Genomic DNA, 115,343 nt, shown 5'->3' on the forward strand with positions numbered 1-115,343 from the left:
GGCCCTTCGACATGCCCCAGGCGGGTGCGTAGTCGGTGATGGTGGCGTGGCCGAGCGCGTTGGTGACGGTGGTCTTGGCCAGCAGGCCGTTGGTCTCGGAGTAGACGGTCTTCGTCTCGTCCGTCGTCCCGATCTGCTTGGCGTCCTTCTGGGACAGCGGGCGGCCGAAGGCGTCGTAGGTGGTGACGCCGGTGACCTGGTACGTCGCCGTGGTGCCGTTGTGCGAGGTCATGCGCTCGGTCTTGGTGGCGTCACCCTTGGTGGGCGCCGCGCCGAACGCGAGGTTGTCGTACGAGGTGCGTTCGTCGGCCAGGACCTGGGACTTGCGGTCGGGGGTGGTCGCGCACTTCACGGAGACGGACTCGCTGCGCGCGGGCAGCGACAGGATGTTCTCCGCCGTGTTGTCCGCGTAGGTGGTGCGGGTGCAGGTGTCGTCCTTGGCGGTGGAGACGTCGCCCTGGTCGTCGACCGCCAGCACCCGGCCGGTGCCGTTGGACGTGTCGTACGTCGTGGTGGACTTCGTCTCCAGCCAGGTGCCGTCGGACTGGAGGTTGAAGCCGCGGCCGGTCTGGGAGCGCACGATCACCGCGCGGGTGGTGCCCCAGCTCTGCGCCTGAGTGGCCGTGTAGTGCTTCCACGGGGTCTGGATCGACTTGGAGATCAGCTTGGCGCCGTCGTAGGTGGCGACCTCCAGCTGGTGGCCGGTGAACTCCTCCTCGTCGGTGTACGACGCGCCCGTGGAGTCCTTCACGGTCACCGAACGGGCGTTGCCGGAGGCGTCCTTGTCGCCGTCCATGCCCTGCAGGAACGTGTAGTCGACGCGGGTCTTCTGCACGTCGGCGGTGCCGGAGGTGACCTTGACCTTGCCGTAGCCCTGCCAGCCGCCCCAGGTGAGGTACTTGGCGTCGGTGATGCCGTCCGGCTTCGCCTTCCGCCAGGCCGCGTCGCCCTGGTAGTCGTAGCGGGTGACCATGCCGTCGCTGCCGCCGGTGCGGTCGGTCTCGATGACCGCGGAGACGACGTACTTGTGGAACCAGTCGGTGATCGGGTCGACGTAACCCGGCGGGGCCCACTTCACGGGGTAGCAGCGCTTGGTGGACTCGCCCGGCGTGGGCAGCGTGGCCTTGGTGCAGTCGGCCGGCGCGTAGTTCACGTCGAGCTGGGCGCCGGTCTCGCTGAGGACCATGGAGAGCCGGAAGCGGTGGAACGGCGCGATGTTGTCGCCGATCGCGTCGACGCGGTTGGCGAGCTGCTCGCCGAACAGGTCCACCGACGGCAGCTTGATCGCCGTACCGGCGCGGCCCTCGTGCTCGATCTTCGACAGCCACAGCGTCTTGGAGTCGTCGCCGTTGTCGGTGAACAGGTGCGTCAGCGTCCAGGCGTCCACGTCCTGGTAGGTCGTGGCGTCCTTGCGCATCTGGGTGACGACCGAGGCCAGCCGCTTGGTGGTGAAGAAGGTCTGGACCGGCGAGGTGCACTTCGTGCTCGCCTTGCACTCCTGGTCGACGGGCACGTCGGGCCAGTGGGCCGCGTTCGCCTTGGTCCGCTTGCTCTCCGCGCAGTCGAAGTCGGCGGTGGGCAGGCAGCGTTCGGCGGTGTTGAAGACGATCCGGGCCGGGGCCTTGGCCGCGTAGACCTGGCCGTCGCGCTGGCCGTAGTCGATGCGCTTGAGGTAGCCGCCGCGGTGGTACGCGGTGCCGTTGACGTCCGTCTTGCCGTTGAGCGCGTAGTAGTTGGTCTCGCGGTCGTAGAAGTAGGACATCACGTTGCCGTGGGTGTCCTTGACGTAGTCCAGGCTCCAGCGCCAGGCCTGCTGGCAGTGGGCGCTGGTGAAGGTGGCGTTGTAGCAGGGCTCGCCGGAGTCGTCGCCGAAGACCGGCACGGTCCAGGTGGAGTTGGTCTCCTCGTTGCCCGTGGCCCAGCCCGGCAGGCGGTTCTGGCCGAAGTAGTACTCGGTGCCGTCCGAGGTGGTGATGCGCCAGTACTCGCCGTCGTTGTCGCCGTTGGTGGCGCCGGTCAGCTTCTCGACCTTGCTGCCGTCGTCGGACGACATGTGCCACTTGCCGGTGGTGTCGTCCTTGACCAGCTCGCCGGCGGAGCCGTTGAGCATGACCGTGGCGTTCTCGAACGCCCAGCACTGCTCGGCGGAGTTGTCGTGGCCGTCGTCGGCGCACGGCTTGTAGCGGCGCTCGATGTAGCCGGGGTCGTAGGAGAAGCCCTCGCCGATCCAGGAGCCCTGGTTGTTGGTGGCCGAGGTGCGGCCGTCCGCCGACTGCGACGAGTAGCCGAGGCCGACGGTGGGCGTCAGGCCGCCCGGCGTCGGGACCGAACGGAAGGGGTAGTTCCAGCTGAAGGCGCCGGAGGAGGTGGAGACGCTCCAGCTCGACGACGGCGCGAGGGCCGTGGCCTTGTAGGTGCCCTGGGCGCTGGACGGGCCGGCCGCGACGGCCACGAGGGAGGTCGCGGTACCGGCCATCGTGGACACGCCCTCGGCCGGAGCCGGAGCCGCGGTCACGTCGGCGGAGACGGTGCCCGACTTGATGTCGTTGACCGTGGGGAGCACCTTGGGCTGCTCCGGGCACTCCTTGCTGCCGGGCACGGCGACCGCGGCGCAGGAGGGGAGCTGCACGAGCTGGAGGCGGGAGGCGTAGGAGCCGCCGAAGCCCTCGGCGAACTCCGAGTAGTCGACGGTCAGGCGGACCTTGGCGGCCTCCTCCTCGCCGTCGGCGCGCTCGACGCCCAGGAGGACACCCGCGCCGAGCTGCCCGGCCCGCTTCGGGTCGAGGACGTCGACGCGGACCTTGCCGGCGGCCTGCGCCGCCTTGGCCTTCGCCTTCGCCGTGCCGACCTTGACCGGCAGGCCGCCGGCCTCGGTCGCGGCGGCCGCGCCGACGGCCATCTCGGCGCCGCCCTGCTTCGGCCACACCGCCTTGTCGAGGCCCTTGACCGCGGCCTTGCGCGCCGGGTCGGAGGGACGCTTCTTCGCTTTGGCGTCGGATCCCTCGGCGGGATCGCCGTCGTCCTGGACGCCGGGGCGGCTGGTGCGGCCCCGGTCGCCGTCGTCGAGCGCCGCTGCCTGGACCGACGACGCGGACAGCGCGAGGGAGAGTCCCATCACTGTCGCGACCAGCGTCCGTCTGGGCATGCGGCGGCTCAGTGAGCGGCCACGGAAGAACATCTGCCAACTTCCTGATCGTAGGAAAAGGAGGGGGAACGGGAGGAGGGAAAAAGGTGTGCCGGACAGGTGTGCCGGGCCTCGGGGGGCCCGGCACACCTCAGCGGTGACGAGCCGTCACATGTCGGTCACGGCCGTCAGCGCGGCCATCTGCTGCACCGCGACCGGGTCGGCCGCGCCGCTGTAGACCCGCACCTCGTCGATCGCGCCGGCGAAGTACTCGCTCGCCCCGCGCAGCGAACGGCCCACCTGGAGACCGCCGGTGGCGGACCACAGCGTGTTGTCCGTGCCGTGGGCACCGGCGACGAGCTGGCCCTCGACGTACAGGCGGATCGCGTTGGCGAAGGCGTCGTAGACGACCGCCAGGTGCTGGCCGGAGCCGCCGGTGTCGGGGAGTTCCTGGTCGTCGGTGAAGGTGACGACCGAGGGGGCGGCCACGTCCGTCTTCGCCACGGCCAGCTCCCACTGGCCGGTCGCCGCCTGGTAGCGGACCTGGACGCGGTTGGCGTTGGCGCCCGGCAGGGACAGCACCGTCTGCGACTTCTCCGGGTCCAGCGAGGTGAGCTGGGCACGGGCGGTCACGGTGAAGCTGCTGTTGCCGGTGACCGGGGCGGTGGCGGTGGACGCGTAGTCGCCGTCGCCGTCCAGGACGAGGTTGCCGTCGCCGACGAGGGCGGCGGTGTCGAACAGCGGGTCGGCCGGGCGGTAGACGGAGGCGTTGCCCGCGAGGGTCAGCGCCTGGCCGCCGCCGGTCTCGGCCACCGAGCCGTTGACGGCCTGGTCCAGCTGCCAGTAGCCCTTGCGCACCGGCATGATCGTCATCAGCTCGGCGACCTGGGCCGCCGGCAGGACGCGGTCGAAGACGCGGATCTCGGCGAGGTCACCGGTGAAGTGGTCGCGGTAGCCGCTCTTGGCCGTCGAGCGGCCGATCTGCAGCGGGCCGTACGACTTCCAGGCGGAGCGCCGGCCGGCCGATGCCTTCAGGTCCTTGTTGACGTAGAGCTGGAGCTGCGGGCCGCCGCTCTTCTGCGCGTCGTACACGCCGGTGAGCAGGACCCACTGGTCCTTGACCACGGTGAGGCCGGTGGAGACGGCCTTCCACTCGCCGAGCGAGTCCACGTCGTTGACCGGGACGGAGAACTTCCAGGTCTTCGCGGTGGCGTCGTAGCCGAGGGTGAAGCCGGGCTCGCCGGTGCCGTCCTGGCTGACGACCGTCATGTCCCTGTCCAGGGCGGTGGGCCGCACCCAGGCGCTGACGCTGAAGCTCTTGGCGGTGTCCAGCACCGTCTCGCCGGCGTCGAGGTAGGACTCGGCGCCGCCGTCGAAGCGGGCCGCCTTGTCGACCTTGCCGCCGGGGCCGTCCGCGCCGAAGGCGACGGCGGTGCCGGCGGTCGCCGAGAACTCGCCGCTCTCGTCGTGCGCCTCGGTGTCACCGGCCTGGTCGGCGAGGTTCCACTGGGCGACGACCGGCTTGCCCTCGCTCACCAGGAAGTCGTACGGCGTGCTGCTGGCGTGCGCCGCCTTGTCGATGGCGACCACCTCCAGCACCTGGCGTCCGGAACGGGTCGGCATCCACTGGAGGGAGACCGCGCCGCCCGGCGAGGCCGGGGTGAGGGTGGTCATCGCCGCGCCGTTGAAGGAGTACTGGTACTTGACGACGTCGTTGTCCGGGATGGAGTCGTTCGGGTTCGGCGAGAAGGTGAAGGTGCCGTAGGTGCCCACGCCGTCGTGGTAGACGGTGTCGGACGGGTACTGCTTGGACAGCACGAGCGGCTTGCCGGGCCAGGTCTTGTCGTAGGTGAACTCGCAGCGCTGCGGGGTGTCGCCCTCCGAGCTCCACGGGCCGTAGCCGTCACCGTCGTAGGCGCGCGCGCTCCAGTAGACGGTGGTGTTCTGCGGGATCGTCGACTTGACGGTGTGCACGAACTTGGTGCTGGTCGTCGGGGAGAGCCAGTCCGGGGTGGTGTACGTGTAGGAGCCGGGGGTGGTCCCGCCCCACTCCACCTTGAACTGGACCTTCACCTTGTCGGTCTGGCCGTTGCCGTGGTCCGGGTCGCTGGCGATGGCCTGGAGCTTGGGCGGCACGTCGGTGGTGGGACGGCCCGTGCCCCACTTGCACACCCCGCCCGGGTCCGAGGACATGTCCGAGATCTTGATCTGCCGGGGCAGGTTGTTGTACTTGATCGACAGGTAGGCGTTGCCGCAGATCCGCTTCCACTCCGCGAAGCGGGACTCGTCGGCCGCGCGCAGGCCCAGCGTCATCGCGTTCCAGCCGCCCGCGGCGGCCGTCTTGACCTCGCTGGTCAGCTCGCCGGTCGCGCCGCTCTCGAAGTGCAGGTTGGCCTGGCTGGAGCAGGAGGTCGGGGAGATCGCCTTGTCGACGGTCTGGAGGTAGTCGTCCCAGTCGTCCGAGGTGTTGGACCAGCTGCTGGACGAGGTGAGGCTGTAGTTGGCGCCGCCGATCCGGTAGAGCTGGATGGGTTCGGCGGTCGGGGAGGCGCTGTAGATGTGCTCGACGCGGGCGGAGAAGGTCGCGCCCAGGATCTGCTTCCCCTTGTAGTAGGACAGCGGCATCGTGAACATGACGCGCCGGGTGCCGACCCCGTTGCAGGAGACCGGGTTGTAGTCGGTGGGGCACTTCCCGACGCCCGCGCTGCCCGAGTACTTCCAGTCCTGCTCACCGGGCATCCCGGACATGACGCCGGTCCAGGAGGTGCGCGAGGTGGTGCGCTGGATCGGGTCGATGACCACGGGGAAGACGGTGTCCGCGCCCTTGAGGAGCTTCTGGTCGGGGACCAGGCTCAGCTTGTCCTTGCCGACCTCGACGCCCAGCGGGGCCACGCGGCCGCCGCCGCCGGGGCCTTCGAGGGCGGGCTCGGGGGCGGCCTGCGGTCCGGGGGCGGCGGGGGGAGTCGCAGGAGCGGTGGAGGCTGCCGAAGCGGTCGCCTCCGCGCCCGCCGCCGCCGACTTCAGCGCCCTGGCGACCGCCTTGGGCCCCTGCTTCCTGGCAGCGGTCTCCTTGACGGCCGCCGAGTCCCACATGGCCGGCTTGCCGGCCTGGAAGACGGTGCCGCCGACGACGGCGTCCTTCGCGAGGACGGCGCCGTCGGCGTCCTCCGCGACCTTCAGGCCGTCGGTGGTCATGCCGAGGTCGAGCCGGGCCAGCCGGGCGTCGGCCGCGGCCTCGGGCGTCTTGACGACGATCAGGTGGCCGAAGCCGTCCGACTCCGCCCGCACGGTCAGGTCGACGCCGGGCAGCACCTCGGCGTAGGTGGCGGTGTCGCCGTCGACGCGGGGCGCGGGCAGCTTGCCGTACGGCCAGGTCAGGGCGAACTCGCGGCCGGCGCGGCGCATCGTGACGAAGGGCTCGCCCGCCTGTCCGGCGGAGAAGGCCAGGTCGACGGTGGCGGCCTTCGGGCCCCAGTCGCCGTCGGCGCGCCGGACGAGCGTCGGGTCGACGGGGACCCACTTGCCGCCCTGGACGGTGCGGACGGGCTCGGTGTACTCGCGGGCGGTGAAGGTGCCGTCGGGCTCGGCGAAGATCTCCCTGCGCTCGGTGCGCAGTCCGACGACCTCGGCCCGTTTGCCGCTGTCCTTCGCGGAGGCCATGGCCTGCTGCTCGGTGACCAGCGGCTGGTCGGCCGAGACGGGGGCGGGGCCCCGGTCCGGTCCGCCGGCGCCGGGGAGCACCGCGGCGCCGGCCACCACGGTGCCGGTGACGGCCGCCGCGACGGCGGCGCGCAGCACGAGGCCGCGCCGTATCGGTCTGGGTCTTGCTGCGGACACGCGTCCACTCTCCCGTCGGTTCATGTCTGTCTGGGAAGTCGGGGGGCCGCGGGCACGGGTCCGGCGCTCCGGGCCCGCTGTCCGCGGGCCGTCGCCGGAGCGTCGTCATGAGAGGGGGGTGCCGCCCTCGCCGTGCCCGGGGGCCCGCGCACCGGCCCGTTCACGCGGGAGGCCGTGCGCGCTGCTCGTCGGGGTGGGGTGGTGGCGCGGCGGCCGGCCGGTTCCGGACCGGCCGCCGCGCGGACGCCGTCAGCGGACGGTCGTCCCGAACGCCACGCCGGTCGCGGGCAGTCCGCCCTCGCCGGGCCTGATCGTCACCGTCGGCGCGCCGCCGGAGGCCACGTTCCACGGGAAGCCGTGGACCGCGCGGGCCTCGGCGGGTCCGTAGGGCATGCCGACGTAGAGCAGCGAGGGGGTGGCGGCCAGCGAGAGGCCGGCGAGCTGGCGCGGGGCGGGGACGCCCGGGATGCCGTAGCCGGGATCGATCCACTGGTCGGAGGCGCCGGGCGCGCCGACCAGGGGGACGATCTGGACGCCGCCCTTCTCCATGTGCTCCTCGGACGACTCCTCCCCCGGCACGCCGACGGCGAGGCGGGTGGTGGTGGCCGTGGAGGTGGCGTTGGGCGAGGTGTTGACGGCGGCGAGCCGCTTGCCGAAGAAGTCGCCGGCCTCGGACTCCTGGTCCACGTCGGCGGTGTTCTGGTCGATCCAGGCGGTCTGGGTGAACGTGCCGTTGGCCGCGAGCTTGAACACCTGGACGGCGCCCGCGTCCACGGTGGTCGACAGGTCCTCGCCCGGGACGCCGACCGCGAGCAGCGACTCGGTGGTGGACGTGGCGCCGGAGGCCCGGTACGGGACCATGGCGATCGCGTCGCCGAACTGGTCGCCGGCCTCCTCGGCGCCGCTGATCACGTCCTGGTCCTGGGCGAGCCCGCCGAGCGGCTTCGGGTAGCCGGAGGTGAGGGTGTGGTTGAAGTAGGCCACGCCGCCGGCGAACGCCGTGGTGCCGATCGCCTCGCCGGGGGTGCCGACCGCGAAGTGGGTGGGGGTCGCGGCGAGGGAGGAGCCGAAGCGGTCGTCCTGCTCCGCGACGCCGGCCACGGCACCGCCGGTCTCGGTGTCCTGGTGGGTGAGGGTGACCGTCTGCGCGGTGCCGCCGACGTAGTAGAAGCCGCCGGCGTCCTCGATCGTGCCGATGGACTCGCCCGGAGAACCGATCAGCAGGTACGGCTGGCCGGCCGAGGTCTTTCCGGCGGCGACCGCGTAACCGACCCAGTCCTCGGCCTCGGCACCGCCGCCGAGCGGCTTGTCGGTGCCCTGCACGAACTCCTTCACGGCCTTGCCGCCGGCGTTGAGTCCCGCCGTGGAGCCGTAGATCAGGTGCACCCATCCGGCGTCGGGAACGGTGCCGACGTCCTCGTAGGGGGCGCCGACCACCAGGTCGCTGCAGCCGTCGAGGTCGGCGTCGTAGACGGCCAGCGAGTAGCCGTAGCGGTCGCCCGTCTCGGGTCCGCCCGGAACGGCGTCCAGCGCCTGCGAGAGGGTCAGGCTGCCCTTTCCGCCGCCGTAGACGACGTGGATCTCGCCCGCCTGGCGCACGCCGTCGACGGTCGCCTCCGGGTCGGCGATCGCGGTGTCCCGGACGCCGTCCCCGTTGAAGTCGGACTCGACCCCCGAGGGGCACGCGACCGCGGCCGCGGCGGGCGTGCCTCCGGTGCCGAGCCCCCAGGCCAGCAGGGTCCCGGCCACCACTGCGGCAGCGCTGTGCCGCCATGTTCTGCCCACGGTTAACACAGCTCTGCCCCCGCAGATAAAGAGATCCTAAAGAAACGTCACCGGATCATCGCTGCGCGTGACGCGCATATGCAAGAGGCCAATTGTTCACCAGAACATGACAAGAATCACAGGAAGCGCACACCGGCTCCACGGCTTCCCGCAGGTCCGGGGCCCTCGGCCGACCGTCTCTGCGGGGGACGGGCCGCTCCCCGTATGCTCGCCCGGAAGTCAGACACCGGAAGGCATCGAAGTGAACTACAGGGTCCAGCCCAGCGCTCAGGTCGACGACACCGCCGAGATCGGCGCCGGCAGCAGCGTCTGGGACCTGGCACAGGTCCGCGAGGGCGCCCGCCTCGGCGAGGGCTGCGTCATCGGCCGCGGCGCCTACGTCGGCACGGGCGTGCGCATGGGCGACAACTGCAAGCTCCAGAACTACGCGCTGGTGTACGAACCGGCCGAGCTGGGCGACGGTGTCTTCATCGGCCCCGCCGTGGTCCTCACCAACGACCACAACCCCCGTTCCGTGGACCCCGAGGGCAAGCAGAAGCGCGGCGGCGATTGGGAGGCCGTCGGCGTGAAGATCGCCGACGGCGCCTCCATCGGCGCCCGGTCGGTGTGCGTCGCCCCCCTCGAGATCGGCCGCTGGGCCATGGTCGCGGCCGGTGCCGTCGTCACCAAGGACGTCCCCGACTTCGCCCTGGTCGTCGGCGTCCCCGCCCGCCGGATCGGCTGGGTCGGCCACGAGGGCGTCCGGCTGGTCCCGCGCGAGGACCGGGACGGCGTGTGGGAGTGCCCGAAGTCCGGCCGCCTGTACCGGGAAACGGCCGAGGGGACGCTCACCGAGTCGGAGTGAGCCGAGCAGCACCAGGAGGGAGGGGACCGAGCGGCCCGGGCCGCTCGGTCCTCCAGCCCGTGACGGCGCCCGGACCACGCGGCGGGGCGCCCCGGACACACAACGAGGACGACACATGTCTCAGACCGACGTCAAGGTCCCGGCACCGCAGGACGCGGCGGGCACCGGGAACGCGCCCGAGCCCGCGCCGCCCGCGCCCGCACGGGCCCCGCGGCTCTACGCGCTGGACGTGCTGCGCGTCGTGGCGGCACTCTCCGTGCTGCTCTTCCACTTCACCGGCGTGGACGCGGCGACCGAGGCCAACTGGGGCATCAACCCGAAGGCGCTGTTCCCGTCGATCTTCCCGTACACCTCCTACGGCTCGTACGGCGTCCAGCTGTTCTTCATCATCAGCGGCTTCGTCATCTGCCTGTCCGCCTGGGGCCGTACCCCGGGCCAGTTCGTCCAGGCCCGCTTCCTGCGTCTCTTCCCCGCCTACTGGTTCTCGGTCGTCCTCGCCGTCCTCGTCTGGCGCGGACTGCCCGACGGCGAACGCGAGGCGCCGAGCTTCAGCGAGTCGCTGACCAACCTCACCATGGTCCAGACGCCGCTCTCGGCCCGGCACCTGGTCGGCGCTTACTGGACGCTGTGGGTGGAACTCACCTTCTACCTCGTCTTCCTGCTGGTGATCTGGAAGGGGCTGGACTACGTCCGGGTCTCCGTCTTCTGCTGGCTGTGGCTGCTCGCGAGCGTCCTGGTGCAGAAGGACGAGATCCCGCTGGTCGGCATCTTCGCCCAGCCGCTGAACACCGCGCTGTTCGTCTCCGGCATCGCGATGTACCTGATGTACCGGTTCGGTCCCGACCTCAAGCTGTGGGGCCTGCTCGCCGCGGGCTGGCTGGTGATGCAGGGCGACCTCGTCCAGCACGCCGACCACGTGCGCGACGAGCAGGGCATGGACCGCTCGCCGTACGTCGCCCTCGCCCTGGTGACCGTCTTCTACCTGATCGTCCTCGCCGTCGCCCTGCACAAGTTCGACCGGCTCGAGGCGAAGTGGCTGACCACGGCCGGCGCCCTGGTGTACCCGCTCTACCTGCTCCACGAGGAGCTGGGCTGGGCCATGATCCGCAAGCTGTACGGGGGCGGCCACTTGGGGGCCTGGGCCACGCTGGCCGTCACCACGGCCGTGCTGATCGTGCTGGCGTGGCTCGTCCACCGGTTCGTGGAGAGGCCGTCCCAGCGGTGGCTGCGCAACCGCCTGGCCAAGGAGTCCGGCCGGCGGACCGAGCCGGTGCGCGGCTGACCGGGACACGGCAACGACGAGAGGGCCTGGCACCACCGGATGGTGGTGCCAGGCCCTCTCGTCGTTCGTTCCCGTCGTTCGTTCCCGTCGGGGACCGGCCGGGTCCGGCCGGCGGGTCAGCCGCCGATGACGACCCGCCGGACGCCCTTCCAGGCCTCCGGGTCGGTCGTACGGCGACCGTCGACGAGGACCGTGACGTCCGGCAGGTCGGCCGGGGTCAGGGAGCGGTACTCGGCGTGGTCGGCCTGCAGGATCGCGGCCGTGACCTTCTCGCCCGCGTGCGGGGCGAGACCGTGCGCCGCCAGCTCCTCGGCCGTGTACATCGGGTCCGAGACGAACGGGACGGCGCCGCGCGCCTTCAGCGCCTCGACGGTCGGGAACACGCCCGAGAACGCGGTCTCCTTGACGCCACCGCGGTAGGCGGCGCCCAGCACGAGCACGTTCACGCCGGTCAGGTCGCCGTAGGCGGCGGCCAGCAGGTCCACGGCGTACTCCGGCATCGCCGCGTTCGCCTCGCGCGCGGAACGCACGACGGTCGCCGCCGGGTCGTTCCACAGGTACATCCGCGGGTAGATCGGGATGCAGTGACCGCCGACGGCGATGCCGGGCTGGTGGATGTGGCTGTACGGCTGCGAGTTGCAGGCCTCGATGACCTTCTTGACGTCGATGCCGTTGCTGTCGGCGAAGCGCGCGAACTGGTTCGCCAGGCCGATGTTGACGTCCCGGTAGGTGGTCTCGGCGAGCTTCGCCAGCTCGGAGGCCTCCGCGGTGCCCAGGTCCCACACACCGTTGGCCTGCGGCAGGTCGGCACGCTCGTCGAAGTCGAGGACCTGCTCGTAGAACTCCACGCCGCGGGCCGTCGACACCTCGTCTATGCCGCCGACCAGCTTCGGGTAGCGGCGCAGGTCGGCGAAGACCCGGCCGGTCAGGACGCGCTCCGGGGAGAACACCAGGTGGAAGTCCTCGCCGGCGGTCAGGCCGGAGCCCTCGGCCAGCATCGGCGCCCAGCGGGTGCGCGTGGTGCCGACCGGCAGCGTGGTCTCGTACGAGACGAGCGTGCCCGGCTTCAGGCCCCGGGCGATCGCCTTGGTCGCGGAGTCCATCCAGCCGAAGTCCGGCACGCCCTCGGCGTCGACGAACAGCGGCACGACCACGACGACGGCCTCGCACTCGGCGACCGCGGACGCGGTGTCCGTCGTCGCGCTCAGCAGCCCGGCGTCGACGGCCTGCTTCAGCTTGACGTCGAGGTCGTGCTCACCCGGGAAGGGCTCGACACCGGCGTTGACCAGCTCGACGACCTTCTCGTTGACGTCCGCGCCGATGACCCGGTGGCCCTTGGACGCGAACTGCACGGCCAGCGGAAGGCCGATCTTGCCGAGTGCTACTACACAGATGTTCATGGACGGTGGCTACTTCCTTCTGGAACCCGTTCGGCTTCAGGAACCGTTCGACTTCGACTTCTTGGAACCGTTCGACTTCGAGCCGACGGAGCGGGACTTCACCTTCCGCGCCAGACGCCCGAGCGCCCGCCGCAGTAAAATCCTCTTCGGGGGGTACATCTGGGCCGTGTCGATCACCACACGCCCCTTGTCGTTCACGACGGCGGACGCCCGGTACGGATCGTCGTCCCGGCCCCATCGCCGGGCGAGCGGCATGGGCAGTCCGTCGCCGCGCACCGGGATCTCGTACGTCCGGCCGGCGAGGTCCAGGTACACCCGGACGCCCCGCCTGGCGGTGACGTACTCCAGCGGCACCCGGGCGTGCAGCACGCTGGCCGCGCCGTCCCGGGCCGGCTCCACCCGCATCTCACCGACCGGCGCCGGCAGCGCGTGGCCCACCTTGAGGCGGCGCGCGCCGGGCTTGTCGGCCGACTTGGGCATGGCGCCCTTGGCGAGCCGCAGCACCACCCCCGCGCCGTCCGCCCGCCCGACCACGGGTACCCGCACGGACGCCGTGTAGGCGAGCCGGTCGCCCTGCTGCTCCCAGTCGGAGGCGAGCAGCTCGGTGCCCTGGGCCAGGCGGCCCGGGACCGACTCCTCGATCAGCTCGTAGACGCGGTCGGGGAGCGCGAGGAGCGGGTCGCGGAAGCCGGGGTAGCGGGCGTAGGCCCGCCCGTCCTCGACGACGAACGGCGGCGCCCCGTGTTCCAGCTCGGCGCTGATCGCCTCGGACAGCGCGTCGACCGCCCCCGCGTGCGCCAGGGCGATGCGCACCCGGCGCTTGACGTCCATCGCGTCGCGGATGCCGTCGGTGAAGTAGGAGTCGGCGAGCCGCGCGATGCCCGCGCAGAGCTGCCGCTGCAGCTCGCGGTCCAGGCCGGGGAAGTCGTCCTGGACGAGCTTGGCCAGCTCCCAGGTGAAGTGCCGGCGCAGGACGGCGTCGCGCTTCGGTCCGGCCTCGATGAGCCCGGCGGCGAAGTCCATGATCTCCGCGGCGGCCCGCAGCCGCGCCAGGTGGTCGGCGCGGTAGGTGATGTTGCTGGCGTCGCCGCGCTTGACCGCGAAGTAGCAGATGTAGTCGGCCACCACCGAGATCTTCCGGGCGCGCACGCACGCCTCGATGGTGAACGGCTGGTCGCTGCCCACCGGCAGGTGCTCCGGGAAGCGCAGCTTGTGCTTCTCGACGAGGTCCCGGCGGAAGAGCTTGGTGTTGGCCAGGGTGAACGGCAGCGCGGAGTCGTACAGGCTGACGTCCGGGTCGTTCTCCTTGTACAGCGCCTGGTGGACGTACCGGCCGTTGGTGCCGACCATCTTGCCGACCACGACGTCCGAGCCGTTGCGGTCGGCGCACTTCACCATGCGCTCCAGGGCCTCCTCGCCGAGGTAGTCGTCGGAGCCTATGAAGTACACGTACCGCCCGGTGGCCAACTCCAGCGCCCTGTTGCTGGGCGCGGCCGGGCCACCGGAGTTGGGCTGGTGGAGCACCTTGACGGTGTCCGGGTACAGCGCCGCGAACCGGTCGAGTTCGCGGCCGCTGTCGTCGGTGGAGCCGTCGTCGACGGCGACGACCTCCAGCCGGTCGCGCCCGATGCTCTGCCCGACGAGGGAGTTCAGGCACTCCGTCAGGTACGGCATCGTGTTGTAGACGGCGACGACGACGGTGACGTCGGGAACGGCCCCGTTCATGAACCCGCCTTCGAAGATCTGGAGACCAGTCGGGTGTACAGCCCGTCCAGCACCTCGGCCTGCGCCTCCCACGTCCAGGTGTCGAGCAGCCCGGGCTTGTCGTAGGCGGCCGTGTACTTCTGCGGGTCGGCCAGGACGGCCTTGATGGCGCGGGCGAGATCGTCGACGTCCTCGGCCCGGCAGACCTCGCCCTGTCCGGTGGACCGGGTCACCTCGGACATGGTCTTCACGTCGCTGACCACCAGCGGCAGCCGCGCGTGGGAGTACTCGAAGAACTTCGTGATCAGGGCGATCTCGTGGTTGGGCCAGTGGTGGATCGGGATGCAGCCGACGTTCGCCGCGGCCAGGAAGCGGACCACCTGCCAGTGCTTGACGTACGGCACGGCGTGCAGCCGGTCGCCCACCCCGAGTTCCTGCGCGCGGCGCAGCAGACCCTGTATGTAGCCGGCGGCCGGCGCCGGGACGACGAACGCCATGTGGACGCCGTCCAGCTTCGGCAGGGCCTCCACCATGTCCCCGAGGCCGCGCTGCGGGCCGGGCGAGCCGCTGTAGACCACCAGCGGGACGTCCGGTCCGATGCCGCACAGGGCGCGCAGGTCCGGCTCCGGCTCGGCGTCGTCGAGCACCGGGTCCCGCTCCACGGGCCGGTCGGGGGCGTTGAGGACCACGGTCGGCTGTTCCTTGAGGCCGTGGCGCTCCACCAGCAGGTCGCCCAGGCCCTCGGAGACGGTGACCACGGCGTCGGCGAACGGGGCGTACTCGCTCTCGTGCGCGGTGTTGCCGGGAATCCAGTGGGCGTTGTCCTCCCAGGGGCGCACCCCGGGCAGGAACTCGTGGGCGTCCCACACCAGCTTGACGGACCGGCCGGCGGCGCGGGCCCGCACCGCGGCACGGGCGCCGACCCCGAGCATCCGGAAGTCGTTGGCGTGGATGAGATCGGGCTTGAGGGCGTCGATCTCCTTGCCGTAGGTCAGCTCGTAGTCCCACAGCACGGGCTCCAGGCGGCGCCAGGCACGCTTGCCCTTGGCCGCCTTCCACAGGGCCGTGAAGGCGCGGTCCACGGGCCCGCGCAGAGCACGGCCCGCCTTCTGCGCCTGGCCGCTCTGGCGGGCCCGGAACTCGATCCACTTCTGCATGAACCGGGAGACCGGCCCGGCCACCACGAGGCGCAGCTTCTCGACCCGGCGGAACAGCGGGCTGCCCACGGCCTGCGGCGCCACCTTCAGGGCGGCCCGGCGGGCGGCGAGGTCCGCGCGCCACGCCTTGGCCCACTGCCGGCGGTAGGCCGCCAGCGGCCCCGGCGGGTAGGCGAACGGACGGCGCAGCGGCGAGCGGTGCCGCTCGGCGTGCCGCTTGGCCAGCGGCGTCTTCAGCGGCAGCAGCCGCACCTCGGCGTCACCGAGCTTCCAGGTGCGCCCGTTGCCCGAGCGGACGAGGCCGAGGAGCACCACGTCCCAGCCGGCGGCCGCCGCGGACTCCGCGGCCTTCTGCACGCGCGAGTCGCCGTCGACCTTGTTGTCGACCAGCATGACGACCCGGCCCTTGGTCGGGCGGGGCGCGTCGGTGCGCTGCGCTTCCATGAACAGCCTTTCTGAACCGGTCACTTCAGGAAATCGCTCAGGACCTGGGCGGTCCATGTGCCGTCGTGGTAGGTGCGGGCGAACTCGAGGGACTCCCGGCCGATCCGGGCCGTGCCCTCGGGGTCGCCGACGAGACCTTCCAGCACCTCGCGGAGGGTCTCGGGGGTGGCGCTGACGATGGGCAGGGCGCCGTCCGTGGCGAGCTTCACACTGTCGCTGATGTAGGCGACGACGGGCTTGCCGGCCGCCATCGCCTCCACGGCGAAGGTGCCGTAACTGCCGGTGGTGAACTGGTCGAGCACCAGGTCGCAGCTCTGCACCAGCTCGCGCATCTCGGCCCACGGGATGCCCTCGGCGAGCCGGAACTCGATGACGCCCTTGTCGTGCAGCTCGGTGAGGACCGGCATGATCCGGTCGGTGCCCTTGGTCCACCGCTTCGACGGGGCGTGCAGCACCAGCGGCCGCTTGCGCTCCATGACCGGGCGGTCGGTGGCCCACTTGTCGACGTCCACGACCAGCGGCAGCCACTTCGCCGTCGGGAGGTCCTCCAGGAGGTCGGGCGTGGTGACGTAGAGCGGCAGTCCGGCCTCGGCCGCGATCCGCTTGTTCGCCTCGGCCTTGGCCTGGAGCTTCTTCGCGATGCCGTCGGGGGCGTCGTGGAACAGCGAGAAGGGGTGGCGCGCCATGTGGTGGGCGGGGTGCCGGATCTCGCTGCCGTGGGCGAGCAGCGCCACCTTGATCCTGGCCTGCTTCAGGGCGTCCAGGTCGCCGGCGATGCTGGTGCCGTTGAGGTGCCCGAAAACGGGCATGAAGGCGTCGACCAGCAGGTGGGTGAAGCGGCCGATGACCCGCTCCATCTGCTGGACCTGCACGTCGAGGTCGCGCAGCCGGTCCGCGTCCACGTACACGTCGGCCGGGTAGTCGAAGGACTCCGGCCGCTTGTTCATGACGACCTCGGCGGACACGTCCGGGTTGCGGCGCGTGACGGCCTGCGCGAACGCGGCGCCCTGGCCCGCGTAGTTGGCGGGGCCGAGACCGAGGCGGACCCGGGTGTCGCGGAGCTTGCGCCACAGCGGCTTGCCGTCGGCGCCGGTGTTCTCCGCCGTCCGTACCGCCTCCGGGGTCTCCTGGACCGTCCAGGAGACGTCGGACCGGGGGCCGGGCGGCGTCTTCTTCGACAGCTCCCGGTACAGCTGCAGCAGCTTGCCGCTCTGCGCCTCCCAGGACAGGTCGGTGAGGACGTCCTCGGTGATCGCGTCGGCGAGCTTGCCGCGGTTCTCCATGGCCCGCGCGGCGGCTTCGGCGAACGTCGCGGGGTCGTCCCACGTCCACACCTCGCCGAGGCCGTGCCGCTCCACGTACGCCTTGATGACCTTGACGTCGCTGGTGACCAGCGGCAGTCCGGCCTGGAGGTACTCGGAGACCTTCGTCGGCAGCGACACCTCGCAGTTGGGGACGCGCCGGAAGGGCGTGAGGCCGAGGTCGGCGGAGGAGAGGTAGTCGGCGACCTCGTGCTGCGGCACGTACGGCACCAGGTGGACCCGGTCGCGTACGCCCAGCGCCTCGGCCCGCGTGAGGAGTTGCTCCAGAAGGGGCGTCATCCGGCCGTGCACCAGGGCGAGGTGGAAGCCGGGCAGCTGCGGCAGACCGTCGATGACGGCGTCCACGCCGCGCTCCGGACCGATCCAGCCCGAGTAGACCATCAGCGGGACCCCGGGCCCCAGACCGCAGGCCGCGCGCACCGACGAGGCGGCCGTGCCGCCCCCGATCACCTCGCGGACCGGCGCGTTGCCGACCACCAGCGGCGCCTTCGCCAGCCCGTGGTCGTTCTTCAGCAGCTCCGCCATCTGGCTGGAGACGGTGACGACGGCGTCGGCCCGGCCGATGAACTCGGCCTCCACCGCGGGCAGCGCGTACGCCTGGCGGGGGTTCGGCCACTCCACGCCCTTGACGTACTCGTGCGCGTCGTACAGCCAGGCGCACCTGCGGCCCCGGGCGCGCAGCCGGGCGGCGCTGAGGGCGGCCGTCGCGATCATCGTCACGTCGTTGGCGTGGATGACGTCCGGCTCGAGTTCCTCGATCACCGGGCCGAAGGCGAGGTCGAGGTCGACCACCTGCGGCCAGTCGACCCGCCAGTCCCTGGCCAGGTCGTCCTTGGACTTGTGCCGCTGCTCCCACTTGAACGCCTGCACCCGCAGCCGGTGGACCGACCGGCGCGCCCGGAGCACCGCCTTGATCGACGTACGGCGCGGAGCGCTCGCCCAGTTGCTCTCGGCCGACTTCTGCCGGACCCAGGCCCGGTACTCCGCGGTGTAACGGTTCAGGGCCGCCTGGTCCGGAAGGTGGAACTGGGTGGCCGCGGCCCGCAGGGAACGCTCCCTGCGCACCTTCACACCGCGCAGGTAGTCCGAACTCACCGGCACCCGGACGACGTCGATCGGCCCCATCTTCGACCGCTGGACACGCTTGGTGTCGCTCCGGCCGATCAGGGTCACGTCCCAGCCGTCTCGGGCCGCGGCGACGGCTGTCTTCTGGACACGGGAGTCGCCCGTGATGCCGTTGGCGACGATCACTGCGATCCTCGGCCTGCGGGCAGGGGATTCCATTACGTACTTCCTCCGGGGGTACAGGAGCGCGGCCCCCCCTGTTCCAGGGGGGGCCGGCGGGTGGCAGTGGCGCGCACCGGAAGCTACCGGGCGGCCACGTGCTCGACCGGGTCGATAAGGACGGTACCGCCGTCGGCCGCCGAAGCGAGAACCGCCGCCGCCACCTCCACGGTGCGCATGCCCTGCCGCAGGGTGCAGATGTCGGCGGGCTCGCCCAGCACCGCGTCCCGGAACAGCTCGTGCTCCACCTGGAGCGGCTCGCGCTTCGGGATGGCGTAGCGGATCATGTCGCCCTCGGAGACACCGCGGAAGGCCTGGAGGGCCTCCCACTCGGTGGTCACCGCCGCGTTGGAGTGGAAGGTGAGGTCGGCGGTGAGGGTGTCGGCGATGAAGCAGCCGCGCTCGCCGGTGACCGAGGTGAACCGCTCCTTGAGCGGGCTCAGCCAGTTGACCAGGTGGTTGACCATGGTGCCGTCGTCCAGGCGGCCGACCGCGGAGACCATGTCCTCGTGCTCACGGCCGCTCTTGGAGACGGTGTGCGCGGCGATGGACACGTACTGGCGGCCCGTCACCCAGCCGGTGAGGTCGATGTCGTGCGTGGCCAGGTCCTTGACCACGCCGACGTCGGCGATGCGGTGCGGGAACGGCCCCTGGCGGCGGGTGACGACCTGGTAGACGTCACCCAGCTCGCCGGCCTCCAGGCGGGCGCGCAGCGAGCGCAGTGCCGGGTTGCACCGCTCGATGTGACCCACGCCGGCCACCAGGCCGCGCGACTCGAAGGCCTCGACGAGCCGGCGGGCACCCTCGACGGTGTCGGCGACCGGCTTCTCGATCAGCGCGCAGACGCCGGCCTCGGCGAGCGCCAGACCGACCTCCTCGTGCAGATGGGTGGGGCAGGCCACGACCGTGTAGTCCACCCCGAGCGCGATCAGCTCTTCGACCGTGTTCAGGACCGGCGCGCCCTGGGCGGCACCGAACTTGTCGCCCATCGGGTCGACGACGCCGACGAAGTCGACGCCGTCCAGACCCGCCAGGACACGGGCGTGGTGACGGCCCATCGAGCCGAGGCCGACGAGTCCGGCCCGCAGAGGCTTGGTCACAGCTGCTCTCCCAGCGCGTTCACGGCGGTCACGATGCGCTCCAGGTCCTGCGCCGACAGCGCGGGGTGCACGGGCAGCGAGACGACCTCGGCGGCCGCGCGCTCCGTCTCCGGCAGGTCCCAGGAGCGGCCCGCCTTCTGGTCCGGCTCCCAGTACGGCTTGAGCCGGTGGATCGGGGTCGGGTAGTACACCGCGTTGCCGATGCCGGCCTCGGTCAGCTTGGCCATGGCGGCCTCGCGGTCACCCTGGATGCGCACCGTGTACTGGTGGTACACGTGGCGGGCGCCCTCGGCGACCTTGGGGGCCACCACGTTCGGCGCGGTGATGTGCTCGGTGAGGTAGGTGGCGTTGGCGATGCGCTGCTCGGTCCAGCCGCCGAGCTTGGCGCGCTGCACGCGGCCGATCGCGGCGGACACGTCCGTCATCCGCACGTTGGCGCCGACGATCTCGTTGGCGTACCGCTTCTCCATGCCCTGGTTGCGCAGCAGGCGCAGGGTCCGCGCGGTCTCCGCGTCACCCGTGGAGATCATGCCGCCCTCGAGGCTGTGCATGTTCTTCGTCGGGTAGAAGCTGAAGGTGCCCGCGGAGCCGAACGCGCCGACCGGCGTGCCGTGCAGAGCGGCCGCGTGGGCCTGGCAGGCGTCCTCGACGACGGCGAGCCCGTGCGCCTGCGCGATCGCCGTGATGCGGTCCATCGCGGCCGGGTGGCCGTAGAGGTGGACGGGCATGACGGCGGCGGTGCGCGGGGTGATCGCGGCCTCGAAGGCGGCCGGGTCCAGGCAGAAGGTGTCGGCCTCGATGTCGGCGAAGACCACGTCCGCGCCCACCAGGCGCACCGCGTTGGCGGAGGCGGCGAACGAGAACGAGGGGACGACGACCTCGTCGCCCGGGCCGACGCCGAGGGCCAGCAGCGTCAGGTGCAGCGCCGAGGTGCCGGAGTTGACGGCGACGCAGTGGCGCCCGTCGACCAGCTCCGAGAACTCCTCCTCGAAGGCGGCCACCTCGGGCCCCTGGACGACCAGGCCGCTGCGCAGCACGCGGACCGCGGCCTCGATCTCGTCCTCGCCGATCACAGGCTTGGCGGCCGGTATGAACTCATGGGCGTCGGTCATCGACATCCCCTCCTCTACGGCGACCTCAAAGGCGCGTCGTGCTTCGTCGGGAAGGGGCCGCGTCGAGATCAGCACGGCCGCATCCCTGGGTGTTCACCGCTGCCTGTGGGCGGGCGAACGGCTTGTACACAGGACCCCGCCCCCCGAGGGTTCCTTGCGGGAAGACAGCCGTATCCGAGCCGGAGGGCCGGAGGTGCTGGTCGGCTGCGGTCGCGGCGGACATGGCTGTCGCCACCGAGACCACGGTTCACGTTACCAGCACGGAGACGGCGATTTTCCCCAGGGTTACCACAGAGAAACCTGTTCTTGAGGTCCACTTCATCACAAGCGAGAGACAGGCTAACCCGCACATGAACGCCGGGCGACGCGGCACGGCAGGAGCGGCGGCGGGTGCCACCCGGTTGCCACCGGGCGGCACCCTCCGCCGCCGTGTCCGGCCGGCGCGGGGCCGGCGGGACGGTCGGTCCTCCGTCAGTCCTCCGTGGTGGCCGAGACGGACGGCACGGCCTGCTGCGCCGCCGCGGTCGTCGTCTTCGACGCCGACTTCGCGGCCTTCTTCGCCGTCGTCTTCTTGGCCACCGTCTTCTTCGCGGCCGTCTTCTTCGCGACGGTCTTCTTGGCGGCGGCCTTCTTCGCCGTGGCCTTCTTCGCCGTCTTGCGGGCGGCCGTCTTCTTGACCGGGGCGCCCTCCTCCGGCTCCTCGGCCGACTCCTCGGCGGTCTCCGCCGCCTCGGCGGTGGCCGAAGCCTCCGCCGGGACCTCGGCCGGGGCCGCGGGGGCGTCCGCCGGGGTCTCCGCCGCGGCCGACGGGAGGACCACGACGGCCGTCTCCTCGGACGCGGTGGGCGCGGTGGCCTTGCGCACGGCACGGCGTCGCGGGCGGGGCGGGGCCGCGCTCTCGACGACCGGCTCGGCCACGGGCTCCGCGGCCGGCTCGGTGACGGGCTCGGCCTGTGCCCCGGGCTGCTCCGCCGGAGTCTGCGCGGGCTCGGCGACCGTCAGCACGGCGGCTTCCGCTCCGGCGGGCGAACCGGCCGGCGCGGACACCTTGCGCGTGGCCCGCCGGCGCGTACGGCCCTTGGGCGCGGCCTCCTCGACCACCGGGGCCTCGGCCGCGGGCGTCTCGGCGGCGGCCTCGGTGACGGCGGTCTCGGTGACGGGGGCCTCGACGACCGGGTCCTCGACGGCCGGCGGCGCGGCGTGCGCGGCGGCGGCCTCGGCCGGCTGCACCGGGCGCGCGGTCTCCGCCTCGGCGGTCACGTCCTGCGCCGTGGGCGCCTGTGCGACCGGCGCGGACACGGCTTCCCGCCTCGGCGCACCGCTCCTCGGCGCACCCGCGGGGGCCGAGGCCCGGCGGCTCGACCGGCGGCGGCCTCGACCGCGGCCGGCGGCGGCCTCCGCCTCGGCGACGCTGCTGTACAGCTCCTCGTCGGGCTCGAAGTCGGGCGCCTCCAGGGCGACCGGCTCGGCGGCCTCGGCGGCGACCTCGGCCGCGCTCTCGGTCTCCTCGACGGCGCTCACCACGGCCTCGGCGGCGGTCTCGTGCTCGTGCTCGTGGACGTCGCCGCCCCGGCCGCGCTTCTTGCCGCGCTTGCCGCCGCCACCGACGGCGGCCGGCTGGTCGAGGTGGACGATGACGCCGCGGCCGTTGCAGTGGACGCAGGTCTCGGAGAACGACTCCAGCAGGCCCTGGCCGACCCGCTTGCGGGTCATCTGCACCAGACCCAGCGAGGTCACCTCGGCGACCTGGTGCTTCGTGCGGTCCCGGCCCAGGCACTCCAGCAGGCGCCGCAGCACCAGGTCCCGGTTGGACTCCAGCACCATGTCGATGAAGTCGATGACGATGATGCCGCCGAGGTCGCGCAGCCTGAGCTGGCGCACGATCTCCTCGGCCGCCTCCAGGTTGTTCCTGGTGACCGTCTCCTCGAGGTTGCCGCCCTGGCCGGTGAACTTGCCGGTGTTGACGTCGACGACGACCATCGCCTCGGTCCGGTCGATCACCAGCGAACCGCCGCTGGGCAGCCAGACCTTGCGGTCCAGCGCCTTGGCGAGCTGCTCGTCGATCCGGTAGGTGGCGAAGACGTCGACCTCGGAGGTCCACCTCGACAGCCGGTCGGCCAGGTCCGGGGCGACGTGGGAGACGTAGCCGTGGATGGTCGACCAGGCCTCGTCACCGCTGACGACGACCTTGGTGAAGTCCTCGTTGAAGATGTCGCGCACGACCCGGACGGTCATGTCCGGCTCGCCGTAGAGCAGCGTCGGGGCGTTGCCGCTCTTGGCCTTCTTCTGGATGTCCTCCCACTGCGACTGGAGCCGCTCGACGTCACGGCGCAGCTCGTCCTCGCTCGCGCCCTCGGCGGCGGTGCGCACGATGACGCCCGCGTCCTCGGGGACGATCTTCTTGAGGATGCTCTTCAGCCGGGCCCGCTCGGTGTCGGGCAGCTTGCGGCTGATGCCGGTCATCGACCCCTCGGGCACGTACACGAGGTAGCGGCCCGGCAGGGAGACCTGGCTCGTCAGCCGGGCGCCCTTGTGCCCGATCGGGTCCTTGGTGACCTGGGCGAGGACCGGCTGGCCGGACTTCAGGGCGGACTCGATGCGGCGCGGCCCGTTGGCCATGCCCAGCGCCTCGAAGTTGACCTCGCCGGCGTACAGGACGGCGTTGCGGCCCTTGCCGATGTCGATGAAGGCGGCCTCCATCGACGGCAGCACGTTCTGGACCTTGCCCAGGTAGACGTTGCCGACGTAGGAGGTGGCCTGCTCCTTGTTGACGTAGTGCTCGACGAGCACGCCGTCCTCCAGGACGCCGATCTGCGTGCGGTCGCCGTGCTGGCGGACGACCATCACGCGCTCGACGGCCTCGCGGCGGGCCAGGAACTCGGCCTCGGTGATGATCGGGACGCGGCGGCGGCCCTGCTCACGGCCTTCGCGGCGGCGCTGCTTCTTCGCCTCCAGACGGGTCGAGCCCTTGATGGACTGGACCTCGTCGGACGGCTCGCCGGCCTTGCGCGGCTCGCGGACCTTGACGACGGTGCGCTCCGGGTCGCCGGCGCCCGGCTCGGCGTCGGTCGAGGAGTCCCCGGCACGACGGCGGCGGCGGCGACGGCGACGGCTGCCCGCGGTGGAGCCCGTCTCGTCGTCGGCGGAGCCCTCCTCGGCGTCCTCGTCCTCCTGCTCCGCGGTGTCCTCGGCGTCCTGCGCGGCCTGCTCGGCGGCCAGGTCGTCGGCTTCCGCGTCACCGGAGTCGCCCTCGGCGCTGTCACCGCGGCGGCGACGGCGGCCCCCGCGGCGGCGACGGCGGCGCGACGCGCCCTCGTCGGCGTCCTCGTCCTCGGCGGTGTCGTCGGCGGCCTCGTCGGCCTCCTCCGGCTCCGCCTCGTCCTCGGCGGCGGGCTCAGCGGCGGGCTCGGCGGCCACGGTCGGCTCGGCGGGCTCCTCCGCGGGACCGGCACCCCGGCGCCTGCGGCGGCGGCGCGGCCCGGTCTGCTCCTCCGGCAGCTCCTCGGCGACCTCGACCGGCGCCACGGGCTCCTCGACGGGCTCCTCCCCCTCGGCGCCGGCGGCAGCGGCCTCGGCCGCGGCGCGCTCGGGCGTCTGGAAGCGCGGCTCGGTGAACACGGGCGCCTGGAACACGGCGACCGCGGGACGGGCGGGAGGACGCGGGGCGTCCTCCTCGCCGGCCGGCGGCGGGGGCGCGGAGAATCCGACGGCGGCCTTGCGGGTGACGCGCCGACGCCCGCGGCGGGGGCCGGCCTCCTCCTCGGCCTGCGGCGCGGGCGCCTCGGGCGCCTTCGCCTCCACGACGGCGGACTCGGCGGGAGCCTCGGCCTGCTCCGGCGCCTCGACGGGCGCGGCGGCGGCGCGGGCGGCCCGACGGCGCGTACGACGCGGGGCCTCCTCGGCGGCGGGCGCCTCGGCGGGCGCGGCCTGCTCGGCGACGGCGGACGCCTCGGCGACCTGGGCGGTGGTCTCGACGACCTCGGCGGCCTCGGCCGCCTGCGGGGCGCCGGTGGGGGCCGTCGCCCGGCGCGTGGCCCTGCGACGGGTCCGCCCGGCGGGGGCGGCCCCGGCTTCGGCGGGCGCGGCCTCGGCGGGCTCCGCCGTCACGGCGGCCTCGGGGGCGACACCCTCAGAAGGCACCGCGGGCACCTCGGTGGCCGCGGGGGCCTCGGTCCGCTCCACGGCGGCGGGTGCCGTCACGGTGCGGGTGGCCCGGCGGCGGGTACGGCGCGGTGCGGGTTCCTCGGCGGGGGGCTGCTCCGCGGCGGCGGCCTCGACCGGCTCCGCCGGTGCGGCGGTGGTCGCGGGCACCACGGTCTCGGCGGCCTCGGCCGCGGCGGAGGCGTCGGCCGGAGCGCCGGCGGGCGCGGACGCCCTGCGGGTGGCGCGACGGCGCGGACGGGCGGCGGGCGCCGCCTCCTCGGCCTGCACGGGGGCCTCGACGGCCTCGACGACGGTGTCCGTCGTCTCTTCCTCGGTGTCCTGGGTGTCCTCGGCGACGGCCACGGTCGGCTCGACGGTCTCGGCGGAGGCCTCGGCGGCACCGGCCGGCGGGCCTGCGGGCCGGGAGGCGGCACGGCGCCGGCGACGCGGCGGCAGGGTGTCGCTCGGGGTGTTGTTCGATGCGGAGTCCGGAACGGACTCTGTGGATTCGGTCGGTTCGAGCATGCGGGCGTATCTCCCGTCAGGCTCCCGGGCGCCGCGCTGGTCCGGTGCCGATCACGATGGATCGGCCGCCGTTGACGTCCGCGGCTCGCGCTGTGCGCGGTGCCGCCGTCCGGGGCGCGGGCGCCGCACGGGAGCTCTCTAGTGTCCTGTCTCGCCGGTTCCGTACACCGAATGTGCACGGCCTGGCGAAAGTCTTGTGGGCGGTGCGCTGCCCGACCCAGGTGGCTCCCGAGTGCGAGGGCTGCGCTACGGCGTGCGTCCCTGTGCGGAACCTTCCTTACGCCGGCGCCTTCGCGGTGGCAGTCGCATCGGCCGTTGTCAGGGCCTCGGCTGCCTCGCGGTCGGGCGCGAGCGGGTCGGTCACCGCGCCGGTCTCTTCATCGAACAGCCCCTGCGCCAGCCTGGTCACCCCTGCGGGGACCGGCGGCGCCAGGTCGGCCACGGCGCGAAGACCGGACAGGACGTCGTCGGGTCGAACGGCAGGCGTCACGTGCCGAACAACCAGCCGCAGTATCGCACAGGGCTGGTCCGTCGGCCTATCGGCCTGTGGATCCAGTGTCTCGAGGTGGACGACGGCGGAGCGGGCGTCGAAGGTGCGGACGCCGTTCTTCATCAGTCGCTGGACCTCGACGGTGTCGGCCGCCACGAAGGCGGCCACCGCGCGGTCGGCTTCCGCGGGGTCCACGCCCGGCAGGCGCATCTCCCACACGGAGGCCGTGAGCCGGTCGGCGAGTCCGGACGTCCGGGCCTCGACCGCGTCGACGATGTCGAGCCCGGTGGGCAACGACTCGTCGAGCAGCTCACGCAGCTTCTGCGGGTCCCGCGCCGCGGTGAGCGCGATCTCCAGGTACTCCGCCTCGCTGCCCGTGCCGGTGGGTGCGGCATTGGCGTACGACACCTTCGGGTGCGGCGTGAACCCCGCCGAGTACGCCATCGGCACCTCGGCACGGCGCAACGCGCGCTCGAAGGCACGCTGGAAGTCACGGTGGCTGGTGAACCGGAGGCGGCCGCGCTTGGTGTAGCGCAGGCGGATGCGCTGCACCGCGGGTGCGGGCGGCGGGCCTTCGGGCTGTCGCTTGCCCAGTGTCGTTCAGTCCTTCGTGAGAGCGGTCGTACTGCTATCAAGAGTACGTGTCCCGCGCCCGGAAGGTTCCCGCCGGGCCACGGGCTGCGGCTGCCGGGGCCCGCCGAACAGCAGCCGCCGCACGTCGGCGCGCGCCTGCCGCACGGACGCGCGGGCGGCGGCCAGGGCCTGTCGTCCGGTGCGGCCGGCGGCGCGCGCGGCCTCGGCGGCGGGCCGCAGCACGACGTCGCGGACGAGGTGCCCGACCGGCGTCAGCACCCGGCGGTACAGCCGGCGCGCCGGCTCCACGAAGATCCACCGCAGGAGGGTCCCGAGGATCCGTCCGGCGGCGAGCGAGAGGTGTCCGGCGATCCGCCAGGCGTGCTGCAGGGCGTCCCCCACCTCCCGTCCGACGGCGGCGAGGACCCGGCCGGCCGGCGCGAGGACCCACCGCCACAGGGCCGACGCGGGCAGCGTCACGAGCACGACGAGGACGCGGAGGACGCGGGCGACCAGGTGCAGGACCCGGCCGATCCCCGTGACGAGCAGGACGAGCAGCCGCCACACCCCCCGCACGCACCAGGCGATCGCCCGCCCGGCGGGGGCGAGGACCCAGGCGTACAGCCGACGGGCGGGTACGGCGACCAGGTACCGCGCCAGCCAGGCCAGGGCAGCGCCCAGACCGACGGCCGCGGGGGTGAGGACGTGCGCGTACAGCCAGGCCAGGGCGTGGCCGACGGGGGTGAGGAGGTGGCGGTGGCACCACACCGGCGGGGCCAGGACCAGCACTCTCACCAGCAGGGCCAGGGCCTTGCCGAGGGGGACGACGGCGTACCGCCACAGGCCCGCCAGGGGCAGGACCACCAGGATCCTGCCCAGCCACAGCAGGGCCCGGCCGAGCGGACGCAGCAGGATGTCGTTCAGGAGGCGGCCGGCGACGACGAGCGCGTCCCACGCCATGCGCACCGGCAGGACCAGTACGAGGGCGACGATCCGCACGGGCAGCCTGATCGCGACGACGAGACACCCCTCGGGCTGCTGCGGCGCGGGCTGCCGGACGGGGGGTTCACCGGACGGTTCGTCGAGGTCCATACCCATGAGGACGCCGCGGCGGCCCGTACGGATCCGTGTGTCCCCCGCGCGTCCCCGGCCGCGCGCCGCCGCCCGCGGGCCCGGCGCCGTCGGCCGCCCGACGCGCCCGCCCACGCACGCGAGAGGGCCCGGCCGCACCGTCCGGTGCCACCGGGCCCTCCCCCGCGCGGTGCCGCTACTTCACGACCGTCAGCGGCAGCAGCTTCTTGCCCGTGGGGCCGATCTGGATGGAGGTGTCCATGGCAGGACACACGCCGCAGTCGAAGCACGGCGTCCAGCGGCAGTCCTCGACCTCCGTCTCGTCGAGGGCGTCCTGCCAGTCCTCCCAGAGCCAGTCCTTGTCGAGGCCGGAGTCCAGGTGGTCCCAGGGCAGGACCTCCTCGTAGCCGCGCTCCCGGGTGGTGTACCAGTCGACGTCCACGCCGAGGGGGGCCAGGGCCTTGTCGGCGCAGCTCATCCAGCGGTCGTAGGAGAAGTGTTCGCGCCAGCCGTCGAAGCGGCCGCCGTCCTCGTAGACGGCGCGGATGACGGCGCCGATGCGGCGGTCGCCGCGGGACAGCAGGCCCTCGACGATGCCGGGCTTGCCGTCGTGGTAGCGGAAGCCGATCGAGCGGCCGTACTTCTTGTCGCCGCGGATCTTGTCGCGGAGCTTCTCCAGGCGGGCGTCCGTCTCCTCGGCGGAGAGCTGCGGCGCCCACTGGAAGGGGGTGTGCGGCTTGGGCACGAAGCCGCCGATGGAGACCGTGCAGCGGATGTCGTTGGCGCCGGAGACCTCGCGGCCCTTCTGGATGACGCGGGTCGCCATGTCGGCGATCTGCAGGACGTCCTCGTCGGTCTCCGTCGGCAGACCGCACATGAAGTACAGCTTCACCTGGCGCCAGCCGTTGCCGTACGCGGTGGCGACGGTGCGGATCAGGTCCTCTTCCGAGACCATCTTGTTGATGACCTTGCGCATGCGCTCGGAGCCGCCCTCGGGGGCGAAGGTGAGGCCGGACCGGCGGCCGTTGCGCGTCAGCTCGTTGGCCAGGTCGACGTTGAAGGCGTCCACGCGGGTCGAGGGCAGCGAGAGGCCGATCTTGTCTTCCTCGTAGCGGTCCGCGAGGCCCTTGGCGACGTCGCCGATCTCGCTGTGGTCCGCGGAGGACAGCGACAGCAGGCCGACCTCCTCGAAGCCGGTCGCCTTCAGGCCCTTCTCCACCATCTCGCCGATGCCGGTGATGGAGCGCTCGCGGACCGGGCGGGTGATCATGCCGGCCTGGCAGAAGCGGCAGCCGCGGGTGCAGCCGCGGAAGATCTCCACCGACATCCGCTCGTGCACCGTCTCGGCGAGCGGGACGAGGGGCTGCTTCGGGTACGGCCACTCGTCGAGGTCCATGACGGTGTGCTTGGACACCCGCCACGGGACGCCGGACCGGTTGGGCACGACGCGGGCGATGCGGCCGTCCGGCAGGTACTCGACGTCGTAGAAACGCGGGATGTACACGCCGCCGGTCTTCGCCAGGCGGAAGAGGACCTCCTCGCGGCCGCCCGGCCGGCCCTCGGCCTTCCACTCCCGGACGATCCTCGTCATGTCGAGCACGGCCTGCTCGCCGTCGCCGATGACCGCCGCGTCGATGAAGTCGGCGATCGGCTCGGGGTTGAAGGCCGCGTGGCCGCCGGCCAGCACGATCGGGTCGTCGAGACCGCGGTCCCGGGACTCCAGCGGGATGCCCGCCAGGTCCAGCGCGGTCAGCATGTTCGTGTAGCCCAGCTCGGTGGAGAAGGACAGGCCGAACACGTCGAAGGCCTTCACCGGGCGGTGGCTGTCCACGGTGAACTGGGGGACGCGGTGCTCGCGCATCAGGGCCTCCAGGTCCGGCCACACGCTGTACGTGCGCTCGGCGAGGACGCCCTCCTGCTCGTTGAGGACCTCGTAGAGGATCATGACGCCCTGGTTGGGGAGCCCGACCTCGTACGCGTCCGGGTACATCAGCGCCCAGCGGACGTCGCAGGACTCCCAGGGCTTGACCGTGGAGTTGAGTTCGCCGCCGACGTACTGGATCGGCTTCTGCACGTGCGGGAGCAGAGCTTCGAGCTGCGGGAAGACCGACTCGACAGACATCGCGAGGTTACCTTCGTGAGCTGGCTGGGGGCACCCCCGGCCGGAGGGGCTGGGGGAGGGTGACCATCTAGACTAACCCGCTCCCGGGGCGTCCCCGAACGCCGGAAGATCCCGGCGGCTCAGACCGCCGGCGCCGTGCCGATCGTCTCCCACGCCCGCGGCAGCGCCGCCTCCGCCAGTTCCGCCCGGCGTTCCTCCCTGCCGTGGAGCAGTCCGTAGGTGAAGGCGCTCTCCCCCGCCGCGTGCGCCCGGGCGGCGAGGTCGCGCAGGGCCGCGCGGGCCATCACGCTGTCCTGGTGGTCGCCGAGCAGGTTCTGGAGGGACTTCATGTGGCGGACCAGGTCGGCGGCGGGCGCGCCGAGCGCCGGCGCGGCGGCCTCGGCGCAGTAGCGGGTCCGCTTGGCCTTCTTGCGGGCCTCGTGCAGGGCCAGGTCCCGGCCGGTGCCCGGCGGCTGTGCGAGCGCCTCCTCGACCAGCGCGGCGACCCGCGCGAAGTCCTTGCGCACGGCCTTGGCGAGCACCTTCTCCGGAGCGCCCGCGGCGGCCGGCAGCAGGGGCGGTTCGCCGACCAGCCGGTCCAGCGCGTCCAGCAGCGCCAGGTACCGCGCGCCGTCCAGTACGGCGATCAGGCGTCGGCGTGAGCCGCCGCCGCCGGCCCGCGCCCAGGTGCGGAGCCGTTTGCGGACGGGGCCGACCACCAGGGGGCGCGGCAGGGCGTCCAGGACGGTCGTCAGCCGGTCGGTGAGCACCTCCTGGTCGCGGTCCACGCCCAGTTCCGCGGCGAGCCACTTCAATTCCCCGCCGAGCGGGTCGGTGACCGTGCGGTCGAGGACCTTGGCGTAGGAGCGGAGGGCGCTGCGCGTCCGGCGGGTGGCGACGCGCATGCCGTGCACCGAGTCGGGCAGTTCCCGGCGGACGGCCGGATCCAGTGCGACGATCGCGTCCCGCTGGGTGCGCAGGTACGCCAGGACGTGCTCCCCGGCGGTCGCCTCGGCGCCGGAGGCGGTCTCGCCGGTGGCGCGCCTGCCGTCGGCCTGCGGTTTCCGCTTCGGTCCGCCGTTCTTCCTCCGGCGCGGTTCCGTCTCCGCCAGGGCGCGCGCCAGCTTCGACGCCGACCCGGACGGCCGTACGCCCGCCCCGCGCAGCCGCGTCTCCACCTCGTCGAGGAAAGCGGGGTCGCCGCCGTCGGCGAGTTCCACCTCGATCTCGGTCCAGCGGGCGGAGCCGCCGTCCCCGGTCAGCCGGTCGGCGCGCACCGCGTCCGCGCTGACCTCGGCGAGCAGCCGGCCCTCGGCGTCGACCAGTTCGCGGACGTCGCGGGCGGAGCGGAGCCGGACGACCGGTACCAGCTCGGCGTCCCGCACGCGGGAGCGGACCAGGCCGGCGAGGGCGGGCGGGAGGGTGTCGGACAGCGGTGCCCGGATCTCGTCGCGGACGCCGGGGGCGACGGGGAACTTCAGGTGCCAGCCCGCGTCGGAGCCGCCGGTGCGTCGCCGCAGGGTGAGGGAGGCGGCGAGGAGCCGCGCGTCGGCGGTGTCGTAGTAGGTGGCGTCCAGTTCGGTGACGCCCTTGTCGAGGACGGCGGCGACCCCGGCGAGGCCCGTCAGGTCGGGCAGCCCGCCGCCGTCGGATGCGTACTTGCGCTCGACCTCGCGTTTCGTCTCCGTCATGACCCGAATCTAGTGGCGGTCGAGCCCGGACCGGCAGGGCCGACCGGGCTCGACTTCCTCCGCGTGCGGGCCCGGGGCGCGGACGGGGGCGCGGTGCGGGCCGCTCAGGCCGACATGGGCCGCTGGACCCGGATCGACTGCAGCAGTCCGACCGCCACCCACACCGCGAACATCGACGTGCCGCCGTAGGAGACGAACGGCAGGGGCAGGCCGGTGACCGGCATGATGCCGAGGGTCATGCCGATGTTCTCGAACGACTGGAAGGCGAACCAGGCGACTATCCCGGCGGCGACGATCGTGCCGTACAGCTCGGTCGTCTCGCGGGCGATGCGGCAGGCCCGCCACAGGACGACGCCGAGCAGCACGATGATGAGGCCGCCGCCGACGAAGCCCAGTTCCTCGCCGGCGACGGTGAACACGAAGTCCGTCTGCTGTTCGGGCACGAACTGGCCGGTCGTCTGCGAGCCCTCGAACAGCCCGGACCCGGTCAGCCCGCCCGAGCCGATGGCGATGCGCGCCTGGTTGGTGTTGTAGCCGACACCGGCGGGGTCGAGGCTGGGGTTGGCGAAGGCCGCGAAGCGGGCGATCTGGTAGTCGTCCAGGATGTGCAGCTGCCAGACGGCGAGCGCGCCGGCGGCGCCCGCCCCGAGCAGCCCGAAGACCCACCGGTTGGAGGCGCCGGAGGCCAGCAGCACGCCCAGCACGATGATGACCATGACCATGACCGACCCGAGGTCGGGCATCAGCATGACGACCAGCATCGGTACGGCGGCCAGGCCGAGTGCCTGGAGGACCGTGCGGTGGTCGGGGTAGAGCTTGTCGCCGGCGTCGACCCGGGCCGCCAGCAGCATGGCCATGCCCAGGATGATCGTGATCTTCACGAACTCCGAGGGCTGGAGCGAGAAGCCGCCGCCGAGCTGGATCCAGGAGTGCGCGCCGTTGACGGTGGAGCCGAGCGGGGTGAGCACCAGCAGGATCAGCAGGACCGACAGGCCGTACAGGACCGGTACGGCGTTGCGCAGCGTGCGGTGGCCGAGCCAGACCGTGCCGATCATCAGGGCGAACCCGATGCCGGTGTTCAGCAGGTGCCGCAGCAGGAAGAAGTACGGGTCGCCCTGGTTGATCTCGGTGCGGTTGCGGGTCGCCGAGTACACCAGCAGGGAGCCGATCAGCGACAGCGCGACCGCCGCCAGCAGTATCGGCCAGTCCAGGCGCCGCGCCAGCGAGTCGCGGGCGAAGAGCCGCGTCCAGCCGGCCCGTTCGGGTCCGTACCCGGAGACGGAGAAGCCGTTCGCGCCGCTCATGTGCACTTCCTCCGGCTTCCCCGCCGGCGTCCTCGCCGCCGCGTGTCACGGTTGGTGGCCTCGGGTGAGGCGGTGGTCGCTCCCTGCTGCGTCCCGTCCGGGGCGGGGGTGGCGGTCCCGGTGGCCTTCTGGTACTTCTGCTGTTCCTTCGCCGGGTCCTTGGAGATCTTCGGGGACGCGATGGTGCCGTCCGTCTTGATCTTCGGCAGGGTCTTCTGCGGGGTGGGCAGCAGGGCGTTCTTCTCGTTGATCACGCCGTCGTCGGAGACGCCGTACAGGGCGTCGTATATGTTCCGCACGGCCGGGCCGGAGGCCCCGGAACCCGTACCGCCCTGGGAGATCGTCATCACGATCGAGTAGTCCTTGGTGTACGTGGCGAACCAGGACGTCGTCTGCTTGCCGTAGACCTCGGCGGTACCGGTCTTGGCGTGCATCTCGATCTTGTCCTGCGGCCAGCCGCCGAAGCGCCAGGCCGCCGTACCGCGGGTGGCCACGCCGGCGAGGGCCTCGTCCATCTGGGCCAGGGTCTGCTTGGTGACGGGCAGTTTGCCGTGCGCCTTCGGCTCGATCTCCCGGACCGTCTTGCCGTCGGGGCTGACGACGGCCTTGCCGACCGTGGGGTCGTACAGGGTGCCGCCGTTGGCGATGGCCGCGTAGATGGTGGCCATCTGAACGGGGGTCACCAGGGTGTCGCCCTGGCCGATGGAGTAGTTGATCTCGTCACCGGCGCGCATCTTGTTGCCCTCGAGGCAGTTCTCGTACGCGATCTTCTCGACGTAGCTGCCGTCCTTCTTGCCGGTCTTGCACCAGCCGTCCTTGTTGGCGTCCCAGTAGGACTGCTTCCACTGACGGTCGGGGACGCGGCCGCTGACCTCGTTGGGGAGGTCGATGCCGGTCTCCTTGCCGAGGCCGAACTGGTGGGCGGTCTTGTAGAAGTAGTCCTTCGGCTTGCCCTTGGGGTCGATGCCGCCGTCCTTCTGCCACTGCTGGTGGGCGAGGGAGTAGAAGACGGTGTCGCAGGAGACCTCCAGGGCGCGGCCGAGGGTGATCGGGCCGTGGTTCTGGGACTCGAAGTTCTTGAAGACCTGGCCGCCGACCGAGTACGAGCTGGAGCAGTTGTACCGCCCGTCGAAGTCGTACCCCGCCTGGACCGCGGCGGCCGTGGAGACCACCTTGAAGATCGAGCCGGGGGCCGCCTGACCCTGTATGGCCCGGTTGAGCAGCGGGTAGTTGGAGGACTTGCCGGTGAGCTTCTTGTAGTCCTTGGCGGAGATCCCGCCCACCCAGGCGTTGGGGTCGTAGTTCGGATTGGACGCCATGGCGACCACGCGGCCGGTCCTGGCCTCCATCACGACGACCGCGCCCGCGTCGGCCTTGTAGTTTTCGTTGGTGTTCTTGTCGAACTGCTTGCGGGCTTCCTTCATCGCCTCGTTCAGCTCGTACTCGGCGACCCGCTGGACGCGGGCGTCGATGCTGGTGACGAGGTTGGAGCCGGGCTGCGCCGGGTCGGCCTCGGCCTCGCCGATGACCCGGCCGAGGTTGTCGACCTCGTAGCGGGTGACGCCGGCCTTGCCGCGCAGTTCCTTGTCGTACTGGCGCTCCAGACCGGACCGGCCGACCTGGTCGGAGCGCAGGAAGGGCGAGTCGGTGTCCTGGGCCTTGGTGATCTCCTCGTCGGTGACCGGGGAGAGGTAGCCGAGGACCTGGGCGGTGTTGGCCGCGCCGGGGCTCGCGTAGCGGCGGACGGCCTCGGGTTCGGCGGTGATGCCGGGGAAGTCCTCGGCGCGCTCGCGGATCTGGAGGGCCTGCTTGGGTGTGGCCTCGTCGGTGATGGGGATGGGCTGGTAGGGCGAGCCGTTCCAGCAGGGCTGGGGGGTCTCCGCGTCGCACAGCCGGACCTTCAGCGTGACGTCCTCGGCGGTCATGCCGAGGACGCCGGCGAGCTTGGACAGGACGGCCTTGCCGTCGTCCTTCTGCTTCAGCAGCTCGGTGCGGGAGGCGGAGACGACGAGCCGTGTCTCGTTGTCCGCGAGGGGGACTCCCCGGGCGTCCAGGATGGAGCCGCGCACGGCGGGCTCGACGACCTGCTGGACGTGGTTGCCGGAGGCCTCCTTGGCGTACTCCGCGCCCTCACGGATCTGGAGGTACCACAGCCGGCCGCCGAGGGTGCCGAGGAGGGAGAGGACGAGGATCTGGATCACGACGAGCCGGATCTGGACCCGTGGGGTCCTCCCGGTCTCGGGAATGTTGGTCACTGCGGCGGTCTCCCCCTCTCAGTGCGCGGACGCGTGTGCCCGGATGCGAGTGCCTGTGGGTGTGGATGTGCCTGTGGACGTGGGTGCGGGTGTGGATGTGTCTGTGGGTGTGCGTGTGCCTGCGGGTGTGCGTACGCATGATGAACGATCCGCCTGTGAGGCCCCGTTCCGCCGCGGCGACCCCGTCCGGGTGAACCCGCGGGCGTCACCCGCTCGCGGGACACGGCCCGTGCCGCCGCCCGCACCGTGCCCCGCGGCGTCGTCCGCACACGGGACACGACCGCCGCCGTCACCCGTCCTCGGCTCCCCCGCGTTCACAGCCGCTTGACCCCCTTGATGCGCCCGGCACGGGCCGTCCGGGAGCGGGCCACCTTCGTCTTCAGGCCGCCGCGCCGGCCGCCGATCCGCAGGCCGGTGCCGGAGGAGAGCCACCCGGAGGAGATGTCGGGCGACGTGGCGGCGGCGTTGGTCTCGGCGAGCGGGTCGTTGTCCGCGCGCCGGGCCAGGAACATCACGCCCGGCACGACGAAGGGGGCGAGCAGCAGGTCGTACAGGGCCGCCGAGAACAGCAGGCCGGTGAGGCCGACGTGGCGGGCGGCGGTGTCGCCGACGAGGGCGCCGACACCGGCGTACAGCAGGGTGGAGCCGATCGCGGCGGCGACCACGACGAGCATCGGGCCGGTGGCCGACTTGATGCGGCCGTTCTCCGGCTTGACGAGCCCGGCGAGGTAGCCGATGACGCACAGCACGAGGGCGTAGCGCCCGGCGGCGTGGTCGGCGGGCGGGGCGAGGTCGGCGAGCAGTCCGGCGCCGAAGCCGATGAGGGCGCCGCCGACGTGGCCGTAGACCAGGGCGAGGCCCAGGACGGTGAGGAGCAGCAGGTCGGGGACGGCGCCGGGCAGGTGCAGGCGGGCGAGGACGCTCACCTGGATCACCAGGGCGACGATGATCAGCGGGACGGAGAGCAGGATCCGGTTGACGCGCATGGGGTAGTCAGCTCCTACTGCTCTTCCTGGCCTTCGACGGGTGCGTTCGCGTTCGGGGTGACCGTGACGGTCACCGTCGGCGTGGGGACCGGCTTGGGCTTGGTGGGCAGCACGGTGTCGCGCGGGTCCTTCTTCGGGGCCTCGACGACGACGCCGACGATGTCGAGCTTGGTGAAGCTGACGTACGGCGTGACGTAGAGGGTGCGGGTGAGGTCGCCGCCGGACGGGTCGACGCGGGAGACCACGCCGACCGGCACGCCGGGTACGAACGGCTTGTCGGCCTGCGAGCCGAAGGTGACCAGGCGGTCGCCCTTCTTCACCTCGGCCTTGCCGTTGAGGAGTTCGACGCGCAGCGGGCGGTCGCCCTGTCCGGAGGCGAAGCCCAGCTCGTCGGAGGCCTCCATGCGGGTGCCGACGGTGAAGTCGGGGTCGCTGGCGAGCAGGACGGTGGCGGTGTCCGGTCCGACGGTGGTGACCCGCCCGACCAGTCCGTCGCCGTTGAGGACCGTCATGTCGCGCCTGATGCCGTCGTCGGCGCCGACGTCGATGGTGACGGTCCAGGAGAAGCCCTGGGCCGCTCCGATCGCGATGACCTCGGCGCCCTTGATGCCGTACTGGCCGGCGCCGGCGGTCTTGAGGATCTTGTCGAGCTGCGCCAGCCGGCTGCGGTTGCGGTCGTCGCTGCCGAGTTTCGCCTTGAGCGCGGCGTTCTCCTTCTCCAGCACGGCGAGCCGGTCGTGGCGCTCACCGGAGTCGCGTACGGCGGAGACGGCGTCGCCGACGGGGTCCACCGCCGACGCCACCCCGTCCTCGACCGGCCCGAAGGCCGCGGCCGCGGCCTGCCGGGCACCGTCGACCGGGGAGTCCTCCCCGCCGCGGATGTCCACCGTGATCAGCGCGAACGCGACGGCGATCAGCAGCACCAGGAGCAGCCGGCTCTCTCGTGTGTCCCTCACGTGCGGCGGCCGTGCCCTTCCTCATAGGAATGCGGGAATTCGGATGGCCCCGGGAAGATCCGGGGGCGCGGTGTGCGGTGCTCGGGGGGAGGCTTGAGGATCTCATGCCTCGGTACCGACGATCCGCCGCACGAGAGGTGATCGTCCCGTACGGCGGAATCGAGGCGTCAGGTCATCTGCGGGGCGCGGCGTCCAGGACCTGCTGGAGCGCCTCGAACTCCTCGACGCACTTGCCGGATCCGAGCGCCACGCTGTCCAGCGGGTCCTCGGCGATGTGGATGGGCATGCCGGTCTCCCGGCGCAGCCGCTCGTCCAGCCCGCGCAGCAGGGCTCCGCCGCCGGTCAGGACGATCCCGCGGTCCATGATGTCGCCGGACAGCTCCGGCGGGCACTTGTCGAGGGTGGTCTTCACGGCGTCGACGATCGCGTTGACGGGCTCCTCGATCGCCTTGCGCACCTCGGCGGCCGAGATGACGACGGTCTTGGGCAGCCCGGAGACGAGGTCCCGGCCGCGGATCTCGGTGTGCTCGTCGGATTCGAGCTCGTACGCCGAACCGATCGTGATCTTGATCTGCTCCGCCGACCGCTCACCGAGGAGGAGGCTGTACTCCTTCTTGATGTGCTGGATGATCGCGTTGTCCAGCTCGTCGCCCGCGACGCGGATGGACTGGGCGGTGACGATGCCGCCGAGCGAGATGACCGCGACCTCCGTGGTGCCGCCGCCGATGTCCACCACCATGTTGCCCGTGGCCTCGTGGACCGGCAGGCCGGAGCCGATGGCGGCGGCCATGGGCTCCTCGATGATGTGCACCTGCCGGGCGCCGGCCTGGGTCGACGCCTCGATGACGGCGCGGCGCTCGACGCCGGTGATGCCGGAGGGCACGCAGACGACGACGCGCGGCCTGGCCAGGTAACGCCGCTTGTGGATCTTCAGGATGAAGTAGCGGAGCATCCGCTCGGTGATCTCGAAGTCGGCGATGACGCCGTCCTTCAGCGGACGCACGGCGACAATGTTGCCAGGGGTCCGTCCGATCATCTTCTTCGCTTCGGCGCCGACCGCGAGGATGCCACCGGTGTTGGTGTTGATCGCGACGACGGACGGCTCGTTGAGTACGATCCCACGACCCCTGACGTACACCAGCGTGTTGGCGGTCCCGAGGTCGACAGCCATGTCACGGCCGATGAACGACATTGAGTTCCCCATCAGGATTCGACTGGCCTTCCCGTGAGCTCGTGAGGGCTTTTCAGGTCGGCGAGGTGGGCGCTGTGACGTGAAGGCTTACATCGTAGACGCGCCTGCACGAACACTGCGCGAGGGTCTTCGCCATTGTCAGCAGATGCCGCGGCGCCCCGCTTGTGGAGACGGGCCATCGGGGGCCCGCGTTCCCCCGATCGGCACGCATATGCCGAGGGACGGCCGAAATCGTACGGCCGTCCCTGGTCGGGCGACGGGGCGAGGTGACGGACCCTCAGAAAAATTCTTGAAACCTCCGCGTCCGGCGGGGCCGGGGAGCACCGCCGGGCGGTTCGGAACCGCCCGGTTCGCTCGGTTCGCCCGGCCGCTCCCGGATCAGGCGCGCCCGGGGAAGAAGATCTTCACCTCGCGCTCGGCGGACTCCTCGGAGTCGGAGGCGTGGATGAGGTTCTCGCGGACGATCACGCCGAAGTCCCCCCGGATGGAGCCGGGCGCGGCGGCGATCGGGTCGGTCGGACCGGCCAGGGCGCGCACGCCCTCGATGACCCGCTCGCCCTCGACGATCAGGGCGACGACCGGCCCGGAGGACATGAACTCCACCAGCGGCTCGTAGAAGGGCTTGCCCTTGTGCTCGCCGTAGTGCTGCTCCAGGGTGTCCTGGTCCAGGGTGCGCAGTTCCAGCGCGGTGATCTGCCAGCCGGCCTTGCGCTCGATACGGCTGATGATCTCGCCGGTCAGGCCACGACGGACGGCGTCGGGCTTGAGGAGGACGAGGGTGCGCTGGCTCACGGGGTGACTCCTTCTGGTGCCGGTGTGCGGTGGGACGAGGCTACAGGGCGTGTCCGAGCCCCTGTCACACAGCGTCAGCGGTGCCCGAGGGGGAGGCGGCGGCCTGCGCGGCGAACCTCGCCTTCGCCTCGTCGATCTTGCGCCCGTAGTGCACCGACGCCCACCACAGGGCCCCGAAGAGCACGCCGAGGATGAACATCATCGGCACGACGAAGCCGCTGAGGACGAGGGCGACCTGGAGCGCCCAGCCGAGGGCGACTCCGCCGGGCCGGGTGACCACGGCGCACAGCAGCACGCAGAGGAACATGGCGATGCCGCACACCGTCCACACCGTGGACGTGGTGAGGTCGGCGTCCTTCATGGCGACCAGACCGGCGAAGCCGATGATGAAGAACTCGCCGATCAGGGTGGAGGAACAGAGCGTACGCATGGTGGGAGACCTCAGCCCTTCCCCAGGAGCAGCCGGGCTTCCCCGACGGTGATGACGGAACCGGTGACCAGGACGCCGCCGCCGGCGAACTCGCCCTCCTCCTCGGCGAGCGTGATCGCCGCCTCCAGGGCGTCGGGCAGCCGCGGCTCGACCTGGACGCGTTCCTCGCCGAACACCTCGACGGCGATCGCGGCCAGCTCGTCCACGTCCATGGCGCGGTGGCTGGTGTTCCGGGTGACGACGACCTCGGCGAAGATCGGCTCGAAGGCCTCGAGCAGCCCTCGCACGTTCTTGTCGCCGCTGGCGCCGACCACGCCGATCAGCCGGCTGAAGTCGAAGGCCTCGCCGACCGCCTCGGCGGTGGCGCGGGCGCCGGCCGGGTTGTGGGCGGCGTCGAGCACGACGGTCGGGGAGCGCCGGACGACCTCCAGGCGGCCCGGCGCCGACACGGCCGCGAAGGCCTTGCGCACGGTGTCGATGTCCAGCGGTTCGGGCCGCTGGGCGCCCACGCCGAAGAACGCCTCGACGGCGGCGAGGGCCACGGCCGCGTTGTGCGCCTGGTAGGGGCCGTGCAGCGGGAGGTACACGTCGGGGTACTCGCCGCCGACGCCGCGCAGGGTGAGCAGCTGCCCGCCGACGGCGACCTGGCGGGAGACGACCCCGAACTCCAGGCCCTCGCGGGCGACCGTGGCGTCCACCTCGACGGCCTTCTTCAGCAGGACCTGGGCGGCGTCGACGGGCTGCTGGGCGAGGATCACGGTCGCGCCCCGCTTGATGATCCCGCTCTTCTCCGCGGCGATCTCGGCGGGCGTCCCGCCGAGCCGGTCGGTGTGGTCGAGGTCGATGGGGGTGACGACGGCGACGTCCCCGTCGATCACGTTGGTGGCGTCCCAGGAACCGCCCATGCCCACCTCCACGACGGCCACGTCCACGGGGGCGTCGGCGAAGGCGGCGTACGCCATGCCGGTGAGCACCTCGAAGAAGGACAGCCGGTACTCCTGGGCCGCGTCGACCATCTCCACGTACGGCTTGATGTCGTGGTAGGTCTCGATGAAGCGTTCGGCGGAGACGGGGGCGCCGTCGAGGCTGACGCGCTCGGTGATCGACTGCACGTGCGGGGAGGTGTACCGCCCGGTGCGCAGGTCGAAGGCGCCGAGGAGGGCCTCGATCATGCGGGCGGTGGAGGTCTTGCCGTTCGTCCCCGTGATGTGGACGGCGGGGTAGGCCCGCTGCGGTTCGCCCAGGACGTCCATGAGGGCGGCGATCCTGGCGACGGACGGCTCCAGCTTGGTCTCGCCCCAGCGGGTGGCCAGCTCCGCCTCGACCTCGCGCAGGGCCTTGTCGACCTCGGGGTCCGCGGGCCGGGCGGGCACGTCGGACTCGGGCGGGCCGCCCAGGGTGCGCAGGGTGCGGCTGCCGGCCTCGATCACCGCGAGGTCGGGGTCGCGGTCGGTCTCGGCCGCGATGATCTCCTCGAAGGAGTCGAGGGCATCGGGCTGGTCGTCGTCGTTGCCGTTGGGGGGGAGCTCGCTCACGGGGCCAGTCTACGGACGACCACCGACGAAGGCGGGCGAAGGCCCCCGGAGCTGTGCGTTCCGGGGGCCTTCGCCGACATGCGGGACTTTCGGGGCGCGCCCTACGCCTGCGGCAGCCGGTCCAGCTGGGCCTGGATGCGGGCGATGTCCTCGTCCGCCTTCGCCAGCCGGGCGCGGATCCCGTCGACGACCTTGTCGGGCGCCTTGGCGAGGAACGCCTCGTTGCCGAGCTTGCCCTGGGCCTGGGCCTTCTCCTTCTCGGCGGCGGCCAGGTCCTTCGCCAGCCGCTTGCGCTCCGCGGCCACGTCGATCGTGCCGGACAGGTCGAGGGCGACCGTGGCGCCCGAGACCGGCAGGGTCGCCGTCGCCGAGAAGTCCTCGCCCTCCGGCTGGAGCCGCAGCAGCTGGCGGATGGCCGCCTCGTGCGGGGCGAGCGCGGTGCCGTCCAGTTCCAGGCGGGCCGGGACCCGCTGGCCGGGCTGGAGGCCCTGGTCGGCGCGGAACCGGCGGACCTCGGTGATGACGGACTGGAGCGTCTCGATCTCGCGTTCGGCGTCGGCGTCGCGGAAGCCGCTGTCCGCCGGCCACTCGGCGACGACGACCGACTCGCCGCCGGTCAGCGTCGTCCAGAGGGTCTCCGTGACGAACGGGACGACCGGGTGCAGCAGCTTCAGGGTGACGTCGAGGACCTCGCCGAGGACGCGCTTGCTGACCTCGGCCGGTTCGCCGCCCGCCTGGAACGTCGTCTTGGACAGCTCGACGTACCAGTCGAAGACCTCGTCCCACGCGAAGTGGAAGAGGGAGTCGGAGAGCTTGGCGAACTGGAAGTCGTCGTAGAACGCGTCGACCTCGGCGACCACCGAGTTGAGGCGGGACAGGATCCAGCGGTCGGCCGCGGACATGGCCGAGGCGTCCGGCAGCGGGCCCTCGACCGTGGCGCCGTTCATCAGCGCGAAGCGGGTGGCGTTCCAGATCTTGTTGGCGAAGTTGCGGGAGCCCTGGACCCAGTCCTCGCCGATGGGGACGTCGACGCCCGGGTTGGCGCCGCGGGCGAGGGTGAAGCGCAGGGCGTCGGAGCCGTACTTGTCCATCCAGTCCAGCGGGTTGACCGCGTTGCCGAAGGACTTGGACATCTTCTTGCCGAACTGGTCGCGGACCATGCCGTGCAGGGCGATGGTGTGGAACGGCGGGGTGCCGTCCATCGCGTACAGGCCGAACATCATCATCCGGGCGACCCAGAAGAAGAGGATGTCGTAGCCGGTGACCAGGACGGAGTTCGGGTAGAACTTCGCGAGCGACTCGGTCCGTTCGGGCCAGCCGAGGGTGGAGAACGGCCACAGGCCGGAGGAGAACCAGGTGTCGAGGACGTCGGTGTCCTGGTGCCAGCCCTCGCCGGTGGGGGCCTCGTCGTCGGGGCCGACGCAGACGGTCTCGCCGTTCGGCCCGTACCAGACGGGGATGCGGTGACCCCACCACAACTGCCGCGAGATGCACCAGTCGTGGAGGTTGTCGACCCAGTCGAAGTACCGCTTCTCCATCTCCTGCGGGTGGATCTTGACGCGGCCGTCGCGGACGGCGTCGCCGGCGGTCTTCGCCAGCGGGCCGACCTTGACCCACCACTGCATCGACAGGCGGGGCTCGATGGTGGTCTTGCAGCGCGAGCAGTGGCCGACGCTGTGGAGGTAGGGCCGCTTCTCGGCGACGATCCGGCCCTCGGCGCGCAGCGCGGCGACGATGGCGGAGCGGGCCTCCAGGCGGTCCAGGCCCTGGAAGGGGCCGTGGGCCGTGATGACGGCGTGCTCGTCCATGACGGTGAGGGACGGCAGGCCGTGGCGCCGGCCGATCTCGAAGTCGTTCGGGTCGTGGGCCGGGGTGACCTTGACGGCACCCGTGCCGAACTCGGGGTCGACGTGCTCGTCGGCGACGACGGGGATGGAGCGGTCGGTCAGCGGCAGCCTGATCAGCTTGCCGACCAGGTGCCGGTAGCGCTCGTCGTCGGGGTGGACGGCGACGGCCGTGTCGCCGAGCATCGTCTCGGCGCGGGTGGTCGCGACGACGATGGTGTCCTCGCCCTCGCCGTACGTCATGGAGACGAGCTCGCCCTCGTCGTCCTGGTAGTCGACCTCGATGTCCGAGATGGCGGTGAGGCAGCGCGGACACCAGTTGATGATGCGCTCGGCGCGGTAGATCAGCTCGTCGTCGTAGAGCCGCTTGAAGATGGTCTGGACGGCCTGCGAGAGGCCCTCGTCCATGGTGAACCGCTCGCGCGACCACGCGACGCCGTCGCCGAGGCGCCGCATCTGGCCGCTGATCTGCCCGCCGGACTCGCCCTTCCACTGCCAGACGCGCTCGACGAAGGCCTCGCGGCCCAGGTCGTGCCGCGACTTGCCCTCCTTGCCCAGCTCGCGCTCGACGACGTTCTGGGTCGCGATGCCGGCGTGGTCCATGCCGGGCTGCCACAGCGTCTCGAAGCCCTGCATGCGCTTGCGGCGGGTCAGGGCGTCGATGAGGGTGTGCTCGAAGGCGTGGCCGAGGTGCAGGCTGCCCGTGACGTTCGGCGGCGGGATGACGACGGTGAACGGCGGCTTGTCGCTCTTGGCGTCGGCCTCGAAGTAGCCCCGCTCGACCCAGCGCTCGTACAGCGGCGCCTCTACGTCGGCCGGCGCGTACTGGGTCGGCAGTTCGGTCGTGGGCGCTGAGGGCTGCTGCTGAGCGTTGTCGGTCACGGGGCCAGTTTAGGGGTGTCACCACGCCGTCCCGAAACGCGTTTGTTCTGTAACGGTGAGGTCCCCGGCGCCGGGGCCGCACCGGGATTGAGTCAAGATGTGAAAATCGCATAAGTACCTGGAGGGGAACCCCGTCATGAGCTACAACCAGCCGGGCCCGTACGGCGGGCAGCAGCCTCAGCAGCCCGGCCCGTACGGCCAGCAGCCCCAGCAGCCCGGCCCGTACGGCCAGCCCCCACAGGCTCCCCAGCCCGGCTACGGCTACCCCCAGCAGCCCCCGCAGGCCGCCCCGCCCCAGGCGCCCTACGGCCAGCAGCCCCAGCAGCCCGGCCCGTACGGTCAGCAGCCGCCCACCCCGCCCTACGGCCAGCAGCCTCCCTACGGCCAGCAGCCTCCCTACGGCCAGCAGCCGCCGTACGGCCAGGCCCCCTACGGCATGCCCCAGCCGCCGGCCCCGGGCGGCGGCAAGAAGAAGGCGGGCATCGTCATCGGCGCGGTCGCGGTGGTCGCGGCGCTCGGCGTGGGCGCGGCCCTCCTCCTCGGCGGCAGCGGGGGCTCGGGCGGCCTGGAGGACGACGGCGCGCACAAGCTGACGACGCCGGAGACGGTGCTCGACGAGTACCAGCGGGTCGGCAAGGGCAACCAGGTCAGCGACTCCGACAACGCCAAGGACATGGAGAAGAGCGGCGTCAAGGGCGGCACGGCGGTCCTCGGCCAGTGGTCGACCGCCGACTTCAGCGACTACGACCCCCAGGACCCCTCCACGCTGCCCGACAAGGCCGAGCTGCTGACCGCCAAGGGCATGACGATGGTGGGCGGTTACGGGGAGATCGCCGACCCGCAGCAGACGCTGGACAAGTTCTTCGCCTCCATCCAGAAGCAGGTCAAGGACAGCTCCACCAGCGACACCGGAGCCATGCAGAACGCGGAGCTGGTCGGTGATCCGGAGGAGGTCGAGATCGACGGCGCGGTCGCCAAGTGCCAGTCGACGAAGAGCACCAACGCGCTCACCAAGAAGGAGTCGACCGACTGGTTCTGCGCCTGGGCCGACTACAGCACGGTCGCCATGGTCTCGCCGGGTGACAACACCGGCACGGGCGTCGGCAAGGACACCGCGGTCGACCTCACCGCGAAGCTGCGGGAGCAGATCCGCGTCAAGGCCTGACGCGCCCGCCGCACGACGGACGCCGGCGGACACGACGGACGCCGGCGGACACGAAGAGAAGGGCCCCGGTCGCTCGACCGGGGCCCTTCACACGTCTCGTACGTCCGTCGCGTCCGTCGCTACGCCGTCTTCTGCTCCCCCGGCCCCCGGCCGCCGCGGGCGTCCCGCGGGATCAGGGTCGGGTTGACGTTGGAGAGCACGACGTCCGCCGTGATGACCACGCGGGCCACGTCCTTGCGGGACGGGACCTCGTACATGACCGCCTGGAGGACCTCCTCCATGATGGCGCGCAGGCCGCGCGCGCCGGTCTGGCGCAGGATGGCCTGGTCGGCGATGGCCTCCAGGGCCGCGCGCTCGAAGTCCAGCTCCACACCGTCGAGTTCGAAGAGGCGCTGGTACTGCTTCACCAGCGCGTTGCGCGGCTCGACGAGGATCTGGAGCAGGGCCTCGCGGTCCAGGTTGTGGACCGAGGTGATCACGGGGAGGCGGCCGATGAACTCGGGGATCATGCCGAACTTGACCAGGTCCTCGGGCATGACGTCCTCGAACTGGTCCTTGGCCTCCAGCTCCCGCTTCGAGCGGATCGTCGCGCCGAAGCCGATGCCCTTGGCGCCGGCCCGGGACTCGATGATCTTCTCCAGGCCCGAGAAGGCGCCGCCCACGATGAACAGGACGTTCGTCGTGTCGATCTGGATGAACTCCTGGTGCGGGTGCTTGCGGCCGCCCTGCGGCGGGACCGAGGCCGTGGTGCCCTCGAGGATCTTCAGCAGGGCCTGCTGGACGCCCTCGCCCGAGACGTCGCGGGTGATCGAGGGGTTCTCGCTCTTGCGGGCGACCTTGTCGATCTCGTCGATGTAGATGATCCCGGTCTCGGCCTTCTTGACGTCGTAGTCCGCGGCCTGGATCAGCTTGAGCAGGATGTTCTCGACGTCCTCGCCCACGTACCCGGCCTCGGTGAGGGCCGTGGCGTCGGCGATGGCGAACGGCACGTTCAGCATGCGCGCCAGGGTCTGCGCGAGGAGGGTCTTGCCGGACCCCGTGGGGCCCAGCAGGAGGATGTTGGACTTCGCCAACTCGATGGCGTCCTCACGGCCCTGGCCGCCGCCGTGCTCACCGGCCTGGACGCGCTTGTAGTGGTTGTACACCGCGACCGACAGGGCCTTCTTGGCCGGCTCCTGGCCCACCACGTAGCCCTCGAGGAACTCGTAGATCTCGCGCGGCTTCGGGAGTTCCTCCCAGCGGACCTCGCTCGTCTCCGCGAGCTCTTCCTCGATGATCTCGTTGCAGAGATCGATGCACTCGTCGCAGATGTACACACCGGGCCCTGCGATGAGCTTCTTGACCTGCTTCTGGCTCTTGCCGCAGAACGAGCACTTGAGCAGATCGCCGCCGTCACCGATGCGTGCCACGGTGTGCTTCCCCTTCGCCTGGGAGACGACTGGACGTCTGACGAGTCCAGCGTCTCCTGGTGCTGCCTTATGTCGACGGTACCTTGCCGGGCCCCACGTTCGGGCCCCCCTTGGCACGGTTCACTTCCACGTGGACCGTGTCACGCCGTGCCAAGGGGCGGCAGACGATACTCCTCCGCCCGCGTCAGCGCAGGTCGGCGTTGTTCATCTTGCGGGTCGAGATGATCTGGTCGATCAGGCCGTACGCCAGCGCGTCCTCGGCCGTGAGGATCTTGTCGCGCTCGATGTCCTCGCGGATCTTCTCGATCGGCGTGGTGGAGTGCTTGGCCAGCATGTCCTCGAGCTGCGCGCGCATCCGCAGGATCTCGTTCGCGGCGATCTCGAGGTCGGAGACCTGGCCGCGGCCGGTCTCGCTGTACGGCTGGTGGATCAGCACGCGGGCGTTCGGCAGCGCCATGCGCTTGCCGGGCGTACCGGCGGCCAGCAGGATCGCGGCGGCGGAGGCCGCCTGGCCCATGCAGACCGTCTGGATGTCGGGCTTGACGAACTGCATCGTGTCGTAGATCGCGGTCAGCGCCGTGAAGGAGCCGCCGGGGCTGTTGATGTAGACCGAGATGTCCCGGTCGGGGTCCATCGACTCCAGGCACAGCAGCTGCGCCATGACGTCGTTGGCGGAGGCGTCGTCGATCTGCACGCCGAGGAAGATCACCCGCTCCTCGAAGAGCTTCGCGTACGGGTCGTACTCGCGGATGCCCTGGGAGGTGCGCTCGACGAAGCGCGGGATGACGTAGCGGGACTCGGCGCGGGGGCCGGTGTACTCGGCCTCGGTGCGGGCGTAGAGGCCGCTGCCGGGGAAGTCGTTCACGGTGTCTCCTGGAGAGGGGGCTGGGGCGGTGGGCTGAGGGGGCTGAGAGGGGCGCTGACGGCCTCGGGGGCGGCCGGAAGTCCGGCGCGGGGCCCCCGGGGCCGTGGCGAGCCCGTGCCAGGGCGTGTTTCGAAAGTGGCGTCGTCTGCCCGAAGGGCAGACGGGACTTTCGAAACACGCCCTAGGCCGCCCCGGTACCGCCGCCGCCCGGCATGCCGGCGGCCGTGGGGATGACGTCGTCGATGAGGCCGTACTCCTTGGCCTCGAAGGCGTCGAACCAGCGGTCGCGGTCCGAGTCCCGGGTGATCTGCTCGATGGTCTGGCCCGTGTGCTGGGACGTGAGCTCGGCCATGCGCCTCTTGGTGTGCAGCAGCCGCTCGGCGTGGATCTTGATGTCCGAGGCCGAGCCCGCCAGGCCGGCGGAGGGCTGGTGGATCAGGATCTCGGCGTTCGGCAGCGCGAAGCGCTTGCCGGGCGTGCCGGCGCTGAGCAGGAACTGGCCCATCGAGGCCGCGAGGCCCATCGCGATGGTCACCACGTCGTTCTTGATGAACTGCATGGTGTCGTAGATGGCCATGCCGGCCGTGATCGAGCCGCCGGGGCTGTTGATGTAGAGGAAGATGTCCTTGTCCGGGTCGGCGGCGAGGAGCAGCAGCTGTGCGGTGATCTTGTTGGCGATGTCGTCGTCGACCGGCTGGCCGAGGAAGATGATCCGCTCGCCGAGCAGCCGGTTGTAGACCTGGTCGCCGAGGCCACCACCGATGGAAGGCTCGCCGGCGGCGGAGGGCATCAGATTCGTCACGTATCCACCTGCTCGTCTTGTCGACGGCGTCCGGGCCGTCTCACGTGTACTGCCGGGGGCAACGGGGACTCCCCTGCCCTCGTATTCATGGACCCTAACGCGCGGGTCCCTTCGGAGAATCCCGGAGAGGTGAGTGTTCGCCGGGGGCGTAGCCGGGCCGCCGGCGGCGGGTGCGGGGTGACGCGCGGATCGCGGGCGGGTACGGGCCGCGCGCCGCCGGTCGCCCGTACGGCGCGGCCGCGCCCCGGCCGGGGCCCGCACCCCTCGGGGAGACGGACGGGCCCCGGGACGAAGTGTCCCGGGGCCCGTCGTACGCACGTCAGCCGTACGGGCGTCGGTCGTGCACGCCGTACACGCGTCGGAGGCGGCGCGAGGCTCAGGCCTCGGGCTTGTCCTCCGCGGACTCGGCGGCGGCCTCGGGGGCCTCCGTGGTGCCCTCGGCGGCCTCGGCGGCCTCGTCCTCGTCGTCGTCCAGGTCGACGACCTCGCCGTTGGTGTCCTTCACCGTGGCGGACTCGACGACCACGGCCAGGGCCTTGCCGCGGGCGACCTCGCCGACGAGGAGCGGAACCTGACCGCCCTCGACGACCGCCTGCGCGAACTGGTCGGGGGACATGCCGGAGGAGGCGGCGCGGCGCATGAGGTGCTCGGTCAGCTCCTCCTGGTTCACGTTCAGCTTCTCGCGCTTGACCAGCTCGTCGAGGACGAACTGGGTCTTGATGCCCTTGACCGCGGCCTCGCGGGTCTCGGTCTCGAACTCCTCGGCGGTCTTGCCCTGGAGCTCCAGGTACTTGTCGAGGGTCAGACCCATCTGGCCGAGCTGGTGGTGCTCCAGGTTGTGCTTGCGGGTGTTGATCTCGTCCTCGAGCAGCTTCTCGGGGACGGGCACCTCGACGAGCTCCAGGAGCTTCTCCAGGACGCGCTCCTGGGCCTGGGTGGCCTGGTCGTACTGCTTCATGTTCGCGAGGCGCTTGCGGCTGTCCGCCCGCAGCTCCTCGAGGGTGTCGAACTCGGAGGCGAGCTGCGCGAACTCGTCGTCCAGCTCGGGCAGTTCGCGGGCGGCGACCTGGGTGACCTTGACGGTGACCTCGGCCTCCTTGCCGGCCGCGGAGCCGCCCTTCAGCTCGGAGGTGAAGGTGGCCTCGCCACCGGCCTCCAGACCCTTCACGGCGTCGTCGATGCCCTCGAGCAGTTCGCCCGAGCCGATCGTGTAGGAGACGCCGTCGGCGACGCCGTCCTCCAGGACCTCGCCGTCGACCTTGGCCTCGAGGTCGACCGTGACGACGTCGCCGTCCTCGGCGGCGCGCTCGACCGGGGAGGTCGAGGCGAAGCGCTCACGGAGCTGCTCGACGGACTTGTCCACGTCCTCGTCGCTGACCTCGACGGCGTCGACCTCGACCTCGATGGAGGAGAAGTCCTCCGGCAGCTCGAGGGCGGGACGGATGTCGACCTCGGCGGTGAAGTTCAGCGTCTCGCCGTCCTTCAGCTCCGTGATGTCGACCTCCGGCTGGCCGAGGACGTCCAGCTCGGCCCCGTTGACCGCCTCCGTGTAGAACTTCGGAAGCGCGTCGTTGACGGCCTCCTCCAGCACGGCCCCGCGGCCGAACCGCTGGTCGATGATCCGGGCGGGGATCTTGCCCTTGCGGAAGCCCTTCACCGTGACCTGCTGGTTGATCTTCTTGTACGCCGCGTCGAGGCTGTCCTTGAGCTCCTCGAAGGGCACCTCGACAGTGAGCCGAACCCGAGTCGGGTTCAGGGTCTCCACGGCGCTCTTCACGGTTCGGTCTCCTTGTGGCTGACTTCTTGGGTTTCGCCGGGACCTGACAGGTCCGGCGATTCACGCCCGGGAGATTTCGAGGCCGGTGGGCCGGGACACACGGGCGCGCAGTCTGCATAGTAGCCGCAGCAGCTGCGGCCACCCAAAAGACGATCCCCCGGTGCGGCGCCGGCCCGATCGTGCGGGACGGCGCGCGGATGACGCAGATGGTCGGGGTGGCGGGATTTGAACCCACGGCCTTCCGCTCCCAAAGCGGACGCGCTACCAAGCTGCGCCACACCCCGTCTGGTGCGACACGTAGGGTACATGCCCGCAGGCCGCCCGGCCGCCGCATTCGCGAGGGCCCGGCCGGTCCCCGGGCGCGGCGCGCGAAGAGGGTGTGCGACGAGGGGCGCCGACCCGCTACGATGCCTGAGGCGCCGCGGTCACCCGACGCGCGGCCCATGTGTGCGGGCGTAGCTCAATGGTAGAGCCCTAGTCTTCCAAACTAGCTACGCGGGTTCGATTCCCGTCGCCCGCTCTGCACGGCTCAGGGCCAGGCCGGAGGATCATCCCTCCACCTGGCCCTGACGCGTTCCCGGGGTCGTGTCCGGTACGACGTGTCCCCCGCGTGCCCCTTCGGCCGGGCCGGGCCTCGCGCCGCCGCCCCTCCCCGGCGCCGATCGGGCTAGAAGCTGATCGAGTTGATCGTTTCGGCGAGGGAGTCGAGGAAGCGGTTGATCGACGGCGCCATGCCCGTCGAGGCGAGGAAGAAGCCGAAGAGGATCGCGACGACGGCGGGGCCCGCCTTGATCGACCCGCCTCTGATCAGGACGACCAGAACGATCGCCAACAGCAGCACCACTGACAGTGAGATGGCCACAACTGATCACACATCCTCGGTCGGTCCGCACTCCCGGCCCGGGGACGCGACTCGCGCACCCCGCCAGAGACCATCGTGCCACCAACAGGGCCTCCCTATGCGGCCACTGACGCATCCTCGGTCACCACCGTGCACGCCCGACCACTTCGCACCGCCCGCGAGATCTTGCCGTACGGCAATTCACCGGCGTACTCCGCACACGAATTCACCAGTGGCCCGCAGGTAATTCGAATTGCGGTCACACGATCTTCGACGCCACTCCACAACCGCCCGTTGTGTACCTTTCAGCCGGGATGAATCGTGACATACAAGGCGTCGGAGTGAAGGGGCAGTTGGAAATCGCGAGGAATGAGATCGCGATGACGAGGAAGGTTTTACGGACCGCCACGGACAACGCTAGGGTGCCTCAGATGTTCCACGCCGCTTCGTCTCTCGTGCCGAGTCCCGGCTCCACCCCGAACGAGAAAGATCAGCACCGGTCGTCCCCGGACAGACGGTCGGAGCAGCGTGACGCGTTCTTCGACAACGCCAAGTACCTGGCGATCGTGCTGGTCGCCGTCGGTCACTCCTGGGAGCCGCTGAAGGGCGACAGCCGGGTGCTCCAGGCCGCCTACCAGTTCGTGTACGCGTTCCACATGCCGGCGTTCATCCTCGTCTCCGGCTACTTCTCGCGGAACTTCGACGGCAGTCCGGCCCGGCTGAAGCGCCTGGTGACCGGCGTGGTGGTGCCCTACGTCGTCTTCGAGACCGCCTACCCGCTGTTCAAGCGGGTCGTCGACCACGACACCGAGACGCCCGTCTCCCTCCTCGACCCGTACTACCTGACGTGGTTCCTGTGCGCGCTGTTCGTCTGGCGGCTGACCACGCCGATCTGGAGGACGATCCGCCATCCGCTGCCGGTGGCCCTGGGCATCGCCCTGCTGGCGTCCGCCACCCCGGCCGTCGGCGACGACCTGGACCTCCAGCGCGTCCTGCAGTTCCTGCCCTACTTCGTGCTGGGCCTGTGCCTGCGGCCCGAGCACTTCCGGACGGTGCGCACCTGGCCGGTGCGGATCGCGGCCGTGCCGGTGGCCGCCTGCGCGCTGGCCTTCTCGTGGTGGGCGGTGCCGCGGATGAACGCCGGGTGGCTCTACCACCGCGACTCCGCGCAGGAGCTGGGCGTGCCGTGGTGGGTGGGGCCCGTCATGCAGCTGGCGCTGTTCGGCTGCTCGCTGCTGCTGACCGCCTGCTTCTTCTCCTGGGTGCCGGGGCGCACGATGTGGTTCACGGCACTCGGCACGGGCACGCTCTACGGCTATCTGCTGCACGGTTTCCTGATCAAGGGCGCGGACTACCGCGGGCTGTTCGAGGCGGACTGGCTGCACCGGCCGCTCGGCGCGATCGCCGTCACCGTGGCCGCCGCCGCCGCCATCACCCTGCTGTGCACCAAGCCCGTCCGGTGGGTGTTCCGGGGCGTGATGGAGCCGAGGATGGACTGGGCGTTCAGGCGGGACGCCGCCCCCGAGCGGGCACGCGTCCCGGAGCGGCGGCCGGTGCGGGAGCGCGAAGGACGCGAGAGGCGCGAGAGGCGCGAGAAGGCCGACGCCTAGGAAACGCGGCTCAGGCGTTCCCGGCGAGGCCGAGGAGGGCGCGCATGCGGGCGTACTTCTGGGTCAGGCGGGTGCGGGTCGGCCCGTCCAGGACGGCGAGCCGGGCCGGGTCGGCGTTGTGCGCCAGGTCGGACTCCTTCACCAGCAGCGCGCCCGGGGTGGCGAGGATGCGCTCCGCGTACGCCTCCGGCGTCTCCCCCGCCCGCTTGGTGAGCGCCTCCACGATGTCCTTCGTGCGGTCGCTCAGGGCCGCCTCGCGCAGCCGGGCCGCGGGGAGGGCGTCGTCCTCGACGGCGTCGTGCAGCCAGGCCGCCGCGATCTGGTCGGGGTCGCCGCCCCGGGACCGTACGCCGTCCGCGACGGCCCGGAGGTGTTCGGCGTAGGGGCGGCCCGCCTTGTCGGTCTGGCCCTCGTGGGCGGCGCGGGCGAGGGCCTCGACCTCGAGAAGGGTGAGCATGGGGGTCCTTCCGCCTCGGAACTCGGGTGCCCGGGTCTACAGCAGCGGGGCGGCCTGGGCCGTCGGGCCCTCGCGGCAGACCAGCAGCAGGGCGCGGTCGTCGTTGACGTCCTTGGCGACGGCCTCGATCAGGTGCCAGGCCGCCCCCTGGAAGCCGCCGGCGACATAGCGGTCGGCCTCGCCGGTGAGGCGGTCGATGCCCTCGACGATGTCGCGGTCGGAGGTCTCCACCAGGCCGTCGGTGAACAGCATCAGCACGTCGCCGGGGCGCAGCGAGCCCTTCACCGGGTCGAACTGGGCGCCCTCGTACACGCCGAGCAGCGGGCCCTCCGCGACCTTCTCCTCCCAGCGGCCGCTGCCGGCGCTGAGCTGGAGGCCCGGCGGGTGGCCCGCGGAGTACAGCTCGTAGTCGCCGGAGTCGAGGTCGAGGACGAGGTGGATGGAGGTGGCGAAGCCCTCCTCCCAGTCCTGGCGGAGGAGGTAGCCGTTGGCGGCCGGGAGGAAGGCGTGCGGGGGCAGGGAGCCGAGCAGGCCGCCGAAGGCGCCGGACAGCAGCAGGGCGCGCGAGCCCGCGTCCATGCCCTTGCCGGAGACGTCCGTGAGGACGACCTCCAGGGTGCGGCCGCCGTTGGTGCGGGCGGCGACGACGAAGTCGCCGGAGAAGGACTGGCCGCCCGCCGGCCGCAGCGCCATCTCGCGGTGCCAGCCCCGCGGCAGCGCCGGCAGCTTGCTCTGCACCCGGATGCGTTCGCGCAGGTCGAAGAGCATGGTGCCGCCGCGCCGCCAGGGCACGCCGACCCGGCTGCGGAACTGGGCGATGAGCAGGCCGACGAAACCGCAGGCGGCGACGACCAGCACCACGCCCGGCGTGACCCGGGACGGGCCCTCGGTGTACGGGCCGAGCCGCACCGACTCCACGATCAGCGCCGTGGCCGCCGCCGCGTACAGGCCGAGCAGGCTCGCCGGGCGCAGCACGAGGCCGCCGGCGACGATCGGCAGGACCAGGGCGGCCGGTGAGCACCAGACCGGGTCGGCGAGCGTGGTGGCCGCGATGACCGGGACGGTGAGCAGCAGTCCGGCCAGCGCGATCCAGTCCGAGCCGTCGCCGCGGAAGTAGTCCACGGCGCTTCTGCGCAGGCCGGTGCGGACCCGGTGCACCAGGTGCTTCAACCGGGCCGTCCACGTCTCGGCTTCCGCGCGCCGCTGTCGTCCTGCCACCATTAGTCCGGGACCCTATCCATCCGACCCGCCGCTTGGCACGGGAGGTCCCACTTGTCCCCCGTCCGAGGCTCAACTCCACAGTGAACGCCAAGGAAAGCGCTCGCGCCGCCAGGAGGGGGAAATCTCCCGTCTCGTCCCGCATCGACCTGGTGGGCACGGATCCATGACGACCGGTACGGCGGATCGTGGGGGCAGCACACCCGGCACGCGGCACGCGACGGCGCCGGACCCACCAGGTGCCGGTCGACGCGGCGCTGGAGAGGGAAAACGCCTTCTGCCCCTGGGACGGCGTGCGTTGACGGCCGGCCGGGGAACCGGGGCCGCGACGGGGGCCGGCTGCTCCCGTACGGCGGATGCGGCGAATCCCTCCTTGCCCGTACGGGAGTCGGGGACGGCGCATCCCGGCGGCGTCTCCCTCGGCTCGCCGGCGCGGGCCGGGCCGCGCCGCGCCGGACCGCGCCGCGCCGGACCGCGCCGCGCCGGACCGCGCCTGGCCGGGCCGCGCCTGGCCGCGTCGCGCCGCGCCGGAAGAGGCGGGCTGAACGCCGACGGAGGCCTCGGTGGACTTCGGGGCGGCCGGTGGGGCGCCCCGGCTGCCGCACGGGTTCTGGTGGGGCCGGGCCGGGGACGCGTGGCCGCGATCCGGGCCGGCGCCGCGGGGAGGACCCGGCCGGGCCGTGGGGCACCCGGTCAGCGCCGCGGGGCGGGCGGTCCGGGCTTCTGGCAGGTGGGGCACCAGAAGAGGTTGCGGGCCGCGAGGGGGGCGGTGCGGACGGTGTCGCCGCAGAGGTGACACGGCTGGTGGGCGCGGCGGTAGACGTACACCTCGCCGCCGTGGTCGTCGACGCGGGGCGGGCGGCCCATCGCCTCCGGGGTGTGCTCGGGGCGGACGGTGTCGATGCGGTTGTCGCGCACGCCCTCGCGCATCAGGGCGACCAGGTCCGACCACATCGCCGTCCACTCGGCGGGGGTGATCTCCCGGCCCGCGCGGTAGGGGTCGATGCGGTGGCGGAAGAGGACCTCGGCGCGGTAGACGTTGCCCACGCCCGCGATGACCTTCTGGTCCATGAGGAGGGCGGCGATCGTCGTACGGCTGCGGGAGACGCGGCGGTACGCCCGCTCCGGGTCGGCGTCCGCACGCAGGGGGTCCGGGCCCAGGCGGTCGTGTATCGCCTGCTTCTCCGCGTCCGTGATCAGGGCGCAGGTGGCCGGGCCGCGCAGGTCCACGTGGCCGGCGGGGCCGGCGAGGCGGAGGCGGACGGTGTCCGTGGGCGGGGGCGCGGGGGCGTCCGGGGCCGTGTCGCCGAAGGTGACCTTGCCGAAGAGGCCCAGGTGGATGTGGACCCAGCCGCCCCCGGCGAAGCCCAGGAAGAGGTGCTTGCCGTGGGCGTCGGTGCGGGTGAGCTCCGTGCCGTCGAGCAGGGCGGCGGCGTCGGAGAACTTCCCCTGGGGGCTGGTCACCCGCGGCGCGCTCCCGGCGAACCGGGCGTAGTCCAGGGCCAGGCGGTGGATGGTGTGCCCTTCCGGCACGGCGGGGTCCTCTCGGTCGGTCCGTCGCCGGGACCGGGGCTCCGGCGACGGACCGTCGCGCCGGAGCCGGGCGTCGTGTGCGGTCAGCCCTGGGGGTGGTGGGGCGGGATCGGGGGGAGCTCCGAGGTCGTCTCGTAGGCCGCCAGCATGTCGATGCGGCGGACGTGGCGTTCGTCGCCCGAGAAGGGGGTGGCCAGGAAGGTCTCGACGAACTTCGTCGCCTCGTCCCGGGTGTGCATGCGGGCGCCCACCGCGACGACGTTGGCGTTGTTGTGCTGGCGGCCGAGGGAGGCCGTCTCCTCGCTCCACGCGAGAGCGGCTCGGACGCCCTTGACCTTGTTCGCGGCGATCTGCTCGCCGTTCCCGGAGCCGCCGATGACGATGCCGAGGGCGTCGGGGTCGGCGGCGGTCCGCTCGGCCGCGCGGAGGCAGAAGGGCGGGTAGTCGTCCTGGGCGTCGTAGAGGTGCGGGCCGCAGTCGACCGGGTCGTGACCGGCCTCCTTCAGCCATTCGACGAGGTGGTTCTTGAGTTCGAAGCCGGCATGGTCCGAGCCGAGATACACGCGCATGGCACGAGTGTGGCACGGGCGCCGGCGGGTGGCAGCGCCGGGTGTCGTGCCGGAAAAGTGTGAGCAATCCAATGGAAGCTCAGGAAAACCTCAAGTAACGATACGGAATCAAAGGTTCCCGAATTCATTCACCTCGGTTTCACTGGACCGGCTCGTACGCCCTCCGTACGGCCCGTACACCGCTCGTACGGGAGATCCCCCTCACGCGGCGCAAAGGAAATCCGTCCCATGACTTCGCAGCCGACCCTGACGAAGACCGGAAACGGCCCAGGAGACCCCGCGGATCCCCGCTCCGGTCTCCAGGCGGGCCTCAAGAACCGTCACCTCTCGATGATCGCCATCGGCGGAGTCATCGGGGCCGGACTGTTCGTCGGATCCAGCTCCGGCATCGCCACCACCGGGCCCGGCATCCTCCTCTCCTACGCCCTCGTCGGCACGCTCGTGGTGCTGGTGATGCGGATGCTGGGCGAGATGTCCGCGGCCAACCCGACCTCGGGGTCCTTCTCCGCGCACGCCGACCGCGCGCTCGGCCCCTGGGCCGGTTTCTCCATCGGCTGGCTGTACTGGTTCTTCTGGGTCGTCGTGCTGGCCGTCGAGGCCACCGCCGGCGCGGCGATCCTCGAGTCGTGGATCCCCGCCGTCCCGCAGTGGGGGTGGGCGCTCATCGTGATGGTGGTGCTGACCGCCACCAACCTCGTCTCGGTCGGCTCCTACGGCGAGTTCGAGTTCTGGTTCGCCGGCATCAAGGTCGTCGCCATCGGCGCCTTCATCGTCGTCGGCGGGCTCGCCGTGTTCGGCGTGCTGCCGGGCGTCGACGCCGACAAGGCGGGCGTGGGCAACCTCGTCGACCACGGCGGCTTCCTGCCCAACGGGCCCGGCGCCATCCTCACCGGCGTCCTGCTGGTCGTCTTCTCCTTCATGGGCAGCGAGATCGCGACGCTGGCGGCCGGTGAGTCGGAGGACCCGCAGCGGGCGGTCACGAAGTCCACCAACAGCATCATCTGGCGCATCGCCGTCTTCTACCTCGGGTCGATCTTCGTCGTGCTCACCCTGCTGCCGTGGAACGACCCCTCCCTCGCGGAGAAGGGCTCCTACGTCGCCGCCCTCGACTCGCTCGGCATCGCGCACGCCGGTCAGATCATGAACTTCATCGTGCTGACCTCGGTGCTGTCCTGCCTGAACTCCGGCCTCTACACGGCCTCCCGCATGGCCTTCTCGCTCGGTGAGCGCGGGGACGCGCCGAAGGCGTTCGCACGGACCACCTCGCGCGGTGTGCCGATGGCCGCGATCATCGCCTCCGTGGTGTTCGGGTTCGTCGCCGTCTTCTTCAACTACAAGTTCCCGGACTCCGTCTTCCTCTTCCTCGTCAACTCCAGCGGTGCGGTCGCCCTGTTCGTGTGGCTGGTGATCTGCTTCTCGCAGCTGCGGATGCGGAAGATCATCCAGGCCGAGGCGCCGGAGAAGCTGGTCGTACGGATGTGGCTGTACCCCTACCTGACCTGGGCCACGGCCGCGCTCATCGTGTTCGTCCTCGGCTACATGCTGACCGACACCGAGCACGACGGCCGGAAGACCGTGCTGCTGTCGCTGCTCGTCGCCGCGGTCGTCCTCGCCATCGCCTTCCTCAAGCAGCGGCTGCAGGAGCGGGACGAGGCACGGGACGGGGTGCGGACCGAGGTGTAGTCCCGGCCCGGGTGGGGCCGCCCCTCCCCGGACGCGTACACGGAAGAGGCCTGCCCGGTCACCTCGTGAGGTGACCGGGCAGGCCTCTTCCGTCGGGACGGTCCGTGCCGGACCGCTCCGGCACTCAGCGCCTGACGAGCTTCCAGGCGGTGGGCAGCAGGCCCATCGCCAGGGCGGCCTTGAGGGCGTCGCCGATCAGGAAGGGGGTGAGGCCGGCCGCGATCGCGGCGGAGGCGGAGATGCCGGCGGCGTAGGCGAGGTAGGGCACGCCGACGGCGTAGACGACCGCCTCGCCCACCAGCATCGCGCCCGCCATGCGCAGGGGCGAGCGGTCGGCGCCGCGGCGGGCCAGGGCACCGACCACCGTCGAGGCGAGGACCATGCCGAGGACGTATCCGAAGGAGACCGCGGCGGCGCCGGACCCGCCCTCGGCGAACCACGGGACGCCCGCGACGCCGACCAGGGCGTAGAGGGCGAGGGAGAGGAAGCCGCGCCGGGCGCCGAGGGTGGTGCCGACCAGCAGGGCGGCGAACGTCTGGCCGGTCACCGGCACCGGGGAGCCGGGCACGGGGACCGCGATCTGGGCCGCGAGGCCGGTGAGCGCGGCGCCGCCGAGCACGAGCACGACGTCCCGGACGCGGGAGGCCGGGATGAGGTCGGCGAGGACCCGTCCGGGGCTGACGGGGGTGGCGGCGGCGGTGCTCATGGAATCTCCGCGGAGAGAGGTGCGGTCGGGGACACCGTGACGCTATCCCAGCGGACTCGGCCCGATCACCGTCAGCCGTCGACAAACGGGCGAGCGGCGACTTGGTGGGCTCCGGACAAAGGCGGCCGGTTACACGCGGCGCGGCGTGACCCTGGTCACTGAGGTGTCGTGGCGGCGGCAACGCGGGCGGACGGCGGGCCGCTGTAGGTTCTCGCCAAACGCGACCGCCGGACGGGCGGCGGTCGGCGGCTTCACCGGCGTCAGGCGCGGGGTTCTCCGGCCGGGCCGCGGCGGGCGCCGCGGTGCGCCCATGGCGACGTACGTACGCCTGACAACGGACCCGCGCCGAGACCCGAGACCCGAGGCCCGAGACGGCCGTCGGGCGCAAGGCCCCCTCGTGAGCGACGCGCGGGGGCCTTTCTCTTCGCCCACGGCCTGTCACCCGCCCACCCCGGCCGCCTTGTTGTTGCTAACCTGCACTTGCAACTTCATTGCAATAAGGTTCGGAGGGGAACCCCGCCATGCCCGTCTACACGCTGCCCGACCTGCCGTACGACTACTCCGCGCTCGCCCCCGTGATCAGCCCCGAGATCATCGAGCTGCACCACGACAAGCACCACGCCGCCTACGTGAAGGGCGCCAACGACACGCTGGAGCAGCTCGCGGAGGCGCGGGACAAGGAGCTGTGGGGCTCGGTCAACGGGCTGGAGAAGAGCCTGGCGTTCCACCTCTCCGGGCACGTCCTGCACTCGATCTACTGGCAGAACATGACCGGCGAGGGCGGCGGCGAACCCCTCGCGGTGGACGGTGTGGGCGAGCTGGCGGACGCCCTCACCGAATCCTTCGGCTCCTTCGCCGGGTTCAAGGCCCAGCTGACCAAGGCCTCCGCGACCACCCAGGGCTCCGGCTGGGGCGTCCTCGCCCTCGAGCCGCTCAGCGGCCGGCTGATCGTCGAGCAGGTCTACGACCACCAGGGCAACGTCGGCCAGGGTTCCGTGCCGCTCCTCGTCTTCGACGCCTGGGAGCACGCCTTCTACCTCCAGTACCGCAACCAGAAGGTCGACTTCATCGAGGCCATGTGGCAGGTCGTCGACTGGCAGGACGTACAGCGCCGGTACCTGGCCGCGAGGTCCCGCGCCGACGTGCTGCTGCTCGCGCCGTAGGGCGCCGCCCCGCGTCCCGCCTCGTGATCGTCTTCTCACCCTTCACGGCGGCGGGCGGAAAGAACGGAGACCCCCGCGAGGACGTGACTCGCGGGGGTCTCCCTTCAAAGGGGCCGGGCTCTACAGGTTGCTGAAGTCGGGGCCCTTGGTCCGGGTCCGCTTGATCTCGTAGAAGCCGGGGACGGAGGCGACCGCCAGGGTGCCGTCCCACAGCCGTGCGGCCTCCTCGCCCTTCGGGGCGGGGGTGACGACGGGGCCGAAGAAGGCGATCTGCTCGCCGTCGGGGCCGGGCACGGCGATGACGGGGGTGCCGACGTCCTGGCCGACCTTGTCGATGCCCTCCTTGTGGGAGGCGCGCAGTTCGGCGTCGAACTCGAAGTTCTCCTGCTCGGCGTACTCGATGAGGTCGGCGGGCAGTCCGGCGTCCTCGAGCGCGCCGGCGACGGCCTCCAGGGTCGGGCCCTCACCGTTGTTGTGGAAGCGGGTCCCGAGCGCGGTGTAGAGCGGGCCGAGCACCTCGGCGCCGTGCTTCTGCCAGGCGGCGGTCACCACCCGGATCGGCTTCCAGGCCTTGGTGGTGAGCAGGTCCCGGTAGTCCTCGGGCAGCTCGTCGAGCTTGTCCTCGTTGAGCACGGCCAGGCTCATCACGTGCCAGCGGACCTCTATGTCACGGACCTTCTCCACTTCCAGGACCCAGCGGGAGGTCATCCACGCCCAGGGGCACAGCGGGTCGAACCAGAAGTCGACGGGGGTCTTCTGCGACATGTCTCTCCTCGGGAGCAAGCGTTTCCCCGTGAACGCCGCGGCACGCCCCGCTCATTCCCCACTGACGGCCGTCAGGTGCACATGGCAGGATCGGTGCTGTCCACAGCCAGTGCGCAGAAGCATCGAGGGAGTACCGCCGTGCCCGGTGAGAACCTGTCCCGTGACGAGGCCCGGGAGCGGGCCGCCCTGCTGTCCGTCGACGGGTACGACGTGTCCCTCGACGTGCGGTCGGCGATCGGTGACGCGGCCGGCGGCGGGAACGGCCCGGCGGCCGGCGGCGGGAGCGGTGAGCCGCGCACCTTCCGCTCGGTCACCACCATCCGCTTCCGGTGCAACGAGCCCGGCGCGTCCAGCTTCGCGGACCTGATCGCGCCGAGCGTGACGGCCGTCTCCCTCAACGGCCGCGACCTCGACCCCGGCGAGGTCTTCGACGGCGCCCGGATCCGGCTGGACGACCTCGCCGCCGAGAACGAACTGGTCGTCGACGCCCGGTGCGCCTACTCGCGCACCGGCGAGGGCCTGCACCGCTTCGTCGACCCCGAGGACGGCGAGGTCTACCTCTACACCCAGTACGAACCGGCCGACGCGCGCCGCGTCTTCGCGAACTTCGAGCAGCCCGACCTCAAGGCGCCGTTCCGCTTCGAGGTGCGGGCGCCCGAGGAGTGGGTGGTGTGGGGCAACGGCGCCGGCGAACGCGCCGACGGCGTGTGGCGGTTCGCGGAGACCAAGCCGATCTCGACGTACATCACGTGCGTGGTGGCGGGCCCGTACCACTACGTGACGGACTCCTACACGCGCGAGCTGGGCGACGGCACGACGCTGGAGATCCCGCTCGGCGCGATGTGCCGCAAGGGGCTCGCGCCCCACTTCGACGCCGACGACGTGTTCCTGGTGACCAAGCAGGGCCTGGACTTCTTCCACGACCACTTCGACTACCCGTACCCCTTCGGCAAGTACGACCAGGCGTTCGTGCCCGAGTACAACCTGGGCGCGATGGAGAACCCGGGTCTGGTGACCTTCCGGGAGGAGTACGTCTTCCGCGGCAAGGTGACGCAGGCGTCGTACGAGGCGCGGGCGAACGTGATCCTGCACGAGATGGCGCACATGTGGTTCGGCGACCTGGTCACCATGGAGTGGTGGGACGACCTGTGGCTGAAGGAGTCGTTCGCGGACTTCATGGGCTCCTTCTCGCTGGTCGGCGCGACCCGCTTCACCGACGGCTGGATCACCTTCGCCAACCGCCGCAAGGCGTGGGCGTACCGGGCCGACCAGCTGCCCTCCACCCACCCGGTCACCGCGGACATCCGCGACCTCCAGGACGCCAAGCTCAACTTCGACGGCATCACCTACGCCAAGGGCGCCTCGGTGCTCAAGCAACTGGTGGCGTACGTCGGGCAGGACGCGTTCCTGGAGGGCGCCCGCCGCTACTTCAAGCGGCACGCCTACGGCAACACCCGTCTGGGCGACCTGCTGTCGGTGCTCGGCGAGACGAGCGGCCGGGACATGGCCGGGTGGGCGCGGTCCTGGCTGCAGACGGCCGGGGTGAACTCGCTGACCCCGCAGGTGCTGCTGACCGCCGAGGGCCGGATCGACGAGCTGGCGGTGCTCCAGGAGGCGGCGGAGTCGCACCCGGAGCTGCGGCCGCACCGGGTGGCGGTCGGCCTGTACCGGCGGGCCGGGGACGGGCGGCTGGTGCGCTACGCGCGCGCGGAGGCCGACGTCGAGGGACCGCGGACGCTCGTGCCGGAGCTGGCGGGCGCGCAGGCGCCGGAGCTGGTCCTGGTCAACGACGAGGACCTGACGTACTGCAAGATCCGGTTCGACGAGACCTCGCTGGCGGCGCTGCGGGAGTCCCTGGGCGACCTGAGCGACCCGCTGGCCCGCGCGCTGTGCTGGTCGGCGCTGTGGAACATGACGCGGGACGCGCTGCTGCCCGCGCGGGACTTCGTGGACCTGGTGCTGCGGTTCGCCGGGCGCGAGACCGACATCGGCGTGCTGCAGATGCTGCACGCCTGGGCGGAGTCGGCGCTGACGCACTACGCGGCGCCCGACTGGCGGCCGGCCGGCGAGCGGCTGCTCGCCGAGGGCGCGCTGGCGGAGCTGCGGTCGGCGGAGCCGGGCAGCGAGCACCAGCTGGCGTGGGCGCGGTTCCTCGCGTCGGTGGCGTCCGGCCCGGCCGACCTCGATCTGCTCCAGCAGCTGCTGGAGGGGTCGGCGAAGGTCGACGGTCTCGAGGTGGACCAGGAGCTGCGCTGGGCCTTCCTGGGGCCGCTGGCCGCGCACGGCCGCGCCGACGAGGGCGTGCTGGCGGCGGAGCTGGCCCGCGACGACACCGCGTCGGGCAAGCGGCACCAGGTGCGCTGCCTGGCCGCCCGGCCGTCCGCGGAGGTCAAGGCGCAGGCCTGGGCGCAGCTCGTCGAGTCGGACGCGCTGTCCAACGCGCTGGTCGAGGCGACCATCGCGGGCTTCCAGCAGCCCTCGCAGCGCGAACTGCTCGTCCCGTACGCGCAGAAGTACTTCGCGGTGATCGGGCGGATCTGGGAGCAGCGGTCCATCCAGATCGCGATGCACCTGGTCAAGGGGCTGTTCCCGGCCCTGCTGGACTCCCCGGAGACGCTGGCGGCGACGGACGCGTGGCTCGCGGCTCACGAGTCGGCGCCGCCCGCCCTGCGCCGGCTGGTGCTGGAGGCGCGCGACGACCTGGCGCGGGGCCTGCGCGGACAGGCGTGCGACGCGGCGGGCGGGCCCGACGGCTCTGGCGACTCCGACGGCTCCGACAACTACTGACAGCACGGTCCCGGTCCCGGTCCCGGCCCCTGCCGGGACCGCCGGCCCACCTGATCCTTGGCCTGGGATCCGGCGGAAAGTGACCGTTACGGAATTCAGTCAATCCGAACCGTAACCCCTGGATCCCCTCGGACGGACCAGGGGTTTCGGCCCCTACTCGGCATCCGAACACCCGTCCTTGAGGACGGGCTCGTCCGGGTTTGTCGACGGGCTCGTAACAGCGGTTACCGGGGTCGGCCGAGGCGGGAATCTGCGGGGCATGAACCCCGACACCCCCCTCACCCCGGCCGCCGCCCACCTCTCGCCCCGCCTCCCGGACGGGCAGCGGCGCGTACTGTCCACGGCCCAGCTCCGCTCGCTCGGCGTGTCGCCGGGTGAGACGGCCGAGCGGTGCCGGCCCGGCGGCCCCTGGCAGCAGTTCCTGCCGGGCGTCCACCTGCTCCACCAGGGGCCGCCGACCAGCGAGGAGCGGCTGCACGCGGTGCTGCTGTACGCGGCCCGCGAGGTGCCGTCCCCCGGAGTGCCGGCCCAGCCGAAGCCGGGGCGGCCGCACCGGTCCGGGTACCGCGAGGCGATGATCACGGGGCTGGCCGCACTCACCCTGCACGGCTTCGCCGCCGCGCCCGCGCTGCTCTCCCTGGACCACATCGACGTCCTGGTGCCCCGGCTGCGCCGGCTGCGTTCGACGGGCTGCGCGCGCGTCCTGCGCGCCGCGACCCTGCCGACGCCGCAGGAGGCCACCGGGGTGCCGGTGGCGCCGGTGCCGCGCGCCCTGGCGGACGCGGTGTCGCAGTTGACGGACGCGGGGGCGGTACGGCGGCTGCTGTCGGAGGCGGTGCGCGCCGGCCACTGCGAACCGGCGGCGGTCATCAGGGAGTTGGAGCAGGCCAAGCTGCTGGGCCGCCCGCACGTGGTGGACGCGGTGGACGCGCTGCTGGCCGAGGGACGGGCGCTCGCCGAGGGCCGCCTCTACGCGATGGTGCGGGAGTTCGGGCTGCCGGACCCGGTGTGGAACGTGGACCTGCGGCTGCCGGGCGGCCCGCACCTGGGGGGCCTGGACGCGTACTGGCCGGAGCAGGCGGTCGCGGTGGAGCTGGACACGCGGGCGCCGCGCCAGGACGAGGACGCGCTGTGGTCGGAGTACGCCCGCAAGCGGGAGCACCTGGAGCGGCTGGGCATCACGGTCGTGCACGTCACGCCGAGGAAGCTCCGGGAGGGGGCGGAGCAGCAGGCGGCGGTGGTGCGGACGGCCCTGATGGCGTCGGGGGACCGCGATCCGGCGGCGTACGTCGTGGTGCTGCCCCGGTAGCGACGGAGCGGAACAGGGCCGGCGGGACGGGGCCGGGCGGGACGGCACCGGGCGGGGCGGGGACGGGCGGGACGGGGCCGCCGGTCACGAGCCGGCGGCCCCGCCTCACGGGGCCCTGGGGCCGGTGCTCCTCACGGCCCCGCACCGGCACGCGTCACGGCCTCAGGCCGGCACCCGTCCGTCCGCGGGCCGCTCGCGCCACAGTCTCAGCGCCACGTCGACCAGCCGTATCCGGGTCAGTTCCGGCACGGCCGACAGGTCGTGCCAGGCGGCCAGGTCGGTCGAGCCGCCGACCTCGTTGCGCAGTTCGCCGCCGGTCACCCGGCCCTCGTAGAGGATGCGCACCCCGTGGTGGTCGACGGGGCCGCGCAGGTTCCCGCGGGGGACGGTGTGGCGGGAGGAGTCGACGCCGAGCAGGGCGGTCACCTCGATGCGGTAGCCGGTCTCCTCCTCCAGTTCCCGCACCACCGTGTCGTACGGGTCCTCGCCGTGCTCCATGCCGCCGCCGGGCAGCACCCACTCCGGGGTGCCGTCCGGCGCGGGCGAGCGGGCCAGCAGCAGTTGTCCGTCCCGGACGCACACGGCGTAGGCCGCCACCCTCAACTTCTCTCGCACACCTGGACGTTAGCGGTCCCGGTCCGGGTTGGCAGGTGAGTATTCGGGCGCGGACCAGCGCAGCGGCAGCGCGGCGGGGGTGTCGACGGACCGCGCCACGGTGAACCGGACCGTGCGCTCGCCGCCGGGGCCGAACTCCGTGCGGGCCTCCCCGGTGAGCTGGAGGGTGCGGCCCGTCGCCCAGTCGAGGAACAGCAGCCCGGCGCGCGGGTCGGCCTCGAGATTGCCGAGACTGAGGAACATGGCGTTGCCCGGGTAGTCGCGCCAGGCCAGTTCGCCCGGTGCGGGGACCCGGACGAAGCCGGGGTTGCCGCCCCGGTGACTGGCGTCGGCGCCGCCCTCGCGCACGCTGGCGAGGAAGAAGGTGTCGGCCGCGGCGACGAACCCGGCCTGTTCCGGGGTCAGTCCGGTGCCGCGCCGGGGCGGACCGGGCAAACGGCCGGACACCGTCTCGTACGTCTCCCGCCGCTGGAGGTACTTGGGGCAGTTGGCGAAGACCCGGTCGGCCTCGACGGCGAAGCCGCGCGGGGCGGCCGACAGCCGGCCGTCGAGGCGCATGCGGCGGCGGGTGCGCGGGTCGAGGGCGATCGTGCCGACGGGGGTGCCCGGGGTGGCGAGGGCCGTCGCGAGAGGGTCGGTCGGGGGTGGCCCTCCCGCGACGGAGATCCGCCGGGGCCCGGTGGCCCGGACGAAGCCGGGGGTACCCGTGACCGCCGAGGCCCACACCTCGCCGCTCGCGGGATCGGCGGCGCCCAGGACCAGCTGCGGCTGGAGTTCCAGGAAGGCGGCGGCGACGGATCTGATGCCCTCGCCCACGGACCGGCCGACGTGGTCGGCGAGGTCGCGCACCCCGAGCCGGTCCTGGAGGGTGCGCGAGCCGGCGTGGTAGAGGCCCGTGGCCTGACCCATGACCTGACCCATGGCCTAGAAGAATCCGCAGGTCGGGGCCGATGCACCGGCGGGTGCCGGGGCGCCGGCCACCCCGTCGGGCACCGAGATCTCCAGACGGGTGCCGTCGGGGTCGTGGAAGAAGACGCCGCCGGAGGCCGCGCCCTCGTGGTGGGCGACGACGCCCTCGTGGGCGAAGTCGGCGCCGTGGGCCCGCAGGGCCGCCTCGTACTCCCGGAGCCGCTCCACCGAGTCGGCCTCGAAGGCGAGGTGGTGCAGACCCGCGCGGGCTCCGTCGTACGGCCCCCGCGCCTGCTGCCAGAGCGTGAGGACGAGCCGGTCGCCGTCCCCGAGGAAGGCGTACCGCCGGCCCTCCTCCTTGCCCTCGCCGACGAGGGCGAAGCCCATGACCTCGCGGTAGAAGGCGAGGGAGCGGTCGAGGTCGGTGACGTTCAGGCCGATGTGGCCGGTGCGCAGGGTCATGACGGGGGTCCCCTTCGACGGAGGCAGGCCAGCATTTCTAACCTGCATTCATGACATTAAAGGTTAGAGAAGGGCGCGTCAACCGGTCACGTACTCTTTACTGGTTAGTGCGGAAGGAGCCCCCGATGTCCCCCACCACCCCCGACCCGCGCCCCCTGACCGGCGAACCCCTCGCCCTCGACCTGCTCAACACGCGCTGGATGCGGGACGGCGTCCTCCAGGACCTGCTGACCGGCACGGACGGGCTGGCGGTGTGGCTGGCCGCGAACGGGCTGGACGGGCGGTTCACCGCGGACGAGGGCACCCTGCGGCACGTCCTGCGGGCGCGCGACGCGCTGAAGGCGGCCGTCGACGGGGCTGCGGCCGGAACGGCGGCGGGCCACGGGCCGGCGGACGGAGCGGACGGGGTGGACGGGGTGGACGGGGTGGACGGGGTGGACGGGGTGGACGGGGTGGACGGGGTGGACGGGGTGGACGCCGTGCTGGAGCACGGCCGGATCCGCCCCGTCCTCACCCCCGAAGGCCCCGGCGAGCGCGCGGAGTTCGCGGACGCGACGTGGGGGCCGGCGTGGCTGGCCGCCCGCAACTACCTGGAGCTGCTCGCCACCGCGCCCGACCGGATCCGCCGCTGCGCGCACGAGGCGTGCGTCCTGCACTTCTTCGACACCTCGCGCAACGGCACCCGCCGCTGGTGTTCGATGGCGGCCTGCGGCAACCGCGCGAAGGCGTCCCGCCACTACGCCCGCACGAAGGACGCCTGACCCGCGCTCCGGCGGCGCCCGACCCCGGCCGGACGCGGCCGCCGCGCCCGGCCGGTGGCCGTCCGGCAGCCACGCGACACCGGGCCGTCGGCATCCGGACGGCCGAAAGCCCTTGCACAGGTGACCCATAGAGGGTTTTCCCCATACATCCATATCGATTCGGCCAACTCTTCCCAAACATCCGTCCCTTGGACAAGGCTGTGCGATCGTCCGGGATCACATTCCGGCGACCGCGATCAGGCAGGAACGGCCCGGTCGCGTGACGCTCGTTCCTTTACCTCCAAGGGATGCCGATGACCCACACCCCCCAGCGCGAACCGATACCCGGCGCGAGACGCGCGGCCCGGATCGCCGCGGCCGCCGGTCTGGTGGCCGCACTGTCCGCGGCCGGGCCGATGCCCCTGGCCCTCGCCGCCGGCCAGACCCCGGCCGCCGACCCCGGCGTGAAGTCCGCCGCCGCCAAGCTCGGTTCCGACGACGCCGACGTCCTCGCCGACGCCAAGGCCGCCGGCGACAAGAACGTCACCCTGATGGTCGCCACCTCGCCCGGGAAGACCGAGCAGGTCGCCGACGAGCTGGACGCGGTCAAGGGCGGTTCCGTCGGCCGGTCCTACGACAAGCTCGGCTACGTCCGCGCCACCGTCCCGACCGCCAAGGCGGACGCGGCCATCGCCGCCGCGGCCAAGCTGTCCTCGGTGCACGCGATCGACCTGCGGCAGGAGATCGCCCTCGACGACCCGACGCCGAGCGCCGACACGGCGAAGGGCGCGGCCGCCACCGCGAGCGCGACGACGTACCCCGCGCCCGGCAGGAGGACCCCGGCCGAGAACCCGTACAACCCGTCCTTCGAGACGGGCGCCGTCGACTTCGTGGCCGACCACCCGAAGGCGGACGGCCGCGGCGTCACCATCGGCGTGCTGGACTCCGGCGTGGACCTCGGACACCCCGCGCTCCAGAAGACCACCACCGGTGAGCGCAAGATCGTCGACTGGGTCACCGCGACCGACCCGATCGTCGACGGCGACGGCACCTGGCGCCGGATGACCAACCCCGTCAGCGGCCCGGTCTTCACCTACGGCGGCGCGTCCTGGAAGGCGCCCGAGGGCGGCTACCAGGTCAACCTGTTCCGCGAGTCGGTCACCGCCGGCGGCGACGCCAAGGGCGACGCCAACCGGGACGGCGACACCACCGACGTCTGGGGCCTGCTCTACGACCCGGCCGCCGGCACCGTCCGCGTCGACCTGAACAACAACTTCGACTTCACCGACGACGCGCCGATGAAGCCGTACAAGGACGGGTACCAGGTCGGCTACTTCGGCACCGACGACCCGGCCACCGACGTCGCCGAGCGGCAGCCGTTCGTGGTCGAGATCCGCAAGGACGTGCCCACCGACCCGTACGGCGGCGACTGGGTCGGCAAGAAGGCCGACTTCGTCAACGTCGGCATCATCGAGTCCGAGCACGGCACCCACGTCGCGGGCATCACCGCGGCCAACGGCCTGTTCGGCGGGAAGATGAACGGTGCCGCCCCCGGCGCCAAGGTCGTCTCCTCCCGCGCCTGCTCCTGGAGCGGCGGCTGCACCAACGTGGCGCTCACCGAGGGCATGATCGACCTGGTCGTGAACCGCGGCGTCGACATCGTCAACATGTCCATCGGCGGCCTCCCGGCGCTGAACGACGGCAACAACGCGCGCGCCGAGCTGTACACGCGCCTCATCGACACCTACGGCGTCCAGCTCGTCATCTCGGCGGGCAACGAGGGCCCCGGCGCCAACACGATCGGCGACCCCGGCCTGGCCGACAAGGTCATCTCGGTCGGCGCGGCCATCTCCAAGGAGACCTGGGCCGCCAACTACGGCTCGCAGGTGAAGAAGAAGTACGCGCTGCTGCCGTTCTCCTCGCGCGGCCCGCGTGAGGACGGCGGCTTCACGCCGACCCTCGTCGCGCCGGGCGCGGCCATCAACACCATCCAGACCTGGCTGCCGGGCGCCCCGGTCGCCGAGTCCGGGTACAAGCTGCCGGCCGGCTACGCGATGCTCCAGGGCACCTCGATGGCCTCCCCGCAGGCCGCCGGCGCCTCCGCGCTGCTGCTGAGCGCCGCGAAGCAGAAGGGCATCGCGCTGACGCCCGCCGTCCTGCGCACGGCGCTGACCTCGACCGCCGACCACGTCAAGGGCCTCCAGGCCTACGAGGAGGGCGCGGGCGCCATCAACATCGTGGACGCCTGGGACTCCATCAAGGACGGCGCCACCGCCCACGAGTACGCGGTCAAGGCCCCGGTCGACACCGCGATCGACTTCGCCCTGAAGACGCCCGGCTTCGGCACCGGCATCTACGACCGCGAGGGCGGCCTGAAGGCCGGTCAGAAGAAGACGTACGACGTCACCATCACGCGGACGACCGGCGCCGACAAGGCGGTCCGCCACGAGCTGCACCTCGAGAACAACGCGGCCGGCACCTTCCGGATCCTCGGCTCGGACGAGGTCAAGCTGCCGCTGAACCAGCCGGTGACCGTCAAGGTCCAGGCCGCCCCGAGGTCCGCCGGCATCAAGAGCGCGATCCTCGAGGTCGACGACCCGCGCACCGAGGGCATCGACAAGCAGGTCCTGAACACGGTCGTCGTCTCGACGCCGGTGGCGCACACGTTCTCCGCGCAGAACACCGTGCAGCGCAACAGCTCGCAGCACTACTTCCTGACCGTGCCCGAGGGCGCGACGTCGCTGGAGGTCGCGATGAGCGGGCTGAAGGACAAGAGCCAGACCCGGTTCATCTCGATCCACCCCTACGGTGTCGCCGTCGAGGACAGCGCCACCGTCTACTGCTACAACAACTACCTCGACGGCAACGGCTGCAAGCCGGACGCGCGTTCCTACGCCGACCCGCAGCCCGGCGTCTGGGAGATCGAGGTCGAGTCGCGCCGCACGTCGCCGCTGCTCGACAACCCGTACAAGCTGGACGTCACCGTGTACGGCGCGGCCTTCGACCCGGCGACCGTGACCGTGCCCGAGGCGAAGGTCGGCACCCCGGCCGCCGTCTCCTGGAAGGTGACGAACAACTTCGCCGCCATCGACGGCAAGCTGACGGGGGGCCCGCTCGGCTCGTCCAAGGCGGACCGCCCGACCATCGCGGACCACGAGAACCGGACGACCACGGTCGAGGTGCCCGCGGGCGCCAAGTCCCTGGACGTCTCCATCGGCGGTGTCTCCGACGCCTCCGCCGACCTCGACCTGACCGTGTACGACGCGGCCGGCAACCAGGTCGCGCAGCAGGCCGACGGCGACTCCGAGGAGGCCGTGTCCATCCCGTCGCCCGCCGCCGGGACGTACACCATCGAGGTCGCGGGCTACTCGGTGCCGGCCGGCACCACCGCGTACGACTACCTGGACGTGTTCTACTCGTCCTCGCTCGGCACGGTCGACGTCGACGGTTCGACGCCGGTGAAGCTCGCCACGGGCGCCTCGGCGGCGGTCTCCGCGACCGTCACCGCCGCGGCCCCGGCGCCCGCGGGCCGGTCCTTCTTCGGCCAGGTCCAGCTGGTGAACGCGCGCGGCACCGTCGCGGGCCTCGGCAGCGTGGTCATCGAGAAGGTCACGCAGTAACGCAGTAACACGGCAGCACAAGGGCTCGGTGGCGCGATGAGCGGCTGAGCGAAGGGGGCGGGCGTCCGGTCGGGCGCCCGCCCCTCTCCCGTGCGCGGCTCGTTCCTCCCGCGCGCGGCTCATTCGCAGGACGCGCCGTCCGCCCCGGGCAGCGCGCGGGCCAGCGCCGAGCGGCCGGCGGCGATCTCGGCCTCGCCGACGGCCCACACGTCGGGAGAGTCGGACCCCGCCGGGATGCCGACCAGGACGTGATCGCCCTCCGCGACCAGCGGGTCCACGTCCCGCTCCACCACGAGGCCGACCTCCCCCCGGGCGGTGGTCCCGGGCACGTAGGAGCGGGTCACGCGCAGGGTGACCCGCCGGCGGGAGGTGCCGTGCACCGGGACGACCTCCGTGACGTCGCCCTCGGCCACCAGCCGGGCGCAGGCGAGGTAGCCGGGGTCGCCGAGGGGACCGCCGGCGGCGCCGGACGCGGCGGCCTTCTCGTCGGCGGCCGGCTTGTCGGCGCCGCTGGACGCGGCGATGTCGTCCGCTCCCCCGTTCACCTGGACGAGCAGCCACCCGCTCCCGGCGACCAGCGCACCGGCCGCCGCCAGCCCGGCCGTCTTCAGCACCAGGGGCAGCAGGCGCCGCCGGGACGGCCGGAACGGCACGGGTGCCGGTCGCCGGGCAGGCTCCGCCGCCGGTGGCCGGGTGAGGGCGTCGGCCAGGACCGCGAGCTGCTCGCGCAGGAGCGCCACGTCGGCCGCGGCGGCGCGGTGCCGGGCCGCGAGGAGGGGATCGGTCCGCGCGTCCTCGGCCGGCGGCACGTCCAGGATGGCCGCCATCAGCGGGTCCATGCCGTCCACCCCGCCGGGAAGCCCGGAAGGGTCGTCACCGCCCCGGCCGTCGTGGCCGCCCCGGCCGCCCCGCCCCTCGTGACCCTCGCGGCCGTCAGGACCCTCGTGCCCGTCGCGGCTCTCGTGCCCGTCGCGGCCCTCATGCTCCTCGCGGCCACCCCGCGTCTCGCGGTCGTCCCCGGTCTCCCCGTGGCCACGTGCCTCCCGGCCGTCGTCGTGGGTCCCGGATTCGTGTGCGGCGGTCATGTCACACCACCTCGTCCTCGTGCAGGCGGGCGCGCAGGGCCCGGACCGCCGTGTGCAGGCGGCTCTTGACCGTGCCCTCCGGGACGCCCAGCTCCTCGGCTATCGAGCGCACCGGCAGGTCGGCGTAGAAACGCAGGACGACCACCTGGCGCTGGGCGTCGGGCAGGTCGTCCAGGCCCTGGGCGACGGCGAGGGAGAGCACGCTGGTGTCCTCGCCGGAGGGGTGGTCGTGCCGGCGCAGGGACGCCAGCCGCTCCCCGAGGCGTTCCTGGCGGCGCTTGGCCCGGTGCCAGTCCATGGCGAGGTTGGAGGCGACGACGGCCGCCCACGCCGAGACGTCCCGCGGGGCGTCGTACCCCTTGGCGGCCCGCTCCAGCAGCCGGAGGCGGACCTGCTGCACCCCGTCCGGCAGGTCCGCCTGCGGTACCCCGCCCAGCGCGAGCACCGCCCGCACCCGGCGTTCCTGCGCCGCGTCCAGCGGGTCACCGTGCGCGGTGTCCTCCCCCGGTCCGCGGCGGGCCGTTCTGCGCAGCACGGACACCCCTCCCCTCCCCGTGTCCCCCCTACGACGCCGCGGCGCGCGGAAACGTTCGGCACGGTGCCGGGAAATCGTTCGGAGGCGTACGTCACACCGCCGCGCGCGGCAGCACGGCTTGCGGCGGGGAACCCGGGCGGGGCGAATTCCTCCAGTTCGGCGGGGGTGCGGGCGGGAGTTCCCGAACCGTGCGGGGGCGCGGGGCGTCCCAGTCCTCGGGCATGGCGGTCAAAGGATTGGACAGGCGGGCCCATGTCGGCCGCATCATGGAAAAGCCTCGGCCAGGCACCATGCACGCAGAAGCGCAGAAGCAGAGACAGAGGGAGTCGCCGTGAGGGTCGGAATCGTCGGAGCCACCGGTCAGGTCGGCACGGTCATGCGCAGGATCCTCAAGGAGCGGGACTTCCCGGTCACGGAGCTGCGCCTGTTCGCCTCGGCCCGTTCCGCGGGCACCGAGCTGGACGGCGTGACGGTCGAGGACGCGGCGACCGCCGACTACTCCGGCCTCGACATCGTGCTGTTCTCCGCCGGCGGCGCGACCTCGAAGGCGCTGGCCGAGAAGGTCGCCTCGCAGGGCGCTGTCGTGATCGACAACTCCTCGGCCTGGCGCCGCGACCCCGACGTGCCGCTGGTCGTCTCCGAGGTGAACCCGCACGCGATCGCGAACCGGCCCAAGGGCATCATCGCCAACCCGAACTGCACCACGATGGCCGCGATGCCGGTCCTCAGGCCGCTGCACGCCGAGGCGGGCCTGGAGGCACTGGTCGTCGCCACCTACCAGGCGGTGTCCGGCTCCGGTGTCGCGGGCGTCGCGGAGCTGCACGGCCAGGCGCAGAAGGTCGTCGCCGACGCCGACCGGCTCACCCACGACGGCGAGGCCGTCGACTTCCCGCAGCCGCAGGTCTACCGGCGGCCCATCGCCTTCAACGTCGTCCCGCTGGCCGGCTCGATCGTCGACGACGGCCTGAACGAGACGGACGAGGAGCAGAAGCTCCGCAACGAGTCCCGCAAGATCCTGGAGATCCCCGACCTGAAGGTCTCCGGCACCTGCGTGCGCGTCCCGGTGTTCTCCGGCCACTCCCTCCAGGTCAACGCCCGTTTCGCGCGCCCGATCAGCGCCGAGCGCGCCACCGAGCTGCTCGCCGACGCCGAGGGCGTCGTCCTCACCGACATCCCGACCCCGCTCCAGGCGGCCGGCAAGGACCCGTCGTACGTGGGCCGCATCCGCCGGGACGAGACCGTGGACAACGGCCTCGCCCTGTTCGTCTCCAACGACAACCTGCGCAAGGGCGCGGCCCTGAACGCGGTGCAGATCGCGGAGCTGGTGGCGGCGGAGCTGAAGGGCTAGTCAGCCCCCGGTGACCTCCGCGGTCGCCTCTCCGGCCGCCTCCGCGGTCACCTCGTACAGGTAGCAGCCGTACTCGACGGCCCGGACGTGGACGAGCGCCACGGCCGGGTCGTCGAACGCTTCCCCGAGGGCCCGCTCGAACGCCTCCGGCGAGGGGTCCCCGACGAGCCGGCCGCCGAGGATGCGACCGTCGGCGGAGTAGCGGCGCACCGTGCGGTGCGCGTTCGTGAAGGGCAGGGCCCCGCCGTCCCGGTCCGGTCCCGGGCACGGGTCGGCGTGGACGAAGACGGGGCCCTGTTCGTCGTACGCCCCGGGGTCGGTGCCCGTCTCGGCGGCCCGGCGGCGCAGGGGCGCGTAGGAGACGAGGGCGATCCGCTCCCCCGGCGTGCTGTGGCGCAGGCAGCAGCGCAGCGGGGCGCCGCCCTCGTCGTCGGTGAACGCGGCCGGGGGGCGTCCGGCGTCGTCGGTGGCGCGGAGTTCCGCCAGCGCGCCGGGGGCGATGGGGCGGACGGTGAGGGTCCGGGTCCCGAAGGGCCGGTTCGTGGTCGTCATGTCTTCCAGGTTCACGCGCCGCGGGACGTCCCACCGGCGGGTTCCGGACGTCGCGCTGCCGCCGCGGGACGGGACGTCGCGCACGTCTCGCCTTCCGCGTACGGCGAGGGCCCCCGGTACGGCGAGGGGCGCCCGGCGGACACCGGGCGCCCCTCGCCACCGCACGGACGGCGGGCCGTCAGCTCGCGTCCGCGACCTGGGCCCTCAGGGCGCGCTCCACGCCCGAGCGGGCCTCGGAGACGAGGCGGCGCAGGGCCGCGTTCGGCTCGGCCGAGGTCAGCCAGGCGTCGGTCTTGCGCAGGGTCTCCTCGGAGACCTGGACGGCCGGGTAGAGGCCGACCGCGATCTGCTGGGCGATCTCGTGCGAACGGGAGTCCCAGACGTCCTTGACGACGTCGAAGTACCGGTCCGTGTACGGCGCCAGCAGTTCGCGCTGGTCGGTCTGCACGAAGCCGCCGATGACGGCCTCCTGGACGGCGTTGGGCAGCTTGTCGGACTCGACGACCGACGCCCACGCCTCCGCCTTGGCCTCCGCCGTGGGGCGGGCGGCGCGGGCGGTGGCCGCGTGCCGCTCGCCGGCGGCGGTCCGGTCGCGCTCGTACTCGCCGGCGATCTCCGCCTCGTCGAACCGACCGACCGCGGCGAGGCGCTCCACGAACGCCCAGCGCAGCTCGGTGTCGACGGCGAGGCCCTCGATCGTCTGCGTGCCCTCCAGCAGCGCCTCCAGGAGGTCGAGCTGCTCCGGCGTGCGGGCGGTGGCCGCGAACGCGCGCGCCCACGCCAGCTGGTGGTCGCTGCCCGCCTCGGCGGTCCGCAGGTGCGCCAGCGTGGCGTCGGTCCAGCGGGTCAGCAGCGCCTCGCGGGCGGTCGGGTCGGCGTACAGGTCGACGGCGAGCTTGACCTGGCGGTGCAGGGACTGCACCACACCGATGTCGGTCTCCTTGCCGATGCCGGACAGCACCAGCGACAGGTAGTCGCGGGTGGGCAGTTCGGCGTCGCGCGTCATGTCCCAGGCGGACGCCCAGCACAGGGCGCGCGGCAGGGACGCCTCGAAGTCGCCGAGGTGCTCGGTGACGAACGCCAGGGACCGCTCGTCGAGGCGGACCTTGGCGTACGACAGGTCGTCGTCGTTGAGCAGCACGACGTCCGGCCTGCGCCTGCCGGCCAGCTGCGGTACGGCGGTCAGCTCGCCGTCCACGTCCAGCTCGACGCGCTCGCCGCGCACCAGCTTGCCGCTCGCCCCGTCCAGGTCGTACAGGCCGACGGCGATGCGGTGCGGCCGCAGGGTCGGCTCGCCCTTGGCGCCGGCGGGCAGGGCGGGGGCCTCCTGGCGGACGGCGAAGGAGGTGATGACGCCGTCGGCGTCGGTCTCGATCTCGGGGCGCAGGATGTTGATGCCGGCGGTCTGCAGCCACTTCTGCGACCAGGTGCCCAGGTCACGGCCGGAGGTCTCCTCCAGCGCGCCCAGCAGGTCGGACAGCCGGGTGTTGCCGAACGCATGCCGCTTGAAGTAGGCCTGCACGCCCGCGAAGAAGGCGTCCATGCCGACGTAGGCGACGAGCTGCTTCAGGACGGACGCGCCCTTGGCGTAGGTGATGCCGTCGAAGTTGACGAGGACGTCGTCCAGGTCGCGGATCTCGGCCATGATCGGGTGGGTCGACGGCAGCTGGTCCTGCCGGTACGCCCAGGTCTTCATGGAGTTGGCGAACGTCGTCCAGGAGTGCGGCCACCGGCTGTCCGGGGCGTACGCCTGGCAGGCGATGGAGGTGTAGGTGGCGAACGACTCGTTCAGCCACAGGTCGTTCCACCACTCCATGGTGACGAGGTCGCCGAACCACATGTGGGCGAGCTCGTGCAGGATCGTCTCGGCCCGCACCTCGTACGCCGCGTCGGTCACCTTGGACCGGAAGACGTACTGGTCGCGGATGGTCACCGCGCCCGCGTTCTCCATCGCGCCCGCGTTGAACTCCGGCACGAACAGCTGGTCGTACTTCCCGAACGGGTACGCGTAGTCGAACTTCTCCTGGAACCAGTCGAAGCCCTGCCGGGTGACCTCGAAGATCGCGTCCGAGTCGAGGAACTCGGCGAGCGAGGGCCGGCAGTAGATGCCGAGGGGGACGCTCTGGCCGTCCTTCTCGTACACGCTGTGCACGGAGTGGTACGGGCCGACGATCAGCGCGGTGATGTACGTGGAGATCCGCGGGGTCGGCTCGAACACCCAGATGTCGTCCTTGGGTTCCGGCGTCGGCGAGTTGGAGACGACGGTCCAGCCGCTCGGCGCCTTCACCGTGAACTGGAAGGTCGCCTTGAGGTCGGGCTGCTCGAACGAGGCGAAGACGCGGCGGGCGTCCGGGACCTCGAACTGCGTGTACAGGTAGGCCTGCTCGTCGACCGGGTCGACGAACCGGTGCAGTCCCTCACCGGTGTTGGTGTAGGCGCAGTCGGCGACGACGCGCAGGATGTTGCGGCCGGCCGGCAGGCCCGGCAGGGCGATCCTGGAGTCGGCGAACACCTCGGCCGGGTCGAGCGGGTCCCCGTTGAGCGTCACCTCGTGGACGGTCGGCGCCACCAGGTCGATGAAGGACTCGCCGCCCTCCTCCGCGACGTCGAAGCGCACCGTGGTCACGGACCGGTAGGTCCCGCCCTCCTGCGCGCCGGACAGGTCGAGATCGATCTCGTACGAGTCAACGGTGAGCAGCTTCGCCCGCTGCTGCGCCTCTTCGCGAGTCAGGTTTGTGCCAGGCACGCGGTCATCTCCTCGTGATGTGTCGGTTGCGTCATCCTTCCACGGCGGCACCGCGTCGGGCGACGACCTTCCCGGGCGTCTCCGGGGGACCTTCCGGCCGGGCCGCGCCGACGGCCGCGGGGGTGGCGGAGGAGGCGGGGAGGGAGGTGGCGGGGGGCGCGGGGACGGTCACGACGGTCCCGGTACGGCGCGGGCCGAGCTGTCCGGCCACCGTCGCCCCGAACGCCAGTGCCATGCCGGCCAGTTGCGGGACCGTCAGCGTTTCCCCGAGGGCCGCCCAGCCGACCACGGCCGCGGTCAGCGGGGAGAGCGGCGCGAGGAAGGTGACCTGGGTGGCGCTGAGCCGGCCGATCCCGCGGAACCACAGCCAGTACGCGAGCGCCGTGCCCGCCAGCGCCAGGTAGAGGTAGCCGCCGACGGCCGCGGCGTCCAGGGCGGGCGGGGCGCCCTCGACCAGGAGGGCGAGGGGCGCGACGAGCAGACCGCCGACGGTCAGCTGCCAGCCGGCGAGCGCCAGGGGGCCGGCCCCCTCAGGGCTGCCCCACCTCTTGGCCAGGACGAGACCGGCCGACATCGAGGCCGTGGAGGCCACCGCCGCCGACAGGCCGACCGCGTCCAGTCCGCTGGTCGCCCTCAGCACGACCAGGCTGACCCCGAACGCGGCCACGACCCCGGTCAGCAGGGTGCGGGCGGCGGGCCGCTGCCCGAGCAGCAGCGCCGAGAACCCGATGACGAACAGCGGTCCGGCCGAGCCGACGACGGCCGCCATGCCGCCCGGCATCCGGTACGCGGCGAGGAACAGGAGCGGGAAGAACGCGCCGATGTTGAGGACGCCGAGCACCGCCGCCCTGCCCCACCACGCGCCGCGGGGCAGCACCCGGACGAGGGCGAGCAGCAGCAGGCCCGCGGGCAGGGCGCGCACGAGGGAGGTGAACAGCGGGCGGTCGGGCGGCAGGAACTCGGTGGTGACGGCGTAGGTGGTGCCCCAGGAGACGGGGGCGAGGGCGGTGAGCAGGACGGTCGCGGCCCGGTTCATGACCGGCACCCCTCTCGGAGAAAGCAGCTTGGCAATAATTAGCTTAGCTCTAAGCAACTTGCCGTCAAGCTACTTTCTTGCGGCCGACCGGAGGCGGGCGGATACTCCCGGCATGAGTGCACAGTCCGAAGACGCGGCGCGGCCCGAAGACGCGGCGGAGCCCGGAGGCACGGCGGAGGCCGGAGACGTGCCGCGGCCCGAAGGCGCGGCGCAGCCCGGGGACGTGCCGCAGCCGGGCGATGCGGCACGTCCCGAGAACCCGGCGCGGCGCGGACGAACGGCGCGGCGCAGGGACCCGGTCGACGCGATCGTCGAGCAGTGGGCGGTCGAACGGCCCGACCTCGACACCGCCGCCATGGAGGTCTTCGGCCGCGTCTCCCGGCTCGCCCGCGCGATGGGCGACCGCATGGAGAAGGCCTACGCGGGCCTCGGGATCTCGCGCGGCGAGTTCGACGTGCTGGCCACCCTGCGCCGCTCCGGTGAGCCGTACGCCCTCTCGCCCCGCGAGCTGTCGGCGACGCTGATGCTCACCACCGGCGGCATGACGGGCCGCCTCGACAAGCTGGAACGGGCCGGACTCCTGCGCCGCTCCCCCGACCCGCACGACCGCCGGGGTCTCCAGGTGACCCTGACCGAGCGGGGCCTGGCCGTGGTCGAGGAGGCGGTGGGCGCGGGCCTCGCCGTCCAGACGGAGGCCCTGAGCGCGGCCCTGGACGCCGGACAGGCCGGCCGACTGGCCGACCTGCTGAGGGAACTGCTGCTCGCGACGGAGCGGTAGGCGCGGACGGCGGGTGCGGGCCGTAGGTGCGGACGGCGGGTGTGAAGGGCGGGTGCCGGCCGGAGGACGGCGGGCGCGCGGTGGGCGTGATGGGGGTGCCGGCCGGAGGACGGGCGGGCGCGGGCGGTTCAGCCGACGTGGGTGGCGAGCGCCGCCTCGATCGCCGCCGGGGACGCGTCGTCGGCCGCCCAGGCGACGTACCCGTCGGGCCGCACCAGCAGCGCCGTGCGCCGGCCGCCCGCCCAGTGCCGCACCGCCAGGCGGTCCTCGCGGGGCCCGTCCGGTCCGTCGTGGGCGCCGTGGACGCCCGGCGGGACGACGAGGACGAAACGGCCGCCGCGCTGGGCCTCGTACAGACGGCCGCCGTCCGCGAAGGTGACGTCGGGGACGCGGGCGCCGGTCAGGCGGTGGGCGCCGCGCGGGGCCGGATAGCGGTAGCCGATGCCGGTGACCTGGCCGACCGCCCTGCGCCGGACGGGACCGACGTGGTCCAGGAACGCGGTGAGCGCGGCGCGCAGGGCCAGGGTCCAGGGGCGCTCGGCCATGGCGAGGCGGACGATGCCGCCGCTGCTGCGGAGGACCGACCTGCCGACGGGGTGGCGTTCGGCCTGGTAGGTGTCGAGGAGGCCGGCGGCCGCGTGGCCGTTGACCACCTGGGCGAGCTTCCAGCCCAGGTTGGCCGCGTCCTGGAGGCCGGTGTTCATGCCCTGCCCGCCGGCCGGGGTGTGCACGTGCGCGGCGTCCCCGGCGAGGAGGACGCGCCCGACGCGGTAGGCGGGGGCCTGGCGCTCGTCGCTGTGGAAGCGGGACATCCAGCGGGCGTCGTGCATCCCGAAGTCGCGGCCGAGGGCCAACCGGGTGACCTCCTTGACCTCGTCGAGGCGCAGGGGCTCGGTGTCGGGGACGTCGCGGGCCCGGTTCCAGGCGATCACCCGGTGGTAGCCGTCGCCGAAGGGCGCGAGGAAGGCGAAGGCGCCGCCGGCGGCGTCGACGGTGAGCAGCGTCTCGGGCTCCTCGGCGAGACGGACGTCGGCCAGGACGACGGAGCGGATGACGGAGCGGCCGGGGAAGGGCAGCCCGAGGGCGTTCCGTACGGCGCTGCGCATGCCGTCGGCGCCGACGACGTACCCGGCGCGGAGCGTGCCGGCGGCGCCGGCGGAGGTCCGGACCTCGACCGTCACCCCGTCCGCGTCCTGGACCAGCCCGGTCACCTCGGTGCCGTACCGGAACTCCACCCCCGCCTCGACCGCCCGCTGCTCCAGCACCTTCTCGACCTCGTACTGCGGGACGACGAGGAGGTGGCGGAAGCGGGAGGGGAGGGTGTCGAGGGTGAGGGTGAGCCTGCCGAAGAGGCGGAGCCGGTCGAGGGGGCGGCCGACGGCCTCCAGCGGATCGGCGAGACCGCGGCCGTCGAGCTGCTCCAGGGTGCGGGCGTGCAGGACGAAGGCGCGGGAGAGGTTGCCGATCGCGTGCGGGCGCTTCTCCAGCAGGGTGACGGACACACCGGCGGTGGCGAGGTCTCCGGCGAGGAGGAGGCCGGTGGGACCGGAGCCGACGACGATCACGGGACGGGTGAGGGGGAGGTCGGTGGTGGGGCCGGTGGGGCCGGCCGTACCAGTCGTGCCGTTCATGAGGGCCTCCTGGAGTGCCAACGCTCGTTTACCAACACCTGTCGGCCGGCATTCGCCGGCCGACAGCCGTTTGCCTGCAACTGACTGCCAACATTTGTTGGCAAACGCTTGTAGGCAACGCTAGGGCTGGGGCGAGTGGCGTGTCAACACATGTTGGCCTACGCTCGTTGGCATGCCTGACGGTCGACCCGACGCCTCCGCCTCCGCCCCCACCACCCGCCGCCGCTCCGACGCCACGCGCGGCGCGATCCTCGACGCCGCCCGGGAGCGGTTCGCCGCGGACGGGTACGAGCGGGCCACCATCCGGGCCGTCGCCCGGGACGCGAACATCGATCCGTCCATGGTGATGCGCTACTACGGCAGCAAGGAGGGCCTCTTCGCGGCGGCCGTCTCCGTCGACCTGAGGCTGCCGGACCTGTCCGCGTTCGCCCGTGAGGACGCCGGGCGGGCCCTCGTCACGCACTTCCTCGACATGTGGGAGGAGAACGAGGTCCTCACCGCCCTGCTCCGCGTCGGCGTGACCAACCAGGCCGGGGCGGAGCGGATGCAGGCCATCTTCCGCGACCAGTTGCTGCCGGTCGCCCGCGCGGTGTGCCCGGACCCGGAGCAGACGCCGGCCCGTGCCGCGCTCTGCGCCGCTCAGCTGCTGGGGCTCGCGCTGACCCGTTACGTGCTGCGCTTCCCGCCCGCCGTGGCGCTGACCCGGCAGGAGGCCGTGGCCTGGCTGGCGCCGACCGTGCAGCGGTACCTCACCGCTCCGCACCCGTAGGCGCCGAAGCCGTGGGCGCCGTACTCGTGAGCGCCACCGGCGTGGACGCCGCCCTCATGGACGCCGCCCGCGGGGGAGTCTCGTTCGCGGGCGTCACTCCCGCGGGTGCCGCGCGCGGGGGCGCCGTACGACACGCGTGGGCGCCGCACTTGCAGGCGCCCCGTACTCGTGGGCGCCGTACGACGCGCGAGGGCGCCGTCTCCGGCGTCGTACGGCGGGGTGCGCGTACGGACGGCGGGGACGGCGCCCTCGAGAGGTGTGCCGGGAGAAGGGTCAGCCGGCCTTGGCGGCCGTGGCGGCGTCGCCCTTCACGGTGATGTTGGAGCTGGTGGTGTCGCCGCGGTCCTTCGACCGGTCCAGCACCCACACCAGGCCGGTGATGACCGCGAACAGGGCGAGCGGAGCCAGCACGTAGAGGCCGAGCGTCTCGATGACGCTGAGGCCCGGACCGGGGTCGTCGCCGTCGTCGCGGGTCAGCGCGAGCGCGGGGGACGACATGAGCAGCATCATCAGCGTCGTACCGGCAGCCAGGGCGCCGGCGCGCAGGGCGTTCTTCTTGTCCACGGTGCCAAGTTAGCGAACGGGGTTCGGGCGCGCGCGTCCGGGGTGCCGTATGAGGTGGCGCACGGGGTGCGGGCGCCCGCACACGTCCTCCCCCGCCTCCGCCCCCACGTCCGCCCGCACAGGAGCCCCGCGCGGCCCTGCCCCGCAGGCCCGCCCGCGCGCCCCGGCCGCCCCGCGCGCCGCCCTCACCCGCCTCCGCCCCTCACCCGCCTTCCCCCCTCACCCGTCGGCCTCTCCCCGCAGCACCTCCGTCAGCGCGTGCAGTCGCGGGGACGCCGCCAGTTGCTCCAGCGTGACCGGCCAGCCGTCGGCGTCCGCGATCGGCAGGCGCCAGTTCGGGTACTGGTCCCAGGTGCCGGGGAGGTTCTGCGGGCGGCGGTCGCCGACGGCGTCCGGGAGCCAGACGCCGATCATGCGGGCGGGGGTGCGCAGCAGGAACCGGTGGACGGCCTGGATCTCGGCCTCCTCCGAGGAGGTGTCGCCGCCTCCGCCGGTGCCCTGGAGCAGGTCGAGCCGGGACAGCAGGTCGAGCCACTCGCCGGTGTCGGCGGCGGCCTCCGCGCGTTCCTCCTCCAGCGGGCGGGTCGACAGGCCGAGCCGGTGGCGGAGTTCGACGTGCTCGCCGGTGAGGCGGGCGGCGGTGGAGGGCAGGTCGTGGGTGGTGGCGGTGGCGAGGCAGTCGGCGCGCCAGTGGTCGGGGGGCAGCGGGCGGCCGTCGCCCTCCCAGTCGCGTTCGAACCACAGGACGGAGGTGCCGAGCACCCCGCGTTCGCGCAGGGCCTCGCGCACGCCGGGCTCCACGGTGCCGAGGTCCTCGCCGATCACCACCGCGCCGGCCCGGGAGGCCTCCAGGACCAGCACGGCGAGCATGGCCTCGGCGTCGTAGCGGACGTAGGTGCCCTCGGTGGGCGGCTCGCCCTGGGGGACCCACCACAGCCGGAACAGTCCCATCACGTGGTCGATGCGCAGGGCGCCGGTGTAGCGGAAGAGGGCGCGCAGGAGGCGGCGGTAGGGGGCGTAGCCGGACTCGGCGAGGCGGTCGGGGCGCCACGGGGGCAGGCCCCAGTCCTGACCGCGGGCGTTGAAGGCGTCCGGGGGCGCGCCGACCGACATGCCGGCCGCGAGGTGGTCCTGCTGGGCCCAGGCGTCGGCGCCGCCGGGGTGCACGCCGACCGCGAGGTCGTGCACGATCCCGAGGGGCATGCCGGCCTCCCGCGCGGTGCGCTGGGCGGCGGTGAGCTGGGCGTCGGTGAGCCAGGCGAGGCGGGAGTGGAAGTCGACGCGGTCGATCAGGTCCCGCCGGGCCCGGGCGGTCTCGGCGGAGCGCGGGTCGCGCAGTCCCCGCGGCCAGCGGTGCCAGTCGGAGCCGTGCACCTCGGCCAGCGCGCACCAGGTGGCGTGGTCCTCCAGGGACCGCCCCTCGCGGGCGAGGAAGTCGCAGTAGGCGGCGCGCCGGCCGGGCCCGAGGGGGACGGCGGCGATCAGCTCCAGCGCCTCCCGCTTCAGCTCCCACACGGCGTCCCGGTCGATCAGCGCCCCCTTGTCGAGGACGGCCTCCCGCAGCCGCGCGGCGCTCTCCCGCAGCCCTCGCAGCCGCTCGGGGCTGCCGGCGTACGCGAACTCGGGGACGTCCTCGATCCGCAGGTGCACCGGGTCGGGGAAGCGGCGTGAGGAGGGCCGGTACGGGGACGGGTCGGTGGGGGTGCCGGGGACGGCCGCGTGCAACGGGTTGACCTGCACGAAACCGGCGCCGAGCGCCCGTCCGGACCAGTCGGCCAGTTCGGCGAGGTCCCCGAGGTCGCCCATGCCCCAGGAGCGGTCGGACAGCAGGGAGTAGAGCTGGACGAGGAGGCCGTACGAGCGTCCGGCGGGCGCGGGCAGCCGGGGCGGGGCCACGATCAGGTGGGCGCGGGCGCCGCGGCCGTCGGGCGCGGTCGCGGTCACCGTGTGGACGCCGGGCGGGAGCCGGTCGAGGGAGGCCCGGGTCTCGCCCTGCTCGGTCTCGATCCGCAGGCGGGTGCCCTCGGGAAGGGCGGCGAGGGCGTCGGGCTCGGCGCCGCCGCTCCAGTGGACCACGGTCGGCGGCAGCAGCCGTTCGGCCAGTTCGCGTTCCCGGCCGGCCAGCGCGGCACGGGTCGCCTCCGGGGTGCCCGCGTCCACGCCGAGGGCCGCCAGGGCACGGGTGACGGCGGCGGCCGAGGCGGTGACCGTGCGGTCCGGGGAGGGCCGGTAGGAGACGGCGACGCCGTGCAGCGCGGCGAGCCGGGCGAGGTCCTCTCCGAGGGGCGCGGTCATCTACGGCCTCGTGGAGTCGGAGTCCGCGGCGGCGAGCGGCGGTTCGCTGGTGAGGGGTTCGGCGTCGGGCAGCGGGGGCTCGCTGGTCAGCGGGGCCTCGGCACGGGCGCCCTCCGCGCCGCACGCGTACGGGTGGGATTCCTCGGCGCAGGCGGACGGCACCGCCGGGCGTTTGGACTGGACCGGGAGCAGTCGGTGTGCCGGTGCGATCACGATGGCCTCCTCGTTCGGGGACGGCGCCGCCGTACGGGGTACGCGGCGTCGTCGTACGGCGCTCGACGGCGGCGGACGGTGTCTGGCGGTGCCTGTCGGCGCCCTACGGTGTCCGGCGGTGTTCACGGGTTACCGCAAAAGCCCTACCCAGCGGGCGCGGCGGCAGACGTCCCCGGATCGGACACCACGCGTCTCGTCACATTCCTCACCCTGACATTCTCCCCAATACGGGTCGATCGCGGCGGACCGCGCGCCGTCCGGACCGCGGCGTGAACCGCCGGCGCCGGGCCGCCCGACAGAGAGGGTGTGAGACTGTTCCGCCCCATGAGGGGCCACGGCGAGAGCGGCACGGACGCGGCGCTGCTCCGGTCCGTCGCCGACGGGGACGCCCGTGCCCTGGCCGTCCTGTACGACCGGCACGCGGGCTGGCTGCACGCGCGGCTCACCCGGCGCTGCGCCGATCCCGAGGTGGTACGGGAGGTGGTGCAGGACACGTTCGTGACCGTGTGGCGGTCGGCGGGCGGCCACGGGGGCGGGGAGGCGGGCGGCTGGCTGTGGACCATCGCCGCCCGGCGACTGGTCGACGCGCGGCGGGCGCAGGAGCGCTCCGCGCGGATCGAGACGGCCCCGATGGACACCGAGCGGGTGGAACGGGTGCCGGCGGCGGCCCTGCCGTCCGCGGAGGAACGGGTGCTGGCGGGGCTGGAGTTCGGCGACGTCGGCACCGCCCTCGACCGGATCCCGCCCGAGCTGCGGGAGGTGCTGCGCGTGACCGTCGTCGACGGGCTCACCACCCGCGAGGCCGCCCGGCTGCTCGGCATCCCCGAGGGCACCGTCAAGACCCGCGCCATGCGCGCCCGTGCCGAACTGCGCGCGGCGCTGGCCCAGTCGCACCCGACTCCGGCGGGAGGCCCGGTATGAACACCGTCCGACGGCACGTGACCGACGCCCTGGCCGCCCGCTACGCCGACGGCACCCTCCCGGAGTCCGGCGCCCGGCCCCTGGAGAGGCACCTGGAGCACTGCGCGGCCTGCGCGACCCGCGTGTCCCGCGCGGTGCGGGAGGGTGCCGCGGGGGCCGTTCTGGAGCAGGTGCGGGAGGCGGTGCTCCGAGAGGCCTCGGCCCCCGCACCGGCGGTGGAGCCGGCCCTCGCACCGACGGCGGCCCCCGCAGCGGCACCGGCCCCGGCCCCGGCGGTCGGGGCCACGTCACCGCTTCCGGCGCCCTCGCCCGCCCCCGCCGTCCCCTCTCCCCGCTTCCCCCGCTTCCCCCGCTCCCCCCGTGCCCGCCTCCGGTCGTCGCGCGCCGTCGGCGGCTTCGCCGCGCGCCGCGTCGGCCGCTCCTCCCGCCGGGCGGCGGGCGCCGGACCCGCGCCGGCCCGCGCCCCCCGCCTCGCCCGCGTCCTGTGGGCGGCGGGCCCCGCCGTGCGGGGGGCCTGGTCCGTCGCCGTGGTGGCCGTGGCGCTGGGGGCGGTCGCGTTGGCGTACGGGGCCGGGGTGACCGGGGCGCGGCCGTTGCTGCTGGCCCTCGCGCCGGTCGTGCCGGTCCTCGGGGTGGCCCTGTCCTACGGGCCGCACGCCGACCCGGTGCACGAGATCGCCGCGGCCTCACCCGCCGGCGGGCTGCGGCTGCTGCTGACCCGGACGGCCGCCGTGCTGCTGGTCAGCCTGCCGCTGCTGACGCTGGCCGGGCTGCTGCTGCCCGGCTCGGGTGCGCCGGGCGCGGCGGCCTGGCTGCTGCCGGGGCTCGCGCTGACGCTGGCCACGCTGGCCCTGGCCGGGTACGCCGGTTCCCGCGCCGGCGCGGCGGTGACCGGCGGGGGCTGGCTGTGCGCGGTGCTCGCACCGGCGCTGGCCTCGCCGTCCGGCGCCCCGCTGACCCGGCTGGCCGAACAGCTCACCGCCGTCCTGGACGGCCCCCTCGCCCAGGGTGCGTGGGCGGCCGCGGCGGTGCTCTCCGCCACCGCGCTGGCCGCCCGCCGTTCCGCCTACGACCGGACGCCCTGACGCACACCCGGCCCCGACGCACACCCGCCCACGGGCCGGCCCCCGCCCCACATCCGCCCACCGACCGGCACCCCCGTGCCCGTCCACCCACCGACCGGCACCCCCATGCCCGTCCACCCACCGACCGGCACCCCCATGCCCGTCCACCCACCGACCGGCACCCCCATGCCCGTCCACCCGATGGAGATTCCTTGAGCACGATACGAGTGACCGGACTGCGCGTCCGGCACCGCCGAACCGTCGCCCTCGACGGGGTGGACCTCGCCCTGGACCGGGGGGTGCACGGCCTGCTCGGGCCGAACGGCGCCGGGAAGACCTCGCTGATCCGGGTGCTGGCGACGGTCGTGCCGCCCGCCGGGGGGCGGGTGGAGATCCTCGGCGAGGACGTGGGCGAGGCCGGGCGGCGCCGCGCGGTGCGCAGCAGACTGGGCTACCTCCCGCAGGAGTTCGGGCACTACCCGGGCTTCACGGTCCGTGAGTTCGTCGCGTACGTGGCCTGGCTGAAGGAGCTGCCCGTCGCCGACACCCCGGCCGCCGTGGAGAGGGCCGTCGAACGGGTCGGTCTCGGCGACCGCATCGACGCGAAGGTGCGGACGCTGTCCGGTGGCATGGTCCGCCGGGTCGGCATCGCGCAGGCCCTCGTCAACGACCCCGACGTGGTGCTCCTGGACGAGCCCACCGCGGGCCTGGACCCCGAGCAGCGGGTGGAGTTGCGGGCGCTGCTGCGCTCGCTGGGCGCCTCCGCCACGGTGGTCGTCTCGACGCACCTGGTGGAGGACGTGGCCGCCGCCTGCACGGAGGTCACCCTGCTGGACGCGGGCCGGGTCGCCTACCGCGGCACCCCCGGCTCGCTGAGCGCGCTGGGCGCGGACGGCACCGGCGACGGGGTCGGCGACAACCCGGTCGAACGCGGTTACACGGCGGCGCTGCGGGCCCACCGCGCCCGCCCCGCATCCCGGGAAGGGGCGAAGCGATGAGCCGTACGGTCACGGCGCCGAGGCGCGCACCGGTCCGCGTGCACCCGTTGCGCGCCGAGGCGCTGCGCGGGTTCGCCCCCTGGGCGGGACTGGCGGTCCTCGTGGCGACCGCCGGACTGCTGGCCGCGGGGGCGGACCGCTGGCAGGGCGGCTGGGCCGAGACCCGTGCCGAACTGCACGCCGTGCTGCTGGTCGTCCTGCCGCTGGCCGCGGCGGCGGGGTGCCGGCAGGGCGGACGGGAGCGCCGGCGCCGCACGGAGGAACTGTGGGGGACGGCCACTCGCGGGCCACTGGCGCGGTTCCTCGCGTCGGCGCTCCCGGTGGCCGCGTGGACGACGGCCGGGTACGCGACGGCGGCGGCCGGGGCACTGCTGGCGACCTGGCCGTACGCCCGGGGGGACGGGCCGGGCCCGGAGCTGCTGCCGGCGGACGCGGTGGCGGTGGCGGCCGCCGCGGTGGCCGGTCAGGTGGTGGGGCGGCTCGTCCCCCGACGGCCGGCGGCGCCGCTGCTGGCGGCCTGCGGGTACGCCGCGCTGGGCCTGGCGTCGCGGGCGGACGCCGGTGCCGGCCGTGCCCTGAACCCGGCGCTCCCCGTCCCGGAGGACCTGGTTCCGGTGGTGTGGCAGCCCGTGGCCGCGACGGTGTGGGTGGCCGGCCTCGCGGCGGCCGCCGTGCTGGCGTACGCGGCGCGGCGCCGGTACACGGCCCTGCTGCCGCTCGCGGCGGCGACGGCGGCGGGTGCGCTGCTGGTGCAGGGCGGTGCCGGGCTGTGGCACACCGATCCGGTCGGCGAGCGTCAGGTCTGCGACACCTCGACCACCCCGCAGATCTGCGTGAACGCCCGCTACGGAGACCTGCTGCCCCAGGTCAGGAACGCCCTCTCGGGTGTCACCGGCCGACTGGAAGGCGTACGGAACCTGCCGGTCCGGTTCGAGGACCGGCCGGGCGCACCCCGCCCCGGGGAGGCGGAGCTGCCCCTGCTGACGCCGATGGGCCGGTCCTTCGTACGGGGCGGGCTGACCGATCCCGAGCAGTACGCGTGGGAGGCCGTGGCGGCGCTCCAGGGCCGCGGCGACTGCGGGGGCCCGTCGGACCCGCGGGTGAGCCGCGCGGACGACGCCGTGGCGAACCTCCTCGCGCCGGGGCCCGCCCAGGAGCACTTCGACGCACTGGACGCCCGCGGCGACGAGGCCGCCCGTGCCGGGCTGCGCGAACGGCGGGCCGCCCGGGCGCGCCTCGCGTCGATGCCCGCGGACGAGCGCCGTGCCTGGCTGACGCGGTACTTCGCCACGGCGGGCGACTGCGATCCGGACGGGGTGCCCGCGCTGTGACCGGAGTCCTGCCGCACGCCCGTTCCCGCGACCCGTCCCGGACACCGGCCGCGCCCGCCGGGCGGGCGGCGCCCCCGGTCCGGCTCGGGCGGGGACCCTGGTCGCCGTGGTCCCGGCACCGGCCGCCGCGAGGATCCCGGCGTCGTCCGGCGCGGCCTGACGGGCGGTCACGGTGCGGGCCGGACCGGGCCGACGCGGCCGGCCGGACCTGAGAGCGGGCGGCCGGACCTGAGAGCGGGCGGCGGCCGGCACGGCGTCCGTGCCGGCCTACGGCCTGTCCGGGGCGTGCGGGGCCACCGGGAGCGCGGCACGCGCGCCGGCCGGTGTCCGGCCGGCACGCGCTCCGGCACGGGCCCGACCCGGAGCGTCCCGTGGCGGATCGGCGCCACGGGGCACGCGGCCGCGGAGAACGCGAAGGCCCGGAGCGGTCAGGCGGAGATGCCGTCGATCCGGGCCAGGGCGTCGTCCGCGCCGTACGGTTGCAGGTACGGCAGCCAGCGCGGGTCCCGGTGGCCGGTCCCGATGATGCGCCAGGCCAGACCGGTGGGCGGGGCGGGTTTGTGCCGCAGCCGCCAGCCGATCTCCACGAGGTGGCGGTCGGCCTTGACGTGGTTGCAGCGCCGGCAGGACGCCACGACGTTGTCCCAGACGTGCTTGCCCCCGCGGCTGCGCGGGATGACGTGGTCGACGCTGGTTGCGACGCCACCGCAGTACATGCACCGGCCCCCGTCGCGGGCGAAGAGCGCCCGGCGGGTGAGAGGAACGGGCCCCCGGTAGGGAACCCGGACGAATCGCTTGAGCCGGACCACGCTGGGCGCGGGAACCGTGACGGTCGCGCTGTGCAGGAAGGCGCCGGATTCCTCGAGGGAGACGGCCTTGTTCTCCAGGACGAGGACGAGCGCGCGGCGGAGCGGTACGACGCCGAGGGGCTCGTACGACGCGTTCAGGACCAGGACATGCGGCACGGATGCCTCCTTGGGCGTCGGCGGCGCGTGGCTCGCGCCGGGACGATCTGAGGTCAGTCTCCCCTCTTGCCTGGTGGACGCGCCACCATGTCCCGGTAACGGGCCGGGAGTGTTTTCGACCACACCGGAATACATCCCCCGCGCCCCTGCCTGTTCAAGCGCGGGTGAGCACGGTCTCTCCTCCGGACATCCCGCCGGGGCACACACGATGCCCCGTTAGTGTGGTGCCCCTGCACCACCGGTGACCTTTTCGTGACCTGGACCACCTTGACCGCCGCGCCGGAGGGAGCAGCGCCGCACCTGGAGGTACCTGCCGTGTCCTTGTCCGCCGTCCTGAGGGCCGCCGGCTCGTCGCCGTCGCCGACCCCTTCGGAGTCGCCGACCTCCGTGATCGTCCCGACCCTGCAGGACGCCCAGGAGGGCGCGACGAACGCCGCGAGCTGGGTCGAGGAGAACTGGACGACCTGGCTCGCGATCGGCCTGCGGGTCCTGCTGATCCTGGTGATCGCCGCGGTGCTGCGCATGGTGGTGCGGCGGGCCATCACCAAGTTCATCGACCGCATGAACCGCACGGTCCCGGCGGGCGACGGCACGGGGCTGGGCGGCCTGCTGGTCAACGTCGAGCGGCGCCGCCAGCGGTCGCAGGCGATCGGCTCGGTGCTGCGGTCGGTGGCGAGCTTCCTCATCCTCGGCACCGCCGCCCTGATGGTCCTCGGCGCCTTCGAGATCGACCTGGCCCCGCTGCTGGCGTCCGCCGGTGTCGCGGGCGTGGCGATCGGTTTCGGCGCCCGCAACCTGGTCACGGACTTCCTGTCCGGCGTGTTCATGATCCTCGAGGACCAGTACGGCGTCGGCGACAAGATCGACGCGGGCGTCGCCTCCGGAGAGGTCATCGAGGTCGGCCTGCGCGTGACCAAGCTGCGCGGCGACAGCGGCGAGATCTGGTACGTCCGCAACGGCGAGGTCAAGCGGATCGGCAACCTCTCGCAGGGCTGGGCGACGGCCGGGGTGGACGTCACGGTCAAGGCGTCCGAGGACCTGGACCGCGTCCGGGCCACCCTCGTCGAGGTCGCCGAGAAGATGAACAAGGAGGAGCCCTGGAACGAGCTCCTGTGGAGCCCGATCGAGGTGCTCGGCCTGGACAGCGTCCTGATCGACTCCATGGTGGTCCGCGTCTCCGCGAAGACGATGCCCGGCAAGTCCCTCACCGTCGAGCGCGAGCTGCGCTGGCGGATCAAGCGCGCGTTCGACGCGGCGGACATCCGTATCGTCGGCGGCGCCACGGTCCCGCCGGAGCAGGACCCGGACAACGACCCGACGGCCGCCGTCGCCGCCCCGTCGGTGTACTCCAACCCGGGCTCCCCGCAGGCGGCGGCCGCCTCCCCGCTGACGCCCCTGACGCCGCCGGGGCCGTCGAAGTAGCGCGGGTTCCACAAGGCGACGCCCGTCCCGGCGAAGGGGCGGGCGTTCCCGCGTCCCGCGCCGTCTCCCCCTTCGCACCCCGTCTCCCCCCTTTCGCGCCCCCTCCCTTCCTTCGCGCCGCCTTCCCCTCCTTCGCGCCCCCGGTCTCCCCCCTCTTTCCCGCGCCTCCGCCTCCCCCTTGACGCCCTCCGGACGCCGAACCTACCTTCCCTGCACCGGACAGGAAACCTTCCTGACAGTGGTCGGGCGCGGAGCGCGAGCGCCTCGGCGGGCTTCCCGCCGGGATCACCGAGAGGCCGGGAGGCCGAGAAGGGCAGGTGCGGACCGCATGGCGGGAACCGCCGGAACGCCGGGCACGCCGCGCGTCCTGCGTGCCATGAACGACCGCGCCGCCCTGGACCTGCTGCTGGCCCACGGCCCGCTGTCGCGCGCCCGGGTCGGCAGGCTCACCGGCCTGTCCAAGCCGACCGCCTCCCAGCTCCTGGCCCGCCTGGAGGCGGCGGGGCTGGTCCTGGCCACCGGCACCACGGAGGGACGGCCGGGGCCGGGTGCCCGGCTGTACGGGGTGAACCCGGCCGCCGGTCACGCCGCCGGTCTCGACGTCACTCCCGAGCGCGTCCTGGCGGCCGTCGCCGACGTCACCGGCCGCACGGTGGGCACGTACGAGGTGCCGACGGCGGGCGGAAGGGGCGCGGGGGCCGTCGTGGGACAGGTCACCGAGGCGCTGGACGGCGCGGTGAAGGCCGCCGGGCTCGCCCGGGACGACGTGCGGCGGCTGGTCGTCGCCACGCCGGGGGCCTTCGACCCCACCACCGGCCGGTTGCGCTACGCCTCCCACCTGCCGGGCTGGCACTCGCCCGCGCTGCTCGACGAGCTCGCGGCGGCCCTGCCGATGCCGGTGGAGTACGAGAACGACGTCAACCTGGTGGCCGTGGCCGAACAGCGGCTCGGCGCGGCCCGCGGGCACGAGGACTTCGTGCTGCTGTGGAACGAGGGGGGCCTCGGCGCCGCCCTCGTCCTCGGCGGCCGGCTGCACCGCGGCTGGACCGGCGGCGCGGGCGAGGTCGGCTTCCTGCCGGTGCCGGGCGCACCCCTGGTCCGGCAGGTCACCCGGGCCAACAGCGGCGGCTACCAGGAACTCGCCGGTTCCCAGGTCCTGCCGCAGCTGGCCCGCGAACTGGGCGTCACCGGCATCGGCCGGGGCCCGTACGCCGAGACCGCCGCCGCCCTCGTCGCGCGGGCCGCCGCCGCGCAGGACGGCCCGCTGCGGGAGCTGCTGGGCCTCTACGCGACCCGGCTGGCGACCGGCCTCGCCTCCCTGGTCGCCGTCCTCGACCCCGAACTCGTCGTCCTCGGCGGCGCCTGCCTGACCGCGGGCGGCGAGGCGCTGCGGGCCCTCGTCCAGGCCGAGCTGGAGGAGCTGGCCGCGTCCCGGCCGAAGCTCGTCGTCGGCACCGTCACCGAACGGCCGGTGCTGCGCGGCGCCCTGGAGAGCGCGCTGGCGGCCACCCGCGACGACGTGTTCGACACCTCGCGCTGACCGCCCCCGGTGCCCCCCGCCGCCCTCGCCGTCCCCGTTCCCCTACGCCTGCCCCTAGCCATCGTCATCGTCGTCGCACCCGTCCCTGGGAGGCCCCCGCCATGCCCGCACGGATCCCCGAGGCGCCCCGGAAGGCGACCTGGAGAGCACCCCGGGAAGCAGTCCGGGAAGCGGCTCTCGCCCTGACCTCCGTGCTCGCCGCGTTCGCCGGGGTCGCCGTGTTCGCCGTGTTCGCCGGGGGCGTCGCCCCGACCGGAGTGAAGGGTTAGCCCGGACATGAAGCTCACCGTGGTCGGCGGAGGCTCGACCTACACACCCGAACTGATCGACGGCTTCGCCCGCCTGCGGGACACCCTGCCCATCGAGGAGCTGGTCCTCGTCGACCCGGCGGCCGGGCGGCTGGAGCCGGTCGGCGGGCTCGCCCGGCGCATCTTCGCCCGGCAGGGCCACCCCGGCCGCATCGTCACCACCGCCGACCTGGACGCGGGCGTCGACGGCGCCGACGCGGTCCTGCTCCAGCTCCGCGTCGGCGGACAGGCCGCCCGCCGGCAGGACGAGACCTGGCCCCTGGAGTGCGGCTGCGTCGGCCAGGAGACGACCGGCGCCGGCGGCCTGGCCAAGGCGCTGCGCACGGTCCCCGTGGTCCTCGACATCGCCGACCGGGTCCGCCGCGCCAGCCCCCGGGCCTGGATCATCGACTTCACCAACCCGGTCGGCATCGTCACCCGCGCCCTGCTGCGGGCCGGGCACCGGGCGGTCGGGCTGTGCAACGTGGCCATCGGCCTCCAGCACAGGTTCGCCGGTCTGCTGGGGGTCGCCGCGTCCGAGGTCCACCTCGACCACGTGGGCCTCAACCACCTCACCTGGGAGACGGCGGTGCGCCTCGGCGGCCCCGGGGGCGAGGACGTCCTGCCCGCGCTGCTGACCGGCCACGGCGACGCGATCGCCGCCGGCCTGCGCCTGCCGCGCACCCTGCTGGACCGGCTCGGCGTGGTCCCGTCGTACTACCTGCGCTACTACTACGCCCACGACGAGGTCGTGCGCGAACTGCGCACCAAGCCCTCGCGGGCCGCCGAAGTGGCGGAGATGGAGAAGAAGTTGCTGGAGATGTACGCCGATCCGGCGCTGGACGAGAAGCCGGCGCTGCTCGCGGAGCGGGGCGGCGCCCACTACTCCGAGGCGGCCGTGGACCTGGCGGCCGCGCTGCTCACCGGCTCCGGCAGCCCGCACCAGGTGGTCAACACCCGCAACGACGGCACGCTGTCCTTCCTCCCCGACGACGCGGTGATCGAGGTCCAGGCGGCGGTCGGCCCCGAGGGCGCCACCCCGCTGCCGGTGAGGCCGGTGGACCCGCTGTACGCGGGCCTGACGGCGGCCGTCACCGCCTACGAGGACCTCGCCCTGGACGCGGCGCTGCGCGGCGGCCGCGACCGCGTCTTCCGGGCCCTCCTCGCCCACCCCCTGATCGGCCAGTACGCGTACGCCGAGCGGCTGACCGACGCACTCGTCGCGCACAACCGGGAGCACCTCGCGTGGGCCTGACCGCGGGTGTCCTCGCCGTCGACGCGGGCAACAGCAAGACCGACGTGGCGGTCGTGGCGGCCGACGGGGAGGTGCTCGCCACGGCCCGCGGCGGCGGCTTCCGGCCGCCCGCGGTGGGCGTGGGTCCCGCCGTGGACGTCCTCGCGGACGCCGTCACGCGCGCGTACGCCGCCGCGGGCGTCACCTCGGTGACCCGTGTCTCGGCCTGCCTCGCGGGCGCCGACCTGCCCGTCGAGGAGGAGCGGTTGGCGGCGGCGCTGCGCGAACGGGCCTGGGGCGCGGCCGTCGAGGTCCGCAACGACACCTTCGCGATCCTGCGGGCGGGCGTCGCCGAACCGCGGGGCGTGGCCGTCGTGTGCGGCGCCGGCATCAACTGCGTCGGCATGCGCCCCGACGGCCGCACCGCCCGCTTCCCGGCGCTCGGCCGGATCTCCGGTGACTGGGGAGGCGGTTGGGCCCTCGCGGAGGAGGCCCTGTGGCACGCGGCCCGGGCCGCGGACGGCCGGGGTCCCGCCACCGCCCTGGCGCACACCCTGCCGGCCCACTTCGGCCTCCCCACGATGTACGCCCTCATCGAGTCCCTCCACCTGGAACGCCTCCCCGCCTCCCGCCGCCACGAGGTGACCCCGGTCCTCTTCGCGACGGCCTCCGACGGCGACGCGGTGGCCCGCGCGGTCGTCGACCGCCTGGCGGCGGAGGTCGCCGGCATGGCCGCGGTCGCCCTGGCCCGCCTGGACCTCCTGGCGGAGGAGACCCCGGTGCTCCTGGGCGGCGGAGTCCTCACCGCGGGCCACCGCCGGCTCGACGACGGCATCGGCGAACGGCTGGCCGCCAGAGCGCCGAAGGCGGTCCCGAGGGTGGTACGGCAACGCCCGGTGCTGGGAGCCGCGTTGCTGGGCCTGGACGGACTGGGGGCGGGCCCCGCCGCGCTGGCGAGGGTCCGCGCCCACTTCGCGCACTGACCGGTACGGGAGGGGCGGCCACCGCCGGCCCGCGCACCCGCGGCGGACGGACCCGCCCCTCCGCCTCTCTCTTCTCTTCTCTCCCCACGCGTGACCGCCGCCCTTCAGGGGCGCGGGGAGCCGCGCGACCAGCCGCAGACGCCCCGCGCCCGGCCCGCACCGCCCCCACACGCGTGACGGCGGACGCCCGGGGGCGCGGGGAACCGCGCGACCAGCCGCGAACGAGCCTTGTCACCCCGCGCCGCCCCCCGCCCCGGAACCGAACACCCGTCCCCGACGTGTTCACTCGCGGGGCGGGCAGCCGCGATCCGGTCGAGATCCGGCGGAGCCCGGTGCGCGACACCGTGCCGAGCGGCGATACTGGCGCCGACAGGTGACCATGGGGGAGGTCGGGAAACGTGGCAAACCCGCCGACAACCGGCACGGCGGCGCCGCCCGGCCGCCGGACGGCGCTCGCCGAGGGCGCCGACCGGTTGCGCTCCGCCGCGACCACCGAGCCGGGCAGGCTCCGGGCCGTCGGCGCCGTCCTCGCCCTCCTCGTCGTCGCCTTCGGCGCCGTCACCGCCTGGCAGACGAGCGACCGCGCGGCCGCCGCCGACGACGTGCTGCACAAGAGCCAGCCGCTCAGTTCGGCCGCGGCGGACATCTACCGGTCGCTCGCCGACGCCAACACGGCCGCGGCCGGCGGCTTCCTGGCGGGCGGCCAGGAGAGCGCCGCGTCGCGCGAACGCTACGAGGACGACATCGACACGGCCGCCGCCAAGCTCGTCACCGCGGCGAACAACTCCGGCGCCGGCTCCCCCTCCACCGCGGCGATCACGAAGCTCAACACGCTGCTCCCGGAGTACAAGGGCCTCGTCGAGCGCGCCCGCACCTACAACCGGCAGGGCTTCCCGGTGGGCGGCGCGTACCTGCGCTACGCCAACCAGAAGATGCAGGACGAGATGCTCCCGGCCGCCGAGGACCTCTACGAGAGGGAGAACCAGCGCCTCCAGGACGACTACGCGGCGGCGAAGCCGTACCCGTGGGCGGCGATCGCCCTCGGCGTCCTCGCGCTGGCCGCCCTCGCCTGGGCGCAGCACCGCGACTACCGCCGTACGAACCGGGTGCTGAACCACGGCATGGTCGCGGCGTCCGCGGCGTCCGCCGTCGTGCTGCTGTGGCTGGTCGTCGGTCACAGCGTGGCCCGCGCGGGGCTGAACGACTCCTACGAGCACGGCGTCCGCTCCCTCGACGTCCTGCACGACGCCCGTATCGCCTCGCTGAAGGCGCGCGGCAACGAGAACCTCACCCTGGTGGCCCGCGGCGCCGAGACCGTGAAGGTCGACGACACGGCGGTCGACGTCTACGACCACGACTTCACCGAGGAGATGGCCACCCTCGGCAAGGGCCTCGCGGCGGCGGCGGAGCTCGCCGACGACCGGGCCGGCGAGAAGCCGGTCTCGACGGCGCAGAGCAACATGGCGGAGTGGAAGAAGCGCCACGCCGCGGCCCGCGCCCAGGACGACAACGGCAACTACGAGCAGGCGCTGGCCCTGGTGATCGGCGCGAAGGGCGCGACCGGCGCGTGCTTCGACGGCGTCGACGCGAGCCTGGCGACCGCGCTCGACCACGAGCGGCACGAGTTCAGGCAGGCGGCCGGTGACGGCCTGGACGCGATGGGCGGGCTGCCGCTGGGCGCGGCCGTCCTCGCCGTGCTGGCGGCGGCGGGCGCGCTCGTCGGCATCGGCCGCAGGCTGTCGGAGTACCGGTGAGAGGGGGCGTGACGATGCGTGCGCGACGGATACGGGCCGGCCTGCGGGGCTGGGGCGGGGTGGGCGCGATGGCGGTCGTCTGCGTCATGGCCCTGGCGTTCGTGCTGCTGCTGCCCCTGACCCAGTCCCGGGGTGACGGCAGCACCGGCACCGGCGGTCCGGGCGTCGCCGAGGGCAGCCCGGTGGCGGCCTCGACGTGCGAGGCGCCCGAGAAGCAGACGCTGGCGCCGTCGTCCGCGGACGGCCCGGCGATCGCCGCGATCAAGGCCCGTACGGGTGAGAGGCGCAAGCTGGTCGTCGGCGTCGACCAGAACAGCTACCGCTGGGGCTACCGCGACCCCAACACCGCGGGCGCCGCCCTGGAGGGCTTCGACATCGACCTGGTGCGGCGGATCGCCGAGGACCTCCTGGGCGACCGCGACGCGGTCCAGTTCAAGGCGATCCCGACGAACCAGCGCATCCCGGCCGTCCAGGAGGGCCGGGTCGACATGGTGGTCCGCACGATGACGATCACCTGCGACCGGATCGAGGACGTCGCGTTCTCCGCGCCCTACTTCAAGACGGGCCAGCAGGTGCTCGCGCCCAAGACGTCGGCCGTCACGGGCTACGACGGCACGCTGGCGGGGAAGCGGGTCTGCACGGCGGCCGGTTCGACCGCCAACGCCCGGCTGGCCGACGACGTGAAGGCCGGGAAGCTGCCCGCGACCGTCGACGTCTCCACCACCGTCCCCAACCAACTGGACTGCCTGGTGCGGCTGCAGCTGGGGGAGGTCGACGCCGTCGTCACCGACGGGGCGCTGGCGGCGAGCCAGGCCGCGCAGGACCCGGCGGTGGAACTCAAGGGCGCCGCGTTCACGACCGAGTACTACGGCGTGGCGATGAACAAGGACGCGGACGATCTGGTCCGCCGGGTCAACCAGGTCCTGGTGGCGTACCGGGCGGACGGCTGGCAGCGGTCGTACGCCGACTGGCTGTCGGCGACACTGGGTTCGGACCCGGCGACGTCGATGCCGCCCGCTCCGCAGTACCTGCGCACGGGTTGACGGGACGGCCGGGCGGACGGCGGACCGAGCGGGAGACCAGGACACAGCGACGAGAGGTGATCGATGGGCGTCACGGGACCCCCCGGGCCGGTGATGGACCGGGACGAGGTCGACCGTGCGCTGGCGCGGCTCGGCGCGGAGCACGAGGCGATCGAGACCTCGCTCCTCGCCCTCCAGGACCACGCGGGCCGCAGGCTCCTCGAAGGCGCCGCGCTGACCGGCGTCACCGAGGAGCGCTGGGCGTCCGCGGAGGCGTCGATCACGCTGCTGTGGACGTACTTCGACGCGTACACCGACGCGTTGCGCTCCGCGCGGGACATCCGCTCGCGGCGCCGCTGGTCCAGCCGTGAGGACCTGGCGGAGCTGACGGAGCTGCTGCGCGGCGCGTCCGTCACGGTCTCCGGCGCGGCCGCCGCGACGGCGAACGCCCCGGCCGGCGGCGGCCGGCTCAGCGAGAGCTTCTCGCTGACCGCCCTCGTCGACCGGATGAACGACCTGTACGCGTCCTCGCTGGACCTGGTCGTCGCCGCCGACGCGGTGTGGTCCGCCCTGCCCGCCCGGATAGACCTCCTGGCCGCGGAACTCCAGCGCACCCGGCAGCTCGCGCACTCCGTGGGCGTGCGCCCCGGCGAGCATCCGGCGGGCGACGACCTGGAGCGCATCACCCGCACCCTGACCTCGCTGCGCGAGCGGGTGATCTCCGACCCGCTGGCGTTCTGGGTGCCCGCGCAGGGCAGTTCGGCGCCGGGCGGCGGGCGCCCCGACACCACGGTGTACGACCGGGAGGCGCGCGCCCTGGAGGACGTGCGCCGGGAGATCGACGCCGTCCTGACGGTCCGTCAGGACGCCGAGCAGCGCCTGGTGCGGCTGCGGGACGTGCTCAGCCGCGCGGACCGGACCCTCGCCGAGGCGCGCACCGCGCGCGGCGAGGTGCTCGCGAAGATCGCCGCCACCGAGGTTCCGGCCGTCGGCGGCCCGCCGACCGTGCTCCAGGAGCAGTTGGCGACGGCGGCCGAGTACCGCCGGCACGGCCAGTGGCACCGCCTGTCCCCCCTGCTGGAGTCCCTGGAGCGCCGGGCGGAGGACGAACTGCTGCGTGCCCGCGAGTCGTTGACCGCGGTCACCGCGCCGCTCGCGATCCGCGCGGAACTGCGCGGCCGGCTCGACGCGTACAAGGCGAAGGTCGCCCGGCACGGGTTCGCCGAGGACCCGTTCCTCGTCGAGCGCTACGACGCGGCCCGGCGGATGCTGTGGAGCGCGCCCTGCGATCTGCGCGTCGCCGAACAGGCCGTCCTGCGCTACCAGCAGGCGGCCGCCGAACTGCTGGCCGCCCCGCGCGTGCCCGAGCAGGGCGGCCCCGAGGACCACAGGGGGGAGCAGAGGTCATGAGTCAGTCAGGGCAGACGTGCCAGCGACCGGGCTGCGAGGGCTCGTACGAGGACGTGGGCGGCGGCGAGCTGTACTGCGACACCTGCGGGCTGGCCCCCGTCGTCGCGTCGGGGGGTCCTCCCTCCGGGGGAGGCCTGGTCGGCTCGCCCCCGACCGGCGTGACCCGCGGCGGCAGGGGTTCGACGGGCAGCGGCGGCTCACGTCCCAGCGCGCGCAGCGCACGCACCTCCTCGCAGTCGTCGAAGTCGCGCCGCTCGGTGTCCGGGCGGCTCTCGCGGTCGCTGCCGGACGCGGCCGGTGGCCGCTCGGTGTCGGTGCGCGGCTCCGGTTCCACGTCCGGTTCGTCCGGGCGGGCCCGGCTCGGGGCGGGTCTGGTCGCGGTGCCCCAGGTGCCGCGCCCCGACCCGCGCGCGATGGTCCTCGACGACCCCGAGGTGCCCGAGCGCAAGCGGTTCTGCTCGCGCGCCGACTGCGGCGCGCCGGTGGGCCGGGCACGCGGTGCGCGCGAGGGCCGCACGGAGGGCTTCTGCACCAAGTGCGGCCACCCGTACTCCTTCGTCCCCAAGCTGCGGACCGGCGACGTCGTGCACGGCCAGTACGAGGTCGTGGGCTGCCTGGCGCACGGCGGTCTGGGCTGGGTCTACCTCGCCGTCGACCGGGCGGTCTCCGACCGCTGGGTGGTCCTCAAGGGCCTGCTGGACACCGGCGACCAGGACGCGATGGCGGCGGCGATCTCCGAGCGGCGCTTCCTCGCCGAGATCGAGCACGCCAACATCGTGCGGATCTACAACTTCGTCGAGCACCTCGACCAGCGGACCGGATCGCTGGACGGGTACATCGTCATGGAGTACGTCGGCGGCAAGTCCCTCAAGGAGATCGCCAACGCCCGCCGCACCCCGGACGGCCGGCGCGACCCGCTGCCGGTGGAGCAGGCCTGCGCCTTCGGCATCGAGGCCCTGGAGGCCCTCGGCCACCTGCACGGCCGCAACCTGCTGTACTGCGACTTCAAGGTCGACAACGCCATCCAGACCGAGGACCAGCTCAAGCTCATCGACATGGGCGCCGTGCGCAGGACGGACGACGACGAGTCGGCCATCTACGGCACGGTCGGCTACCAGGCCCCGGAGGTGGCGGAGGTCGGCCCGTCGGTGGCCAGCGACCTCTATACGGTCGGCCGCACCCTGGCGGTGCTCACCTTCGACTTCCAGGGCTACACCACGGCCTTCGTGGACTCCCTGCCCGACCCCGACTCCATCGAGGTCTTCCACCGGTACGAGTCCTTCTACCGGTTCCTGGTCCGCGCCACCGACCCCGACCCGGCCCGCCGGTTCGCCTCCGCCCAGGAGATGGCCGAGCAGCTGACCGGTGTGCTGCGCGAGGTCGTCTCGCTCCAGACGGGGCGGGCCCGGCCCGCGCCGTCCACCCTGTTCGGACCCGAGATGCGCGTCACGGACACGGAGTTGTTCCCGAAGCTGGACGCGGAGGTGTCGCGGCTGGGGTCCCGGGCCGTCGCGTCACGGCGGAGCCGGGCGGGCGGCGCGGGCGGTGCGGCCGGCGCGCCGACGGGCGGAGGCGGCGCGGCCGGACCGGTGCCCTCGCCCCGCACGCCCGGAGCCGTCCCGGCCGGAGCCGGCGGTGCCGTGGCGGGGGTCGGCGGTGCCGTGGCGGGAGCCGGCGGTGCCGTGGCGGGGCTGGTCAGGCCCGTCCCCGCGCCCGCCGCCGGGCTCGCCCTGCCGGTCCCGCACGTCGACCCCGCCGACCCCAACGCCGGTTTCCTCACCGGCCTGCTGGCCTCCGCGCCCACCGAACTGATCACCGCCCTCGCGGCCGCGCCGGCCCCGTCGGTGGAGAGCCGGCTGCGGGAGATCCGCGCCCGGCTGGAGAACGGCGACTTCGAGGCCGCCCTGAGGTCGCTGGCCGGACTCGAGGGCGAACGGCCCGACGACTGGCGGATCGTCTGGTACCGGGGCGTGGCCTCGCTGGTCACCGGCGACCGGGCGGGCGCCGCGCTCGCCTTCGACGCGATCTACGACGCCTTCCCCGGCGAGCCGGCGCCGAAGCTGGCGCTCGGCCTGTGCGCGGAGGTGCTGGGCCAGTCGGACAACGCCGCCGAGTACTACCGCCTCGTGTGGTCCACCGACCCGAGCTTCGTGAGCGCCGCGTTCGGCCTGGCACGCGTCCAGCTCGCGGCGGGCGACCGCCGGGGCGCCGTACGGACGCTGGAGTCGGTGCCGGAGTCCTCCATCCACTACACCGCCGCCCGCGTCGCCGCCGTCCGCGCCCGGCTGCGGCAGCGGACGGCGGCCGCCGCCGACGTACCCTTCGAGGAGGACCTCGCCGCCGCGGCGGCGCAGGTCGAGGCACTGGACGCCTACGGACTGGATCCGACGCGCCGGGAGCAGTTGTCCACCGAAGTCCTCGGCTGCGCGCTGGACTGGATACTCTCCGGTGGCCGGGGCAGCAGTGTTCCCGACGACCGGCGGGCGCTGCTGGGCAGCGACCTGGACGAGCGGGGGCTGCGCTTCGGACTGGAGCGTTCGTACCGCATGCTGGCCCGGCTGGCGACCGGCGCCGAGGAGAGGATCGACCTGGTGGAACGTGCCAATCGTTACCGCCCCCGGACGTGGGTGTAGTTGATGTCCAAGATCCCCGGGCAGGCGACCCTGCCCACGTGCCCGAGCTGCGCGGAACCGATCGACGCGGGTGACCGTTTCTGCGGTGCGTGCGGATACGACCTGTCCGCCGTACCGGCACGTCCGAAGGACACGCCGACGCTCACCATGAGCGCGGAGCGGCAGCCGGCCGCGCGGGGTGCCGCCGGCGCGCCGCCGCTCCCGGCCGGTGCGCCGGCGCCGGCGGTCCCGCAGCCGCCGGCCGCGCCTCCCGCGCCCGTGGCGGCGCCGGTCGCGGCGGCCCGTGTGCCGGCGGACGGGCCGGTGGCACCGACCGCCGCCGACCCGGCCGTCCCGGCCCCCGGGGTCCGGTTCGACCGGCCCGCCGAGCCGGAGGAGTACCCCCTGCAGGCGCCGGACCCGCGGCTGGCCGTCGCCAAGGTGTGCGTGGCCTGCCGGGCGGGCCGGGTGGACGACGACGGGTACTGCGAGAACTGCGGGCACGCCCAGCCGCGTGAACGCGACCACATGGAGCAGGAGTCGGGCCCGGTCGCCGCCGTCAGCGACCGCGGTCTGCGCCACCACCGCAACGAGGACTCCTTCACCGTCGGCCGCACGACGCTGCCCGACGGCGGCCCCGCGCTGGTGGCGGTCGTCTGCGACGGCGTCTCCTCCGCGACCCGCCCCGACGACGCCTCGCACGCCGCGGCACAGGCCGCCGGACGGACCCTGCTGGCGGCCCTGCCGCAGGGCACGCACCCGCAACAGGCCATGCACGAGGCGATCGTGGCCGCCTCGCACGCGGTCGACGCGCTCGCCGGGGAACCGGCCACGGCCCGCGAGCACGCCCCGCACCAGAACGCCCCCGCCTGCACCCTCGTCGGCGCGGTCGTCACCGCGGGCCTGCTGGTCGTCGGCTGGGTGGGCGACAGCCGCGTCTACTGGGTTCCGGAGGACCGCGGCGCACCGCCCGCCCGGCTCACCGAGGACGACTCCTGGGCCGCCCAGATGGTCTCCGCGGGCCTGATGAACGAGGCCGAGGCCTACGCCGACGAGCGTGCCCACGCGATCACCGGCTGGCTCGGCGCCGACGCCTACGAACTGGAACCGCACACCGCCGCGTTCAAGCCGGACCGGCCGGGCGTGGTGATCGTGTGCACCGACGGCCTGTGGAACTACGCGGAGGGGGCCGGGGAGATGGCCGAGGTGCTCCCCGCGGACGCCGCCGCCCGCCCGCTGCACGCCGCCCGGGTCCTCGTCGGTCACGCCCTGGACGGCGGGGGCCACGACAACGTAACAGTGGCCGTCGTGCCGTTCCCCGCCCCCGCGCAGGGGGCAGGATCGGCCTGAGGCCACACGCACGGACAGCGCACCGGCCGGACCCGTACGCACGGGTCCGGCCGGTGCGCGGGGAAGCAGGGGCGGACCGGAGGGGACCGGTCCGTCCACGTCGTCACCCCACACGCCGTGGGAGTTTCCGAGGGGGAGGGAAAAAGGCATGGCCAATTTCTCGAAGTCGAACGTGCCGCGGTTCTCGGTGGACGTCTACCAGAACGCCTACCTGCCGGAGGGCGGCCGCGAGGTCAACGCGATCGTGACGGTGACCGCCACCGGCGGCGGCACCGTCGGCACCGGGGTCACGGCACCGCACCTGTACGCGCCGGGCGAAGGCCCGTCCGCCGCCGTGGTGGTCATGGTCGACTGCTCCGGTTCGATGGACTACCCGCCGACCAAGATGCGCAACGCGCGCGACGCGACGGCCGCCGCCGTCGACACGCTCCGCGACGGCGTGCACTTCTCGGTGATCGGCGGCACGCACGTGGCCACGGAGGTCTATCCGGGCGGCGGACGCCTCGCGGTGGCCGACCCCACCACCCGCGAGCAGGCCAAGCAGGCCCTGCGCCGGCTCGGCGCGGGCGGCGGCACGGCCATCGGCACCTGGCTGCGGCTGGCCGACCGGCTGCTGGCCGGCGCCGACGTCGCGATCCGGCACGGCATCCTGCTCACCGACGGCCGCAACGAGCACGAGTCGGCCGAGGACCTCCAGGCCGCGCTGGACTCCTGCGCGGGCCGGTTCACCTGTGACGCGCGCGGTGTGGGCACCGACTGGGAAGTGAAAGAAGTCACAGGCATCGCCTCCGCCCTGCTCGGCACCGCCGACATCGTCGCCGATCCGGCCGGGCTCGCCGCCGACTTCACGCGGATGATGGAGACGGCCATGGGCAAGGAGGTCGCGGACGTCGCCCTGCGGCTGTGGACCCCGGCCGGCGCGGCCGTCCGGTTCGTCAAGCAGGTCGCGCCGACGGTCGCGGAACTGACCGGCAGGCGCACCGAGTCGGGCCCGCGCTCCGGCGACTACCCCACCGGTTCCTGGGGCGACGAGTCCCGCGACTACCACGTGTGCGTCGAGGTCCCGGCGGCCGGCGTCGGCCAGGAGATGCTGGCCGCGCGCGTCTCCCTGGTGGTCCCGGAGCCCGGGGGCACGGTGCGGAACCTGGGCGCGCAGGGCCTCGTACGGGCCGTGTGGACGGACGACACGGCGGCCTCCACCTCGATCAACCCGCAGGTCGCGCACTACACCGGGCAGGCCGAACTGGCCCGGGCCATCCAGCAGGGACTGGACCTTCGCAAAGCGGGCGATATGGACGGAGCAACGGCCAAACTGGGCCGGGCCGTTCAGCTCGCGAGCGCGTCCGGGAACGCGGATACTGCGAAACTGCTTGCGAAGGTGGTGGACGTGGTCGACGCGCCGACAGGTACTGTGCGATTGAAGGCGAAGGTCGCGGAGGCGGACGAGATGACCCTCGAGACCAGGTCCACAAAGACTGTTCGTGTAAAGAAGTGACCCGGCGGACGTACGGACGCTGGAGGAACACCGAAGGAAAGGGGGACGCGCCGACATGCCGACCTGCCCGAACGGACACCAGTCGGGTTCCGACGACTGGTGCGAGGTCTGCGGTCACCGCATGGCCGGTGCCGTACCTCCGCCCCCGCCCCCGCCGCCCGGCGGCTACGGCTTCCCGCCGGCCGCCGGCGGCCGCCCCGACGGCCGTCGCCCGTCCGCGGCGCCGAACGCCGAGCCGGAGCTGTGCCCGCAGTGCCGCACGCCCCGTGAGGGCGGCGCGCCGTTCTGCGAGGAGTGCCGGTGGAACTTCCTGACCAACACGGCGACCTCGTACACGCCCGCCGCCCCGCGCACGCCGGGGCCCGGCGCGCCCGGTCCCGGCGGCCCGGGTGGGCCGGGTGGCCCAGGGGGGCCCGTGGGGCCCGGTGGATTCGGCAGCCCCGGTGGTCCCGGAGCGGGTCCGGACGCACGGTTCCAGCCGCCGCCCCCGTCCTTCGGCGGGAGCGACGCGTTCGACTACCAGGGCTCCCGTCCGTCCCAGGTGAACCGTCCCGCCGAGCCGATCCCGCCGGGCCCGCCGTTCGGCGGCGACCCCTCGCGGCCTCCGGGCCAGGGGGCCGGCCGGCCCTTCGGTCATGAGCAGGGCGGCCAGGGCGGTCCCGGTGGACCTGGTGGGCCCGGTGGCGGTCGGCCGTTCGGTGGCCCGTCCGGCGGTCCCCAGGGACCCGGGCAGGGACACGGACCGGGGCAGGGTCACGGGCAGGGACTCGGCGGCCCGGCCGGCAACCCCGCCGGCGGTCCCGGTGGCGGGTCGCCCGCGGGTGCCTACGGGCGTGACCCGTCGGGCACCCCCGGCGGTCCCTTCGGGCACCGCCCCGGCCCCGCGAACCCGTCCTCCGACCCCTTCGCCCGCGAGCCCTCCGGCCCTGGCGGCCCCGGCGGCCCCGGCGGTCAGGGCGGCCCCGGCGGTCAGGGTGGCGGCTACGGCTACCCCCAGCCCGGCAATCCGGGTGGCCCCGGCGGTCCCGGCGGGCGCGCCCCGCAGGCCTTCCAGCCGCCCGGCGGCCCGCAGGCCCCGTCCGGTTACCCGCAGGGGGGCGGCAGGCCGCAGCAGCCGTCCGGCCCGACCGGCCCGTCCTTCGGCGGCGGTGACGACGACTGGGTGCTCCCCCCGCCGTCCCACACCGGCCCCGGCGGCGACCAGGGCGGCTACGGCCACCCCCGGCCCGGCGGCGTCCAGGCCCCGCCCGGCCAGGCCTTCCCGCAGCAGCCGGAGACCTGGACGGCGACGATAGGCCCGGACCGCGAGTACTTCATGGCGATGATGCACCGCTCGGGACCGGAGGCCGCGGGCCTGAACCTGCCCGCCTACTCCCCCGAGCAGCAGCGCACGCTCGACGGCAACCAGATCACCATCGGCCGCCGCCGGCACTCCACCGGCGAGACCCCCGACATCGACCTGTCGGTGCCGCCGGAGGACCCGGGCGTCTCGCACCAGCACGCGGTGCTGGTGCAGCAGCCCGACGGCGGCTGGGCCGTCGTCGACCAGAACTCGACGAACGGCACCACGGTCAACGGCTCCGACGAGCCGATCCAGCCCTTCGTGCCCGTCCCCCTCCAGGACGGCGACCGCGTCCACGTCGGCGCGTGGACGACGATCACGGTCCGACGCGGCTGAGCCCTCGGGGACCGGCTCCCCGCGGGGCCGGGTCCCCGCGGGGCCGACCTCCGAGGGAGGCCGGTCCCGCGGCGGTCGGCTCCGCCGGGGCCGGCCGGGGCTAGGTCCCGACGAGGGTGGGGCCGGACGAGCCGGGAAGGGGCCAGGCGTAGGGTCCCTCCGGGTCGTCCAGCCACGCCCACATCCGCTCGCCGCCCACGGTGACGCCGTACCGGTGACGTCCGGGCCTGCTCTCGCGCTCCCACAGCGCGTACGCCTCCTGGGGGTCGAGGGTCTCCCGGGTGAGGGCCAGCAGGAAGCGGAACAGATCGTTCTCCCTGATCCCCGGCGGCACCCCGCCGAGGGCGACCGGCTCCGGCGCGGGCCGCTCGGTGCCGCGCAGCGGGACGAAGTAGGCGGGGGTGTGCAGGAAGTTCCCCTCGGCCTGCCCGGTCTCTTCCACGGTCAGCGCGAGCAGACCGGTGGCCAGGGGGGTCAGGATGCGGCCGCCGGGGCGGCACTGGGCGACCCAGGCCCGGGGGACCGAGGCCAGCTCGCAGGTGGCGACGATGCGGTCGAAGGGCGCGCGTTCGGGAACCCCGCGGGCGCCGTCGCCGGTGACGACGGTCGGCCGGTAGCCGGCCTCGGCGAGGTGCCGCCGGGCGGACTCGGTGATCTCCGGGTCGAGGTCCACGGTGGTGACCCGCTCGTCCCCGAGCCGGTACGACAGCAGCGCCGCGTTGTATCCCGTGCCGGCGCCGATCTCCAGCACCCGGTCCCCGTCCCGCACCTGCAGCTCGGCCAGCATCTCGGCCATCAGCGAGGGCTGGCTGCTCGAGGAGACCAGCTCCCCGTCCCGCAGCCGGGTGGCCAGCGGCACGTCCTCGTACGCGCCGCGCACCCACCGCTCGCGGGCCCTCGGATCGGCGCTCTCCCCCCATCGCCGCTCGTACCCACCCGCGCCGGCGGCGTAGTAGTACGGCACGAAGAGATGGCGGGGTACGACGGCGAAGGCCTCCCGCCAGGCCGGATCGGCGGCGAGGGCCCCGCTCGCCTCGATCTCCCGCACCAACGCCGCCCGCTCGAAGGCGGCGAGCTCCTCCAGCTCCTTGCCGAGCACATGCGCTGCCATACGTCCACTGTGCGGCGCGGGAGCCCGCGGTGCGAGCGGCCCGCACCCGCCGGCGCGGTGGGCGCGGGCCCCGTGCCGGAAGGTCCCGTACCGAAAGGTCCCGGGCCCGGAGTACTCGGTCGCCGGGTCTGAGACCATGGGGGACGTGAAAGAGATCCGGCGCGGCACGCTTCAGGAGCAGACCTTCTACGAGCAGGTCGGCGGGGAGGACACCTTCCGCCGACTGGTCCACCGTTTCTACGAGGGAGTCGCCGAGGACCCGTTCCTGCGGCCCATGTACCCCGAGGAGGACCTGGGCCCGGCCGAGGAGCGGCTCACGCTGTTCCTGATCCAGTACTGGGGCGGCCCCACGACGTACAGCCAGAACCGCGGCCACCCCCGTCTGCGGATGCGGCACGCGCCCTTCACCGTGGACCGGGCCGCGCACGACGCCTGGCTCAAGCACATGCGGGACGCGGTGGACGAGCTGGGACTGTCCGAGGAGCACGAGCAGACGCTGTGGAACTACCTGACGTACGCGGCGGCGTCCATGGTGAACGCCCCGGACTGAACCGGCTCGCCGGGGCGGCGTGCGGGGAGGGCGCGCCTGGACGTCGTGAGTGGGTGGGTGGTGAGGTGCGTGGGTGGGGTGTGGGCCAGGGCCGAGGCGTACGGGCCCACAACCGCTCAGCGCACGCTGAGGCCCAGGCCGCCGAGTCCCGCCCGCCGTACCGCGATCGAGCCGTACGGCGTCCGCAGCCGCAGCCAGGTTCCCGAGGAGTAGAGCCCGGTGTCCCGGGCCGCGGTGGCCGGCCGCAGGAAGCCCAGCGACTGGGCCGCGTGCACCGCGCGCACGGGCAGACCGGTGTCCCCGACCGTCCGGGACCAGATCTCCCGCCCGGTCCGGTCGAGTTCGGCGCGCGTGCGGCGCTCGGCCGGCAGTTCCCCGGTGCGGCGGCGGAACTCCGCGACCGCCGCGCCGACCATCGCGCGCAACGCGTCCGGCGCCGGGAGGCCCCGCGCCGGTTCCCAGCCGCCGCGGGGCGGCAGCACGCCCGCCCAGGGCGGCCCGGTCACCGCGGCGGGCACGGCGGCCATGGCCGCCGTCTCCTCGACGCCCTCCAGCAGCTCCCCCGCGGACACGGTCACGTCCAGCGTGACGTCGAGGCCCTCCTCGTACGGCTTCGCGAGCCGGACCGCCCGGACCGCGAGGACCTCGAAGGACGGCGGCCGTCCGAAGACGGCCAGCGCGGTGCCGGCCGCCTGGAGCCGGACCGCAGCCGCGCGGTCGTAGTGGAGCAGCCGGGAGAGGAAGGCCGCGAGGTCCGCCGCCTCCCCCTCGTCGGCGAGGTGGAGCACCGTCATGCGGCGACGGCCTCCTTGTCGTCGTCCCGGTACTCCTCGAGGAACTCACGCTCCTCCTCGGTGATCCGGCGAGGCCGCTGCGCCGCGAAGTCGAACGGCACGATCACCGTCGACGCGCTGACGTAGACCTCGTCGCCGTCCTTCACCTCGTAGGCGATGGTGAAGGACGCGGCGCGTACCTGCGTGATCCACAGCTCGATGTCCACGGGCCGGTGCCGGTGGACGAGCTGCCGCTTGTAGTCGATCTCGTGGCGCGCCACCACGGACCCCTGCTGGAAGTCCTTGTCCGGGCGGAACAGGAAGTCGATACGGGCTTCCTCCAGGTAACGGAGGAACACCACGTTGTTGACGTGGCCGTACGCGTCCATGTCCGCCCAGCGCAGCGGGCAGCGGTAGATGTGCCGCAAGGAGGATCAGCCCCGGGTCAGCTTCTTGTAGGTGGCACGGTGCGGACGGGCCGCGTCCGGGCCGAGCCGCTCGATCTTGTTCTTCTCGTACGACTCGTAGTTGCCCTCGAACCAGAACCACTTGGAGTCACCCTCGTAGGCGAGGATGTGCGTGGCGACCCGGTCCAGGAACCACCGGTCGTGGGAGACGACCACGGCCGCACCCGGGAATTCGAGCAGCGCGTTCTCGAGGGAGGACAGCGTCTCGACGTCGAGGTCGTTGGTCGGCTCGTCGAGGAGCAGCAGGTTGCCGCCCTGCTTGAGGGTGAGCGCGAGGTTCAGGCGGTTGCGCTCACCGCCGGACAGGACGCCGGCCGGCTTCTGCTGGTCCGGGCCCTTGAAGCCGAACGCGGAGACGTAGGCCCGCGAAGGCATCTCGACCTGGCCGACGTTGATGTAGTCCAGCTCGTCGGAGACGACGGCCCACAGCGTCTTCTTCGGGTCGATGCTCTCGCGGCTCTGGTCGACGTACGAGATCTTGACGGTCTCGCCGACCTTGATCGAACCGGAGTCCGGCTCCTCCAGGCCCTGGATCATCTTGAACAGGGTGGTCTTGCCGGCGCCGTTCGGGCCGATGACGCCGACGATGCCGTTGCGCGGCAGCGTGAAGGAGAGGTCGTCGATGAGGACCTTCTCGCCGAAGGCCTTGCTGAGGTTGTTGACCTCGACGACGATGCTGCCCAGGCGGGGGCCCGGCGGGATCTGGATCTCCTCGAAGTCCAGCTTCCGCATCTTGTCGGCCTCGGCCGCCATCTCCTCGTACCGGGCGAGACGGGCCTTGGACTTGGCCTGACGCCCCTTGGCGTTCGACCGCACCCACTCCAGCTCTTCCTTGAGCCGCTTGGCGCGCTTGGCGTCCTTCTGGCCCTCGACCTTGAGGCGGGTCGCCTTGGTGTCGAGGTAGGTGGAGTAGTTGCCCTCGTAGGGGTGGGCGCGTCCGCGGTCGAGCTCCAGGATCCACTCGGCCACGTTGTCGAGGAAGTACCGGTCGTGGGTGACGGCGACGACGGTGCCCGTGTACTTCGCGAGGTGCTGCTCCAGCCACTGCACGGACTCGGCGTCCAGGTGGTTGGTGGGCTCGTCGAGCAGCAGCAGGTCGGGGGCCTCCAGCAGCAGCTTGCAGAGCGCGACGCGGCGGCGCTCACCACCGGAGAGGTTGGTGACCGGCCAGTCGCCGGGCGGGCAGCCCAAGGCGTCCATGGCCTGCTCGAGCTGGGTGTCCAGGTCCCACGCGTTGGCGTGGTCCAGGTCGTCCTGGAGCTTGCCCATCTCCTCCATGAGCGCGTCCGAGTAGTCGGTCGCCATCAGCTCGGCGACCTCGTTGAAGCGCCTGAGCTTGCCCATGATCTCGGCGGCCCCGTCCTGCACGTTCTCCAGGACCGTCTTGGACTCGTCGAGCGGCGGCTCCTGCAGCAGCATCCCGACGGAGTAGCCGGGCGACAGGAACGCGTCGCCGTTGGACGGCTGCTCCAGCCCGGCCATGATCTTGAGAACGGTGGACTTACCGGCACCGTTCGGACCGACCACACCGATCTTCGCGCCGGGCAGGAAGCTCAGCGTCACGTCGTCAAGGATGACCTTGTCGCCGTGCGCCTTGCGCGTCTTGCGCATGGTGTAGATGTACTCAGCCAAGAGAAACCGTCCGGCAGCTTGAATTCTGGCAGTGGGCAGATACACCCCATCTTGCCGGACGGCTACCCCTCGGGGGAAACCCGATTGGGCGGGAGCCTCTGACCTGGGATTTCTCGGTTGCCGACCACGGCCGTCCCGTCACTGCCGACCGCCGCAGAGCGCCCCCGGGGAACCTCGGACGGCCCGAAGGCGGCCCGAAGGCGGCCCGGAGACGGCCGGGAGTGGGCCTGAATACGGCCCGGGAGCGGGCCCGCTCCCGGGCCCGGCGTAGCCGGCCCGCCGCGGTTCAGCGTCGATCGCCGCTGTTCGCCCCTGGCGGGGCCAGCTGCCGGTGTCGGACGGCAGCGATCGACTTGACAGCCCGATTCCAGCCAGGCCTCGGACTTTCCGGTTGGTCTCGGGCAAGCGGCAACACGATGATCACCGTGATCGATCGGGTCACCGGGGTCGAGCGCCGCGGCAAGAGACGCTGGGGGAAATGGGGGCGGCGGCGCCCCTCGACCCCGTGTCGCACATGCGCTGCCCTCCTGCGCACAGGTCTCGATGAGACGCTCCGTCCACCATGCGGCCCACGATTTGACAGGCCTCGCAGGCGTTACGAGCGTTGCTGGGGACAAGCGGCGGAAGACGTCGCCGCGCAGCCGAGGAGCCTGTGACGGGAGGCTGAGTCAAGATGCCGAGCAGACTGACAGCCAGGCGGCTGGGAGCCGCGTTCGGTGCGGTCGCCGCGGCGTTCGCGCTGGGTATCGGCGGTGCGGGTGTCGCTGACGCCAAGATCCAGCCGGTTGACACCCAGTGCACCAACAACGGCGGCCACCAGCCCGGTGGTCAGCAGCCGAGCTGCACGGGTGGTGGACTCACACAGGAGAGCGAGAACCAGAACCCGGCCGGCCATGCCCCGCCAGGACAGAACTGACATCACATGACGAGAGGAGAGGAGCACCCTCCGTGGCAGCGGATCTCGGCGATCCGCTGCTTCCTTTATGCGCTACGCGCCCAGGGATGCCGATACGTGTCGGCCCGCGAGCACGGGACGCACGCTCTGCGGCACTGCTCTCGATCGGGAGACTCTGACCTGGCATGTCGCCGCAGGCGGTCGTGTCTGCTCCGTCCCGGTGGGTCGTCGTCGAGCGGCTCCGGGACGCGCCGGAGGAGCCGGAGCGTCCCTGGAGGCGTCTCACGGGTCAGCTGGAGCCTCGCCGCCGACAGAGGCAGGGAGAGGTAGGGGCAGGGATCCGTACGGCCCCGGAGGAAGCCGTACGGGTCGCGGTGGAAGCCGGTCAGCCCTGCGCGTCGTTCTCCTTGCGGCCCACGAGGACCAGGACCGTGCCGCCGATGACGACCAGGCCGATCGCGGTCCCCGCGATCAGGGGCGTGAGGTCGGAGCCGCCGGTCTGGGCGAGGTCGGTGCCCGAGGACGCGGTGCCGCCCACCGTGGCCGGACTCGGTTCGGCGAGCGTCTGGGTGGTCAGGTCGGTCTCGGCGGCTCTGGTGCGGCAGTCGAGGACGCCGGTGAAGCGGCTCTGGGTGCCCTGCGGGCCCGTGATGGCGAAGTCGTAGGCCTGATCCTCCTGGAGGGGGATCGTCACCGTCCGGGACGTGCCGGCGGGGATACTGTGCTGCACGCCCATCAGCTCGAAGGTGAAGACCTGGTCACCCTGGTTGGCCGCGGTGAGGTCGAGGCCGTTCTTCGTGCAGTTCTTCGCCGCGGAGAGGGCCGGCACGGGGCCCGTCTCGGCCCAGGTCGCGGACGCCGTCGCGGAGACGGTCGACTCGCTGGAGCCGGCCAGGATCTGGGTCTGACTGCGGCTCTCGGAGGTGAAGGCGCGGCCGACGGGAACGGTGGTCGAGGCCTGGACCGTCAGCTCCGCGGCACCGGCAGCGGTGTCGGCGGGCACGTCGAAGAACAGTTCGCTGCCGTCCTGCGCGGCGGTGACGGGCTTGCCGTCCTTGCCGACGATCCGGACGCCGGTGGTGGCCGAGTTCAGTGGCGGTGCCACCGTCACGGAGCTCGCGCCGGTCCGGACGGTGACCGGGCCGAGCAGTTCGCCGGGACGGCCGGAGACCGCGGCACCGTCAAGGGTCAGTGAGGCCTGGGGTTCCGCCACGGCACGGGCGGCCTTCTGGAGGTAGTCCGCGAGCCGTTCGGCCTGCGGGTCGAGGGCCTCGACCGCCGCGCCGTCCGAGTAGCGCCAGATCGCCACCTGGGTACCGGCCGCCGCGTCCTGCTCGGTGAGTCCCCCGGCGATGTCGGCCTTCTTGGCCAGCGCCGCCAGGTTGTTGACCTGGGGGTAGGAGTTCTGCAGGATCCAGCGGATGCGGCCGGCGTCCTTGTTGACGCCCAGTGAGGTCCCGCTCCAGGCGGTCTCCTGGTACTTGGCGTCCTTCTGCGTGGGGTTGTGCAGGTCGACGCAGTAGGTCTGGAGGGTGCCGCCGCCCTCGACGGACATCTCGAACAGGCCGGCCGAGACCTCCTGGTCCCCGCTCTCGCCGTGCAGCACGGCGGCTCCGTACGTCTTGAGGCCGCCTATCGTCGCCGTCGCTCCGCCCTGGGTCCGCGCCACGGTCTCGGCGGCCGCCGGGCCCGCGGTGGCGAGGATCCCGGCGGCGGCGAGTCCGGACACGAGCGTCCCCGCCGCGAGGCGCACCGCGCCCCGTCCACGCCCGAACGGCGCGGAGAACGAAGAAATCACGTAATTTCCCTTCCAGCAGGACCCGTTGACGTGGGGGGGACGGGTCCCACCAGCAGAATCAGAAGCCCCGTGAGCCACGTTCGGCATCCTAGAGAGGCGGACGTACCGGCCTTCCCGGTCAGGTCGCCCGACGGGTGATCCGACTCGGAATCGTTATCCCCAAGATCGCATCCGAGCAGGGCTTATCGACAAATCAACCCATCACTTCTGGATACACCTGCCGATAAGCCGCCGATCGGTCAGACAGGCGCACTCTCCTACATCAGGTCACGGCTGCCGGCCGGCGTCGCCGCGGCGGTCCCGGCTCCGTCACGGGCTGTCCCACCGGGGTCTGTTCCACCGGGGCCTGTTCCACCGGGGCCTGGCCCGCCGGGGTGTGCCAGTCGGGTTCCGGCTGCGCGGGTGCGCCGACCGCCGTGGCGGTGGCGACCGCGGTGGCCGGCTCGGCCCTGGCCGTGCGGCGGAAGGCCGAGGTGCCGCGGGTGAGGTCGTGGCCGATCGCCACGGCGTCGATGTCGGCCGACGTCCGGTTCTGGCCCTCGCGCGCTTCCGCGCGCACCTTGAGCCGGCCCTGCACGATCACCGCTTCCCCCACGTTCAGCGACGCGGCCACGTTCATGGCCAGCTGCCGGTTGGCCCACACCGTGAAGAAGTTGGTGTGGCCGTCGGCCCAGGTGCTCTTCTCCCGGTCCCAGTAGCGCGAGGTCACCGCCAGCCGGAACCGCGCCGACGCCCCCGCCGACAGCTCCCGGTACACCGGCTGCGTGGCCACGTTCCCCACCGCGCAGACCATCGTCTCGTTCATCGAGGACCCCTCCCTCGCCCGGCTGTCGACGCCGGGCGGATACGCGTACGGGCCCGTCCCGTACGGCTGCGTCTGCCGGGGCGGTGGCGGCCGCGAGGCGTACGCCCCGGGCCGCTCACCGCCACCGTCGCCACGACCGCTTCGCCACGATCGCCGCGCCACCAGACTGCCTCCGCCGGGCCGAGCCCGCCGAGCGCTGTGGATCACCACCCGCCTGTGGAGAAAGCCGTCACCCGGACGGGGGATCCGCGTCGCACCGCCCGGACCGACGCCCCGGCCCGCACCCGCATCCGCACCCGCACCCGCACGTCCCCTTTCTCACCTGGCCAGCGCCTGTGCGCCCATCACCCTGCCGTACTGCTCCCGCACCTCCCGGTACCGCAGCAGTTCGGCGGCCACCGGGTCCAGGACCCGCGCTCTGCCGCACCCGGCGGCGGCCTCCCGCAGGCGCCGTTCCGCGTCCTGGCCGTATCGGCGTGCGGGGCCGCGGGCCGCGATCCGGCAGCTCCACTCCACCAGCGGGCCGCCGACGATGCCGGCCACCATCAGCAGCACCGGCACTCCCAGGTTCGGCGACATGACCCCGGCGATCTGGCCGACCAGCCACAGCCCGCCGAGGACCTGCAGGACCGTCATGGACGCCTGCGCCAGCACGGCCACCGGCCACCAGCCCGGCCGCGGCGGGCGCCCCTCGGGCACCCCGGCCCGCGCGGTCAGCTCGTCCAGCGCCTCGGACAGCCCCTGCGCACCGCGTACGGCGGCCTCCCGCACCGCCTGCGCCCACGGCGCGGGCAGTCCCGCCGAGGCCCGCTCGGACACCGTGCGCACCGCCTGCTCCACGCGCTGCCGCGCGGTGGCCTCCTCGTCGGCCTGCGAACGGATCCGGACGCTTCCGGTGGGGGGATCGCCGCGGTCCTGGTACCACCGCCACAGCCGCAGCCACGGCGTCCCGCACGCGCGGTTGGCGTTGCGCAGCCAGGCGCGTTCGGCGGCCTCGCCCGCGGCCCTGGCGCCCACCGCGTCCGCGAGGCGGGCCGCGAAGTCGTCCCGGGCCTCCTCGCTCAGGCCGGTGCGCCGCGTCGTCGCGTAGACGGGCCGCAGCTGCCAACCGGCGGCGTCGACATCGGCGGAGATGCGCCGCGCCGCGGCACCGCGCTCCGCGACGAACTGACCGAGCAGTTCGCGCAGTTCACCGATGCCGTCGCCGGTCAGCGCGGACAGCGCGAGGACGGTCGCGCCCGGTTCGCCGTACTCGCCGAGGGCGATGCCGTCCTCGTCCAGCAGCCGCCGCAGGTCGTCGAGGACCATCTCGGCGGCCTCGCCCGGCAGTCGGTCGATCTGGTTCAGGACGACGAACATGACCTCCGCGTGTCCCGCCATGGGCCGCAGGTAGCGCTCGTGGAGCACGGCGTCGGCGTACTTCTCCGGGTCGACGACCCAGATGACGGCGTCCACGAGGGCCAGGACCCGGTCGACCTGCTCGCGGTGCTGGACGGCGGCCGAGTCGTGGTCGGGCAGGTCCAC

General features: G+C 73.1%; 85 protein-coding genes and 2 tRNA genes (2 of these 87 running past the window's edge). 32 read left to right on the plus strand and 55 right to left on the minus strand.

What is annotated here, in order from left to right:
• The 3 genes from ACF09K_RS05945 to ACF09K_RS05955 all read right to left on the minus strand — a co-directional run.
• Window positions 1-3,145, minus strand: the 5' portion of a protein-coding gene (locus tag ACF09K_RS05945) for a polymorphic toxin-type HINT domain-containing protein (RefSeq protein ID WP_392241271.1). The gene continues 3,743 nt to the left of window position 1, outside the view; 3,145 of the gene's 6,888 nt are visible here — the first part of the coding sequence; the start codon lies at window positions 3,143-3,145; its stop codon lies off the left edge, out of view.
• Between the two features lie 147 nt (window positions 3,146-3,292).
• Window positions 3,293-6,961 (minus strand): LamG domain-containing protein, encoded by a 3,669-nt coding sequence (locus ACF09K_RS05950; protein ID WP_392241272.1) that lies wholly within the window; start codon window positions 6,959-6,961, stop codon window positions 3,293-3,295.
• Between the two features lie 249 nt (window positions 6,962-7,210).
• Window positions 7,211-8,746: an FG-GAP repeat domain-containing protein gene (locus ACF09K_RS05955; protein ID WP_392241273.1), complete on the minus strand. Its 1,536-nt coding sequence runs from the start codon at window positions 8,744-8,746 to the stop codon at window positions 7,211-7,213.
• 241 nt (window positions 8,747-8,987) lie between these two features.
• Here ACF09K_RS05955 and ACF09K_RS05960 point away from each other — a divergent pair, with 241 nt between their 5' ends.
• Complete coding sequence (locus tag ACF09K_RS05960; protein WP_392241274.1) at window positions 8,988-9,590, plus strand: acyltransferase; 603 nt, start codon at window positions 8,988-8,990, stop codon at window positions 9,588-9,590.
• Between the two features lie 115 nt (window positions 9,591-9,705).
• Window positions 9,706-10,872 (plus strand): acyltransferase family protein, encoded by a 1,167-nt coding sequence (locus tag ACF09K_RS05965; protein ID WP_392241275.1) that lies wholly within the window; start codon window positions 9,706-9,708, stop codon window positions 10,870-10,872.
• Between the two features lie 116 nt (window positions 10,873-10,988).
• Here ACF09K_RS05965 and ACF09K_RS05970 read toward each other — a convergent pair whose 3' ends face one another.
• From ACF09K_RS05970 to ACF09K_RS06065, 20 genes are all read right to left on the minus strand, one after another.
• The gene (locus ACF09K_RS05970; RefSeq protein WP_392241276.1) at window positions 10,989-12,272 is read right to left on the minus strand and encodes a nucleotide sugar dehydrogenase; all 1,284 of its coding nucleotides are present in this window, start codon (window positions 12,270-12,272) and stop codon (window positions 10,989-10,991) included.
• A 36-nt stretch (window positions 12,273-12,308) separates the two neighbouring features.
• The gene (locus ACF09K_RS05975) at window positions 12,309-13,997 is read right to left on the minus strand and encodes a glycosyltransferase family 2 protein (RefSeq protein ID WP_392241277.1); all 1,689 of its coding nucleotides are present in this window, start codon (window positions 13,995-13,997) and stop codon (window positions 12,309-12,311) included.
• Window positions 13,994-15,577 (minus strand): glycosyltransferase family 4 protein, encoded by a 1,584-nt coding sequence (locus ACF09K_RS05980; protein ID WP_392241278.1) that lies wholly within the window; start codon window positions 15,575-15,577, stop codon window positions 13,994-13,996. Before ACF09K_RS05980 ends, ACF09K_RS05975 begins: the two co-directional genes overlap by 4 nt.
• 20 nt (window positions 15,578-15,597) lie before the next feature.
• Window positions 15,598-18,183, minus strand: coding sequence for a glycosyltransferase family 4 protein (locus ACF09K_RS05985; RefSeq protein WP_392241279.1), 2,586 nt, complete (start codon window positions 18,181-18,183; stop codon window positions 15,598-15,600).
• 83 nt (window positions 18,184-18,266) lie between these two features.
• Window positions 18,267-19,241 carry a Gfo/Idh/MocA family protein gene (locus ACF09K_RS05990; protein WP_392241636.1) on the minus strand — a complete coding sequence of 325 codons (975 nt, stop codon included), beginning with the start codon at window positions 19,239-19,241 and terminating at the stop codon, window positions 18,267-18,269.
• A gap of 38 nt (window positions 19,242-19,279) precedes the next feature.
• Window positions 19,280-20,395: a DegT/DnrJ/EryC1/StrS family aminotransferase gene (locus ACF09K_RS05995; protein ID WP_392241280.1), complete on the minus strand. Its 1,116-nt coding sequence runs from the start codon at window positions 20,393-20,395 to the stop codon at window positions 19,280-19,282.
• Between the two features lie 471 nt (window positions 20,396-20,866).
• The gene (locus tag ACF09K_RS06000) at window positions 20,867-25,063 is read right to left on the minus strand and encodes an Rne/Rng family ribonuclease (protein WP_392241281.1); all 4,197 of its coding nucleotides are present in this window, start codon (window positions 25,061-25,063) and stop codon (window positions 20,867-20,869) included.
• A gap of 277 nt (window positions 25,064-25,340) precedes the next feature.
• Complete coding sequence (locus ACF09K_RS06005) at window positions 25,341-26,105, minus strand: TIGR03936 family radical SAM-associated protein (protein WP_392241282.1); 765 nt, start codon at window positions 26,103-26,105, stop codon at window positions 25,341-25,343.
• A gap of 48 nt (window positions 26,106-26,153) precedes the next feature.
• A complete protein-coding gene (locus tag ACF09K_RS06010) occupies window positions 26,154-27,218 on the minus strand; it encodes a hypothetical protein (RefSeq protein WP_392241283.1) in 1,065 nt (354 codons plus the stop codon).
• 175 nt (window positions 27,219-27,393) lie between these two features.
• Window positions 27,394-29,319: a TIGR03960 family B12-binding radical SAM protein gene (locus tag ACF09K_RS06015; RefSeq protein ID WP_392241284.1), complete on the minus strand. Its 1,926-nt coding sequence runs from the start codon at window positions 29,317-29,319 to the stop codon at window positions 27,394-27,396.
• 119 nt (window positions 29,320-29,438) lie between these two features.
• Window positions 29,439-30,989 carry a CHAD domain-containing protein gene (locus ACF09K_RS06020; RefSeq protein WP_392241285.1) on the minus strand — a complete coding sequence of 517 codons (1,551 nt, stop codon included), beginning with the start codon at window positions 30,987-30,989 and terminating at the stop codon, window positions 29,439-29,441.
• Window positions 30,990-31,093: 104 nt separating this feature from the next.
• Entirely contained in the window at window positions 31,094-32,293 is a 1,200-nt protein-coding gene (rodA, locus tag ACF09K_RS06025; RefSeq protein WP_392241286.1) for a rod shape-determining protein RodA, read from the minus strand.
• Window positions 32,290-34,548 (minus strand): penicillin-binding protein 2, encoded by a 2,259-nt coding sequence (mrdA, locus tag ACF09K_RS06030; protein ID WP_392241287.1) that lies wholly within the window; start codon window positions 34,546-34,548, stop codon window positions 32,290-32,292. Before mrdA ends, rodA begins: the two co-directional genes overlap by 4 nt.
• 314 nt (window positions 34,549-34,862) lie before the next feature.
• Window positions 34,863-35,534, minus strand: coding sequence for a rod shape-determining protein MreD (gene mreD, locus ACF09K_RS06035; RefSeq protein ID WP_392241288.1), 672 nt, complete (start codon window positions 35,532-35,534; stop codon window positions 34,863-34,865).
• A 14-nt stretch (window positions 35,535-35,548) separates the two neighbouring features.
• A complete protein-coding gene (mreC, locus tag ACF09K_RS06040) occupies window positions 35,549-36,490 on the minus strand; it encodes a rod shape-determining protein MreC (RefSeq protein ID WP_392241289.1) in 942 nt (313 codons plus the stop codon).
• A 172-nt stretch (window positions 36,491-36,662) separates the two neighbouring features.
• Window positions 36,663-37,682 carry a rod shape-determining protein gene (locus ACF09K_RS06045; protein WP_392241290.1) on the minus strand — a complete coding sequence of 340 codons (1,020 nt, stop codon included), beginning with the start codon at window positions 37,680-37,682 and terminating at the stop codon, window positions 36,663-36,665.
• Between the two features lie 378 nt (window positions 37,683-38,060).
• A complete protein-coding gene (gene ndk / locus ACF09K_RS06050; protein ID WP_363088256.1) occupies window positions 38,061-38,474 on the minus strand; it encodes a nucleoside-diphosphate kinase in 414 nt (137 codons plus the stop codon).
• Between the two features lie 64 nt (window positions 38,475-38,538).
• A complete protein-coding gene (locus ACF09K_RS06055; RefSeq protein ID WP_392241291.1) occupies window positions 38,539-38,904 on the minus strand; it encodes a DUF4233 domain-containing protein in 366 nt (121 codons plus the stop codon).
• An 11-nt stretch (window positions 38,905-38,915) separates the two neighbouring features.
• Window positions 38,916-40,439 (minus strand): bifunctional folylpolyglutamate synthase/dihydrofolate synthase, encoded by a 1,524-nt coding sequence (locus ACF09K_RS06060; RefSeq protein WP_392241292.1) that lies wholly within the window; start codon window positions 40,437-40,439, stop codon window positions 38,916-38,918.
• A 101-nt stretch (window positions 40,440-40,540) separates the two neighbouring features.
• Window positions 40,541-43,165, minus strand: a complete 2,625-nt coding sequence (locus ACF09K_RS06065; protein WP_392241293.1) for a valine--tRNA ligase — start codon at window positions 43,163-43,165, stop codon at window positions 40,541-40,543.
• 136 nt (window positions 43,166-43,301) lie between these two features.
• Here ACF09K_RS06065 and ACF09K_RS06070 point away from each other — a divergent pair, with 136 nt between their 5' ends.
• On the plus strand, window positions 43,302-44,330 hold the full coding sequence (locus ACF09K_RS06070; protein WP_392241294.1) for a hypothetical protein: 1,029 nt from the start codon (window positions 43,302-43,304) through the stop codon (window positions 44,328-44,330).
• Window positions 44,331-44,449: 119 nt separating this feature from the next.
• Here ACF09K_RS06070 and clpX read toward each other — a convergent pair whose 3' ends face one another.
• The 5 genes from clpX to ACF09K_RS06095 all read right to left on the minus strand — a co-directional run bounded on the left by clpX (window position 44,450) and on the right by ACF09K_RS06095 (window position 49,467).
• Window positions 44,450-45,739, minus strand: a complete 1,290-nt coding sequence (clpX, locus tag ACF09K_RS06075) for an ATP-dependent Clp protease ATP-binding subunit ClpX (protein ID WP_363088261.1) — start codon at window positions 45,737-45,739, stop codon at window positions 44,450-44,452.
• Window positions 45,740-45,923: 184 nt separating this feature from the next.
• Window positions 45,924-46,604 (minus strand): ATP-dependent Clp protease proteolytic subunit, encoded by a 681-nt coding sequence (locus ACF09K_RS06080; protein ID WP_392241295.1) that lies wholly within the window; start codon window positions 46,602-46,604, stop codon window positions 45,924-45,926.
• Window positions 46,605-46,785: 181 nt separating this feature from the next.
• Window positions 46,786-47,394: an ATP-dependent Clp protease proteolytic subunit gene (locus ACF09K_RS06085; protein WP_257850214.1), complete on the minus strand. Its 609-nt coding sequence runs from the start codon at window positions 47,392-47,394 to the stop codon at window positions 46,786-46,788.
• A 388-nt stretch (window positions 47,395-47,782) separates the two neighbouring features.
• Window positions 47,783-49,183, minus strand: a complete 1,401-nt coding sequence (tig, locus tag ACF09K_RS06090; protein ID WP_392241296.1) for a trigger factor — start codon at window positions 49,181-49,183, stop codon at window positions 47,783-47,785.
• A 207-nt stretch (window positions 49,184-49,390) separates the two neighbouring features.
• Window positions 49,391-49,467: transfer RNA gene (locus ACF09K_RS06095), tRNA-Pro, on the minus strand.
• A 165-nt stretch (window positions 49,468-49,632) separates the two neighbouring features.
• Here ACF09K_RS06095 and ACF09K_RS06100 point away from each other — a divergent pair.
• Window positions 49,633-49,703 (plus strand) — tRNA-Gly (locus ACF09K_RS06100).
• Window positions 49,704-49,850: 147 nt separating this feature from the next.
• Here ACF09K_RS06100 and ACF09K_RS06105 read toward each other — a convergent pair.
• Window positions 49,851-50,045, minus strand: a complete 195-nt coding sequence (locus tag ACF09K_RS06105; RefSeq protein ID WP_363088264.1) for a hypothetical protein — start codon at window positions 50,043-50,045, stop codon at window positions 49,851-49,853.
• 410 nt (window positions 50,046-50,455) lie between these two features.
• Here ACF09K_RS06105 and ACF09K_RS06110 point away from each other — a divergent pair, with 410 nt between their 5' ends.
• Complete coding sequence (locus ACF09K_RS06110) at window positions 50,456-51,634, plus strand: acyltransferase family protein (protein WP_392241297.1); 1,179 nt, start codon at window positions 50,456-50,458, stop codon at window positions 51,632-51,634.
• 10 nt (window positions 51,635-51,644) lie between these two features.
• On the opposite strand, the gene ACF09K_RS06115 is transcribed toward ACF09K_RS06110, so the two are convergent.
• The 4 genes from ACF09K_RS06115 to ACF09K_RS06130 all read right to left on the minus strand — a co-directional run bounded on the left by ACF09K_RS06115 (window position 51,645) and on the right by ACF09K_RS06130 (window position 55,411).
• Window positions 51,645-52,091, minus strand: a complete 447-nt coding sequence (locus ACF09K_RS06115) for an HD domain-containing protein (protein ID WP_392241298.1) — start codon at window positions 52,089-52,091, stop codon at window positions 51,645-51,647.
• 36 nt (window positions 52,092-52,127) lie between these two features.
• Window positions 52,128-53,312 (minus strand): PP2C family protein-serine/threonine phosphatase, encoded by a 1,185-nt coding sequence (locus tag ACF09K_RS06120; protein ID WP_392241299.1) that lies wholly within the window; start codon window positions 53,310-53,312, stop codon window positions 52,128-52,130.
• A gap of 690 nt (window positions 53,313-54,002) precedes the next feature.
• Window positions 54,003-54,842 (minus strand): Fpg/Nei family DNA glycosylase, encoded by an 840-nt coding sequence (locus tag ACF09K_RS06125; protein WP_392241300.1) that lies wholly within the window; start codon window positions 54,840-54,842, stop codon window positions 54,003-54,005.
• A gap of 83 nt (window positions 54,843-54,925) precedes the next feature.
• On the minus strand, window positions 54,926-55,411 hold the full coding sequence (locus tag ACF09K_RS06130) for a ribose-5-phosphate isomerase (protein ID WP_392241301.1): 486 nt from the start codon (window positions 55,409-55,411) through the stop codon (window positions 54,926-54,928).
• Between the two features lie 228 nt (window positions 55,412-55,639).
• Between ACF09K_RS06130 and ACF09K_RS06135 the strand changes: the two genes are divergently transcribed.
• On the plus strand, window positions 55,640-57,094 hold the full coding sequence (locus ACF09K_RS06135; RefSeq protein WP_392241302.1) for an amino acid permease: 1,455 nt from the start codon (window positions 55,640-55,642) through the stop codon (window positions 57,092-57,094).
• Between the two features lie 124 nt (window positions 57,095-57,218).
• Here the strand turns inward: ACF09K_RS06135 and ACF09K_RS06140 are convergent, their stop codons facing one another.
• The gene (locus ACF09K_RS06140) at window positions 57,219-57,800 is read right to left on the minus strand and encodes a biotin transporter BioY (RefSeq protein ID WP_392241303.1); all 582 of its coding nucleotides are present in this window, start codon (window positions 57,798-57,800) and stop codon (window positions 57,219-57,221) included.
• Window positions 57,801-58,321: 521 nt separating this feature from the next.
• Here ACF09K_RS06140 and ACF09K_RS06145 point away from each other — a divergent pair.
• Window positions 58,322-58,963, plus strand: coding sequence for a superoxide dismutase (locus tag ACF09K_RS06145; protein ID WP_392241304.1), 642 nt, complete (start codon window positions 58,322-58,324; stop codon window positions 58,961-58,963).
• A 120-nt stretch (window positions 58,964-59,083) separates the two neighbouring features.
• Here ACF09K_RS06145 and ACF09K_RS06150 read toward each other — a convergent pair whose 3' ends face one another.
• A complete protein-coding gene (locus tag ACF09K_RS06150) occupies window positions 59,084-59,728 on the minus strand; it encodes a DsbA family protein (RefSeq protein ID WP_392241305.1) in 645 nt (214 codons plus the stop codon).
• A gap of 138 nt (window positions 59,729-59,866) precedes the next feature.
• On the opposite strand from ACF09K_RS06150, the gene pepN (ACF09K_RS06155) reads away from it, so the two are divergent.
• Window positions 59,867-62,515, plus strand: a complete 2,649-nt coding sequence (pepN, locus tag ACF09K_RS06155; protein ID WP_392241306.1) for an aminopeptidase N — start codon at window positions 59,867-59,869, stop codon at window positions 62,513-62,515.
• Window positions 62,516-62,774: 259 nt separating this feature from the next.
• Complete coding sequence (locus ACF09K_RS06160) at window positions 62,775-63,824, plus strand: hypothetical protein (protein WP_392241307.1); 1,050 nt, start codon at window positions 62,775-62,777, stop codon at window positions 63,822-63,824.
• Between the two features lie 162 nt (window positions 63,825-63,986).
• On the opposite strand, the gene ACF09K_RS06165 is transcribed toward ACF09K_RS06160, so the two are convergent.
• From ACF09K_RS06165 to ACF09K_RS06175, 3 genes are read right to left on the minus strand one after another with little or no spacing between them, the layout of a single operon-like run.
• The gene (locus ACF09K_RS06165) at window positions 63,987-64,439 is read right to left on the minus strand and encodes an NUDIX hydrolase (protein WP_392241308.1); all 453 of its coding nucleotides are present in this window, start codon (window positions 64,437-64,439) and stop codon (window positions 63,987-63,989) included.
• Between the two features lie 9 nt (window positions 64,440-64,448).
• Complete coding sequence (locus tag ACF09K_RS06170) at window positions 64,449-65,348, minus strand: pyridoxamine 5'-phosphate oxidase family protein (RefSeq protein ID WP_392241637.1); 900 nt, start codon at window positions 65,346-65,348, stop codon at window positions 64,449-64,451.
• A gap of 15 nt (window positions 65,349-65,363) precedes the next feature.
• Complete coding sequence (locus tag ACF09K_RS06175; RefSeq protein ID WP_392241309.1) at window positions 65,364-65,810, minus strand: VOC family protein; 447 nt, start codon at window positions 65,808-65,810, stop codon at window positions 65,364-65,366.
• A gap of 125 nt (window positions 65,811-65,935) precedes the next feature.
• On the opposite strand from ACF09K_RS06175, the gene ACF09K_RS06180 reads away from it, so the two are divergent.
• Both ACF09K_RS06180 and ACF09K_RS06185 read left to right on the plus strand, forming a co-directional pair.
• Window positions 65,936-66,571, plus strand: coding sequence for a CGNR zinc finger domain-containing protein (locus ACF09K_RS06180; protein WP_392241310.1), 636 nt, complete (start codon window positions 65,936-65,938; stop codon window positions 66,569-66,571).
• A 293-nt stretch (window positions 66,572-66,864) separates the two neighbouring features.
• A complete protein-coding gene (locus tag ACF09K_RS06185) occupies window positions 66,865-70,170 on the plus strand; it encodes a S8 family serine peptidase (protein ID WP_392241311.1) in 3,306 nt (1,101 codons plus the stop codon).
• A gap of 119 nt (window positions 70,171-70,289) precedes the next feature.
• Here the strand turns inward: ACF09K_RS06185 and ACF09K_RS06190 are convergent, their stop codons facing one another.
• Together ACF09K_RS06190 and ACF09K_RS06195 are read right to left on the minus strand one after the other, a co-directional pair.
• On the minus strand, window positions 70,290-71,255 hold the full coding sequence (locus ACF09K_RS06190; protein WP_392241312.1) for a hypothetical protein: 966 nt from the start codon (window positions 71,253-71,255) through the stop codon (window positions 70,290-70,292).
• A 1-nt stretch (window position 71,256) separates the two neighbouring features.
• On the minus strand, window positions 71,257-71,790 hold the full coding sequence (locus ACF09K_RS06195; RefSeq protein WP_392241313.1) for a sigma-70 family RNA polymerase sigma factor: 534 nt from the start codon (window positions 71,788-71,790) through the stop codon (window positions 71,257-71,259).
• Window positions 71,791-72,121: 331 nt separating this feature from the next.
• Here ACF09K_RS06195 and ACF09K_RS06200 point away from each other — a divergent pair, with 331 nt between their 5' ends.
• Entirely contained in the window at window positions 72,122-73,138 is a 1,017-nt protein-coding gene (locus tag ACF09K_RS06200) for an aspartate-semialdehyde dehydrogenase (protein ID WP_392241314.1), read from the plus strand.
• Here the strand turns inward: ACF09K_RS06200 and ACF09K_RS06205 are convergent, their stop codons facing one another.
• The 3 genes from ACF09K_RS06205 to ACF09K_RS06215 all read right to left on the minus strand — a co-directional run bounded on the left by ACF09K_RS06205 (window position 73,139) and on the right by ACF09K_RS06215 (window position 77,472).
• Entirely contained in the window at window positions 73,139-73,690 is a 552-nt protein-coding gene (locus ACF09K_RS06205) for a DUF1203 domain-containing protein (protein ID WP_392241315.1), read from the minus strand.
• A gap of 178 nt (window positions 73,691-73,868) precedes the next feature.
• A complete protein-coding gene (gene pepN / locus ACF09K_RS06210; RefSeq protein WP_392241316.1) occupies window positions 73,869-76,436 on the minus strand; it encodes an aminopeptidase N in 2,568 nt (855 codons plus the stop codon).
• A 31-nt stretch (window positions 76,437-76,467) separates the two neighbouring features.
• Window positions 76,468-77,472, minus strand: a complete 1,005-nt coding sequence (locus ACF09K_RS06215) for an EamA family transporter (protein WP_392241317.1) — start codon at window positions 77,470-77,472, stop codon at window positions 76,468-76,470.
• Window positions 77,473-77,779: 307 nt separating this feature from the next.
• Between ACF09K_RS06215 and ACF09K_RS06220 the strand changes: the two genes are divergently transcribed.
• The gene (locus ACF09K_RS06220; RefSeq protein ID WP_392241638.1) at window positions 77,780-78,250 is read left to right on the plus strand and encodes a MarR family winged helix-turn-helix transcriptional regulator; all 471 of its coding nucleotides are present in this window, start codon (window positions 77,780-77,782) and stop codon (window positions 78,248-78,250) included.
• A gap of 128 nt (window positions 78,251-78,378) precedes the next feature.
• Here ACF09K_RS06220 and ACF09K_RS06225 read toward each other — a convergent pair whose 3' ends face one another.
• Entirely contained in the window at window positions 78,379-79,881 is a 1,503-nt protein-coding gene (locus ACF09K_RS06225) for an FAD-dependent monooxygenase (RefSeq protein WP_392241318.1), read from the minus strand.
• A 172-nt stretch (window positions 79,882-80,053) separates the two neighbouring features.
• On the opposite strand from ACF09K_RS06225, the gene ACF09K_RS06230 reads away from it, so the two are divergent.
• Window positions 80,054-80,650 (plus strand): TetR family transcriptional regulator, encoded by a 597-nt coding sequence (locus ACF09K_RS06230; protein WP_392241319.1) that lies wholly within the window; start codon window positions 80,054-80,056, stop codon window positions 80,648-80,650.
• Between the two features lie 273 nt (window positions 80,651-80,923).
• Here ACF09K_RS06230 and ACF09K_RS06235 read toward each other — a convergent pair whose 3' ends face one another.
• The 3 genes from ACF09K_RS06235 to ACF09K_RS06245 all read right to left on the minus strand — a co-directional run bounded on the left by ACF09K_RS06235 (window position 80,924) and on the right by ACF09K_RS06245 (window position 83,722).
• Window positions 80,924-81,214: a hypothetical protein gene (locus tag ACF09K_RS06235; RefSeq protein WP_392241320.1), complete on the minus strand. Its 291-nt coding sequence runs from the start codon at window positions 81,212-81,214 to the stop codon at window positions 80,924-80,926.
• Between the two features lie 219 nt (window positions 81,215-81,433).
• The gene (gene malQ, locus ACF09K_RS06240) at window positions 81,434-83,509 is read right to left on the minus strand and encodes a 4-alpha-glucanotransferase (protein WP_392241321.1); all 2,076 of its coding nucleotides are present in this window, start codon (window positions 83,507-83,509) and stop codon (window positions 81,434-81,436) included.
• Window positions 83,510-83,722: a hypothetical protein gene (locus ACF09K_RS06245; protein ID WP_392241322.1), complete on the minus strand. Its 213-nt coding sequence runs from the start codon at window positions 83,720-83,722 to the stop codon at window positions 83,510-83,512. It lies immediately after the preceding gene.
• Between the two features lie 324 nt (window positions 83,723-84,046).
• On the opposite strand from ACF09K_RS06245, the gene ACF09K_RS06250 reads away from it, so the two are divergent.
• From ACF09K_RS06250 to ACF09K_RS06265, 4 genes are all read left to right on the plus strand, one after another.
• Window positions 84,047-84,643, plus strand: a complete 597-nt coding sequence (locus ACF09K_RS06250; protein WP_392241323.1) for an RNA polymerase sigma factor — start codon at window positions 84,047-84,049, stop codon at window positions 84,641-84,643.
• Entirely contained in the window at window positions 84,640-85,728 is a 1,089-nt protein-coding gene (locus ACF09K_RS06255; RefSeq protein WP_392241324.1) for a zf-HC2 domain-containing protein, read from the plus strand. Before ACF09K_RS06250 ends, ACF09K_RS06255 begins: the two co-directional genes overlap by 4 nt.
• 191 nt (window positions 85,729-85,919) lie before the next feature.
• The gene (locus ACF09K_RS06260) at window positions 85,920-86,705 is read left to right on the plus strand and encodes an ABC transporter ATP-binding protein (protein ID WP_392241325.1); all 786 of its coding nucleotides are present in this window, start codon (window positions 85,920-85,922) and stop codon (window positions 86,703-86,705) included.
• Complete coding sequence (locus ACF09K_RS06265) at window positions 86,702-88,036, plus strand: hypothetical protein (protein ID WP_392241326.1); 1,335 nt, start codon at window positions 86,702-86,704, stop codon at window positions 88,034-88,036. Before ACF09K_RS06260 ends, ACF09K_RS06265 begins: the two co-directional genes overlap by 4 nt.
• Before the next feature lie 428 nt (window positions 88,037-88,464).
• On the opposite strand, the gene ACF09K_RS06270 is transcribed toward ACF09K_RS06265, so the two are convergent.
• Entirely contained in the window at window positions 88,465-89,001 is a 537-nt protein-coding gene (locus ACF09K_RS06270; protein WP_067244152.1) for an HNH endonuclease, read from the minus strand.
• A 315-nt stretch (window positions 89,002-89,316) separates the two neighbouring features.
• Between ACF09K_RS06270 and ACF09K_RS06275 the strand changes: the two genes are divergently transcribed.
• From ACF09K_RS06275 to ACF09K_RS06330, 12 genes are all read left to right on the plus strand, one after another.
• Entirely contained in the window at window positions 89,317-90,423 is a 1,107-nt protein-coding gene (locus ACF09K_RS06275; protein WP_392241327.1) for a mechanosensitive ion channel family protein, read from the plus strand.
• A 328-nt stretch (window positions 90,424-90,751) separates the two neighbouring features.
• On the plus strand, window positions 90,752-91,963 hold the full coding sequence (locus ACF09K_RS06280; protein ID WP_392241328.1) for an ROK family protein: 1,212 nt from the start codon (window positions 90,752-90,754) through the stop codon (window positions 91,961-91,963).
• A 101-nt stretch (window positions 91,964-92,064) separates the two neighbouring features.
• Window positions 92,065-92,232 (plus strand): hypothetical protein, encoded by a 168-nt coding sequence (locus tag ACF09K_RS06285; protein WP_392241329.1) that lies wholly within the window; start codon window positions 92,065-92,067, stop codon window positions 92,230-92,232.
• Between the two features lie 7 nt (window positions 92,233-92,239).
• Entirely contained in the window at window positions 92,240-93,505 is a 1,266-nt protein-coding gene (locus ACF09K_RS06290; RefSeq protein WP_392241330.1) for a 6-phospho-beta-glucosidase, read from the plus strand.
• Window positions 93,496-94,467 (plus strand): N-acetylglucosamine kinase, encoded by a 972-nt coding sequence (locus tag ACF09K_RS06295; RefSeq protein WP_392241331.1) that lies wholly within the window; start codon window positions 93,496-93,498, stop codon window positions 94,465-94,467. The genes ACF09K_RS06290 and ACF09K_RS06295 overlap by 10 nt, the downstream gene beginning before the upstream one ends.
• Window positions 94,468-94,865: 398 nt before the next feature.
• Entirely contained in the window at window positions 94,866-96,221 is a 1,356-nt protein-coding gene (locus ACF09K_RS06300) for a hypothetical protein (RefSeq protein WP_392241332.1), read from the plus strand.
• Between the two features lie 14 nt (window positions 96,222-96,235).
• On the plus strand, window positions 96,236-97,264 hold the full coding sequence (locus ACF09K_RS06305; RefSeq protein ID WP_392241333.1) for a glutamate ABC transporter substrate-binding protein: 1,029 nt from the start codon (window positions 96,236-96,238) through the stop codon (window positions 97,262-97,264).
• A 63-nt stretch (window positions 97,265-97,327) separates the two neighbouring features.
• A complete protein-coding gene (locus tag ACF09K_RS06310; protein ID WP_392241334.1) occupies window positions 97,328-98,653 on the plus strand; it encodes a hypothetical protein in 1,326 nt (441 codons plus the stop codon).
• Window positions 98,650-101,286: a tetratricopeptide repeat protein gene (locus tag ACF09K_RS06315; protein WP_392241335.1), complete on the plus strand. Its 2,637-nt coding sequence runs from the start codon at window positions 98,650-98,652 to the stop codon at window positions 101,284-101,286. The genes ACF09K_RS06310 and ACF09K_RS06315 overlap by 4 nt, the downstream gene beginning before the upstream one ends.
• A 3-nt stretch (window positions 101,287-101,289) precedes the next feature.
• Window positions 101,290-102,615, plus strand: a complete 1,326-nt coding sequence (locus tag ACF09K_RS06320; RefSeq protein WP_392241336.1) for a PP2C family serine/threonine-protein phosphatase — start codon at window positions 101,290-101,292, stop codon at window positions 102,613-102,615.
• A gap of 148 nt (window positions 102,616-102,763) precedes the next feature.
• Entirely contained in the window at window positions 102,764-104,110 is a 1,347-nt protein-coding gene (locus ACF09K_RS06325) for a VWA domain-containing protein (protein ID WP_392241337.1), read from the plus strand.
• A 55-nt stretch (window positions 104,111-104,165) separates the two neighbouring features.
• Complete coding sequence (locus ACF09K_RS06330; protein WP_392241338.1) at window positions 104,166-105,788, plus strand: FHA domain-containing protein; 1,623 nt, start codon at window positions 104,166-104,168, stop codon at window positions 105,786-105,788.
• Between the two features lie 100 nt (window positions 105,789-105,888).
• Here ACF09K_RS06330 and ACF09K_RS06335 read toward each other — a convergent pair whose 3' ends face one another.
• Window positions 105,889-106,899: a methyltransferase domain-containing protein gene (locus ACF09K_RS06335; RefSeq protein ID WP_392241339.1), complete on the minus strand. Its 1,011-nt coding sequence runs from the start codon at window positions 106,897-106,899 to the stop codon at window positions 105,889-105,891.
• Between the two features lie 136 nt (window positions 106,900-107,035).
• On the opposite strand from ACF09K_RS06335, the gene ACF09K_RS06340 reads away from it, so the two are divergent.
• On the plus strand, window positions 107,036-107,449 hold the full coding sequence (locus ACF09K_RS06340; RefSeq protein WP_392241340.1) for a globin: 414 nt from the start codon (window positions 107,036-107,038) through the stop codon (window positions 107,447-107,449).
• A 116-nt stretch (window positions 107,450-107,565) separates the two neighbouring features.
• Here ACF09K_RS06340 and ACF09K_RS06345 read toward each other — a convergent pair whose 3' ends face one another.
• The 3 genes from ACF09K_RS06345 to ettA are packed head-to-tail and all read right to left on the minus strand — an operon-like array spanning window position 107,566 to window position 110,321.
• Window positions 107,566-108,243, minus strand: a complete 678-nt coding sequence (locus ACF09K_RS06345) for a hypothetical protein (RefSeq protein WP_392241341.1) — start codon at window positions 108,241-108,243, stop codon at window positions 107,566-107,568.
• Window positions 108,240-108,650: an acyl-CoA thioesterase gene (locus tag ACF09K_RS06350; RefSeq protein WP_392241342.1), complete on the minus strand. Its 411-nt coding sequence runs from the start codon at window positions 108,648-108,650 to the stop codon at window positions 108,240-108,242. Before ACF09K_RS06350 ends, ACF09K_RS06345 begins: the two co-directional genes overlap by 4 nt.
• 6 nt (window positions 108,651-108,656) lie before the next feature.
• Window positions 108,657-110,321: an energy-dependent translational throttle protein EttA gene (gene ettA, locus ACF09K_RS06355; RefSeq protein ID WP_392241343.1), complete on the minus strand. Its 1,665-nt coding sequence runs from the start codon at window positions 110,319-110,321 to the stop codon at window positions 108,657-108,659.
• Between the two features lie 673 nt (window positions 110,322-110,994).
• On the opposite strand from ettA, the gene ACF09K_RS06360 reads away from it, so the two are divergent.
• Entirely contained in the window at window positions 110,995-111,237 is a 243-nt protein-coding gene (locus ACF09K_RS06360; protein WP_392241344.1) for a hypothetical protein, read from the plus strand.
• A gap of 364 nt (window positions 111,238-111,601) precedes the next feature.
• On the opposite strand, the gene ACF09K_RS06365 is transcribed toward ACF09K_RS06360, so the two are convergent.
• The 3 genes from ACF09K_RS06365 to ACF09K_RS06375 all read right to left on the minus strand — a co-directional run.
• A complete protein-coding gene (locus ACF09K_RS06365) occupies window positions 111,602-113,014 on the minus strand; it encodes a TQXA domain-containing protein (RefSeq protein ID WP_392241345.1) in 1,413 nt (470 codons plus the stop codon).
• A 262-nt stretch (window positions 113,015-113,276) separates the two neighbouring features.
• On the minus strand, window positions 113,277-113,819 hold the full coding sequence (locus tag ACF09K_RS06370) for a single-stranded DNA-binding protein (protein ID WP_392241346.1): 543 nt from the start codon (window positions 113,817-113,819) through the stop codon (window positions 113,277-113,279).
• A 318-nt stretch (window positions 113,820-114,137) separates the two neighbouring features.
• Window positions 114,138-115,343 carry the 3' portion of a GTPase gene (locus ACF09K_RS06375; protein ID WP_392241347.1) on the minus strand. The gene runs 672 nt beyond the window's last position, so the window shows 1,206 of its 1,878 coding nt (coding positions 673-1,878); the start codon falls outside the window, past its right edge; the stop codon is at window positions 114,138-114,140.

Origin of the sequence: Streptomyces sp. NPDC014882, from assembly GCF_043081325.1 — a bacterium.
Lineage (GTDB): Bacteria > Actinomycetota > Actinomycetes > Streptomycetales > Streptomycetaceae > Streptomyces.

Excerpts from the sequence above, each read along its gene's own strand:
- ACF09K_RS05965 (WP_392241275.1), top strand. The coding sequence starts at position 9,706 with ATGTCTCAGACCGACGTCAAGGTCCCGGCACCGCAGGACGCGGCGGGC.
- ACF09K_RS05970 (WP_392241276.1), bottom strand. The coding sequence starts at position 12,272 with ATGAACATCTGTGTAGTAGCACTCGGCAAGATCGGCCTTCCGCTGGCC.
- ACF09K_RS05975 (WP_392241277.1), bottom strand. The coding sequence starts at position 13,997 with ATGAACGGGGCCGTTCCCGACGTCACCGTCGTCGTCGCCGTCTACAAC.
- ACF09K_RS05980 (WP_392241278.1), bottom strand. The coding sequence starts at position 15,577 with ATGGAAGCGCAGCGCACCGACGCGCCCCGCCCGACCAAGGGCCGGGTC.
- ACF09K_RS05985 (WP_392241279.1), bottom strand. The coding sequence starts at position 18,183 with ATGGAATCCCCTGCCCGCAGGCCGAGGATCGCAGTGATCGTCGCCAAC.
- ACF09K_RS05990 (WP_392241636.1), bottom strand. The coding sequence starts at position 19,241 with ATGGGCCGTCACCACGCCCGTGTCCTGGCGGGTCTGGACGGCGTCGAC.
- ACF09K_RS05995 (WP_392241280.1), bottom strand. The coding sequence starts at position 20,395 with ATGACCGACGCCCATGAGTTCATACCGGCCGCCAAGCCTGTGATCGGC.
- ACF09K_RS06000 (WP_392241281.1), bottom strand. The coding sequence starts at position 25,063 with ATGCTCGAACCGACCGAATCCACAGAGTCCGTTCCGGACTCCGCATCG.
- ACF09K_RS06010 (WP_392241283.1), bottom strand. The coding sequence starts at position 27,218 with ATGGACCTCGACGAACCGTCCGGTGAACCCCCCGTCCGGCAGCCCGCG.
- ACF09K_RS06015 (WP_392241284.1), bottom strand. The coding sequence starts at position 29,319 with ATGTCTGTCGAGTCGGTCTTCCCGCAGCTCGAAGCTCTGCTCCCGCAC.
- ACF09K_RS06020 (WP_392241285.1), bottom strand. The coding sequence starts at position 30,989 with ATGACGGAGACGAAACGCGAGGTCGAGCGCAAGTACGCATCCGACGGC.
- rodA (WP_392241286.1), bottom strand. The coding sequence starts at position 32,293 with ATGAGCGGCGCGAACGGCTTCTCCGTCTCCGGGTACGGACCCGAACGG.
- mreD (WP_392241288.1), bottom strand. The coding sequence starts at position 35,534 with ATGCGCGTCAACCGGATCCTGCTCTCCGTCCCGCTGATCATCGTCGCC.
- ACF09K_RS06045 (WP_392241290.1), bottom strand. The coding sequence starts at position 37,682 with ATGTCGTTCATCGGCCGTGACATGGCTGTCGACCTCGGGACCGCCAAC.
- ACF09K_RS06055 (WP_392241291.1), bottom strand. The coding sequence starts at position 38,904 with ATGCGTACGCTCTGTTCCTCCACCCTGATCGGCGAGTTCTTCATCATC.
- ACF09K_RS06070 (WP_392241294.1), top strand. The coding sequence starts at position 43,302 with ATGAGCTACAACCAGCCGGGCCCGTACGGCGGGCAGCAGCCTCAGCAG.
- ACF09K_RS06085 (WP_257850214.1), bottom strand. The coding sequence starts at position 47,394 with ATGCCCTCCGCCGCCGGCGAGCCTTCCATCGGTGGTGGCCTCGGCGAC.
- ACF09K_RS06110 (WP_392241297.1), top strand. The coding sequence starts at position 50,456 with ATGTTCCACGCCGCTTCGTCTCTCGTGCCGAGTCCCGGCTCCACCCCG.
- ACF09K_RS06115 (WP_392241298.1), bottom strand. The coding sequence starts at position 52,091 with ATGCTCACCCTTCTCGAGGTCGAGGCCCTCGCCCGCGCCGCCCACGAG.
- ACF09K_RS06120 (WP_392241299.1), bottom strand. The coding sequence starts at position 53,312 with ATGGTGGCAGGACGACAGCGGCGCGCGGAAGCCGAGACGTGGACGGCC.
- ACF09K_RS06130 (WP_392241301.1), bottom strand. The coding sequence starts at position 55,411 with ATGCGCGTGTATCTCGGCTCGGACCATGCCGGCTTCGAACTCAAGAAC.
- ACF09K_RS06135 (WP_392241302.1), top strand. The coding sequence starts at position 55,640 with ATGACTTCGCAGCCGACCCTGACGAAGACCGGAAACGGCCCAGGAGAC.
- ACF09K_RS06140 (WP_392241303.1), bottom strand. The coding sequence starts at position 57,800 with ATGAGCACCGCCGCCGCCACCCCCGTCAGCCCCGGACGGGTCCTCGCC.
- ACF09K_RS06145 (WP_392241304.1), top strand. The coding sequence starts at position 58,322 with ATGCCCGTCTACACGCTGCCCGACCTGCCGTACGACTACTCCGCGCTC.
- ACF09K_RS06150 (WP_392241305.1), bottom strand. The coding sequence starts at position 59,728 with ATGTCGCAGAAGACCCCCGTCGACTTCTGGTTCGACCCGCTGTGCCCC.
- ACF09K_RS06160 (WP_392241307.1), top strand. The coding sequence starts at position 62,775 with ATGAACCCCGACACCCCCCTCACCCCGGCCGCCGCCCACCTCTCGCCC.
- ACF09K_RS06170 (WP_392241637.1), bottom strand. The coding sequence starts at position 65,348 with ATGGGTCAGGCCACGGGCCTCTACCACGCCGGCTCGCGCACCCTCCAG.
- ACF09K_RS06175 (WP_392241309.1), bottom strand. The coding sequence starts at position 65,810 with ATGACCCTGCGCACCGGCCACATCGGCCTGAACGTCACCGACCTCGAC.
- ACF09K_RS06180 (WP_392241310.1), top strand. The coding sequence starts at position 65,936 with ATGTCCCCCACCACCCCCGACCCGCGCCCCCTGACCGGCGAACCCCTC.
- ACF09K_RS06185 (WP_392241311.1), top strand. The coding sequence starts at position 66,865 with ATGACCCACACCCCCCAGCGCGAACCGATACCCGGCGCGAGACGCGCG.
- ACF09K_RS06190 (WP_392241312.1), bottom strand. The coding sequence starts at position 71,255 with ATGACCGCCGCACACGAATCCGGGACCCACGACGACGGCCGGGAGGCA.
- ACF09K_RS06205 (WP_392241315.1), bottom strand. The coding sequence starts at position 73,690 with ATGACGACCACGAACCGGCCCTTCGGGACCCGGACCCTCACCGTCCGC.
- ACF09K_RS06215 (WP_392241317.1), bottom strand. The coding sequence starts at position 77,472 with ATGAACCGGGCCGCGACCGTCCTGCTCACCGCCCTCGCCCCCGTCTCC.
- ACF09K_RS06225 (WP_392241318.1), bottom strand. The coding sequence starts at position 79,881 with ATGAACGGCACGACTGGTACGGCCGGCCCCACCGGCCCCACCACCGAC.
- ACF09K_RS06230 (WP_392241319.1), top strand. The coding sequence starts at position 80,054 with ATGCCTGACGGTCGACCCGACGCCTCCGCCTCCGCCCCCACCACCCGC.
- malQ (WP_392241321.1), bottom strand. The coding sequence starts at position 83,509 with ATGACCGCGCCCCTCGGAGAGGACCTCGCCCGGCTCGCCGCGCTGCAC.
- ACF09K_RS06250 (WP_392241323.1), top strand. The coding sequence starts at position 84,047 with ATGAGGGGCCACGGCGAGAGCGGCACGGACGCGGCGCTGCTCCGGTCC.
- ACF09K_RS06255 (WP_392241324.1), top strand. The coding sequence starts at position 84,640 with ATGAACACCGTCCGACGGCACGTGACCGACGCCCTGGCCGCCCGCTAC.
- ACF09K_RS06265 (WP_392241326.1), top strand. The coding sequence starts at position 86,702 with ATGAGCCGTACGGTCACGGCGCCGAGGCGCGCACCGGTCCGCGTGCAC.
- ACF09K_RS06280 (WP_392241328.1), top strand. The coding sequence starts at position 90,752 with ATGGCGGGAACCGCCGGAACGCCGGGCACGCCGCGCGTCCTGCGTGCC.
- ACF09K_RS06285 (WP_392241329.1), top strand. The coding sequence starts at position 92,065 with ATGCCCGCACGGATCCCCGAGGCGCCCCGGAAGGCGACCTGGAGAGCA.
- ACF09K_RS06290 (WP_392241330.1), top strand. The coding sequence starts at position 92,240 with ATGAAGCTCACCGTGGTCGGCGGAGGCTCGACCTACACACCCGAACTG.
- ACF09K_RS06305 (WP_392241333.1), top strand. The coding sequence starts at position 96,236 with ATGCGTGCGCGACGGATACGGGCCGGCCTGCGGGGCTGGGGCGGGGTG.
- ACF09K_RS06310 (WP_392241334.1), top strand. The coding sequence starts at position 97,328 with ATGGGCGTCACGGGACCCCCCGGGCCGGTGATGGACCGGGACGAGGTC.
- ACF09K_RS06315 (WP_392241335.1), top strand. The coding sequence starts at position 98,650 with ATGAGTCAGTCAGGGCAGACGTGCCAGCGACCGGGCTGCGAGGGCTCG.
- ACF09K_RS06320 (WP_392241336.1), top strand. The coding sequence starts at position 101,290 with ATGTCCAAGATCCCCGGGCAGGCGACCCTGCCCACGTGCCCGAGCTGC.
- ACF09K_RS06325 (WP_392241337.1), top strand. The coding sequence starts at position 102,764 with ATGGCCAATTTCTCGAAGTCGAACGTGCCGCGGTTCTCGGTGGACGTC.
- ACF09K_RS06330 (WP_392241338.1), top strand. The coding sequence starts at position 104,166 with ATGCCGACCTGCCCGAACGGACACCAGTCGGGTTCCGACGACTGGTGC.
- ACF09K_RS06335 (WP_392241339.1), bottom strand. The coding sequence starts at position 106,899 with ATGGCAGCGCATGTGCTCGGCAAGGAGCTGGAGGAGCTCGCCGCCTTC.
- ACF09K_RS06340 (WP_392241340.1), top strand. The coding sequence starts at position 107,036 with ATGGGGGACGTGAAAGAGATCCGGCGCGGCACGCTTCAGGAGCAGACC.
- ACF09K_RS06345 (WP_392241341.1), bottom strand. The coding sequence starts at position 108,243 with ATGACGGTGCTCCACCTCGCCGACGAGGGGGAGGCGGCGGACCTCGCG.
- ACF09K_RS06360 (WP_392241344.1), top strand. The coding sequence starts at position 110,995 with ATGCCGAGCAGACTGACAGCCAGGCGGCTGGGAGCCGCGTTCGGTGCG.
- ACF09K_RS06370 (WP_392241346.1), bottom strand. The coding sequence starts at position 113,819 with ATGAACGAGACGATGGTCTGCGCGGTGGGGAACGTGGCCACGCAGCCG.